Below are 101583 nucleotides of genomic sequence, written 5' to 3'. Positions count from 1 at the left end.
ATTCGGGTCATCCAACGACGCGCGTACGGATTGCGAGATGAGGAGTATCTGCGCCTGAAGATCCTCACTTGCATGCTGCCTCGAATCTGAAAAATGGCGATTTCCATCACACTTTTCCGCGAAGACCCGAAATCAGTAACCAAACCATGGGGGTTCGCGTTCCTCACGCACGAGCTCCCTGGACCTCTCAGATGCGTGCAAGCTACGCGAAACAGTTCGCGAGGGTCCGCTTCGGGGCGATCCTAAGCTGGTACCTCGACGCCCGTTCTTGGCCCGGTGCCGCCTCTCCTTTAGGCATATTGGACTGAAGTCACCGCGGCGCGATTGGCGGCACGCGACCCGCAGCGGTCAGTGGACCTGCTCCATCGTAAATGACCGCTACCAAGGCTACTACGGCCGGCCGCGTCGTTGTATCTCGCTCCGCGGCTCCGCCGTGTAACTCCGGCCGGCCAATCGAGGGCGTTTTGAGTCTGTGAAGGCCAGTTTGCAAGCGTGACAGTCGTATCCGTCTGATCGCAACCGTGCGTCCTTTGCGCGACTCCGGATGGCATTGTCGCCGATGAGCGCATCGCAGTTGACCTGTATCAAGCCGGGACGCAGTCCGCATGGCTATCGTGAATTGCGGGCCGGTGGCCCACGAGGGAAAATCAGTGCAGCCTCTCGCCAAGCGTTTCTTTTCGTCGCGTTCGGTGCGCAAGTCCGCCCGGCGGCCCAATTATTGGCGTGGCGCGGCGAGCTGACTAGTGTTCTGCGTATGGGTTAGCCACGCTTCACGTACTCCGACCGGATAGCGGGAATGGCATGTAACCTCCGAATGGAAGGGGGATGTATGGCACCTTTGTCATTAACTCGTCCGATACTGCGTGCAGTACCTCTCCGACAGCCGTCTTATCACATCGCATCCCTCATTGTTATCTCTCTCGCGGGATTGTCATTGGTGCACGCGGCGTTTGCCGCGGGCGTCCTCCCGCAAGCCGGTCGCTATGTTGCCGGTGCGGGAACCATTGCTGGCCAAGGCAACGCGCTCATCATCATGCAGCCCGGCTCGACCCGCGGCGTGATCGACTGGAACAGGTTCTCGATCGGCAAGGGCAACACCGTCACGTTTGACAATGGTTCGGGCGCAACGCTCAATCGTGTGACGGGCGGCTCGCCTTCGGCAATTCTCGGCAGCCTGAATGCAACAGGCAGTGTGTATCTGATCAACCCGCAGGGCATTCTGGTGGGACGCAGCGGTGTAATCAGCACGGGCGGTCGATTCGTGGCTTCAACACTCGATCTGCCGGATACCGCCCTCACGAACGGCAGGACGCTGACGCTCGCGGGCACATCGAACGGGAAGGTGGTGAACCTCGGCAAGATCAGTTCCCGTAGAACGTAATAAATCTGTCACCTGCCCACCCCAGTAACCACGGGTCAGAATGCGCGCCAGTTGACACTTTTATTCCCCTTCGAATCGGCATAAAAGTGTCAACTCGCATATGTCCGTATTAAATTTGTCACCTCGCCTCCTACACTTCGAATCCCGTCCTTAGGAGGTTCACCTCATGGCGGATACCTTTCAGGCAACCGAGCCGATGGCACTTGGCCGTCCACGCGGCGCACACCGATTCGAAGCCTTCAGCCCTAAGCTCGCGCGCCGCGTCATGTTCTACCGTCGTGCGTTGCTTGAACTATGGCTACTGCTTGAGGCAAACCCGAAGGTGATCACCTTCTGCGAGCGACCGGGCTACGTGCTGATCAATGAAGACCGTCACCTCGCTGACTTCTGGGTACGCTACATTGATCGCGAAGAGTTGGTCGTACTAAGCGAACTACTTTGGGAAGCGAATGTAGGCCCGCCACACGCCAAGCCTGAAACTTGCATCGCAGACGTCCGGTTTGTCACTTCGGCTGAGCTCGCTGCGGCGCGTCCGTGGACGGACAACTGGCAGCGTATCCTCCCCTACCTTGTTGCGAACCGAGGTTTCGTGCCGGCAACGTTACCACCGGCCATCATGCAATTCGTGGAGGAGCCCCGGCGACTACTCGATATCGAGCGCGAATTCCTGACCAGCGATCTGGTGATCGTTCGCGCTGCCTTGTTCAGCCTGCTCCACAGCGGTCGCGTCAGCGCGTCGGCACTTCAGACGCAACCACTGTCGCTGCTCACCTCCTTCGCAGCGTTGGAGGCAATATCATGAGTCGTCGCAAGCCGGAGCTGCAGACGATCGTTGTCGACGAATGGCCCACTGTCGCCCATACCGAACTCGACGAAACGGCCCGCCGCAAGTTCGAGGCTCGGCGGCAGGCCATATTGCGCTACATCGCTGGCGAGCCGATCAGGGCCATTGAGAAATCGACCCACTTCAATCGCAGGCAGTTGTACCGCTGGCTCGAGCGCGCCCAGACAACTCATCCTGACGGCCGCCCCTTTGGCTTCCGGGCACTCATGCACTACGCGCGCATTGCAGAATATGCTCGAGTGCGTGATGTGCAGGTGCGCGGCGAGCGCGGCAGCCGCGGTGCCGCCGGTGCGCTCGCGCAGCTGCTCGAACGCTACCCGACGTTGACAGGGTGGCTGTTGCTTCAGGTGAAGCAACGCAAGGTGTGGCTTGAGCAGGTCCACACTGACGGCCACCTGCGCACGCGTCTGCATGGCCTGCAATCTCTACACGACAATTTCCTGCGCCAATGCCGGTCAGTCGGGTTAACGGCGGCCGGCTACCCGCTGAACACAGCGGACCATGCGATCCGTTCGCTTTCGCGACGGGTAAAGGCGGAGATGCTGCGAAGCTTCGGCTCGGCTGCACGATCCGCGGGCGCCACGCATCTCAAAGGCCTGCCCCGTGTTGACGACGCCGGTCCACCCGCAGCGGTCCGGCCATATCAGGTCGTCGAGTTCGATGGTCACCGGCTAGACGTCCGTCTCAAGGTGGTCGTGCGCGACCCGTTAGGTTTCGCGCATGAATTCGAGATGGAAAGAGTATGGCTGCTGGTGATCATCGACGTTTGCACACGCGCCGTGATCGGGTATCACATTGCTTTAGCAAGGGAATATAGCCGCTACGACGTCATCAAGACCATCGAAAATGCGCTGATGCCCCACCGCCCGCGAACGTTCACAATACCAGGTCTCAGCTACGGACCACACGACGGCTTTCCGTCAGGGACCATGCCCGAACTGGGCTACGTGACCTGGGAGTGGATCAGGCTCGACAACGCGAAGGCCAACCTCGCAGAGGAGACAATGAAGGCGTTATGCGAATTCGTCGGATGTCTCGCTGATGCTGGCCCGAAACACAGCCCGGACGCGCGACCCTATATCGAACGCTTCTTCGGCACGATTGCCAGTCGGCTGTCTTCACGTTTGCCGGGATATACCGGTTCTCACATACGCGACCTTCGACGGGCGCTCTCGGATCCAAAAGGCGATCTGCGTCTCTACGTCTCCCTCGATGAACTGGCGGAACTCGTTGAGTACGCCATCGCAGGTTACAACGGCACACCGCACAGGGGACTTAACAACGCGACTCCGCTGGAAGCGATGGAATACTTCGTACGCGGCAGGGAAACGATGCTGGTCTGGCTGGCAGACCATCAGCGCCGGACGCTCTGCCTGATGCAGTCGGCAAGACAGTGCCGCGTTCGGGCCTACCTGCAACAAGGCGTGCGTCCGCACATTAACCTGTATGGCGTGCGCTACACAAACCATGTCCTTGCGACGAGTGCGCACCTCATCGGTCAGCATCTGCTGATCTACATGAACGCAGACGACCTGCGCTCCGTGCGCGCTTTCCTGGCCGACGGCATGGAGTTGGGCGTACTGGAGGCCCAAGGCGCGTGGCGTGTGGTGCCGCACAACCTCAGGCTGCGACAACAGATTCTCCGGCAACGGGGCCGGCGGCGACGCAACGCTAGCCTCGGCCTCAACCCGATTGAAACGTACGTCGACGAAAAGATGAGGCAGGCAAAGAAGACCCGCAAGGCTGCGACGGAGCTCGCTCTTGCGACGCGACTGCTCGGTTCGGCACCGACGGTACGTACTCCCGTTGGTCCGCCGCGCCCGCCTATTACGCATAACGTCACACCGAGCATGGCATCAGGCCTGGATCCGCAAGCGACCACGGATAACGAGCTCAGGCCGCGCATGGTGGTTCGCCCGCGAAAGCTTTCGATTGGTACCGGTCAGGTGTTTTAACTCCGCTGTTCAAGCTGCGAGGTCTGTCATGTCGCTTAAGATTCCGCGTCCGGTCGATCCATCGCTGCACCCACTCGTCACCGGCAACTATCGTCTGGCGACGCCAGCGATCGAGGCATTCTATGATCTGGTCACGCGCTGCCTGCGCTACCGCATCATGGGCGCGCTCATCTATGGGCCATCGCGGGTTGGTAAAACGCGGGCCATTGAATACGTTCGGCTGCTCCTCGCGCGTCAGTACCCAAAGATAACCACCTATCATGCGCAGTGCGAACACAAGCCGCGGCATGCAGAGGGCCCCTTCTTCGCGACTCTGTTGGAAGCGGTTGGCGATCACGCACCCAACGCCGGCACCAGTTCGGCCAAACGTTCGCGCCTGTCATTGCGTATTCGCGAGGCAGCTGCGCGCTCAGGAAGCAATGCTGTGCTTATGTTCCTCGACGAGGCCCAGAGGTTCAATGAAAATGAATACGAGTGGCTTCGAGACGTGCATGATGTGCTTGATCGCCAGCAGATCAAGCTCTTCACGTTTCTCGTCGGGCAGGAGGAACTACTCGCGCAGAAGACCGCATTGCAGCTTGGGGGCAAGACGCAGATCGTCGCGCGCCTCATGGTCGACGAACTCGCGTTCTATGGTATCCGCAACGCTCAGGACGTCGCGACATGCCTGAATGGTTACGATCAGACTGCGTACCCCGAAGGCACTCCCTGGAGCTTCACACGCTTTTACGTGCCCGAGGCGTTTGACGCCGGCTATCGCCTGGTAAGCGACGCCCACCAGTTATGGCAGACGTTCGAAGCTGCACATCACAAGGCGAGCTTGCCCGGCAACCTCGATCTGCCAATGGAGTCGTTCGTACGCGCCGTCGAGATTGTCCTCAAGGAAAGCGAGATCAAGGATGCGCCCGGTTACTGCCCGGAGCCAGCTTTGTGGACCCACGCCGTACAACACTGCGGCTATATCCAGTCCCGCCATGCCACCGGACGCGTGCTCGCAACAGCCTAGCTGTGAAGCGCTCGAGGCAGTGCGCTTCCCTATTCTGATATTTGACGAACGGCAGACCGGGAGGCCGCCGGGTCGGGGGTTCATGACCGATTGGCTCCTGCCGGGCGAATCCCTCGTCTCGATCCTCTGGAAATTCGCCTGCGCCAATGCACTGCCAGGCGATGTGTTGATGCGCCTGATATGCACGGACGCTGATCCACTTGAAGGTTTAGTCCCGTTGCGAAGCGCGCTCGATCTCGCTCAACTTCGCCGACTGCTGCGACTACCTGCGAACGTGTTGCGCACATCGTTGCTCGACAGAACGCCGGGAGAGCGGTACCACGCGGCTTTCAGATATTGCCGGCAGTGCGCCGCTCACGGCTACCATAGTGTGCTGCATCAGCTTGCGGAGGAAGATCGCTGTGCGGCCCATCGACAAGAACTTCGGACGCGATGTCCGCAGTGCCGCCGGCAGAGTCCGTTCGTTATCAATAGCAGCGTGATCGAAGCACCATTCCGCTGCGTCTGGTGTCGTTCACATTTCTGCTATGGGCTGCTCCCGGTACGTTCAACGACGCAGGCGATGCGACGGCAGGACCGCCTCGCGTTCCAGGAGCGAGTGTTTCTACGACTAGGCAGTGGTGCCTCGGGTGGGTCGAAGGGGTAATCGCCGCGTTTGGGTGCGGTATGCCGGCAAGCAGACCGCCCACTCTTTTGACGAATGGTTTGTGGCGAAGCTAGTAAGAGGAGTTTTTCGCGGCTGACGGTTAGTTGCACTTGGACGGCGCCGACGCGAGGTGACACTTTTAATTACGCAATAGAGACAGATTTAATACGTTCTACGCCGGTCGACCTTGGGTCCATAGACATCGTAGCGATGCGTCCCATAAGGGCGCACATCGTCGATCGCACGGACGAATCGCAGGTTGACCATCGCCGCCCTCAGTCTTCCAACACAATTACCCAGTTGTAGTACAAAAACGGAAGACACGACTCGGCCAGTGGCCCGGCGAGGGCCGCGCCGGTTCAGCGCCGGGAGAACATGACCGGGTGGAGCATCCTCAGAGGACCTCCGCTTGATGCCAAGGCCAGTAACGGGTCCGATCCGTCTCGTAGCAATTGATACGTTTTACGTTCCAATCAATACAAACTATGTGTTGAGCTCAGTGAGTCGCCTGCTGCAGACGAAAAATGTGCTCGCGAAACGCGTCTCGCCGGCGGCACCCGCGCATTTTCGTGAAACATTCCCTTTTAAATTGCCGGAAGTCCATACCACACATGGACTTCCGGGCGAGGCCAGTTCAACGCCGGATGTTTCACGGTCGTCTTGCCTCCCTGCGCCAATAACAGACCGTCGCAAAGCTCGAATGCAGGACTCGCAGCATGGCCATCACCGAAGTTTCCAACATTCAGTTCAGTACTCCGAAGATTCCGACTTTCACTTCTCCGAGGTCGGAAGTGGATCTGGAAGCGGTCGGGCGGCGGAGGCCGAGAATTCAAGGAGTTGCGTTTCCGGCGGTGCTATCACTTTTGCTTCACTCGACGACCGCGCGCGGCGCGGACGTCGCGGGTACGGTGTAGCAAACACAACAGGTTCCGTAATACAAGAACAGGCAGAACGAATGATGATCACCGGGGAAATAGAAGACGTTGAGTTCCGCGAAGCGCCCGCTACGCCGATCCCACCGACCGCGCGCCGGCGCCGAAGGCAGCCTCGGCCGGAAAAGCCCGGCAGCGACGCGCGCAGCGCGATCAGGCTGACGCGCGGCGCATCGGCCTGCAGCATCTCGCGTTTTTCCGAGGCTACCTGGAAGGCCTCGATCTGGCGGAGCTGGCCGCCCGGTATCTCGAGTTCGGTCACGATGCCCGCAAGGCGACGGCCACGCGCAACTGGCTGGTGACCGCGTTCGTCGCCGCCGCGCGCAAACGCCAGGATTTTGCGACGGCGCGGTTGCTGGCTATCCGCCCGGCGGTTCTCTCAACGCTGACCGCGCTGGCGACGCCCGGCGCGGCTACGCCGTCACTCGACGAATTCGCCGCCGCGCATGATCCCGATGGCTTCCATACGGAAAAGGAGCTGCTCGATCTCTTCACTGCCCATCTCGCGGGCCAGCAATCAGGGCAGAGCGCTGAAGTTGCGGCTACGCTGCGACGGCAGCAGCGCAATGCGCGCCTGCGCGTGCGGCAGATGGCAGCGCTCGAGGCGCTTGCGCGACTGGTCGTCGAAGACCCGAAACCCGATCATCATGTGCTCGGCTGGTTCGACACCACCGTGGCGCTACGGCTCTCGGACGTCGGCGTGACGACAATCGGCAAGCTGGTCGAGACGATCAAGGCAGTCGGCTATCGCTGGTACCGGCATGTGCCGCGGCTCGGCGAGGTCGGAGCGCGCCGGATCTCCGCGTGGCTGGAAAACTACCGGGACGTCGACGGGCTGCTGATCGAGGTGGCGGCGCTGACGCACCCTGCGGAGCGCAACCTGCCCGTGCCGCAATTGCGCCGCGAACCCGTCACAGGCATTGTGCCGCTGGAGTATTTCCTGATCCCGGCGGATCTGGACGGCTCAAGCGGGGCGAACCGCAACCTGCTCAAGAACAACAGCGGCGCGCACAATGACCTGCAGGCGATCCACTTCTGGCTGACCGACTACGAGAACGCCAACACGCGCGAGAAATATCGAGCGGAGGCCGAACGGCTGCTGCTTTGGTCGATTTTCGCGAAGGGCAAACCGTTGTCGAGCCTCGACATCAACGACGCGCGCGAATACATCAACCGCTTCCTCGTTGATCCCCAGCCGGCCGCGCAATGGGTCATGAATCGGGCCGTGCCACGCAGCGAACCGGAGTGGCGCCCTTTTCGCGGCCCGCTATCCGTCAAGAGTCGCCAGGACGCGCTTGCCGCCCTGAAGAAGTTCTTCGGCGATCTGGTCAACGCCCAGTATCTCGATCACAACGCCTTTGCAAAGATCAAGGTTTTCCTCGGCAGCGAAACCGACGAGGCGGGCAATGAACGCCGGGTTGCCGCGAAGCCACGCGTGCAGGCGGAGCGCAGCCTGACCAGAGAGGCCTGGACATTTGCGATGCGCGTGCTCGACGCCCTCCGACTCGGCAGCCGCCGCCCGCATGCGCTTCGTGCTCGCCTTAACTTATAGCACCGGCCTGCGACGCGCAGAGCTGTGTGGCGCCTTCACTGACGATATCAGCGTCCGCTACGCCGGCGCCGAACTCGGCTCGATCCACCTGCTGCGCGTCGTGGGCAAGGGTGCGAAGGAGCGTTTCATCCCGCTGGTGCCGCCTGTACTCGAGGCGCTGGGCGGTTCCCTGGAAGTGCGCGATTTTCCACGCGATCCCCTCGCCTGCCCGGTCGGCACCCCGCTGATCCCCGCTCTGCCCGACAACCAGGACATCGGCCGGGTGCGGCGGGAAGCGGCCGAACGCGGCGAAGACGTCCACAAGGCGCTGGCCACCCTCGCCCGGCAGGCTGGGCCGATCCATCACGACCAGCTCTACAAGGCGGTGAAGCGGTTTTTTGCCACAGCGACCGCGGCGGCGCTGCGCGAGGACTCGCCACATGCACGGGCATTTACGGACGTCAGCCCACACTGGTTGCGGCACACGTTTGTGTCGCACGCGGTCGCCAACGGGATGAGCCTGGAGAGTGCGCGTAACTTCGCCGGACATGACTCGCTCGATACCACCTCAATCTATGCAACGGCGGAGATCGCACGTCAGTACAGGGAAGCCGAATCATTCTTGCGACGTGCTAACAGCCTAACCTGGAGGCAACAAAGCGGCCCGGCTCACGTGGTTCTGTAGGCTACGGCAATCGCTACTTCTACATGGGGGTTCGCGAAATGAAATTCAGTATATAGGTTTATTTCGGTCGGACCTGTTGTTCAGCGTTCAAAAGTACGGCAAGCATGGAAATCTTCGTTTCGGCAACTTCGTCGACAGGGCCAAGGTTGTACACCAAAACCAGATCGCCGCCAGACTTGCGAAGTGTCACTCGCGCCTTACCGCGGGCGAGGCCTAGAAAATGGCCCATTAGTTCTTCCGGGGAGAGCCTTGGAATGGCTCGACCAGCCTCGATAGCGAGAGCACTGATCTTCTTGCTCCCCCTGATCCTGGTTAGGCGGACAAGGTGCTCTCCCAAGTTAGCACCAATGTTAGGGAATAGCGCCAGCACTTCACCAGGTAAGGCTGCAATCGAAATCGCCCGGGTGATCGTCTTTAAGTCGATTCCGAGTTTTGTTGCCGCGTCTTTAGGAGATGCCCACTTTCCACGTTCTAGCCCGTCGCTGTAGGTTTTGGCAATTACAAGAGGTCTATCGCGCTGCGTCCCGCGTCCCATAGGAGGCTGTTCAGCGATGCCGCAAACGAGCGCCATCAAATCCGTCCTCGACTTTCCTGACGGGTCCACCTTCCTTGCGCGTTCGACGAGCTTCGTCACACCTTCCGCCTTCGCAGCCTTGAGAAGTTCCCTTGCGGTACGGTTTACCAGCCCAACGTCAGTAAAAACCGAAAGAATTTCTGACGGTAGTTCGGAAACGGCGACAGCTTCGCGGATTCGCGCGAACCCGATATTGATCTTGAAATCGGTTGCCATCCTCGTTGCGGCTTCTCTGTATGAGTTCCACTGAACGCCCAACCCCGCGTGGTATAACGCCGCTAGATTAAGAGGATCGGCAATTGTTTGTTCTGTATGCATCGTCGTTTATCGGGGCACCGACAGAGTATGGATGATGGCGTCGCGATCAACCACGAAAAAGACTCCAAAACAGGGCCACTCTCTCTCCGCCTTTGAGTTCGCCAATTCATTAGATACTATCGGCCGACCCAGTCAAGACCTCCAGTCTGTGCCCTCTGCGCTAGAAAATATCGGCGATAAGTGTGTCAACCCCGACCCTGTTGTCTCAGGGGAAGTATATCAATCCGACGGGATCGGCCCGTCAGAATAACTCAAGCGTTCTGGCTCTCTAGACGTTTGCTGGCCTCTTCAATAAACTGCTTCAAATTGGCGGAGAGGTCGTCCCTAAACTCCGGTGGCAAGCCCTTCAATGTCACGGTCAACGAGCCGTCCGAATACGTCTTAAGTTCTCCTGCCTTAACGCCACCGAAAGAGAAATCATAGCGTTTATCATACTTGCGCCGCCCGCTCTGCGCCGGCAGCAACTGAGCACCCTCCTGACGCCCCAGGAGCTTCTCAACCTCCCGGGTCGACAGGTCCTCCTGGACGATGCGGTTGATCAGTTTGTGCGTCGCCTGCACGCCGCGTGCACGGTGATACCTGGAAACTGCATAGGCAAGTTCAAGGCCGAACTTCACAGGATGATCCAGCATCTTCTCGATCAGTTCAGGAACCAAAGCAGCCACGTCGATCACCTTCGAAACACGCGTGACAGACTGATTCAGGTCAGCCGCGAGAGCATTCTGGTTTTCGTACTGACCTTGAGCAAGCAGATACTTCCACTGAACCGCATCGTCGAACAATGTCTGCGTCTTTTGATTCGTGTTGAGGTCGTAGCCGAACTTATAGCTCTCTTTCCCGAGCTTAATGTCTTTGACGATCGCCCGTGCGGTCTCCGCCTTATTCAGCCTCAGCGCGCGAACCCGTCGGCCGCCGTCGTGAATATAGAACTCACCCGGAGCCGAGTAATCCGGGCTCACATGTATCGCTTGCTGCTGCCCACGCTCCGAGACGGCGGTCGCCAGTTCGCGGATCGAATCAGCCTGATAAAAGTGACGGGGATTGAAGGGACTCGGCTTAAGGCTCTTCAAGGGCAGTTCGATAACCGACTCGGGTACGTACTTCTCCGCCGTGCACCAATCGCGGAATTCTCCCTCCGGCAAGTCTTGTAGCCACTTTTCGACATCCAACACCTCAGTGGGGCTCGAAGCTGCCATTGCCCGATCAACAACGGCAAATTTGTCCATTGCAGTGGGCTTGATCGACTGGGGTGCTGCAAACGCGTCGTCAAAATTTCTCTTGGTGGCCATTTGTTTATGCCTCTTCAGTTGTCTTATTCGATTCGGACTCTTGCTGTTCACGGAGTAAATCGAGGTCCGGGGCAGGCTCGCTAAGCAAATCGATGAGTTCGCTGACAATCGCTGTGAATTCCGCCTTTGCAGCCTTGGGGCCGACCCCGCCCATTTGAAAAACGGACTGCCCGAACGCAGACGCCTGCTTATAGCACTCGCGCGTCGGGACAATTCGCTCGAAGCGTGGGATCAAAGACTGCTCGATCGATCTCTTGACACTCTGGTCAAGCAATCGCTTACCGTCGGATTTATTCAAAAGCCAAATCGGCCGCAGCGCCTTATTGATCGAGAAGCACTTGTAGATCTCTTTGACGAAGTCCTGGCTGGACCAGAAATCCACTGGCGACGAGGAGGTCGGAACGATGACGGCGTCTGACACAAGCATGACGACGCCCGCACGAGGATCCTCCACCGACGGCGGACAATCGACGATGATGTAATCATAATCGTCTACAAATTTTTTAATTTCGCGATAGATTTTGTCTTTGCTTTTTTGAAGACTGATCGTGGTGTACGGAAGACACTCATCGGCTGGCGCTCTTGCGGACCATGTTATCAGCGTTTCCTGCGGATCGGCATCGATTGCCAAGACCTTATGCCCCTTCTCCGCCAACCCCGCACTAATATTGACTGTAGACGTAGTCTTCCCTACGCCTCCCTTTTGATTTGCCACCGAAACAATTTTGGCTCGTTGCATTTTATAGTTTCCAAAATTATAAGTTAAAGCAGATTATCATATCGTCTACCCAAGTCAAGGAATGCACAGCTTTTTCCGGAATCCGGCGCTTCAGCCCTCTCTTTTTTCTACCACTTTCGGGCGGAATCTGCCCGAAGAAACCATATCTGACAGACGCAACTCCTCGAGGAAAGCCGCTTTCGGCGCCGAAAACGTCAACACCCACGTTTGCTAACACTAAGCTACCACCCCTCGTTGCTGGACAAATGAAAACTCGCCTCGAGCCTGTGTGGAGAGGAACGGCCTAGGCGGCTCCATGTGCGAGCCGTTTTCGGCGCGAAATTCCGCTTGCCGGATCGGCGAAGCAACCGCCGAGCCAATGCTCCTGCCAACCCAACTCACGGGCCTAATCAGATCGTTTTCGGCGCCGAAAATCGACCAGCGACGTCGCCCTTCACGCTTCGCCTCATTCCCCGCTTGGTCTGACCCTTGTCGCTGGGTGGGAGCACACATTTGAGCCTCAGGCCGCATTTTGTCACAGTGCATGACACGGACTAAGTAGCGGTTTGCGACCTCAACATACGTCTTGGCGCTACGATACCCGCTTCGGACCGCGTTTTCGGCGCCGAAAACGCGGTCATTGCTGGTTACGACGGGGCGCGTGAAGATGGCTCTCTACTGCACTCAATCGATCCGTCGCTGCCCCAGGGCCGGAGCATCAAAAGTCGTTTACTTTCAACGAACAACGTGAGGGGGTTGTAAACCGCGAGTAATCGGCGTTTACTGTCGATTTTTCGGGGACGACAGATGCGCAAGGAAGTGGCTGCGCTGGTGGCGACGTTTGCAGACTTGCCGGACCCGCGGGTGATTGGACGCTGCGATCACGATTTGCTGAATATCGTGGTGCTGGCACTGTGTGCGGTGATGTCAGGCGCCGAAGGCTGGGACGACATCGAAGACTGGGGGGTGGAGCGCCGGGCATGGCTGCGCCAGTATCTGAAGCTGCGAAACGGTATTCCAGGTCACGACACAATCCGGCGAGTGTTTGAGGCGCTGTCGCCTGCGGCGCTCGAAAGCCGGTTTGTCGAATGGGTCCAGGGCGTATGTGGTGCTGTCGACGGACGGGTGATTGCAGTTGATGGCAAGGCGTTGCGCGGCTCGCGTTCGGTGGCGCGCGACACCCGTGCGCTGCACCTGGTGTCGGCGTATGCGGCCGAGATGGGCCTGACGCTGGGACAGCAGCCGTGTGAGGCCAAATCCAACGAGATTGAGGCGATCAAGGAATTGCTGCCGGCACTGGCGCTCGAAGGTGCAGTGGTGACGATCGATGCGATCGGCTGTCAGACCGAAATCGCCAGGCGGATCGTCGACGGCGGCGGCGATTATGTGCTCGCCGTCAAAAGACAATCAGCCGACGCTGGCCACCGCGCTGCGCGAGTTCTTCGCCTGCCTGAATCAACCCGGCTATCCGTCACGGCCATGCGATACCCACGAAACCGTCGACAAGGCCATGGCCGGTTCGAGACGCGCCGCTGCGTGGGTGGTGGGCGAGCTCGCGTGGCTCGACGCCATCGAATTACGCGCACGCTGGCCGAATCTGCGCTCGGTGGCACGTATTGAGTCCCAGCGCGAGACGCACGGCCAGGTCCAGACCGAAACGCGCTACGTGATCAGTTCGCTGCCGGCCGACGCCCCGCGCATCCTGTACGTCGCACGTACCCACTGGGCTATCGAGAATGGCCTGCATTGGTGCCTGGATGTCACCTTTGGCGAAGACGCCAGCCAGATCAGGTTACGCAATGCCGCTCTGAATTTCTCCTTCCTGCGCAGGCTTGCCATCAACCTGTTCCGTGCCGATTCATCGCGCGCGCTCAGCCTGCCCCGAAAGCGCAAAGCCGCTGCCTGGAATCCCGACTACCTCGCACAGGTCTTGAAATTACAGCCGATTTGATGCTCCGGCCCTGGTCGCTGCCCGCGGAAGCCTTATGCCGACAGCAGTCGGTGACGTAAAATGTCGACGCCCTGCTATGCTCGCCGGGATGTTGAGCCGCAGTCCTCCTCGCAGAATCGCGAGGTGCAAGTTTCGGCGCCGAAAATTGCTCCCCGGTACAAGCCAAGACGACAGGAACTGCCGTAGCGGACGGCACTTCGGCGTGCCAAATCTTCATTAAGCGTCTGCTGTATGGGTGAATTCCGCGCTCGTGCGCATTCGTGCGGCGAGAGGGGCTGCATTGTTCGCAGCCATTTTCGGCGCCGAAAGTGCTGGGTGCCAGCGATACCACCGGGAATAGCTACTCGACGGGTCTTGATTTGATCTGGGCTGACGCTCCATTGCTCCCCGCCATTTTCGGCGCCGAAACCTCTCTGTCTCCTCTCGGCGGTTCGTGGCTTCGACGATTTGCGGTCCGCCCATCAAAGCTCGTTACAAAGCAATTTCAGCGGTTCCATTTTCGGCGCCGAAAACGGGTGCGCTGGACAAAAAGGGTGGCGCACGAGGGCGAGCTAGATATTTTTGGGTGGCGTTTATTTTCATAGAATAAATGGATGTTTATTTTTTATTGTTTTCCCAACTTCGCGTGTTCAATAATTTTGTATTTGTTGCCCCGCGATTCGAATCTTTGGCTTTCAGCTTTGGGAATCAAGAGACGGGCATACCGCGCAGTCTGGTGGCACTCCGCTGCTTGACTTCTTACGTCGACGCTACCGGGAAGCCGGAAGGATGAGCGGACGGAGGAGAGGGAAGCGGGAAGGCCGTATACACAGCAGGCGAGAGCGACGCCGTCCAATGGCCGCGTCTTCTGACTGCGGATTGGCGGCACAGGCTCTTCAGCAATGGCCCGCCAATCCGCCTACAGCGACCAGCTGGACGGCCAGCGCATTCAGGCTCGCGCGATTGTCTTCGGATGCACTCCCTGATACGATTTCGTCGTGGGCCTGCTCCCCCCGACGAAACACCGTGAGCATGAAGTTAATAGAAAGTGTGCTTTTGCTGAGGCGCGCTCAGATACGCGCGCTACGCAACCGAGCCGCTATGCGTGGAGACACGATACGATCATCTCGTATAAGCCTTAGAGCTTTCGACTGCGTAGCAGGAACGCGACGATGTCTTCTTCTGTCGGTTCACCCCACGTTCGTCTTGCAAGCCAGTTGTAGAAAGTCTTCTCTGCGCCCTCGTTTGGCGGTTTCGTTGTTGAAACCTGCCACTTCCGAATCGACTGCTGCGCGTTGTAATCATTGACGAGCACGGTCTGGTCGGACGTGTCGAGGCCAACGAAATAGGTCTTCGCCTCTGGCACCCGCCCCGCTATGATCCGCGCCCTTATCTCGCTCGCCGTGGCCGCAGGTTCCGGATCTTTTTGCTTTGGCGTCGAATTCGCATTATTCCGTTCAACCGAGACTGGCTCGGGCGCTGTCCATCCTGAGACAAGCGCCTTTCTAAAGTAGGCAGGGACATTCGTAACGGGCGCAAGGTTCTTCTTGGCGATCCGATCATTCACGAGATTGAGCGCTTTCCGTACGTCAGCATCGCCGTGGGCCGAAATCACGTTCCTTGCCTCAGAATTTGGAATTCCGAGTTTTGCAACGTCCGCGAGCAGTTCAAGGTCAATGTCGGCCTGCGCTATCGCGTTCGGTTTCGGAGCCATCAAAAATTGAACTGCGCTTACTGAGCGTCCCTCTCGGAACTCTTCCATCGTAACGTCGAGCTCCGACAGTTCGTTGATTTCCTTTAACGCTGGCAAGAGAACTGCGCGTTTGAGAATCTTATATTCCGCATAGGAACTTTTATGCGAGTCCTGCCCGACGAACATCTCTCGCAAAGTGTCGACCGGAAATCTCTTCGTGCGCCCGACTTTTTTGAACCGGACAACCTGTTCCCAAAGGGTGACAGAATGACCGCGTCGAAATAGTCGGAGGAGACGCATATCCAGCGTCGCATAGACCGCCGGGTTCATGAGTGCTTCTCGTAGCTGCTTGGAAAACTGGTAGTGCAGGGTAGAGCCTTCAATGGTCACGCCGGCCAGCAGGCCGGTCGCGCTCCACAGCTTGCTACTCTTCTCATCCAGATAATCCCAGTCGACCACCGTACCTACCAGCGACCGGCACGTGTCCTTGATGTAATCCCGATTGTTGCTGTTGGCCATCCCGACCTGTCTCATCAGGTCTTGCAACTGGATCGAAAACTCATCCCGGTCTTTGCCGGTTGTCTTCTGTTCGATCGTGTGTTGTTCAATCGCGTTTTTGATCAGACCATTCCAAATCCGCAACTGCTGCAGAGCGATTGCGCCCTTCTTAGGCGAAATATGAATCGCCTGAACCGCTTTTCTGAAAGGTTCGGCGCTCTGGGGGACAGCGAAAAGTTGAATCTGTCCTTCGTCAGTCGACGCGTTCTTGCTCTTTACCATCGTGATCCATGTATTTTCGTTGAACACCTAGCCTTCGCACCGCGCAAGGCATCGGACCCAAAGAGGCGCAGCGACAATGCAGGTTCGAAACTACGAATATTGTTCTAACTCAGCGACTTAGAAGCCACTCCTCATCAAACTTCTCACGTAACGGCGCTGAAAACGGGCCCAAAATCGCCACCAAGGGCTTTCACCCATAACACTTTGAGATCCCCGTGAGCGCCCGAAAGACGACCAATCTCTTTCACCTTTCGGGACTGCGACCGACGCATTCTGACGGATTACGGTGAAAACGCAAGCCCATCGCGTTCACCTCAAGCCGCCCTGGTGAGCACTTACTCTCTCTAAAGGCGCCATCCGGCAACGATTTACGAGCAAAGGGGACCACGAAGATGCTGCACCACGATCCAGCCGACCGCCCAAACGGTTTCACCTTGAGAAGGTCGTGCCGACCAATTGGCAGGCAACGTATGGCTAGATCGCCTGCTTGACACCTACGGACGGCCCTGATCCCCCATACGGCGCCTGAAACCTACCAAATTTGTTCACCCTACCAGTCGCCACGCGGTCCAGAAATGACGCGCAGAAGCTACCAACCATTTTCACCTCTGTCGCCATCCTTTCCTCGGCACGCCTCACCAGAAAAGATGCCCCCGTTACCAATTGCATTCACCTTTCCCGGATACCAACGATTTTCACCTCAGTTCGCTCCGGACGTTACGCCACCAAGACCTGGGGCCATGTTCCACGGATCCGTCAAAACCCCACTGGGGCCCGTCAGGCTACCAATAAGGTTCACCTGTCCTGGTTACCAACGGCATTCACCACAGGTCCTCCTTACCGTCGGCTTTACGACTACCTACCAAGCAGATTAACCTCTGCGAAACAACCAAGGATGTTCACCCGTCCGACAGATGAGAGCGACGGTTTAGTTACCAATCTCGTTCACCTTCTCCGGAAATTGGCGTCTCGCCTCAGGTTTTCGTGTAAAGACTGCATGAAGGGGCACGAGTCAGTGGTGCGGCAGAGTAGGTTTCGCAACAGAGCCCATGCGAGGCATGAAAATGAAGCTGAAGATCGGGCACGCTCCCTAACCCATGGCCGCTACCAACCGCATTCACCCCAATTACCATATCAACAACCCTGAGCTACCAATGGCGTTCCGGCAGTTACCAAGCGCACTCACCCGTTCAACCATTGCCGTTCACCCGCATTACCAACCACGTTCACTTCGATGCCCGCAAACCCCCAGCCAGCAACGATCCGCAGAGCCTAAATGTTTGTAAACATAGTAAAGCGTCTAATAAACACCTAAAACGTCCGTCGCGTCTTTGAAAGCTATAACTGGCCCCCAACAACAAAGCCAATACATCGGCAGGACGACGGCCCACTTCAACAGAAGAAACGCTGGCATTGGATTCGCACGCGCCAGTGACACGACACCTAACGGGCACGCAACTTTGCGTTTGCTATAGATATCAGTAGGTTAGCCGCCCGCGAGAGTCGCACTGTGAGCCTAGGCCCCGTCGCGGCCGCAAGAGAACGCTTGTGAATGTAGCGGGCCATCTCGCGTTATTCGCGCTTCTCACATTGCGCGACACACGTACGATCGTCGCATGGAATTCAAAGCCCGCGACCCCTCAGAATTGATCAGCTCCGTCGATGAGCGCACGGGCCTCATCGCACAGCTGGAAACTGCAGCCGGCATGAAAGGCTCCCAGTTCAAAGACTTCTATCTCCCGTTGGTAAGCTATCTGGCCGAGTACGTGCTGGAATATCCGCTAGAGCGGGATGCCTATGCGGAGCCAAGCGGCGCGCTGCAAGTCGGTATGACGTCGGCCCTGTTCGCGCTTCGCCACACGACGACCAACGTTTTGCGAACGGGCAAGGCTCCGAGCGGCGCCGGCAACTCTCGGAGCGATATAAATTCGCTGCGTTTGCGGCTTCATTGACTTCGATCCCGGCCATCGTCCACGCCCGTGTGCAAGTCGCGGCAGGAGAGGGCAGCAAAAAGCATGTCTGGAATCCGTATCATCGCGCGCCGCGCCTGGGCCGATGGTTGCAGACGGTTGAGTCGAAAGGTGTCTACGAAATCGGGTGGCAGCGAGATGGCCGACGCCGGAACGCTGCACTGGCTTGGCGTGCGCGCTTCGCCTCTTCACCGTGCAGGTAGGTGAAGTCGTCACGATCGAGGCATGGCGGAGGTTGTCGCGCACCGCCGCAAGTTCGACTCCGGCGTCGAGCGCATGCGTGTGGCGAAGCCAGTGGGGGCTGGCTGCTTGCCGCAGCTTGCGGCAAGCGCCGGATTGCGCGCCGGGACATGCTCCGCCGCTCCTGTGGAAAAACTCACCCACGCCGACAGTCGCGCCGTGTCAGCCCGTTTGGCCCGTTTCCTGATCTCGGTCGAAGCCGGCCCACCAACGGCGTGGTCGGGGTCCATCGGTTCCGATTGACTGGCAGGCCCCGTGACCTGAGATAGCGACGTAGGGCGTCGCGCGCGAGCGGCGGTAGCGCGACGCGCTCGCACGGACTTCGTTTACTCAACCGCGTTGCGTGCGCACGAGTTTGTGGCAGCGACGCTCGGCGACATCGAGGTGGAGACGCGTGGCAACTGGTGGCTCGGGGTGACCGGCAAGGGGCACCCGCGGACACCGTTCGACGCCGCGCACGCCCTAGGTGACTACGAACGGAAGACCGTATGCGCGTTTGCGGACCGGCCTCGAACTCGTGCCGGCTGGAAGCCATCCGCGGCGCACCGACTGCGCTTCGTGCCGGTACGTCACGCCTTCGCCCGAGCAACTGACCATTATCAAACGCGTTCGCCCTGGGGCAGAGGTGATTCGCGGAGCTGCGGGCAGCGGTAAGACCACAACAGCGGCGCTAAAGTTAAGGCTGATGCTGATGTACTTCACCGCAAGGCGAACGCGAATGGAAAGCGCGGAGCCCGTTAGGGCTCTGGTACTGACATTCAATAAGACGCTGCGCGGCTACATAAAAAATATCGTCGAGAAAAATGTACCCGCAGGGAAAATCGAGCTGACCGTCGACACATTTAGACATTGGGCATATCTGACGCTCGGCGGCCCTAGCATTCACGACGAGTCACATTTGACTGGCCTCGTCGAGCGGCGCGCCTCAACAGTAGGGCAAGCAAAAACGAAACTAGACGATGATCACGCGGCTCTTTCCAGACACTGTGGACAGACTTACACCTCGCCCAACGGAGTCTTCTGGACGGTCGAAGAGGGAAGTTTCGTCCGAAAGACCGGCCCACTCGGTCCTCGAGCTTCTGTGCCATTTACACAGGCGCCTGCTGTTAGCGCTTCGATTCTCGGTGGCGAATGGTTGCTCGTGAAAAGCGGACACTCGACAGAGCCGCTTAAGCAACCAAACTTACGACGGTCAGCAGGGCTGTTAACTTCCGTTCGATCGTGTTAACTTTGCGACCTTCGAAGCAAGACGGCGGAAACAGGAATGATTTTCGGAGGGGTATTTTCCGAACTACGTGACGCCCGGCGGGCGCAGGGCAAGCGTTACGCGCTGGAGCCGCTGCTATGTGCGATCGTGATGTCGCTGATGGCGGGCGCCAACTCGTTCAGGACGATCGAGATCTTCATTGCCGAGCGGCTCACGGAGTTGAACGAACTGTTCGGTACGAGCTGGCGTAAGGCGCCGAGCGGGGTGGGCATTCGCAAGTTCCTGCTCCAGATCGATGAGAACGAGCTGGAGAGCGCGGCGCGTCGTTTCGCGCAAAACCTGTCGTCAGCCCCATCCGGACGACAGTTCATTGCGCTGGACGGCAAGGCGTTGCGCGGCAGCGCCTCGCGTCTGGATGACATGGCTGCCCGACACATCGTTTCGGCGTTCGATCAGCATGGCCTGATTGTGCTCGGCCATGTCGAGGTCGCGGAGAAATCGAATGAGATTCCCGCCGCGCAGGATCTGATTGAATCGCTCGGGCTGGAAGGCCGCGTCTTCACGATGGACGCGTTGCACTGTCAAAAAAAACGCTAGCGCTCGCGCTGGAAAAGGGAGCCGACGTGCTTGTGCAGGTCAAGGGCAACCAGCCAACCCTGCTTGCCGCATGTGAGGATCTTGCCTGCTATTGCGCTGCGGCCCAATGCAACGTGCAACACGACAAGGCACACGGCCGTATCGAGTCGCGTACCGTGCGCATCTGGAGCGTGCCGGAGAACTGGCTGGAAGATGACTGGCAGCCGCTGGTACGGCAGATCGTCAGCGTCTCGCGTACGGTCGAACGCCGCCACCGCACTGACGGCTGGGTCCGCACCAGCGAGACCGCGTGGTGGGTCAGTACATCCGTCATGAGCGCCGCAACCTGTCAGATGGCCATCCGTGGCCACTGGTCAGTAGAGAACCAGAATCATCACGTGCGCGATGTGTCCTTGCGAGAGGGTGAGCCAAAAATGGCTACACCTGTCTGCTTTGCCTATATAGTGGATTACCATAAGTCCACACGTGCGTGGTCGGAGAAAGAGATAGAAAAACGCTCTCATTCTTCGAAAGTGGCCATAACGCGTAATGACGACGGCTCAACCCCATGATCTCGCGAACAACACCGTCGAATGCACAAAGGCGCTTAAAACTCTGTGCCTTTCGTCTCAAATAGCGCTTTAGAAATTGCTTCAATGGTAGCCATTCTCAAAGGGTTGCCATGCGTCTTTTCAAGAACACGCGTCAGGCCGCGCTATCCACGGCCCCCGGCATGTATGCCGAGGAAGATCCGAGCACTGTGATTTTCGAAACCAGCACGAAGCTGAAGGTCGAGAAGAATCGCTGGGTGCTCATGAGCTTTGTCATGGGCAGCATTGCCGCTGGCGCAGTCTGGACCCGCCAGCCGCCTCCGTCTGTCACACGCGTGGTCGGCGTTTCTGCTGACGTGAGTGGGCATCCCGTTGTAACGGAGCTCGTTGCGTACAAGCCCGACTCCCAGGCAACCCGGACAAGCATGAAGGATATGGTGGTCCGATGGTTCACCATCGAACCCGTTCTGTCCGATAGCCTTCAGACATCCCGCATGTCGGCGAACATCAATTCGGTCAAGGCACAGATGATTGGCGCTGCCGCCGACCAGTTCAAAAGCTGGCTGCGTGACGACGCTCCCTTTCAGCAAATCACGGCCAATCCAAAACTGATCCGCGAAGTCAACGTGCGAAATATCGCGCTCCTTGAGGATCAGACCGTTCTTGTTGAGTTCACAACGACAACCTCTCAGGCGGGTGCGACGGGCAAGCCGGACGTCAAATCGTTTGCGCTGACGCTGCGCTACCAGATCGTCGCACCGACCGCCGACGCAGCCCTGACGGCCAATCCCTTCGGCATCTATGTCCCGTTTTTCCGCCTTGAGCGGACCGGTGGAGCTTGACACCAATGATCACGAAACACCAACGGCCGCGGCTAAACACATTCATCGCGCTCGCGTTGTGCGCGGTCCCAATGGGGTACGCGCACGCCAAGCGACCTGCTGATACGGGCGCGATCAATACCGCGATGATCGCAAGCGATCCAATGAGCCCGGTGAACCCGTTCAACAGCGGATCAGATCCTCTCACGATGCCGGGCGACGCCCGCATTGGCGTGTTCTCGTACAGCCGGGACCAGATTTTTCGCGTTCTAACTGCACCGTTGAAGCTGACCACCATCGAGTTAGAGCCTGGCGAGAAGCTGATCGCGGATCCGGCAATGGGTGACAGCGTTCAGTGGGAGATCGACGACGACAAGATGAACCATGTTTTCATCAAGCCTCACAAGGCCGATCTCGTGAACACGTTGCACCTTACAACGAACAGGCGCGAATACGACTTCACGCTGATAGCCTCACCAGCAGGTGGCTTTTTCTACCAGACTGTCCGTTTTCAGTATCCTCGCGCGCCGATGGCGCGGGCGAATGTCCGGGATGACGCAACGGTTGGGGGAGCCGGCGGAGGTGAGCGCGCAGCGGATTCGGGGAGCATCAGCGTGGCACCCGACAAGCTGAACTGGGATTACTCGGTCGACGGAAGCGCGGAGTTCAAGCCTGAAGTGGTCTTCGACGATGGCCATTCCATCTGGATGCGGATGCCCGCGAAGGCGCAGACGTGGCCCGTTCCCATGTACAAGGATCACGGTGACCGGGTCGTGGGCAACTTCATCCGGCGCGGCGACTTCCTTGTGTTTCAGCGTCTTGCCGACGAGATCGTCCTCGTGTCAGGCAAGGATGAGGTGACCGTCACCCGCGGCCGCCGCCGCGTTTTTGGAGTGTTCTGATCGTGGCAAAAAAGAGCGATCAGGCCGCGCCTAGCGCCGAACAGGCTGCGCTTGTCAAAGGCAAGACGCCCCGAAATGCAATCCTGACCATCGGGTTGCTGGCGGGTCTTGTGATCGGCGTATTGGGGTTCTTCTACGAACTGAAGGCGAGCAATCAGGCTCAGGAAGAAGCGCGCCTGAAGAAAGCTTCCGCGCTAAAAAGCAGTACTGAGGTTCCCGCAGCGAAGGGCTCAGACATCGACCAGATGATCAAACAGCAGCAGGAAGCCGCCGCGGCTGAGGCAGCCGCACGTGCTGCATCTGACGCGGCCGCAGCGCAGCGTGCGTCAGTAAAACCGATGCTTACCGGCAGCGACTTCCAGAAGGAAGTGGCCCAGGACGGTGGCGACACGAGGGCGCTGGCGGAGAGCAACAAGCGGGACACGATCTATACGTCGCCTATCTTCAAGACGACCGGATCTGGCCGAAACTCGGCTCAACAGACAACCGCTACGCCGGCGGGCGTTCCGTCACTCGACGACTTCCGCGCCGCACGGGCGGCAGCAGCTGCGAACGCACAGAATCCGGCTGATGCGGTCGCGGTCGCACTCGCGAAACAAGGCCAGGCGCCCGAAGACCGAGATCGGGCCTTTGTGAAGGAAACCGCGGGGCAGGGTGGCATCGAGCGGACGACGTTTAACGGCCAGTCCGGCGGCTGCACGCTTACGCCGCCGCACAATATCCATGTGAAGACAGTCGAGGGTCTCAACTCGGACAAGCCGGGGCGCGTTGCGCTCATGGTCGATGAAGACGTCTATGACAGCCTGCGCGGCGACTGTCTGATGATCCCAAAGGGAGCGTTCATCAACGGAGCGTACAGCGCAGACATCAAGGTTGGCCAGGAACGTCTTCTCGTTGCATCCACCAGCTTGCGACTGCCGAACGGCAAGAGCGTGCCGATGAACGGCATGCAGGGCGCTGACCAGAATGGGTACAGCGGCTTTTCAGGCGATGTCAACAACCACTTCCTGGCGATCTTTGGCGCGGGCTTCATTACCGCAGTCCTGCTGAAGAGTTTCGACAATGGCGCCACTACATCCACGACGGCAAGCCCCATCGGTATTACGACCACAGGAAGCACAGCGGGGCAGGTCGCCGCGACGACTGCGCAGGCCGTGCTTCAACGCAACCAGAACATTCCTCCGACGATCACGGTACCACCGGGCCAGAAGTTCCTCGTTCAGGTCACGCAGGACATCGTCATGGAGCCATACCATGACTAGGTATGCGGTGACAGCCTTGCTACTCGCAGCCGCGTGTTCGTCGTCCGCTGCTGCGGTGATCGACACGATCATCAGCCCGACGAAGTTTGTCGTCGAGGACGGTAGCCAGCGCTCGGTTCTCGAGCTGCCGGGTACGCCCGTCTATGCTTGCGGTTTGAAGCCGTTCCTGGCGTGGGCGCAACGGCTGCAAGGCCAGAACATTGAACCAGGCAAGAACGGCTTCGCTGCAGTAACAGTCGATGGAACGCCGGAAAGTATCCAGAGCCTGCTGATCGGAAGCGGCTGGCTGCAGCCTGCCGTCATGGACGACGACGCGCAGGCTGCCTTGGCAGAGCATCGCGGTGGTTGGGCCTGTGCGTCGGCACAGGCACCCTTCGACGTGATGCACACGAGCGTCGACGCAAAGATTCTTGCTGGAATCGCGCTTAACGAATCGGCCTACAACGGACGAGCGTGGCCGTGGACGTTGAACGTCGCGGGACGAGGCTTCTTTTTTCGCACACGAGCGGACGCGTATAAGGCAATCCGGCTTCTGATCGCGAATGGCCGGTGCGATTTCGATGTAGGCATTTTGCAGATCAATTGGTGCTACCACTCAAAGCGCTTTGCGTCGCCGTGGGATGCGCTCGCGCCTGCGACAAATATTCACGTTGCAGAAGACATCCTCAACGAGAACTACCGCAAGACGCACTCGGCCGTGAAGGCCGTGGCGTATTACCACAGCGCCAATCCGCAACCGGGCCGCGAGTATCTCGCGCGCTTCATCCAGCATCTCTCCCAACTCGAACGCGGTCTATGAAGCACACGCTAACCATCATCGCGCTGGCAGTGTTCTCGCTGTCTGCGTCGGCTGCGAGCACCGATCCGCTCGACTTCGACTACCAGATCAACGGCAGCATGAGCGAGCGGCCAGCGTTGGTGTTCAACGATGGCACCGACACATATCTTCAACCGCGGGCAGGCCAGACCCTGAAAGTGGCTGGCGGTCATGCTGAAGGTCCGTATATCGTCGTAAGCGGTGTCCCCGAAATAATCAGCTACTCGGTCGGCGGTGGCAGTGCGACGGCACGCTGGACAAAGGCGAACAGCTTCACGGCTGATCGGGGCAACACTAGCGGCGACATGCCGATTGGGTTCACCGGGTTCTCTAACCGCCTTGCGCTAATCGGCGCCCGTCCGCGTCTCGAAAGCACGCGCGCAATGAGCGTGACGCTGCCGCTCTCACAACTGGTGAAGGCGCTTGTTCCCCAGGGATGGACTGGCTCAGCGCAAAAAGACGTCGATCTTACTTCCGCCCAGAGCTTCGCCACGCGTGAAGGTGAGAACTGGATGCAGTCACTTGACCGCCTGCTGGGCACCGTCGACCTGTACGCGGACGTCGATTTCAATTCGCATCACGTCACCCTCCGTCGAGCTGCGGCAAAGTCGACTGGAGTGAATTACGTGGCGAGCATTGCGCCAGCTACGGGTACGGCCGGTGGGGCGTCGATAAGTGCCGCCGAATCACTACCGGCCGGCGATAACATCCCGGCCCGCGACTCGGCACTCGCTGCGAAGTTCGGTGCGCTCGCGATTCGCGATGGCGACGATACCCACATCCAGATCCGCTTCTCACAAAGGCCTGCAAAAGAGACCGTCTTTCAGGATATGGAGGGTCACTCGCTCAAGCCAAAATGGGACGACTCGGGCAATGTCGTGACGCTGAACCGGGCGGAGCGGTTCGTCGTATCGAATGGCACAGACAGCGTCGAGGTCGCGCGCGTTGCAGGTCTGGTCTATTCGTTCGATGCGAGAAATACCGCGGGTCTGGAAGCCGTGTTCGACAAGGATGGTTCGACGTACTTCAAGTTTGCCGACACCGTGGGGAACGTCAAGGTTGCTGACGTCGCGCATCTTGGCTCTGGCGAGCAGAAGGGGCGTTATTACAGGTTCAACGGCACGGCCGACCAGTTCATTGTCACCGCGGACGGCAACGTTGTGAACGTCACGCGCAAGCACGACGTGCGTTTTTTCGACCGTCCGAAATCATGATTGCCCGTTGGATCTTCGGATTCCTTCTCTGCACGTCGCTGTGCATAAGGGCCGCGTGGGCAGATTGCCTCGATGACGCCGCGCGGTTCCATCGTGCGAGCGTCGTTCTGGTCAGGGCGATCGCACAGCAGGAGTCCGGCATGCGCACCAACGCGGTCAATACGAACAGCGACGGTACCGAAGACATCGGACTGATGCAGATCAATTCGTCGTGGCTGCCTAAGCTGCGCCGCTATGGGATCACGCGCGAAGCCCTGTTCAACGGCTGCGTGAATGCCTACGTCGGAACGTGGATTCTCGCGTCGAACATCAAGCAGTTTGGTCCGACATGGAAGGCTGTCGGTGCGTACAACGCCGTCTCAGCCAACAAGCAACTGGTGTACGCCAACAACATTTATCGGCGCATTCAGCGCGCGGCCCACTGAAATTCATGAAGCCAATGATCATCATGCCCTCCTGTCGTCGCGCCTCACTGATTGCGCGAGTCATCGCGTTACTGACGCTGTCTGCACTTACCACCGCCTCGTTCGCGACAGATCCGAACCAGTCGCAGATTTCAGCGCCTTCCGGTGACGGCTGGCAGCTACTGTCTGGCGCTCCTTCGGCGCCTACCGCCTCAGTTGCAGCGATCAACCCGTTGCAGGCGAAAGCCGGGCAGGTGGGTATGCCGCCCATGTTGACCACCACGCCCACGCAGGTCAGCGGGGCGCCGGCGGCCGCCACTTTGCGCGCCGGGCAAAGCTCGTACGGCGTGGCGCCTGTCGTGCTTCCCGGCGCCGTTGGTGCGCCTCCCTCAGGCGTACTGACGCTTGCGATCACGCCGCAGGACATCAACCTGCGTAACGCGCTCGATCGCTGGTTGCAGCAACAGGGATGGCAACTGGCCTGGAAGATTGACGACGACCTGCCGCTCGAATTCAACGCAACGTTCAGTGGTGACTTTGACTCCGTGCTGACGCAGGTCATGCGTGCGACCAATCACATGCGGACACCCACCCGTGTTTGCGAACACACCAACAATGTCATTCGCGTGGTTGCCCGCGCGGCGAACTGCCAGGATTAACCGACGATGCGATCGAACCGTCTTCAAGCTGCTGTATCCCTTCTCGTGGCGTCAATCCTGACGGGATGCACCGTGACGCAGTCCGACGTGAACCGCGCCTACGATGCAGCTTCCCAGGAAGCTACACGGGCGATGGCCAACCAGGGCGATTCGATGTCGCTCGTTGAACACGTGCAAACCGCCTTCCTCGGCGACCGACTTGTGCCAGTCGCGTATGAAGCGACCTTGCCGGCAGTATTTCGAGAAAAAACAGTCACGTTCCCTGCGAACCTGCCGATAACGAAGATCGCGACTCTCGTCTCGGACGCTTCGGGGTATCCGGTTCATCTAAGTCCAGACGTTTTCATTCCGCGCGACGCATTGATCGAAACGGTCGCGCCGGGCGGTGCGCAATCCGGCGGGGTGGGCAGGGGCGCCACTGGCAGCGTCGAACCGATCTATCGCCAGCCTGGGAATGAAAAGATTGGTCCGTATCTGCGTAGCGTCACGGAAGACCTGGGGCTGGCCTGGGATTTCGACGGTTCGACGATCAACATTTCTCGCTTCGTTACCCGCACCTTCCAGATCGCCGCGATTCCGGGGACCGTGAACATCAAATCGTCAATGTCGAAGGGCACGGACACGTCGACGGGCACTCAATCGACGGGCACCGGAACGACTAGCGCCAACACGGGCTCCTTCGCGGCAGTGACGTCGACTGGCCGCGACGGCAAGTTCGACCAGATCGACCTGATCACGAAGGAACTGGAAGGCCTTTGTACCCCGATGGGCAAGGTTAGGGTGAATCCGCATAGTCGCCTCGTCATCGTGCGCGACACGAAGGAAGCCGTTGATCGCATGAGCATGGTGCTCACGCGCGAAAACGCTATTTCGACCCGTCAGGTTTCGGTCCGCGTACGCACACTCCAGATCGCACTGAACAACGGCACACAGGCAGGCCTGAGTGCGGATGTCGTGTTCAACGCCATCTCGGATGGGCTGGCGAAATACTCGATCACCTTTGCTTCGCCGACTTCGCTGGCGACTGCCGCTGGCTCCGTGGGCCTCTCTGTTCTTAAGCCAAACACGCCTTTCACAGGCACGAACGCCGTCATCAATGGCCTCAATACGTTCGGCAAAACGATCTCGGACAATACCCAGACCAAGATGACCTTGAATGGTCTGCCGATGTCGATCGGCTCGTTCGAGACAAAGGGTTATCTCGCATCTACAACGCCGTCGACGGGATCTATCAGTGGTACGGCGGGCGCACCAGGCCTTACGCCTGGATCCGTGACCGTGGGTGACTTCGTCAATATTCTGCCGGCGGTGAACGACCACAACCAGATCGTGCTGTCGTACTGGAGCGACAGCTCGAAACTCAACGGACCGTTCACGACGATCGGAACCGGCTCGGGCGCGTCTTCGCAACAGATCCAGTTGCCGGATATCGTTGGCAGCAAGGACGATCAGACAATCGCCTTGTCTGACGGACAGACCGTCGTTATGTACGGTGCAGTCACGAACAACTATGACGGATCAAGCAACACCGGGATTGGCGGACTGAGCGGCGCGTGGAATAAAGCGAAGACATTCCAGGTGATCATGCTGACGGCGAACGTGGTTCCGTCGATGTGAGCCACAGCATGTTTTTCGAGACCATTCCCAACGAAAAGAAGGCGAAACTCGTATTCGGCCTCGAGTGGCGCGCCTACGCCACGAAGGGCGGTACGTCCGAGCGACGCCGCTATGCGCAGGATTTCGCCGCAACACACTATGCCGAAATCAGAGGCAAGGAGGAGACGGTCGCCGGATTCTGCGCGCCTGAACCGGGCGAACGCAAGGGCGTGAAGCTCTACTCGGCAGCGGCTCGCATTGCGCTGCTCGAGCGCGTACGCGCGAAGCCTGCAGTACTTGTCCTGATTCAGGACAGCCAGCGAGTGCATGTCGTACTGGTTGTGCGAGGTACGGTTCGCACCGACGAGGACGTCTCGTTGAGCGCACTGGCGGCCCGGCGCGAGGCACTCGAAGACGAGTGCGAAAAGGATCGGGTCGCGCTTGTTACGCTGGGTTACGGCGCCGATCTTGGCGACGTTGATGAGCCGTTCGCTGTTAATGAACTGCTTCTCGGCAAAGGCGTCGGGCTGATCAGGAAACTGCCGGTCAAAGTGCCCAAGGCGGTTCCTCTACTCGTTATTGGTATCGCGGCAATCTACGGCTTCAGTCAGGCGATGGACTTTATCAATCCGCCGCCGCCTCCTGCGCCACCGCCTCCGACCTATATGCAGGAGTATCAGGGCGCGGTGGCGCGCGCCTTCGCCGGCCCCGTGCCGCTCGCCTCACTGCTCGCTCCGAAGCTGATGGAAGCGTTCGGCGCGCAGGAAACAAACCGGCGTGGCTGGCAGGTTGAAAAGGCGTCATGCGGTATTGCCGGGGCGTGTTCAATTCTCTACAAGCGCGAAGGCGGCACGTTCAGGGACTTCGACGCGAATGCCCTTCCCGCGATGCGCCCGGTCGTGTTCCAGAAAGATGGACTGCGCCTGCAGACCGCAGGCCCGGCAGTTCCCGCTGTGAAGAAGGTTTCGTTGTCGCAGGCGAGGGAATGGCCGACAGAGCAAGTGCTGATAAGGCAACTGCAGACCGATCCGCAACGCCTCTCGACCAGACCCGATGCGCTGGAGAGTCACGGCTACGTCGTGACACTGCAGCCTCCGCAGCGGCTTCTCGCCCGTCAGCCAACTGTGAGCGAAGTGACGGGCCCGATTGTTCAGGCGGGCGACTGGCAGATCGATGGCTATATGTGGCAATCACCTTTACTCGCGCGGTTGCCGGACAGCATGTCTCTCACGACGCTCGAGCTCGAACTCAAGGACGACGGCACCGGCGTCCATTTCACGGCGAAGGGAAAATACTATGTTCTTCAATAAGGTCGCCTGGCAGGTCGCGGCATCTCTTTGTGTGCTGGGTCTTGGCCTCGCACATGCCGACGAAAAACATCTCACGCTTGACGACATTGATGGACTCGCACGTCAGAAGCTGGTCGACTCAATGCGCAAGACGGAAGGCGGCCAACCTGCGGCACAGGGTGTCGGCCTGAACGCTCCGCTTACCACACAGCCTCCAGCGACTCCGGATGGGACGCCCCCAACAGTGCCGAAAGTAGTGAAGCGCGCGCCCGTCAAGACGGCTACGCCCATCAAATTTGTAGGCGCATACAGCGACATGAGCGGGTCGCACGTTCTCTATGACTATCAGGGTGGGATCTATCCGGCGCAACGCGGCGAAAAGCTGCTCAACGGATGGACCGTCACGCGCGTCGATGGCTATCAGGTCACGGTCTCCGAAGGGAAGCGAACGTGGACGGAAGTGATCTCGACGCCGTCGACGTCTCCCACGGTTGTGGACGGTCCCGCCGTGCAGGCCATCACGGACCTCGGTGGTCCGCTCCCGATGGGCGTGCCAGTGGGCGGTTCCCCCACCATCACGATTGGGAGGTGAGACATGGGAATTTTTAGCAGTAGCGAGAGCGACGTCGAGCACGCGAATGGCGGGTTCCTGAAGCGTCTGCGCGGCGCCCGGACGACCAGCTTCGCCGAGCCGGGCCTCTCCGCGGCCGTGCAGGGAAACGAGCCGCGGTTCAAGGCAACTCCGAAGGCGATCAATCCGAGCGTGTCTTTCCTTGGTCGCAAGCTGTCAGGCGATGACGTTGAAGACGTTGAGGCGTTCACGGAGACCCCCGGACTTGCACCGTCGACGACTCAGCGGGCGCCGATTTCGCCGAACGACGAAGGCTTGTCGGAGGCGGCAACTCGCAACTCCGGACCTGAAGTTGCAGTGCAAGACATTGCCGCGCCGGCGACCTGTCTGGGCGACGCCTATGCAGAAGGCGAAAGGGCGCTGCAGGAGCTTGACAGGCTGATCGCTGCACAGTCGCATCCTGCGCCTGCGCCTGCGCCTGCGCCTGCGCCTGCGCCTGCGCCTGCGCCCGCGCCCGCGCCCGCGTCTACGACTACGGCTACGGCTACAGAGACTCCTCCTGACGCTGCTGCGGGCACGGACGCAGCGGCACGAAAGCCGGATCACGGTCATGAAGCGGGCGTGTCGACGCGGTTAGCTCAGGCTGGCGGCGCCGACGCACCGGGTGAAAGTCACGCCCTGGTTGCTCCACTTGCCGTTGGGTCGAGAGGCCCTCTCGCTGAGATTGATGAGGACGATCTTGAGCCGACCGCAGGGTCGAGCGGCCGGCCGGCTCTTGTCTCTGCCGACGCGCTGCCCGATTTCAAGCGGATTCTCACGGGCGTCGATGCCGACTCGACGTTGCGGGTGCCAGCAGCCGCGCGCAAGGAATTCGTCGCCGTTGAGATTCAGCCTGGTATTGCAATTGTGGCCGCCACGGCGCGCTTTAGCGAGCGAGCGCAGTTTGCAACCTTCCTGAAGGATCTGGCATCGCACGATCTCATCGTTCAGGAAGAGATGATCGCGACCGAGCAGGTTATCGCGACCATCTACGAGGGAAAGCGGGATCGTTCGCTGTCTGGAGAGCGGGAAGCATCACGTGCGATCGGCAACTTCCGCGACATCATCGAGGCCGCGCACGCATACGGCGCAAGCGACGTTCACTTCGAACCGCGTGACTTTCGCGGAGAAGTCGAGGTGCGATTCCGGGTGAACGGTGATCTGTACACCTATCGGCGCCTGCCCAAAAACATCGTCCGTCGCGCGCTATCGGCGGCATATTCGGACCTCGTACAAAAGAACACCAACTCGGGCAATTCATTCCAGCCGAGCGCTCCACAGTCTGCCATGATCCCGCTCGTTCTCGGGCGTGACACCATCAACCTGCGTTGGCAGTCAGCGCCGGCAGTGGGCGGTTACGACGTGGGTTTGCGGCTGCTCGACGGTAATTTCAAGCACTTCTCGGTGCTTATGCCCGATCAGATGGGACTAGCGCCCAGCCAGCTGCGGCTGATCGACTCGCTCAACTATGTGAGCGGCGGGATCACGGCGCTGACGGGCGAGACGGGGTCTGGCAAGACTACCTTGCTGCGCGCGCTCTCGTACATGCTGCCCGACCGCGAACTCAAGAAGCAGTTCGCCGTCAGCGAGCCGTCCGAGTACCCGTTGCCGTGGCTTACCGAGATTTCGATCATCCGCCGCCCCGACGAATCCGACGACGAGGCGAACCGCAAATACGCGGAAGTGATCCGCACGCTCATGCGGATGGATCCGGACGACGTGACGATTTCAGAAGTTCGCGATCGTGTGGTGATGGGACTGGTTTCTGAGCTTGCACTGACCGGCCACCCGGTGCGGTTCTCGCTACACGCCGGAGACATTATCTCCGCGGTCATGCGCATGGCCGGTGGCCGCCTGCAGTTGCCGATCGACGAACTGGCGGCAGAAGGATTCATCAACGCCGTCGGCAACCAGAAACTCGTCCCCACCTTGTGCCCACACTGCAAGCTGCCCGCCGAAGACGTGATGTCACCGCACGAACTCGAGCTGCTGCGCTCCAAGTTCGGCCTTGATACATCGAAGATGGCCTGCCGCAGCCATGAAGGCTGCCAGCACTGCCGGCTGGATGGTCTGCTATCGCGCGACGGAAAGGTCGCGGGCGGGACGAAGCGCCCGACGCTGGTGGCCGAGTTGTACCGTCCGACGCCGGAGTTCCGCGAGCGAATCGCAAAGCGGGACTGGAGCGGGGCACGCGAAGTGTGGCGCCGCGAACGCACAACCACGTTCGATAACGAGGACATGGCCGGAAAGACCCTCTATGAACACGCTCTTTTCAAGGTTTCCCGCGGCGAAATCGACCCACAATTCATTAACCGTTCGATGCAGTCGTTCGCGCAATACCGCGTGATGCCGGGTGCTGACGGAAAACTGTAACGAGGGTGATGCGTCATGTTGAGTTCGTTGATCGCCAGGTTCCCTGAGGCGACGCAGATGCGGATCGCACGTTGGCGTTTCCAGAGCGTGCGAGAGACCTTCTATAAGGAAACCCGTCTGGATATTGAGAAGAAGGGGCTCCGGGACGTGGAGACCTTGCGTGAACGTCTCGAGACCTATGAGAACCGCAACCGCAAGCGCGACCGCATCGAGTGGAAGGTCTTTGCGCGAGTCCGTGAGCGACTCGTGAAGGGTGACTCGTTTTCCGCCGCGATCAAACCGTTCATTCCAGGCGACGAATACACGCTGTTCGATATCGCGGACGAGTCAACGCAGAAGGACGCGGTAGCCCGAGGTTTCGAGCTTGCCGAGATGGCTGCGTTTGCAAAGCGCACGCTGTCATCACAGACCACGCTGCAGGTGGCGTACCCGACGTTTCTGCTGATCTATCTGTACGGGTTCTGCATGATGTTCGGCGGCATGATCTACCCGCAGGTTGTCGAGATCAAGCCGTTGGAGCAATGGCCCGATGTCGGCCGCCTGCTGTTCCATATTGACACTTTTGCCTACGAGTACTGGTGGATTTCGGCCTCGCTGATTATCGGAATGATTGCGTTGTACTTTTACACGTTGAAGCGCTGGGTCGGGCCGCTGCGCAACCGGTTCGACAAATTTCCGCTCATGTGGCGCAACCGTCGTGACATGCGCGCTGCGCTGCTGATTGTGTCGCTGGCCGGGCTGTTCGATTCCAATCTGACTTTGCGGGCAGCTATTAACCGGGTGGCGCAATCCTCGGACCCATGGATGCGCTGGCATCTGACCACGATGAGCAAGCGTCTCACGCAGCGTCCCGATCAGCCGATGCGGGCTCTTGACACTGGCATCTTCTCGGAAATGATCGTAGACACCATTACCGATGCAGCGGGCCGTGACCAGTTTGAAGCGGCGATCAAGTCGCTTGGTCGCGATTCGCTTACGCGTGTGGTCGAGGCCGTAAAGCGAAACGCGCGGCTGACGCATTACGTGCTGCTCTGTTTTGCGGTGATCACCTTTCTGACCATCGGTGTCGGTTCGTATGTCGTCACAGGAGCCGTGAACATGAGCGGCGGCATCCCGACAGCCGGCGCGCAGTAAGCGCTCGACCTGCAGTTTCATTTTCAGCCACGTCAACTGGCGTTAACTTTGGGAGAAGATTTATGCAACAAGAAATGACTAAGGCCAGCCGTTTGCGTTTGCTCCAGATGGCTCGACGCAGGAAACAGTCGGGCGAACTGTCGCTGATCGAGGCGGGTGCCTACATGGCGGGCGCCGCGCTCCTGGCGATCGCGGTGATCAAGGGTGGGGCTTATGTCTACACCCTGATCAAGTCGTCGCAGTTCACGAGCGAGGCGCAGATGTTCCATACGGGCATGCTGAATGCCACACAGAACGACGCCGACTTCTCCACTGAGACACTGACTACGCTTGCCACGAACCGGGCGTTCGACGCGGCAGGCTCACGGCTGGCGTCGGACAAGTCCTCGTTGAAGGGTATCTTTAACCAGCCAGTGACGATCTCGGTCGGTACGCTGGCCACGGCCAATGACTCGCTCATCATGTCCTATCAGGTCCCCGCGGCGGTATGTTCGATGAGTGTGGCCGCGTTGACAAACACGTATTCGCAGGTGGCAGCGAACGGAACGACCCTCGCCGGTCCCACGACGACTTTCAGCAGCAACACGGCGGGTACAGCCTGTGAAGCGGGAGGCGCATACGCGACGTTGCAGCTTTACACGTCGCGCACGTAATCCGGGGCGGCTATGGGCAGCTTGCTGGAAATGATGATCGTGCTGCTGGGCTCAGCGATTCTGACTGTGCAGGCGATCAAGGCGGATGTCACGGATAAGCGTGCGACGATGCTGTCGATCGAAGGTCAGAACGAAGCGACGCTCGTTAGCGCGTTCGAAGGCTGGATCTCAGACAACTTCGGGACGATCCTCTCGCAGTACACGGCGTCGGGAAATGTATCGACGTTGACGCCGCCAACAATCGCGCAACTCGTCGCGGCAGGTAATCTGAAGCAGACGCATAGCGCAGGACCGTTCTGGGGCGGCTCGTATGCGACCTCCATGACGATGATACCCGCCGGCTGCACGCAGGCGGCGGGCAACTGCCGCGTGGCTTTCACGATGTATCCGTCGAAGCCCTTGCTCAAGGGGGGGCAGCCTGACGTAGGCGGTGCAGCCCAGGTGGCTCAGGCTGGCTCAAAGCTGGCCGGGACAAGCCAGTTTGGCTATTCGAATTCCCAGAACCCGGCCGTGATCGGTGGCATCAACGGATCGTTCACAACCGCCAATCCGCTTGGTGCTAAGGCAGCGACAATCCTGGCGACGAACGGTCCCAACGATGATGGTAGTTCAGTTTATATCCGGCGCGATGGGAGTCTTACGTGGACGGGCGACCAGAACGTCAATCACGTCAGTCTGCACAACGTTCACAATCTTGACGCAGAAGGAACGGTGAGCGCCGCGAATGTTGGCGCAACGGGCGCTGTGGCCGCAAGCGGTGCCGTAGCTGCGGGCACGACCGTTACTGCTGGTACGACCGTTACTGCTGGTACGACCGTTACTGCGGGGACGACGGTCGGAACAGGGAACGTTGGTTGGCCACGAACGGCGTGCCCGAAGGCCAATGTCATGACGGGCGCGAGTGACAACTCGGGACTGATGCTCTCGTGCCAGAACCTGTCGGGCGTTCTGCAATGGATGCCGATTGGCGGACCGAAGCTCTGGTACGGCTACATCGCTATCCCTTCGGGCGCCGGTACGTTTGTGCCGAGTCCTGTGTGCCCTGCGGGCGGCACGCCAGGGATCGTGGTGACCGGCCAAAGCACGTTTACCGATCCTACCGCCGCGATCAATTACCCGACCGCTGGAACGGGCCCATGGACGGTCTTCATCACGGACGGCAGCGGCACTGTGATACCTGGCACCGCCGTGGCTTCCACGTTTTGTTCTTATTGAGCGGAGAAAAGGATGAGCCTGACAAAGGCGATTATCAGGATTGCACTGGTTGTCTGCACGGTGCTGGGCAGCCACGCCGCAATTGCAGGTCCCGTTAGGTGTTCAGTCAACAACCAGGATTCGACCTGCATCGGTCAGATCACGACGGCATGGCAGACCGCGCCCACGTGTCCCAGTACACCTGGCTATACGACGGTTGCGGCAGCGCAGTGGATCGGATCGCAATACTCGGCACCACAGTGCAACTATCAAGCTCCGCCGAGTTGCCCGGCTGGCTTTAATCAGACCAGTGCACCTAGCTGGAACGGTTCCAGCTGGGTAGGCCTTGGCTGCGCTGCTCCGCCTCCATCGGTAGTCACCCCTCAGCAGCAAGCATCCGCATGTCTCGCTGCGATGAATTCGATGAGTCCCCTGGGCGGTCCGTTCGGGAACCTGTTTATGTCCGGCCCGATGACTGGCCAAGGGCAAGATCAGTACAACATTGCCGTGGCTCCGCTCATGGCTATGGTCAACAGCGGCGGTTATAACCTTAGTATTGTTCGCACGTCAGGGACGCCGCCAGCTTCTGGCACTAACGACTTATGGGTCAACCAGGCCGGTGGCGACAACGGATTCTGTTGGCTTTCGCCCGGTACGACCAACGTCATTGCCGTGACATATATGCGCGACGACGCCAACAACGGCGGTCCAAACTAAGCCTGTCGCGATCAGACGGTGGCTGCCGCCGCTCCCTGGTCATTCGCTGATAGCAGAAACAAAGAAGCCGCTCAAGTGAGCGGCTTCTTTGTTTCTGGTCCCGCAAAACGCAGAGGAAGACAGCTTGCGGATTAAGTGCCCGTCGTGAACGACCACGTTGTGCTGATCGGTGTACCTGTACGTGCCCCGCTGAACGACACGGTGTAGGTGGTGTTCGCTGCCAGAGGTGCCTGCGGCAGCAGGAACGCCACGCCAGCGGCCATCTCATTGTTCACGTCGGCGGTAGCGCCCGAGGAACCAGTGAGCGCGGCTGACGGCACGATGATCCGCGCCGGCACGACGGTCCCGCCCGAAGACGTCAGCGTGAAACTGCTGACAGTCAGTACATCGCCTGCGTTTGCAGCAGTTACACGAACCATGATCGGCCGACCCGGTGATGCAAAGTCGGGAGCCGGATTCGGGATTTCGGCTACCATGGCCCGAGCCACACTGGTTTCGTTCGCCAGGGGCGAGTGCGCAATCGCAGTAGTTGCCATCTGCTGTCCGGCCGACGAAAGGAACCCATTCGCTGCGGGAGTACCGCTAACACCTGTTGTCTGGCCGAAGTCCAGCACGCACGAATACGTACCTTGTGCGGTGTTTTGCTGGAAGCCGGTCCCGATGGTTTCCTCCACCTCAGTAGCACCCTGGAGGTGATAAACCGTATTCAGATACTGACCGAGGCAATCGGACGCGAAGGCGGACGCGTTGGCCTGCGCCAGACCTACAGCAACGTTTTCACCGATCCATTCCGTAACCGGAGCACCGGCCTTGTCCGCGCGACTGAGCGGCGTAACTTCGTAAAAGTCCGCGAACGTCGAGACCTCGTTGTGCGTAGTGCTGGTGATATTGCCGTTCGCGAAATTCGTGACGAGATACAGCGCGTGCGCAGTAGCGGACACGTCGAGCACCGGGTCCTGTTTCAGTTGGCCGACACCCATTGCTGTCCGGTAGGCGTTCAACTGCGAAAAGATCGATGCCTGTGCAGTTCCGCCTGTGTAGGTAGCTGCGGGAACGCTGCTCTGCAGATTCCCGGGGTTTGCTGCCGGAACGGAGGGAGTCGAGCTTGTGGTATTGCCCCCGTTACCACCGCCGCCGCCGCCGCATGCCGACAGGGCGAGTACGGTTGCAAAAGAGATAGCCGTGAGAGCGGAAATGTTCTTTTTCATCACTTTACTTCCTCGGAGTGTTATTGGCTGTGCCCCTTTGCACAACCGTACTTTCATCTTATCGAGCGCGTTCCGAAGTCAAGGCAGCTCCGATCTTGCGCCCAGTGTTCAACCGTGGTTTCCGGTCCGCGACGCATTGTAATGGCCGGTAAGTTCTGTCTGAGCGCTTCGTTGCTAGCGCGCAACCGTTTGCGATCGTCCGCTGGAGTTCGCTTTCCGTCGCTTGATGCGGATTGCAATAAAAATCCCAATGAGCACTACGCCTGCGGCCACCGGTTGCGATTTTCCGACCGTTGGCAACAGCAGCGATCCGCCCCAAAGGATCGCGACGAAGGCCACCAGATGCCTAAACGCTCTGGTGTCGAGAACAGCGACGAGGCGGCCGTCTTTACGACGACACCGCACCGCGTATTGCTCGTTGGTTCTTTCGAGATCGAAACTAGCTGCTTCATGTGCAGCCGAGCGGTCGGCGCGGTAATGGCGTTCGTATCGCTGGAAGCGGAAGTCGCCACGGCCTCGCAACCAGGCCGCGACGCTATCGCTGAAAAGGTGAGCGAAGTCCTGCATGTCTTAGTGCATGACGTCTGAGTAGAATTCGACCGCACCGACGGCGTCGGCAATGCATTCGCCGTCAGCCTCGGCGTGGAACGATCCCGTTTCCGGGTCGCGCCAGCCGAACTGCGCGCGCCCGTCTCGTGAAAAGACTACCCAACCAGCTTCTACGGGGAATGTCCCGGTCATGTCGGTCTCCTTCGGTCAGATGGACACTTTGCGCTTGCTCGCCTGGGCTTTCGTCGAGAGCAGGTAATTGCAACCGGGGCAGGAAAAGTCTTTCGCCAGTTCGATCTTTCCTTCACTGTTCGAAAGAACATAATCGGTTGCGCAGCCTCGGCACGCAGCGATCGTCAACCGCGAGTCCATTGCCATTGAGCGGGTCAAGTGGTTGGCGCGATCCGCCGTGATCATCAGGTTCTTGCCAAACATCTTCGCGATGATGTCGTTGGCTGCGATCAACGACTGCGGGATATTTCCGCCGTTGGCCAGACCGTTGCGGTAGAGCCAGACGTAGACGGTGGCCTGCAACCGGTGCACCGCGTTATCGACGTACCAGGTCAGAGAATTCGGCCTGCACCCGCATGGCGAGCTCACGCCATGAATCTCCTTGTAGGTCGTGCGCGCCTTATTGGGATTCAGGTTGAACAGGTCGATCGCGGTCGATGCACGGCAACCCTGAGCCATCATCAAACGGGCATAGGCTTCCTTGTCGCCGCGCTCCAGGCGGAGATCCGTCCACATGTGCTTATAGGGCAGAGAGTCCGTGCGAACTGGCGAGGTGCGCATGAGATAGTGCGCGACGGTTTCTTCGGTAATCCAGCCGGCGGAGTACTCCATCCAGAAGTTGGGATCTTCGAACCGCCAGCGGAACAGTGGGAAGCGGACCGAGCCTATGGCTTTTTCGAGGCGAGCCATCGGCAACTGCTTGAGGTAGGCGGCAAGTTCGGCCGAAATGCCGAGCAACGGCACTGCGAGAAGGTTCATGTGCAACACATCCTTGATGAGTTGCACATACGCCTGGTTGTAGTGGTAAATGTCGCGACTCGTTATCTGGTCGAGGCGGGGCATCGCCTCCGTCAGTCCTTCGACTTTTTGCGAGAACATGACGCCATCGACGAAGGATTCCCAGTCGCGGGGGTCGTCGAGGACCGGGGCGAGCGCCATGAACGGCATGTTCATGAGTGTGGCTTTCGCTCCGATGTACTTTTCGAACGTTTCCATGTCCGGCAGGGACAGGGCAAAGACGTTCTCCATTTGCCGATGGGCCGCGAGTGCGCGGCGCATGAAATCGACCAGTCCAAAGTTGGCGCGCTGAATCTTTTCGACCAGCCACGCGGAAAGCAGAACGTTCGTCGGCTCGCTATGGCCGTGGATATCTTTTTGCATGATGTGTCTTTTTCTTCTTTATTCGCGAGCGACGGCATACGTCGCTCACTCCGAGCAGAGTTTGATTACCGCGACTTGCGGCTGAGCGCAGCTTCAATCTCGGCGAGATATTTGCGCATCGTCGCGGCAAGAGCTTCCAGAGTCGGGTTGTACTGCTCGGGATCGCGGGATGCCTGAACAGCAAGCTGGACGGTTGCCATTTTTCCGGATACATCGCCCCACGCCGTCATTAGATTGGCGAGTGCGTCCTTCACGGCTGAGCCTGCGTCCCGTTCCGCTTTTTGGGCAGCGACGTTGGCCTCGATCCCTTTGATCTCAGCTTCCAGGTCGGACTTTTGCTGCTGAAGTTCCGACAGGTTGCTCATCGCATCCTGGCACGCGGCTACAAGGTTCGAGTAAGAATCAGGCAGCTTTTCGACGGGCACTTCCACCGTTTCGACCTTGGGCTTGGCTTCTCTTAAAGCCCTCAGTTCGGCCGTCGCTTCAGCAAACGCCTTGTTTTTGGCCGCGAGTTCCTGCTCCAACGCGGGATAACCGGATGAGCGTTCAGAGAGCAGTTGTTGCAGGTTTGCGATGCTCCTGTCCTGTTCGGAGAGGTTGCGCTCGTGCGCCGCGATCTGGTCCATCAGATGTCTGTTCTCACGCGAACTGACATCAAGCTGAAGCTTGTTATCCGCCAGCAAACCTTCGAGGTTTTCTAGCTGCTTGTCGCGGTCGACGATCGCTTCATCCTTGGACTGCAGTTCCTTGAGCATTGCCGCGACGTCGTCGCGGCCCATCTTTGGGTCCGCATTTTTCTTTTTCTTGATGAGCGAGATCTGGTCGTCGGTGACTTCTTGGGCGGCCAGCAGGTTGAGTTCCCCAAAGCTGAAAATCTTCACGGCTTCGGCGTCGTCAGCGAACTTCATGTGGCAACGCATGTAGTTGTAGGCGCTCGGACGAGTGATGCCCATGGCCAGTTGGAAAAAGTCGAAGCAAAGCGTCGCGCCCATCTTCCTCGCCTGGTGAGAGTCCCCGACCTTTCCGGTGTGGTGGCTGATCGCCGACTTCATCATTTGCTGAAGGTGTCCGCCGAGGATGATCAGCTCGGCAACAACTTTCGCCCGCGATTCAGAAACCGAGATCATGTGCTCGACGAGCTTCGCGATGAAATCCGCAGACTCAGGGCCGCCGCCGAACACTTTGCGCGCAGCATTCGCGATGTTGTCGCGCGTGACGGCATTCGGATCCTGCATGCTGAACACAAACTCGTCCAGCGGGTCAAAAGTCGTTACTTCATGCACGGTGTTCATGACAGGCGGCCTGCCTGCTGTTTTGAGTTCCGTGCTGGATGTCTTGCCTATTTGCATTGTTCTCTCCAACAGTTGAATACACGACCACCCCGGTCGCACCAAAAACTAGCCCCTAATACCGCCCTAGGGGTGACCAGCTTGGGCGTTTGCGTCTTTCGACCCGTACAGGCGTCGTCAAACCAAACCCTTCCTCGACGACGCCCGCGACCGAGCCTCGTTACATGTGTAACGAAGATTAAGCTTATAAAAGTCCGTCGTTTTGCGGAAAGAGATGCCTTTCAACGCCTCTTTCGCCGAATGATGCTTGAGGAATACGTGTGATCGCCCGGTTCGCAATCCCTTTAACGGTTCCAATACTGAAACATTTAGTCACAAGTTTCGAAAAATTAGTCTAACTAAAAGGTGCAGGCGGTAACATTTACGCGCTCACGGTCGCCTTGTGCCTGCTCAAGGCGGCCTCGCTGGTTCTCACGAGAAGGGTCACAGCATCGATCGCCTTCTGGACGTCGATAGCGCGCAAGCCGGCGTAGGCGTCTCTTCTTGAACGCAGCCATTGCGGCAGGTCCGAAAGGGAGAGCAGGTCCGAATGGAGCGCTCCGTCCAGCTTCACTTCGGGCGAAGTGAAAAGACCGGCGCCCGTCACCGGCCAGAGCGGAGGCAGAATCGACCGGAAGAACTCGACCTTCGTCCGGTTCTGGTCAATGGGGGAGCGGCGATCTTCTGCGCGACGATCCGACCCGACACGCGTGAGCATGCCGCGAGCAGCGGAGGGGGCGATGCGCCCTGACCAGTTCTTTGTTTCGAAGATGAAAATACCAAATGGCGTCACGGCCAGATGGTCGATTTCAGCAGTCGGAAATGCGGTGCCTGGCGCATGCTCGATTACAAGCGGTCCAAACAGGTAGTAATCGGACCCGCAGAGCCAGTCCAATGTTTCCTCCAGTTTCGCGTGCGCTCGCGCCTCGCCCCGCGCCCCCAGGACTTCCGCACGGCTGAGCGGCTTCAGTCCTTGCCACGAGACTTTGGACGGTTTTCTCAGACGGCGAATGAACTGGTATCCGCATATCGCCAGTGCTATCTCGAGGAACATTGTGTTGCCTTCATCGGTGTTGAACTGGAAACCAGCTTGACACGTCACCGACAAAGTCAAGGAGCGAAAAAATGCGGAGCTGGAGCGGGCGCGAAAGCTCCTACGTTTTCCGCAGCTTTCCCGCTCACCCTCCGCGCGTCGACGCGTAAATTCGCGTTTATCCCCCGCGTTCCTGACGCATCGACATGAGGCAATACCCGCGCTGTTCGCGTCGCTGCCTCTTATCTCCTTCCTTCGTTGATTGCTGTTTTCGCCACGGTTCTGCCGAGCCGTAACGAAAGCGTCTCTCCGCGCATCTGTTTTCCCTGCTCGTTCGAGCATCGAAACCATCCAGCGCCTACCAGCCTGGACATCCCCTAGTGCGTTAATTTTTCTGGAGAGAAAAATGCCGAACCAATTTGTTAACAGGGCGACGCGATCCCCGCTGTCGTTCCTCATGGTGTGCATCGGCTTGTATTTCGCGGCACTTTCGTTTTTCGCCTCGCTGCTCGTCGGCTACATCGTGTTCATGTGGATCAAGAAGTCGATCCGCGATGCGCAGCGAGCCGATGCTGAAGCAAGCGACGCCAAGGCTGCGCCGGCGGCCACAACGCCTCAGCCAAAAGTAGATGAAAGCGCAACCGCGACGGTTACGCCTATCAAACGACAGTACGCAAAGTCGCCTGTCGTTGCTCCTCTTAAGACGGGCACCGACGACACGTCGACAGGCCTGTAACCCAGAGACGCCCATACGGGCGTCTCTGCACCTTCACCCCAACGGGAACCGAACCCGTTGCGGGCATGGGTTCCCGTTCAACGGAGAAATCCCATGGAAAACGAAATCGCCGCATGGCAACTCGATATGTTCGGCGGAGCGTCGCCGATCGCTGCTGCGCCGCCGGCAAAGGTTGATCCGCTTCCGGACCCTCAGTTCTGGAGCGAAGCTGTGCGGGACAAGATGGTCGATGCATTGGTCAGTCTTGCTACCGACAGCCGTCGAGGCGACAACATGCCCGAGTCCCTGATGGATTGCTGCACGCTGTTCAGCGAGCGCATCAGGAACCGGAAAAAGCTGGAAATGGAGGACTATCGCGCAACGCTTGGTTGGGTGATGGAGTTCTGGGACGGTGCGCTGCCGTACCGGTACGTCTGCCTGATCAACGGCGTCGACCCAGAGATCCTTCAAGACGTCATCATGAGCAACCCACTGCTCAAGCGTGATATGGAAGACGTCCGTCATAGCTGCTTCGGCAGCTTGCTGTAGGAGGCGACATGACGACGTACACGTTTGGCAAGTTGTTCGTCGGCCTATTCGGCGGCGCCGCAGACGCATCCCACCCAACGGCTTGTTCCACACCCTCGCAGGCATCTCCCATCGAAGTTGGGCGCGGTGGCGACAACGAGCGTCAAGTCGTAATCGCCGGCGAAGCGCGGCTCTTTCGTGATGAGGGCGACGTCGTGGTCCAGTTTCATCCCGCATTCGACTACGAGTTGCGGGAGACGCCCGTCGGCATGAAGCTGATACCGTCGCTTGAGCCGCATTGGGCTGTCCTCAGCGAGCACAAAAGCTCGATGCGAGACGCGATTGCAGACGCGATCAGGTCGGCGCGAGCAGCCGGGACAGATGATGTCTCGGTAAGTACTCCAGCAGCGAGCACGCCTCAGGCGTTGCACACGAGCTCACGCGTTCGTACCGCCAGCACGCCGAGTCATCCTCCGTTGGTTATCGATAATGCGCCAGCGCTGGAGGCACCGGCAAAGGCACCACAGGCCCGGCGATCCGAGCGACCACGCTACGGTGTAGTGAGAGAGTGGGGCGAGAAGGAATTCCCAGACGGAAAACGCCCGGGGAAGACCTATGTATCGTTCTGCCTGACACTTGAACACCGCGGCGAGCAGCACGTTTTACAGGGCGAGGGACTGCGCGAAGCCATTGCCGAAGCTCGTTGCGGTACCGGCGATCGTGTCGAAGTCAGGCGTCTTGGGAAAACCAAGGTTCCTGCCGTCGACAAGGACGGTCAACCCAAGCTGGACGCTTCGGGCGCCCAGATTCTCTGGGACAAGTGGCTATGGTCCATCACAAAGAAATGACGGATCAACATCACTTCTGATCCCGAAGATTCTCACCCACGATCCCGTATCGACTCACCTTTCGTTGCTTTGTCCGCTCCCTCTGTGGTGCGGCCAGAGTGACGAAGGTGGTTTTTCTTTCCGGCCCATGCGTAAGCGGCCAACTCTGCCATCCGACCATCCTTGCTGAAAAAAGCCGTTCGATCCGCCGCGCGCTCGCGTTCCCGGACGGCTTTTTTGAGCAACAGTTTTTTCCGCCTTTCCGAAGGCATCGACCTCAACCACGCCACTACTGGAGTGACAAATGAATGTTAAAAGCGTCAAGCTGTCCCCGGAACAGTGGGTTGCGTTGCTCCAGAAGTATGGAGTGCCCGCGAGCTCACTGACCGGGAAAGGCGCGCCGTGTCCGATCTGCGGCGGTAACGATCGCTTCACCTATGACAATAAACGCGGCCGCGGCGACTGGGTTTGCCGGAAGTGCAACAACGGGGACCGCAAAGCAGGCGATGGCTACGAGCTGATCTGCAAAAGTACCGGGATGGCGTTCTGGGAATTGATGCTCGAACTCGACGGCGGCATTCCTGCTGCCGGGCGGACCGATGCTGTTACGAGACCGGCGCCAGCACCGGGCCGAAAGGCAGATCCGGCGTGGGCTCAAAAGCGGCTCGATTCGATGTGGGAAAGCGCGATCGCCAATGGACGCGATGATCTTGTATCACGCTACCTTCGCTCGCGCGTCCCCGGTCTGGCCGTTGCGCCATCGAGCGCACTGCGGGTTGCAATGCTCGAGTACCGCCATGAGAAAAAGGTGATCGGCCAATGGCCGGGTATTCTCGCCCGCTTCACGTTGCCGGATGGTCGGCTCGGCACGCTGCACCGTACCTTCCTTGATCGTACAAAGCCCGCAAAGGCGACGATCATCACTGACGATGGTGAGGTCTTGCCGTCGAAGATGAACGACGTGACGCTGAACAAGCTGAACGGCGGCGCAGTCCGGCTGATGGAGCCGATAAACGGCGAGATCGGAGTAGGTGAGGGACTGGAGACCGTACTCGCCGCACATTTGATGTTCGGCGTGCCGGTTTGGTATTGCCTGAACCGGATTCTCCTCTCGGACTTCGTTGTACCGGAGGGTCTGGGCATCCGCGTTATCCATATCTTCGCCGACTTCGACGCGGTCGATCCCAAGACGCGCAAATCGCCAGGGATGGACGCGGCGCTGATTCTTGCCAAGCGGCTTCGCGCGGAAGGGTACACGGCAGTCATCCATCGTCCCAAATTACGAGGGACAGATTTCGCAGATGAATGGCTGGCAACTAGTGCGGCGCCACGGGCTTTAGCCGTTCCTAAGGGAGCAGGCAGGATCAGCCAGGCGTTGCATGTTTGATTAAAAGCGGGAGTCCCCGCTGAGGTGTTGTTTCTTGAACCGCCCGGTGGGGATTCGTCCCCATCGGGGCCGCAATCCGTCGGGCCTTTCCAATGGAGAAAAGCATGTTCATGATGATTGTTGGCCGGTTTGAGATCGTTGCTACGTCGGGCGTAAAAAACGGTTCGGTGCGTGTCGGTAAGTCGGAAGCGCTCGCCTACGATGTTATCGACCGTCGCCAGCGAGGGAACATCAAGCCTGAGAAGGTCGGTGTTGATTTCGATGATGCTTGGTTCTACTGCATCCGCCATCAGGCGCGTGCGCAAGGCGTTGCGTTATTGCATTAATCAATTCCCTGAAGACAAAAACCCGGCCAAGGCCGTGATGTAAGCGTACAGATCAGGGTCAGTCGCTTCGTTGAGCGTCACCTTGACCAGCGTCACCTCATTCATGCGGCAGCTCCAATCGCCTTACGCTCACGTGCGAGCGTCGCTTCGCCGACGATAAGAAAGCCCTTTGCATTCGCGTAGCAAGGCGCATCAAGGACGTCGAGATGCACGCGCGGAAACGCGGCGCGGATCGCCGGCTCGTAGAGGCTTGCGCCGCCGCCGGTAAGGACGATGGAGCGCAGGTCGGCCGTGCGACCAACCCGGTTCTGCATGTCCTTAACCGTTGAATTGACAACAGCCTGCGACTGTTCGAGGAAGGGTGCGAGATCGATGTCCTTTCCATAGAACAACATTGGCTTTTTTTCCCGCAGACACTTGTCGATGCGTTCGATGTCGTCGACCGGCTCGCCTTCCTTCTTCGCAATCAATGCAGCAATGCTCTTGTACACGTGCGATGCGCCACCCGGTGCGCCACCGCTGCGACGGTCGTTCATCGTGAAGCCGTGCGCGACGACCCAGTCGGTCGTGAAGTAGCCTACGTCGATGACAAGATGGGCGTTCTCGCGATCGAAGTTGCTGCCTCCATACTCCGAAAAAGACACAAGGGAGCCGAGCGGTTGCGGGACGACCTTGACCGAGCCAACCCTGACTGGACCGTGACCGAAGTTCAGCGTGCCGGTGAATGCATCGCGCAGATGCGCGGAATATTTCGTGATGCTGTGAACGGGCAGACCAAGCACCATACGGTCGATTTCCGTGACACCTGCGAAATATAGGGACCCGCCGAGAAGCGCGGCATAGTTGGGCGTGAGGCAGAAGTCTTCGGACAGCGTGCGCCCTGCGTTGCCGTATGCCGACGACAGTTCTACGCCCGGCCCGATCTCGTATGTCGTACCGTCGATCTCGATGGGTACGACCTTCCGGGCGTGCAGCACGCCCTGACCGAAGCCCGACACGGCGTCGCTCACTGCGATCGGTGCCAGGGACGGAAACATCTGGGTAGCAAGATCGGACCCCATACGGAACGCACTCTTGGTGTTTCCGTAACCTACGTCGACTGCAAAAACCGAAACTTTCATTTGCTCTCTCCAGAGTTGTTAAATCAATCACGTTGCTCGGGCCACGCTTGGGCCTTGCCTGGCCCGAAAGGGAACGACTTCGACACCCGGCGTGCGTTCTGGGCCAAGCTTGTGCCGATCTCGGCCCAAATAAACCAAACGCTTCGGCGTGACCGTCGCTCGGCCCCTGTACGGCCTCTAACTGGACCAACGTTGGCCCCAAGCCTTTAGTGACGTTCCAACTCTAGCGGCTTGGGCAAGAAGTCAAGGAATCAAAGCTCGCAACATTTACGCAGCTTTCGCATCTCAGCGTGCTGAGAGGATCGTTAATCTCTACGTTACCCACCGCGCAATCTGCGCATCGACCTTGCGTTTCACCATTGAAGGGACCGCTTTGCCTGGCGAAACCCCCTTCTGTCACAGGCCGCAATCTGACGCGGCCTTTTTCTGAATCAAATCAAGTGCAACTTGGGACAATTTGAGGACCCCGGACACGCGATATCCATTGGGTTAGCGGGCGGTTTTGCCCGAATTTGCAATTTGAGACGGCGTTTCCCCGGACAGTCGGACAGTTTGGACACCGGACGGAATAGACGACGCTCAAAGAGCATGGACACACCCTTTCAGCACACGAAGCTGGGTGCGTTACATGAGGCCCGAAACACTGCGGCTGATTGAACGTGCTTGGGGGTGGGGGATGTGCGCGCCATAGCGGCGGCATGTCCCTGTACGGAAGACGGACGGTAGGCGCAGCCGGATACAGAAATGCGCAAAAGGAATTACCTGGCAGTTGGCCAAGTCGTGCGAGTCGCAAGACAGGCGCACACGGGCGCGCGAAAGCGTGTCAAGGCCGGCACGGTAGCCGTAGCAGCCGCAAGCCGGGTTCGCGGAGCGAAAGCTCTAGAGCTCGACCAGCGACAGCAGCGGACGCGATCAACGACGATGGACTCTGCAAAGGCAGATCCCGTTCGAGGATGCGCAACGCAGCAAGGTCGCCGGCAGTTGTCACGCGGGAGCGTGATGGCTGGCAGCAGGCAGCAGTACGGACAGTCGATGCACGTTTCTTCCACGTGCGGGGCTGATCGAATGGAATCGCTAAAGGACAGGAAGGCATGACCCGGCGGGGTTTACGCAACGCGCAGCGCACACGTTGATGCAGGGGATAGGCTCCCTGAATCCCGCGCGCAGCGCAGGAAGACTGCGGAGCAGAGAGGCGGCGGGCGCTCGCATGGGCATCCGTGTTTGCACAAATGAGAGGGGCGTGAAGATGGCAGCAATACTGAACGTGCGCGCAGTGCTGCGCGACTACCGGTTGCCCGCGGATTTTAAGGCCGCATTGGAAGAACTGTTCCTGACGAATGTGGACCGAGTTCACAGCCGTACTCGAATCAGTGCGAAGCCACTGTCGATCAAGACACAGACATACCGGACGCAGCAGATTTGCCGATCATTCGAAGAACTGCGGCAGAACGGTTACGCACTTCAATCGCCGTATTCACTCAAGCGAAAGCATCTGCAGGCTCTGGTCGATCTCTGGATTGAAGCGAAGCTGAGTGGCGGAACGATTGAAAACAAACTCACCTACCTGCGCGCACTTGGCGAATGGATGAAGAAGCCGAACCTTGTCGGCACGCTCGCCGATTACGCGGATAGGGAGTCGCTCCGTCTGGTGCGATCGTATGTGGCGCTCGAAGACAAATCGTGGGACGGTAACGGCATCGACGCAGTGGCGAAAATCGAAGAGATCGCAATCACTGAGCCTTACGTCGCGGTTCAGTTGAAGCTTCAGGCGGCGTTCGGACTGCGAGTCGAAGAGAGTTTTCTCCTGAGGCCGGCGGAGGCGGTGCGCGATGATGGTTTGCTGAGCGTGACACGGGGCACCAAGGGCGGCCGCGATCGCGTTGTACCGATCGGATTCAAGCTTGCCGTGCTCAAGGAAGCCGCACAATTTGCTAACCCGTACACAGGGTCCATGATCCCGCACGGGGTCACGAAACTGCAGTGGAAGAACCGCTATTACAACGTGCTCGCGAAGCATGGGGTGACTAATTCGGGAATCGGAGTCACCAGCCACGGCCTGCGGCATCAATTCCTTCAGCAGATGTACGAGCGTCTAACGGGTGTACCGGCTGCGATCAAGGGATCGGTTGATCGTGTCGATCGCGAGGTTCACGCAGAAGCGATGCAGCAAATTGTCGAGGCTGCAGGACATAGTCGCAGGACAAAGGCGAATGCCTACCTCTCAACGCACAACGCACTCGCTGCTAAAAAGAAGCGCACGTTGACGAGGGAGATGGCCGAGCGGGCTATTGAAGATGCGAAGGGTGTCAAGAGTCAGGCAGCGGTCGCACTTGGAATCTCGCGGCAGGCGCTTTATCGGCTGCTAGATGCAGCATGATCTTCTGCGTATCCGCTGTTGACGGTGTAGCCAATTTTGGCTCACTTGGCTACAGCATGGGGTTTTGAATATTTCTGTAAAAACAAGGAGTTGGCCGGGCGCGGCTTGCAGAGTGCCCATTACGCTGTAATGGGCACTCCGTTAGCTGGCGGGGTTCTAGCGAAAAAGCCAGTCGAGCGCGGGGCTGGTCAACGCGTGGTAGGTGAAGATGGCGCCGAGCGCGAAAACGGTCGTGAGCTGGGGCACGAGTTCGCTGCGGTGACGGAAGGCAGCGCGGATGTAGTCGACGGGTGACATGCATTTTTCTCCATGGCGGTGATTGGCCTCACCGTCCGGAGAGACCTGAGTCCAGTATGGCGCCGCCGGCGCGATGTCAAGTCACCAACGACTGCGATCGGGCAGATCGTCTACGGCCAGAGAAACACGGGTTTCGAACGGGCACTCCTCGTCGCCGCCGGTTGCCGGAATACGCGGGAATTGCACTGACGCAACGCCATCGATGTAGACAAAGCGGGCGAGCTGCTGGAGCGTGCGGTAGCGTGCGGCATCCTTCAGCACCGGTTCGACTGGCCAGAAATCGCGGGCCGTGATTTTCCCGTCGATGATCTTTTGCGCGAGCGCGGCGAAAATTGGTCCGCGCGCTTCCCAATCCTCGTCGGTACGAGAGAGCAGATCGAGGATGTACGGCGCGTCCACGGGCGAGACTTCCTTGCGGACAAGGTCGAGCAAATCGCCTTCTGTGGCCGCAGGCCGGTTCAGCCGCTGGTTCCAGATCCTGCCAGCCTTTTCCAGTGCGGCGTGCTTGTCGTTGCCGATCGGGAACCACGGTGTCTGCATGCCGCAATCTTCGCAGCAAATACAGCAAACGGACTCGGTTGGTCGGTCCGAAGGCGGACGTGGCTCAAAGTCGTCCATGATCAACGCTCGGCCGGCGTTGCTGCCGACCTGTGACCAGTCAAGCGACGGCTTGGATTGCTGGCCTATTACGCGTTGGGACCATCCGAAAGCCCAGTTGCCGCCGCAATGGGCGCAGGGAAAGAGTTCGTCAGTCATTGCGTTTGTTCGGTCGAAAGCTGTAACGCTACTGTAAATTGATGCGTCTTGTCTGCCCGCGATAATCGCACACAACTACTAATTCTTACTACGTGTCAACGGTCACGAAACTGCATAAATCAAAGACAGCGGCCTTCGACGACGTTGTTATAGCTCTCGTGGCTGAGTAGCTCGAGTGGCATGAGGGAAACCGCGTCGAACATCAGACGATACGATCGCCCGACTGGCACCGACACCAGCTGTCCTTTTGAGGACTTGATGGGCTTTCCTTTAAGGGCGTACGGGTGGGTACCGTCTCGCACCCTATCTAGCAGACTGCGGGCCTCTCTCTGAACCGAAGCCAGGTGAGCGACGCAGGAGAGGTCGATCGGGTCCAGATCAGACGCTCGCATCTTTTCCGATCGTTTGGCTTCGCGTGCGACGCGCTCGCTTTCCTTGCGTTCAGCGAGTGTAGCGCAGGCGTGGCAATACTTTCCCTTGCCGGTGTGGCCGCAGTCGAAGGTGCGTTTCATGGTGTGTGTTCTCCAGCGATGGTCGAATCTCATTGCATCACGGGAGAGCGGCGGGTCAAGGACCGACTGATGACGCTTTTCGCGCTCTTTCGGATTCAGCCAGCGCGTCGAGTTCGGTGGATAGTTCGAGGATGCGTGCGTCTGCATTCGAAACGCGATCCTGCAACCGGTCGATCTGCGCCAGTGCGAGAGCGTACTGGTCCGCCAGCATCCTGAGCGCCCAGAAGGGAGCGAGCGACGCGCCACAATCCCGGCAGGTCACGATGCCCCCGTGCGCGTCCAGTTTGAGGTGGTGGTGCGAGCATTCGCCGGGGCGATGCGTGCGATCGTCGGTGGTAACGCGCATACGGGAAAACGGGATAACACTTCTCATGCGCGTCGTTGTTCTCGAAGGTGGCGGTTTAAGGGGCGTGCGCGTGGGACTGCACAGCGTATGCAGGATCGGGCGCAAACAGGATGCGCGAAATGGCCTCGTCGCGCCGGTAGTGGTATTCGATGGTGTCGAGATACTGGCGGAACGCGGTTGTATCCGTTGGGTTGCACGGCATGTTACCGCTGACGAAGCGGACATCGGAAGGCGCATGCGCATGACGGTCGATGGCCGCGAGCGACGTGACGTCTGGCAGCCACCAGCGATTCCAGCGAGTGGTGAAGGCGAGCCAGCCAAGCGTGGTCGCGTCGAGTTCGGCCCATGAAGCCTGGAAGTCGAGGATAGCGCCGAGCGAGCTGAAGAACACCATGCGAATGTGCGTGTCGTCGGCAGCGGCGGCAACGATCTGCTTGCGGCGCTCGTCGACGGGATCTGTCGAGCTTGCCATGCAAAGCGCTGGATAGCTTACGTGCCAGTCGGCGTCACACGGGATCGAACGCTGCAGAAAAAAGGAGTCGGATTTCACTTGCGTCGGTCCTTGGGTAAGTGCTTGCGGTGCCACAAACGTATCCCGCACCGATGCGATGTCAAGTCGCCGAAGGCAGCGCTACGCTGGAGAGCGGAACGGGCGGCACCCATTCGATGCACGGTTCACCGCGTTGCGCATAGAGTGTCTGCTTCGTTGCCTTTCGGGCAAGGTAGGCATCGTTTGATTCCATGCCATATACCTCGATCGCTGTCGCCGGCGCCGTGTCGATCAACCGGAAGTCCGGCAGCATGACGTCGCCATCGGTCAGGCGCATTGGTTTGACGAAGCGCCGACGCTCTTCCACAAGGCGGTTGGCCATCGCGACTTCGTAGCTGGAGTCGCATGGGATGAACGAACTGTTGCATAGCTGCAGTGCAAGATCAATCACGCGAAGGTTTCCATCCTTCGTTCGTTCAAGGACCAGCACGGAGACGATCCGGGCGTCGCGATTGCCTATCATCGGCCACGCATGCCGGAATGAGGCGGCGGCTTTTTCGATCAATTGCTTCGATGCATAGAACGTCTCGCGCGTCTGGCGGAGCTTCACGACAAATCCGTATTTCGACGTTTCAACGGATCTGATCTCAGCGATGACGACGCCGCGCTCGGTGCTTGTCTTTGTCGTCTGGATGCGGCTCAGAAAACCATCGAACTCCGCTTTCAGCGTGGCCTGCGCAGCTTCTTCGTAGCGGCGCATTACGTGCAGAACATCCTGGATCGGCTTGCCGTTCATCTTGCCTTCGCCGAGCAGCGCCAGTATCTGTGCGTTGCACGTACCCCAGTTTCGTTGCGGGCCGCCCGACCATTGGTTCAAGCCCGAGTCCATCCAGATTCGCTGGAGGAAGCCAAGCAGTGGCGCCGAACGACGCGAATTCGACCGCGTCGGTTCGGTGCCGGCGCTACGGGTCACCGCTGCGACCGTGCGTACCGATAGCGAGACATCGAGTTTGGCGTTCAGGCCTGCGGGCGTATTTCGGATAGCGTCGTGTGCCCGTCCAGGCGATTCTTCGAGAGGCCCTTTTTCGGCAAAGAACGCGCAGGTGCTGCGGTCGTGAAGATAGCCTTCGTCAGGCCAGCGGGCGAGATGAAAGAGCGCGCCATAACGACGCACGACAAGCCGCAGCGGTTTTTCGCTGGTCGACGGCCGGCAGCAGCATACTGCGAATCCCGGTGTCTTCTTTGCGCGCTCGAGCCGGGTGGCGAAGCGTGCCGGGTTGTCTTGTACCTCTTCAAGAAGAACGCTAATCCCGTCGAACGCAATGAGTACCATGTCTGTTCCGTTGCTGGCATGGTCTGTTACCAGACCCGGTCGCCGTGTACGACAGCGCGCGTGCCCATCAGCTTGCTGACTTGTCGCACGGCGGAAGTGAACTGGTCGCGGTGTTCGCGCGTCGGGAATCGTGCCGTGACGCTTTTCAGGACGCCGGGCGCAACATAGTCGCGGCGCTCAACCTGGCCGTCACCGATCAGGGCATCGAGCCAGCTATCGGGCATCCCCATCGCCGGTTTCGCTCCCGCGCGCGTGCCTCTGGGGTCGAGGGTGTGGTCGAAGAATTCGACAAGAATCGTGGTCATGGTTGCTCAGACTGGTTGTCGCTGGGTATCGGCCAGTAGTGGGGCGCGCCCACGGATCGCCCGGTAGGCTTCGTAGAGCGAGATCGCGCTCAGTACGGTCGCGCACGCGTTGAATAGCGATAGCACGAGCAGGAGAGTCGAGCGCTTGTCGCTGCCCTGGAGTTCCTGCGCGCGTGCCTGTTCGGCCTGCGCAAGATGCGAACGCTGCGCCTCTAGCGAGTCGTCCAGTGCCTGCTCTGAACTGACACCGTGACGGGCGAGAACCCCGTTTCGCATCGAAGGCGGGATGTCGTTAAGCGAGTCATGGACGCCGTTGAGTTCGGCGACGATTGCGGTGTTGATGACGACATCAGCAGCCGCGCGTTGCGGCTTCAACTGCAGGCCTGCGAGTCCGATCGAGCACACCGATGAGGCAACGGCGAGGGCAAGGATGGAAAGCGTGGCGCGGTGATTGAGTTTCATTGTTTGCGGGTTCCGGTGCCGCTTGCGCGGGCATTGCGCATATTTTCCCGCGACGATCAGACGCACGGCCGCGTAAAGACGTAGGAAATTCCGCACCTTATCTCCCTGTACTGCTCTCCTATGTCTTGAAATTGAAAGCGCGTCGTAATGCAGTGCCCAGAAAGACGTAGTAAAACCGCGATCATTCTTCGAAAGTGGCTCTAACGTGTAATAAGAACTCGGCTCGTTCATCAATGCCTAGGCACCCTAGATGGGGACATCGGATGCACTTGCGTGAGCGCCTTATCCACAGGTTTCTCAACAGAAACTGTGGATAACAAACGCAGTACACGGCTAAGAGGCATGTCGAAAACGACGCCATTCAAGGCTGGAGATCCGGCGCGAAGCCAGTATCGTTCACGCATCACACGCGCACACGCGCATCGACTGACCGCGCTTTGGCGCAATCAACACAACGTCCGTACCTCACGGCACGTTCTTCAACCCAGACGGGACCACTCCCGCTCTGGCGAGGTGTTCCCGTCGTTTATTCATAGGGATACACCATGTATACAGCACTCGTTCAGCAGTTCAAGGATGCACAGTTGAAGGCTGCGGCCGCCTATCTCGAAGTCGGTGCGGCGGAAACAGCTTTGTTCCCGAGCGACGAGCGGCATTGCTACCGTGCTGTCGAGACCAGAGCCGATTACCGTACCGATCGCGAGCTTTCCGACTTTTGTCGTCGCCTGTCTCACGTGCTGGTCACGGAAGCGATACGTCGCTTCTCACCCGCAGGCGGCCGACTGGAAATCGACGACAACAAGGAACTCGCGAACGCATCGGTCGATATCGATGGGGCACTCAGGGCTGGCAAGTGCCCAGACTTCGATGCGTTCTGGGCTCACCTCGAACGTACGTTCAGCGGCGACGCTGGCAAGCGGATCGGTCTGGTTCAGGCCGCGAAGCTGGTGATCGACGGATTCGGCATACGCTCGAATTCGGAGATCAAGCGGACGACCAGCGCAATCGTGCTGGAAGCTCGTATCTACAGTGAAGCCTGCTACCGGTCGAGCGCGCGCAAGGCCACGTATCACTCGCAGTCAACGGCCGCCGGTCTCATGCGTGGTCTGGCCGCTTTCGCAGGGCACGCTGGGTTTGATGCGCTGTCATCGGAGCTGAAGCACGGACGACTCGTGGACTACGAGTTCGAGACGCGCGAGAAGGTATCGCTCAATGGCCTCGACATTGTGATGTTCAACGAGAAGTGGCAATTCAAGTTTTCCCATCAGGTTGGCGATGCTCTCTCGCTGTTCATCAGTGAGTTCGGCGCCGACTACCTCGCAACGCGGGACCGATATTGACGCGGGAGCCGGCCATGTTCCGTGATCGCATCGCCCGGTTTTCGCGGCTCGTCGCTCAGACATACCCGCTTCCCAAGGATGTCCTCGTGTCGATCGTCCGGGCACAGGATCGCTATTCGCCTATGTTCCGAGCAGCTGCCTTGCGTCACATTGTGGCGAAAGCACCGCTGGACGTAACGGGCGGGCGACCCTTTGCTGAACGTCGCAGAGCCGTACGCAGGTTCTATCAGCTTTAGTCATGTCGTCGGTTGGTTCGACGGCTTCTTTAATTGGCCCGCTTATGCGGGCCATTTCATTTTATGGATGCTATTCATGCAGAGAGATCTGTTTTCTTTCGAGCGCGACTGGTACGAGCCGTTGCGCGCAGTGCTCAGTCTTGGTTCACTGGCTGCGCCTGTCGCGCATCAGGGCGAACTGGCCGCAGCGCGTCGGCAGCATCTCGGGCAATTCTTCACGCCCGATGCAATCGCCGCGTTCATGTGGAGTTTCATTAGTGGTTGGAATCTGGACCGTCGAATTCGCTTGCTGGATAACTCAGTTGGATCGGGCCGGCTTCTACAGTTCGCCGATCCGGAGCGCCATGCTGTCTACGGCGTCGACGTGCACGCCGACGTGATCGCGCAATGCCAGAAGGTGTTTGAACAAGCCGGTTTCGATTGTGAGTTCAGGCGCGCCGGCATGGAGGACATCCACCCGACGAACTTCGATATCGCGATCATCAACCCGCCGTTTTCGATCCATCTGGAATCACCGCATCTCAAGCCGCTTGAATGCACGACGTGGGGCCGATACGGTGCCAACACCAGTGCGCTCAGTCACGACTATGCAGTGCATCAGGCGCTCGACGCCGCCAACATCGTGATTGCGTTGCTGCCGATCACAACGGCTGAAGCGATGATCGCGGGCGAGCAGGGCGACGGGTTGCGCAGACGCGCCGCAGGTCTGTTTGAACTGCCCGCGGATGCATTCAGATCCGAAGGCGCGAACGTGCGAACGGCGGTGGTGGTTTTTGACCGATACCGGGATCGACCGTCAGACTTTGTCCGGGCCGTCGTGGATGACCTTGGCGCGCCCGCGCCGAACCTCAAGCTGCATTTCGAGGATCGCAGTTTTGGTCAGCCTCGTCTGCGTTTCCAGAAGCTCGATGACAGCGTTCCAGCTATCACGCGGCCGGTCACAGGTGACAGATCGGTTGTGATCTCACACGATGGCCGTCGCATCCGTCTCAGGTTTGCCTGCGGCTTCAACGAAGCGATGGTGCTCAACAGCGTCTACGTTGAGCGCATCTACTCGCGCGACGGTCACCGGTTGCCGCGCAACTTTCGTTACGCCGGTCAGGGTCTGCTTGATCTGGAAACATACCTGATGCAGGACGATCCGCGCGCTGCGCTCGCCAAGCTGCTTGACCGTATCCGGAGTGTTGGCGGCGAGCCGCGGTTCGGACCGGGGTTTCTGAAGCACTTCGAGCGTCGCGCGAGACGAAGCGCGCGGCAGGCTACGCCCTTGCGGCACATAGCGTGGACGACGGGCGCCGGATCATCGGAAACCGTTAGCGGCACGGCGCGAGAGACTCACAAGGTCGATGCGACGCGCTGGGCGAGTCCACTCGTCAAGGCGGGGGATTCCGTCAGCTTCGTGCGTGAGGATGACGGCCGATATCGCTATGTGCTAAACGGCACGACATACCACCTCTCTGTTGACGAATTGAACGCCCGGTTTGCGGTCGATAACGTCGCGGAAGGATGGGAAGTCGTGCATGAAGGGCTGGCGGTGCGGTTCCCGGCGCAGGCCGCAGCGCTGCACGCGATGGTCAAGGCGATGGGTATCGATCGATGGCTGGACTGGGAGTTCCAGACAGAAGATCTGGTCGAGACGCTGCTGAAACCGTCGGGCTGCGTGATTGCCTGGGAACAGGGGTGCGGCAAATCGCGTCTCGCGATCGCGCTTATTCTCCTCTCACAGGTCACGCACGGGCTCATCGTTGTTGAGTCGCGTCTGATCGACGAGATGATGACGGAGATTGCGACCCTGCCGATCAATGCCGACGACGTGAAAATCATCGGCTGCGCATCGGATCTTGATGATCTGCGACGGATCAACCTGATCTCGTACGAGCGGTTGCGGATGCCTGTCGACAAGGCTTTATCGACACGCGTCACGTATGCCCATCGTCTGCGGCGGCGCATCGGCCTGCTGGTAGCCGATGAAGGCGAGCGACTCGCTAATCCGACAAGCGATCAGAGTCGCGCGCTTTGGCAGCTTTCCGCTCGACGCCGTTATGTGCTTACCGGCAGCCCGATTCCAAACTATCCGCGCGACGCTTTCGGGCTCATCGCGTTTTCTGGTGGTGATGGAACGGCGGCCCAGCCGTACGGGTACCGGCGCGGCTATCTGGAGGAGAACTGGATCAACACCGTCGAGTATGCGATGCGCGGTGTTGACCGGTTCCGTGATGACTTCGTCGTGCTGGAGTGGGTGACGTGGCAGTTTGCGGAAAGCCTGCAGGAAGGGGCGAAACGCGAGGTGCCAAAAATCGGCAACCTGCACGGTTACCGCGCGATGCTTGCGCCGCATATCAAGCGTCGACTCGTAGCTGAGCCAGAGGTAGCGAAGTACATCCGGATCGATCCGCCAGAGTTTGAGGTCGAAACCGTGGACTGGGATCGTGGGCATCTGGCCACGTACCTGCGCGCGGCAGACGAGTTCGCAGACTGGTATCGCTCTTCCCGCGATGACCGGAAAGCATGCAATCTCGTGACGATCCTTGCACGAATCCGCGCGGTGCATTTTGGCGCCAACTATCCGCAGTACGGGATGGAAGGTGTCGAACGCATCGGCGGGCTGACGAGCAAGCAGCGCGCAGTCATTTCGCGCATGCGGGAAATCGCCGCTGAAGGAAAGCAGGCGATCGTCTTCGCGGAGAACCCTGGCGTGCTGGATCTCCTGGCGGGCGAGCTCGCGTCTCACAGCGTGCAGTCTGTGCCGTTTCACGGCGAGATCCCGATCAAGCGCCGCGTGTCCGACAAGGACAAGCGGTTTCTTACGGGGCTGGCGACTGGGCTGATGGCGACAAAGGCGTCGGGGCGCGCGGGCTACAATTTGCCGAACGCTGACTACATCCTCTTCTATGACCGGTCGTGGACGTGGCGCATCGAGTATCAGGCGATGCGGCGCGCGCTGCGCTGGAACAGGAAGGGGACCTTGAAGGTGCTGTACTTCCATCTCCCGGGCAGTATCGACGAGTATCAGGACCAGATGGTTGCGCATAAGCGTGATGCGACACAGGCTGGGCTGGACTGGGCAACACCGGAGCTTGAGGACGAAACTTTCCTGCACATGGATTCGTTGCTGGATCGTTTTGTTCATGATCTCGCATTGCTCTCTGACCGAACGGGCAGCGACATGCGCAAACTTTTGAAGGAGGCAGCGTGAAGGAAACGAACGTTTCAGTTCTCGTGGGCGATGGCGTGGTGACGGTCAAGCGGGAAGGATCGAACCGTGCGGTGATGGCTAACATTCTCGGCACTGTCGAAGCAGAGGGTGTTGAGGTGCTGTGCCTCGATCGACTCGTGCATTCGAGCCACGAACAACAGTTCGGCGAGTGGGCGCTTTCAGGGGCGGTAACGACTCTGCTTTCGCGTCCGCTTAAAGCGCAGGAACCTGTTGTTTCGCATTGAGCGGTAGCCGTCCATCCCCGGACGCGCGCACCTGACTTTTGAACAAACCCGGCTTCGCGCCGGGTTTTTTTTCGTCGGTGCAAAAGGCACGGCGTTTACGCGAGCTTTGTGAACCGGGCGGCATAAACACAGCGGTATTGTTGCGTCATCACCCGCGTCCCTGACGCATCGACTTAACCGGTTCCAACCGGTCCATGTTGTTCAACCCTTCGGGAACCACTCCCGATGGGACGGGTTCCCTCTCTGGAGACCCGCAATGCAACAACAACCTACTCTTGCCCTCAAGCAGATCACCGTCACGACCAATCCCCGCACGTATTTCGATCCGGCGGAGATGGAAGAACTGACGGCGTCGGTCCGCGAAAAGGGTGTCATCCAGCCTGTGATCGTCCGTACGCTCGACGACGGTGGTTTCGCCCTCGTTGCTGGCGGCCGTCGTTACAGAGCGGCCATGACGGCGCACGGCGAGAATTACGAGATACCCGTCGTCGTGAAGGAGATCGATGAGGTCGAGGCCAAACAGCTCGCCATCATCGAAAACATCCAGCGCGCGGACATGTCGCCCGCCGAAGAAGCGATTGCAGCAGCCGAGCAGGTCGGGCTGTGCAAGGGCGATCGCGACGAGGTGGCACGGATCTTCGGCTGGTCGCGCGCCACGCTCGACAAGCGTCTTGCGCTGATGAACTGCAGCCAGAGCGTGCTGGAAGCGCTCAGCACGCGGCAGATTCTCCTGGGCCACGCTGAATTGCTGGCCGCTCTTCCCAAGGAGACACAGGACAAGCTGTTGCCCGTCATCATCAAGGAGGGCAAGCCGGTCGCCGAAGTGAAAAAGACGATCGAGCAGGTTTCCTGTTCGTTGTCGGCTGCCATCTTCGACAAGACCGACTGTGCCGGCTGTCCGCACAACTCGTCCACACAGGGCGAGATGTTCGGCGAATCCATCGGCACCGGAAGCTGTACGAACCGCACCTGTTACAACGAGAAGACCGAAAAGCAGCTTGAGTCGGTCGCATCGAACCTTCGGGACGATTATCCGGCCGTGCGCATTGTGCGTGCCGGTGACAACCACACACGTATTCAGCTCGCGGTCGAGGGGCTGAAGGGTGTAGGCGAAGAACAGGCTAAGGCTTGCCATGCGTGCCAGAACTACGGCGCGGCGGTGAGCGGGCTGCCCGATTCGATTGGCAAGGTCTACAAGGGTCAGTGCTTCGATACCGTCTGCAACATGAAGATGGTCGCAAAGCGCCTTCAGGCCGAGAAAGCCGCAGCGGCGCCGAAGACGGAAGCAAAGTCGGGCACGGCAGCGAAAGCACCCGCCAAGGCGGGAGCCACGGCGCCGTCGACGACAAGCAACCCGCCGGCGACGGTGGTGGCTGAGTCGGACCGGATGAAGGCATACCGCGTGGCGTTGTGGCGTAAAGCACTGCGTCGCGAGGTCGGCTCTGATCCGGCGCTTGCGCAGCGATACCTGCTGGCGATCGCACTCGCCGGTCATTCGCGCTGTGTGGACGACTCCACGCTCAAGGGCATCTGGGAAAAGCTGACCGACGAAAAGATCACTACGACCGATGTCTCAAAGACAGCGGAAGTGGTCGGAAGCGCGGATGACGACAAGATTGCTAATGGCCTCACGGGCATCGCCGTATCCGCGATTCAGGGTCTGGATGTCCATCAGTTGACCAGCCTATGCCGTCACCATCGTCTCGACCTCAATCGGCACTGGAAGCTCTGCAAGGAGTTTCTGGAACTGATCACGAAGTCGGAAATGATGGTGGTGGCCGACGAACTGGGCATCCGCGCCGCACTTGGCGACGACTTCAAGAAGGTGTTCAGCAAATCGAAGGCGGAAGTCATCGACGCGCTGCTTGCCGTGAAGGGCTTCGACTACACCGGCAAGATTCCCAAGGTTCTGAAGTTCTAACCGCGCATCGTGCGCATCGACTGAAGCGGCTTTGTCCGCTTCTTCTTTTATCTGGACTGCCTTCGGGCGGTCCTTTTTCTTTTCTGGAGTTTTTATGTTCGTTGAACTCGAACCGCTGTTGAAGTCGTGCAACACGCTTAAGTTGGCAATCAAGATGAAGGGCGATCAGATGGTGGTTTTCGTCATGCCGGAAGGCGAGGCGAAAGACACTGCTCTGCGTCAGCCACTGGTCATGACGGCGAGCGCTGCGGATCTCGACGCTGGCTTTGCCGAACATCTGACCATGTACACCGGCGCTCATGCGTCGCTGGCCGAACAGGTGGCGGCAACGACGGCAATCATTGGTGAGGCCCAGAAAGCGCAGGTCACGAAAGCGACCAAGGCGCTGTCGGGCAAGGGTGGCAGAGCATCGTCACCAACCCCCGGAAAGTCTTCAGCCGGTTCTGAGGATCCCGACGATGACGAGAATGACGATTCGTCGTCCCCGGAATCGGAAGCCTCGACGGATGGTGCAGCGGAAGGCGCCTCGGCGCCGGCTGCCGCGCCTGCTTCGAACGGCACCGACCTCACGTCCCTTTTCGATTAAGGAGGTGAGCCATGTCGATTTCCATCACCACCCTTATCCGCCAGTTCACTTACAACGGCGTCGCGTTTCTCGACCCTGGCCCGGCGTTCTCGCCCGAAGACGTTCGCGATCTCTACTCGGCGCAGTATCCCGAGCTGACGACTGCGTCCGTCGACGGGCCCGACATTTCGGGCGATGTCGCAACCTACAAGTTTGTCCGCGCGGCGGGTGCCAAGGGTGCGTATGCGTAAGCAGACGCTTCTGAAGGCTCTTGCCGACCCGGTCAACGGGTTCAACCAGGAACCGCCTGAGAGGGCGGTTTTTTTATATGACGACGAGGTTCGCCAATGCTGTTCGATCCTTCATTCATTGATCGATCGGTCGATGCGGATGCCGGTACGTCCTGGCAACCGCCAGGCTCTGCCGCTGCCCGACATCGATCTGCCGATTGTGTTCTGACGTTGCCGGAGTTCGCCGCAGATATATCCGCGGCGGCTGTGCTCAAGTGGCGTGAAGACACGTCACTAGATGCGATTGTTCTTGAGCAGTTCCGACACGGTCCGCTGCGCGCGGCCGATGTAGATGACCCGCGCAGTTCAGTCGACGCATTCCAACAGGCTTTCTTCGCGTGGGCTGCACGGGAGTTGCGGGTGCCATTGCGGCTGCTTTCGTTCGGGCTGGAGCTGTGCGATACGAACGCTGTAAATGATGTCGCGAGCCACCAGTACGACCGGGAGGACTTCAAGCCTCAGACGCCACTGCATCTGGGCGTAAAGCTTGAAAACGAGTGGGTGCACGAAGTTGGTGTGCTTGCCCAGCCTCTCAGGGACGCCCATCCGTTGCTGCTCTACACGCTGTTCGCTCTGATGGATCGGGTGTCGGGCAAGACGGTGCTGGTGCGTACACCCGGATGGTTCCTTTGTGAGGCGGCTTGCCGTCACTGGGCAGGTGACGAGGGTGCGTCCGACGAGGACGCCCACGAATGGTTGATGGAGATGTACGAGGACGAGGAGATGGTCCAACGATATCTGCCATCGGTTCTCAGGCCAGTTGTCTGCCCTGACGAACTACGCATTCCGGCGAAGGTGCCTGGACGCAAGGCCCGCTCGTCGGTTCTTTCCGAAGCCGAACTCGGTCAGTTGCAGCGCAATTCTGCAGGACTGGTCGCGAATGTCTGCACGGAACTCATCGCGCTGCATCGTTTGCTGCGGCGCGCCGGGAAGCGAGAACTGTTTAACGCTGGCTACGACGCCAATCCGCTTTACTCCGGCTGCACGCTGGTCCTCGAGCACAACGAGAGGACGAGTGAACTGCTCGACGACTTCATGGAAGGCGAGTACCAGGGAGGCGAAGCGTCGGAGTACAGCCGGTTCATTACTTTTTCCAATACACGACAGGGCATCCGCGAGCAGTACACGGAGTGGAGCCTTGGCTTGCGCATGCTTCACCACCTCGATCGCCTTCTGGTGCTGGTGGTGAGCCCTTAACAGGAGCTTTTATGAAAAATGTTTCGATTGGCCAGACCGGTCACGATGTGGCGCTGTCGTCTGCCCTGCTGCTATATAAGGCTGAGAACGGCTCGCATTATGCGACCGTGCATCCCGTTACTGCTGAACACAAGACGGGCCGCCCCATCATCGGTGCAGGCCGACCGCTGGATCGTCGCACGCTCATCGATGCGTTGATGCAACTTGACCGCAATGCGGCGCCTAAAGCGGATTTTCTCCCGGCGACTGTGCTGGGGGTGACATCTGCTGCGGTTACGTGGTGGTGCCCGCCGTCGGCGCGCCGTGTCTTTTTCAGATGCAGCGAGCTCGGCGAGCGAAGCGCGATCGTGCCGCATCCGGGTCTAGTGTTTCAGGCCGGTGCGGATGGCTTCCGCGTATTTGCACTTAAGGGCGACGGCAGACCGGACGCGTCGACGCCTCTTTTCGAGCCTCCCTACTTCAACACGTGGGACAAAGGAAAGATATGCATCGGCTCCGCCAACGTCCCGCGACGCATTGAAGTGTCGGCGATCGCGGGATGGGAAGAAGGTTTTTTCACTTCCGCTTTCACGCACCCTAATCACGGTAGCAAGCGTGTCGAGTACGAGAACGGCTTTTACGCGTTCTGGAAAGACATGCTCGATGGCAAGTTCGAGGCTTTTCCGCTCGATGTGCTGGTGCCGATGAAAGGGGTAACGGCGGGGAAGCTGGTGGCCGGGAAAAGCGGGGGGAAGCAATGAACCCCGTCGACCACGTTCTCCAGACTTCGTTTCCTTCCCTCCCGGTGCCTACACGTGAGCCGGTCGCGTCGATGTCCACAGCCGGTGAACGGTTGCTGGTTGCATCCAATGGTGTTTTCCTCGAAATCAACCGGCCGTGGATCCGTCTCGTCCGGCTGCTCGGTTCCTACGCCTGGCGCACGCCGGTGCCGTATGGGCAGGCAGCCGAAGAAACGGAAGTGCGGTGTGGTTCTGTGCCTGCGGATCTGGTAGCCGGGTTCGCACGCATGGCGCGTGCGGCTCTGCCCAACGAAGTGGGCGCGTGGATTACATGGAATGCATCAACTGGCGCATTCCGCCTGTTGCCGCTTCCATCGTTGTCGCACGGCCCGGGCCATCTTCGTTACGAGCGTCCGCAACTGGAAGCCGATGAGTGGCTCGTAGTTGACTGTCACTCGCACGGTCGTGGCAAGGCGTTTTTCTCTTCGACCGATGATCGCGACGATCAGCACGATGTGAAGCTCGCTCTGGTGCTCGGTCACTGCCACCAGACTCCGTCTGTGGCGCTGCGGTTGTGTGCAAAAGGGCGGTTCGAGGTCCAGCGCGAGATACCTGCGCGCTGGCTTGCAGCGCTGTCCGCGGAGGTCGTATGAACGGACAGCTTTTGCATAAGACGCCTGCGCACATGCTGAGTGGGCCGTGGAAGGTGGTGGTCGTCGGCGCCGGCGGCACCGGTAGCGCATTGCTACCGTCGCTTGCGCGTCTGCATCACGCGATGGTCGAGCTTGGTCACCCGGGCGGAATCGAATGCGTGGTGTACGACGACGACACGGTCAGCGAGTTCAACGTCGGCAGGCAGGGCTTTTATCCAAACGACGTCGGCCAGTACAAGGCGACGTTGCTGGTGAATCGCCTGAACCTGCTGATGGGAACGAACTGGCAAGCCGAGCCGCGGCGCGTCGATTCGACGCTGAACCTCTACGCGGACATCGTGATTGGTTGCGTCGATTCCCGGCGCGCCAGACATGCTATCGCGCAGGCAGCAAAGCGTGGCAAGTGCCGGTACTACCTCGACTGCGGCAACGAGACGGATCGTGGTCAGGTGATTCTTGGTGAGTTTGGCAAGGCCAGGCATGACAGGCTGCCGCATGTGGGCGACCTGTTTCCCGACCTGCTGAACCCGAAGAATGACAAGGACGACGATACGCCGTCGTGTTCGATGGCGGACGCGCTGCGCAAGCAGTCGCTCGTCATCAACCAGGCGATATCGGTGCAGGCGTTCAACCTGTTGTGGTCACTGTTTCGCAATGGCGGCCTCAACTTCTCGGGCGTGTTCGTAAACCTCGCAACGGGGAGAACGAACCCGATTCCCATTGACCCGACGGCCTGGGCTCGCTTCGGTTACGAAGCGCCGAAGCCGCCGGAAAAGAAACCGCGTAAGGCCCGAAAGGCTAAACGCGATAGCTAACCTGATGTGTGACGCCTTCGGGGGTCATGCGCCTGGGTTTGGCGCTATACAAGGTGCTCCCCCGGGAGCACCACTTTCCACTCATTACGGGGTCTCCCAATGAAAAATGATTTACTGATTCAACTGAAGTCGTTCCAAACCATGGCAATCCTCTTCTGGAGCAAACGCCTTAACGCTATCTTGTCGTTCGCCGTTGTGTTCGCAGGACAGCACTTGCTCGCAGCGGGCAGTTTGCTGGGCGATAAGGCGAATGAGCGCCTCGTCTCGTATGAGATGTCGGCGCCGAAAGTCGGCTGGGGGCTGCTTGTTGCGCTGGCTGCCATCTTCTTTTTGCTCGTTGCCCGGACTCTGGTCGAACGCAAAGCCGGGTCGGCCTGGGAATGGGTAGCGCGCGGCTTGCGGTCTTGGATGGCGGAGCGTGCCCTCTCAAAGGTCGCCTCCCTCGCTGTTGTTCTCTTCGGAGCCTGCGCCGGTTTCGGCGTCACGGGTTTTGAGTTCGGGGTGCTTTTCCTGCTTTGGATTTATCTCATCGTGTCGTTCGTGCATGCGCTGGTGATGTTCGCTGACATGCCTGCTCGATAGTTGTTTTGATGGCCGCCGCTCTTCGTGGGCGGCTTTTCTTTTCCTTCAGCGGGTTCGCAGCCCGTTGGGGGCTGCTCCGCGTTCAGATATCGGAGCTTCAAATGGGTTCAACTGTTTTGACGGGCAAGCGGGCCGCGGCATTTCAGACGGCGGATGGTGAATGGATGTTTGCGCTGTTCGAGCGGACATACGAGAAAAACTGCTATCCCCACGACGACAAGTGGTCGCCGATCGCGTTCGGGCGGTATGCCGATGTGATGCGGAGAGTATTCCGGCACGCATCGTCCTGTGAGGGCGGCATGCTGCAAAGCCGTGCAGACTGCATCAAGCCGGAGAACTACATTGCCACCTGGCGATCGGTCTTAGCCAAGCCTCTCCGGCTTCCAGACAGCAAGATCCGTCTTGAGGTGTCGACGTCGTTTCGTGCGCCGATTCCGGAAAGCTCGCTCGAGGCTGTTCGAGAGAGTCTGGCTGCGGGCGGGTTCGGCGATCGCATCGACGAGATCGCGAGCGGCAAGGCGGAAGTTTCACTAAAAGCCGATACTGCTCTTCTTGACGCCATCTATGGCGAGAAGGGACCGCTTGGCCTCTGGCGGGTGCTCGACGTGCATGCCTGCTCCAGTCTCATGGTCGATGAGGACCTGAAGCTGCCAGCGGCATCTGCGTCCTCGATCGACCGGATGCCAGAGGTCCAGTGTTACGCGATTGGCGATGAAAACCGGCTCGTGTCGCTTGATGGGCGACCGTGGGATCAGGCTGGCTGGCAGTATGAGGCAGTGGGCAGGTTCATCACCGACGTTGCGTACCCACTGGAGATGGTCGCGCCAGGGTTCGCAAAACGTGCGATACCTGTGCTTCGGGACGCGCTCAGCGGCGCAAAGGCTTTGCCTGCGGAGACCGTTATCGAGGTTGTCCGATTGCCGGAAGGGCTCGAAGAGCGCTGCGGGCGTTTAGCGGACAATCTGGCCTCTGACTTGGGGTTGGCGGACGAAGAAGGGCGTGCGCCAGCGCAGTTCAGTTTCCGGTACGGTGACATTCCTGCCGATCCACGTGACATGCTGCGGTACCGGCTATGCGCATTGCGCAGCCAGCAAGTGACGTGGTCTGTACCTGATCAGCGGAACGCAGTTGATGCTGTTCAACCCGGGGCGGACATCGACCTGACGCAACTTGTTCTCGAACTGATTTGATTTATGTCGAACAGCGCCGCACCCGAAAGGGGCGGCGCTTTTTTTTCTGGATGGTACGCACTTACCAGTAGCGGCGGCGCCGGTGCGCATAGAGGGCAAGCCCGATCAGCGCGACAAGGATGACTTCTACACCCCATTTCACCCATGCACTATTGATTAGCGGGTCACCCATTGGATGAAAGTAAAGCTCAGTATCCCGTCCACCGTTGGCGATACTATCAAGAACCGGCCAGAGAGCTGGCCACGCGAGCGCACAGAAGCCTGCAAGCAATGGCAAGCCGAAGTCGTCGAGAAATCGCCACGCGGCAAACGCAATTGCGGCGCTTAGAACAATCGGTACGGCAGCCGTGCATACCGATGAGAAGCTGGCTCCGATAGCCCGCGAGAGCGCCAGCAGACCGGCGAGAGCCGCCACAACGACAATACCAATGACGACTGCGGTTCCATCGTTACGATTATTCATAAAGCAATGCCTCTAAGGGTTAGGAAGGGTTGGGATGAAAGCGGCCAGCGCCGCTCGTAGGTTCAGAAAGCGAATTCGGCCTGATGTTGTGCGAGTGAGACGGAAGCAATGGCGTCCGTCGTCGCGCCAGCATCTGGACGCGCCGCGAGAAGATCGTCGTAGCGCTGCAGCACAGAACTGGGCGTTGTGTGGTCGGCATCGATGCTCACCAGCGCCGCGACGCGCGATCGCACGCTGGCGATGAGCGCTGCTTCGTCAAGAGTCGGACGCACAGTCGGCCAGCCAGCCGTGAACAGCAGATGAGCCGGGATTTCCGCCTCGATCGCCTGACGCTTGATCGCCGCGGCTTTGGCGCGCGCAACGTCTGCTTTCAACGAAGAAGAAAGGAGGTCGGGCGAAACGTCTGCGAGCCAGCGTTGTCCCTGGAACGCAAAGGTCGAAGCGGCTTCCAACGCGACCATTTCCCGGTACAGGTCGTGGTTGTCGGCGCAACCAGCGGCTGCGCGAAGGTCGTCGAGCGAACTCATGATGCAGAATGCGCACGAGACGCGCGAAGCACCGTATCTGGTGTAGGCCTCATGCAGCGCCAGTCCGGCGGCCGCGATCTCCGCGAAAACATCTTCCACGGGCCACTCGATGATCGCGTTCCACGTCACCCCACGATTGTTGCGACGGGTGAGTGCCGCCAGGGGAGCCGCGACGGGCATCTTGCTGCGCGCTGAACTCTCCTGCCGGCGCACGCCGGTGACATTGACGATGTCGTGCTCGGGATAGCGTTTCTTCAGCGCGCTCGTGATGACCGCCGTTTTCAGTTCGGACGTGCAGAAGCGCATGGACGGCGTGCTCCACGGCAGAATCAGCCGCACGCACGACAGTTCTCTGTAGCGCGTCACGTTGTTTTCCCAGCGTTTCTGCCAGCGGGCGAGCATGTCGCCCGCCTTCCGGCGTACCGTCAGAAGCTCCCAGCCGAGATGCGCGGCGAGGCGTTCGCATGCGGGCGCACTGTCTTTCCATTCGACACGGCCCAGGTCCGCATGAACCAGAACACGCGGGCCGGTGTGACCGATCAGATCGAGGTGACGTGCGACAGCGAGTGCGCAGGCGACGCTGTCCTTGCCTCCGCTGACACCGATTGCCACGACTGCATCGCCATCGAGAAGCGCATCGACTTCCGGGGTGCTGGACACGAAGCGGGGGACGTTCGTAACGTTGTGTTCGATGCGCTGGCGCAGCGTCGAGAGGTCGATGATCTGGAGGGACATGGCTGGTCGAAGTGAACTTGGATGATTCATCTTCGCAGCTACAGCGCAAAGTCAAGGCTGTCCGTTGTGACAGCAATAAGCCCCGAAAAGGTCCTCTTTTCGGAGAATCAGTGCGGCGACGCGCCGATAGAATGGAGTCTCTCTCAGGTTCGTAAAGACCACCCCGGAAAGACGAACTTTATTCAGCCAGCTTCGAGCTGGCTTTTTTTCGTCCGCTAGAAAACAGCGTTAAACAAAAGCCAGGTCGAAATCTGGATGATTCGCGGCGGGGGTAGTCATAGAGCGCCGCTAAACTCGCTCCATTCCCTGCGCTCTGCGCATCGACTGAACACTCTGGCTTGCCAGAGTGCGCTTACTTTTAACCGGCGATGCCGGTCGTCCACGACGAGGCTTTGGCCCCGTCTTCTACCCGTTGGGAGCCATCCCAACGGGATCGGCTCCCTATTTTTTAGGAGCCGCACCATGCTGCAGCAAATCACTTTCTCCCCGAACCTGGTCAAGGCTTTGGCAATTTCCGCCGGTCCTCTCAAGGTCTCGGAAAAGTGGGGCTTTCGCGAGAATCAACGTGTTGTCGCGCAAGCTGTTGCAACTTTGCCCATCGGGACGTTCAACGGCACCATCCTGTATGTCTGGGAAGACGGATCGGCGACTGTGAAGTTTGACTTCGATCTGCCGTTCGACGCCGAGCGCGAGCTCGTCAAGAGCGGTCGCGTCGATCTGCATTACCTCACTCGCGTTTCGTCGTAAGCAGACGTCTGTTCTACGCGTCAGGTGTAACTCACCTGACGCAACTCATTCACTCTCGTTGGGAGCCAATCCCAATGGGGACCGGCTCCCGCTTTCCAAGGAGCTGTCCCATGTCGAATCGAAATAACGCAGCCGATACCGTTTCGTTTAAGTCCGTCTTGATCGTTGCCGCCGTTATCGCTTTAACTGGTTGCGCACTGGTCATTTTTGGCTGCGCATTCGAAGCGCAGTACCAACTCGATCTGCTGCGTGCGTCCGGCCCGGTGGCTCTCGATGCCTATCTGGCTCACGTCGCTTCGCACCAGCTGTCTTTCGCTGCGCTCCTGTTCGAGTCCGTCACCGGACACGGCTATGCCCACAGCGCATTCCTGCAGGGTGTCGGCTTCTGGTTTGTCTTCGTCCTCGCGCCGACCTCAATCGCGCTTCTCAGCGCGGCGCGCTGGTTTGCCAAGCGCGATCGAAGCGTGAACCCGCGCCTTCGCCTCGCTGCTGTTCACTGAACCAAAAGCGTTTCTTCTTTCCCGTCAGGGCGACCTCCCTGACGGGACGGTTGCCACTTTTTTCGTTGAGGCAATCATGTTCAAGCTCATTATCAGCGTCGTCCTTCTTTCGCTTCTGACCGCTTGCGCCAGTGCGGATTTCGGGTCTCCGAATACGTACCAGCGTTACGACGTGCAACACATTGGCCAGATGGAAGAGGCGACGATCATTCGCGTCCGTCCGATCACCATCGAAGCCAGTTCCGATTCGTCGGGCCTGACGTCGATCGTGAGCGCAGCGGCAAGCGCTTTTCTCGGCTCGCAGGTCATAGGCAACGGCAAAGGCCGGTATATCTCTGGCGCGCTTTCCGGTGCCGCAGCTGGCTTCATCTCGCAACACGTGAGCGTTGCGATGTCCCGCCACAGCGGCGTCGAAGTCTTCCTGCGTCGAGCCAACGGGACAACCGTTGTCGTGTCGCAGGTTGACGACCAGCAGTTCGCCCCGGGCGAACGTGTCTATCTCGTCTCCAGCGGCTCCGGCTACCGGATTACTCACTGACCGTCGTTGTAGCTGTCTCGATCCTTTTCTCGAAAACTTCCCAGGAGCTTTTATGAAGACCTATGAACTGATCGCTCGAGGCCAGACTTCGGGCTGGAATCCGGCAGCCAACTCTGTCAATGCAAGGAACGGTTACGGGATGCGTTCCGTGGAAGTTGCTGCACAGGCTGGGAACATCGACGAGTTTGTTGCAATCGTCGAGCACCCGGAATTCGATCCGACTGGCACACGCCCGCTTTTCTTCGCAGAAGTAGGACGTGTGAGTGAGGGTGATGGTGATGGCGATGCGAGATTCGCGCGTTTCAAGGCGGCGATCTGCGGCTATACAGCGCGCTTCGCCAGCAAGTTAAGTTAGCGGAACGACGGAACGGTCGAACCCATTTATATCGCGTCGCAACCCGGCGCGTTTTCCCTTGCGGGGCAGCCCCCGCAAGGGGGCTGTCTCGCCTTCTGAGACACAACCATGAAACTACCCAAGTTGTTCTATGCGGACCGCTCGTCCGCAGGCGCCGGCGCTACTGCCGCGCTTCATCAGCAGGCAACGCGAGTACTACGACGCGTTGCACACGATCTCCGTCTGCGCTCGCATGAAATCGTTCTGCAACCGGCCCGGCGCAACATCCCTGGCCGCGTTTCGCTTCGCACGGAGACCCTGTTTGTCGATGTGCTGGACCGTCCGTGCCAAAAGCGCGTCGCGTTGAGCTTCCGTACGCGCCGCGGCCGTTCGGACCTGACTGGTGGTGGCGAGAACTACGTGCCGATCGAGCAGATCGAATCGGTGCACGGTTATCAGTCGTTCCTCGAAGGACTGCGTCTGGCTGGTGGCATTGACACCAGTTCGGGAGACCGCCGATGAAACTCGCGAAAGTAAAGGTCGAGTACACCGGCGGCACAACGATCACAGAGCGGGTGACACTCGACCCGGAAACGGGGAAGGTGACGTTGCCCCCGCGCCTCCAGGCGTTGTTGAAGACGATGGATGAGTCGGAATGTTCACCGGCTTTCGGGCTCTATTTCGACGGATTCGTTCTGCCAGTCCGGGTGCTTGCCGACGGCTCGTACGGTGTGGACCTGCCGACCCAGCCGCAAGCGGGTTTCCGTCGTGTGATGAATTCCATTACTTATCCATCGAAGGATCAGCGACAGCAGAATGCCCGGTATCTGCATACGCTGTCGGCCGCATCACTCGCCGGATTCGTCGGTTTCGTGCATGCGGCCTCAACTCCCGATTTACCGACAATAGCGGAGGCCGTAAGCCTCGTCGTAGTTGGAGTAATATTGTGGTACGTTGGATTTCTGGCTATGAAAGGAGATTGAAATGACTGCAAGTATCATCACTCTCGTGTTGGGCGTGTCCATTGCAGCGTTCTTTCTCTGGACAAACAACAACGGTATCAAGCGTGATCGTGAACGCGAATGGGGCAAAACTGATTAAAGACGTGGCCTAGTGCCGCGTTCCTGACATGGTGCCGCACCCCTTACGGGTGCGGCTTTTTTTCGTCTATACGACCATCTGACGCGCCTTTCGGGGCGCGTTTTTCATTGGAGACTCGAAATGCAACAGGCTTCCCTGAATCTCGCCACGGCCAGCGCTGTCCCTGCCGTTACGGGCGTAGTGATGAGCGCCGCACCTGATCGCGAGCGACTCGACACTGCTGGAAAGACGGTTGGAGATGTCCTGAAGGCTTTGTGCAAGGCGTTGTACGGAACCGAGCTGGAACCCGAATGGCTCTCGCCGGCGAACACGCTGGATGATGCCGATGAAGAAACATGCGGCGCGCGTCTGGCGAGGCTGTGGCCTGACGACAGCGTATGGAACCGGCTCGCCGTCTCCGTCGATATCGGGCGATCGGAAGGTTGGATCGTCAACGTCGACTGGATATCTCGAACCGAGACGGCGCAGTCGCACCGGCGCGGTTATGCGGTGATGCCGATGCTACGTGCAAAGGTCTTCACGTCTGACCACGCATGGGATCTCGCGCGCTTCATCGCTCACGCGCTCGACGTCGCGTAACAATTCCTTTTCTCGCGCCTCCTGGCGCTCATCCCTCGCGGGCATTCGGCCCGACAGGGAACGATTGCTCGCAATATTTTTCGGAGCAATCAACCATGTATCACCTTTCCTTCGCCGATCAGAATCTCTTCCTCGGTACGCTGCTCGAAGTAATGGCAGTTTTCAGAACCGATTCCCGCCTTTCTTCCGTTGAATCCTCAGAGATCGTGCTCCTGCACGATGGTCAACCTGTCGACGTCACCCGCTACAACGGCAGCCTGACAGTCCGGCGTCCCGGCACCGCGCGCGATGTGTTCCTGTCCATGGTCGACGAGATCGACGGCGCTTACTTCCGTCCGAACGGCGTGATGCAGGCGGCATGGCAGATCCGTCGATCGCACTGGAAGCTGCTTTACGACGCGTTCGATCTCACTTCGAGTCCGCGCCTCATCTTCTCGTCGGACCAGATCGACGCAGCGTCGGACGGGCGAGGAAGTCTCGGCCTGCATGATTTGCTTCAGGCTGAATGTGAGCGCCGGTTCGGCTTTCGCTATGCCGGTCCCGGATACGGCCGCACGCGCGACTGCAACGGGCGACATGAGGTACACGTCGCATATGCACTCGCCGAGGGCTTTCCCGTCCCTGAAGCGGTGCTCGCTGAATACCGCGAACTGCCGGAGAAGTTTTCGACAGATGTGGCGTGGGGACAGGTGCTGCTGTCCGTACCAGAGCTGCGCGGTGCGATGTCACCTGACAAGATGCGCGTTCTCGCAGGCATCATGTCGCGCGAAAAGGGCGGCATCACGTCGCAGAACGCTGCGCTGCTCGCCATGGTCATGCGACTGGCACCGAACAGGCCGACGTATGTCGAGGTCGACGATCTGATGTTGCGTCACGGGCTGGTAGAGCCGTACAGTCTGCCGGAGCGCTACGCGAGTCCGCAGCCGCTCGGCAGGCCCGTCTCGAAGTTCGCGGAGGTCTACCGTAGCAGGATGGCGGATCACCGGCGCGACAGGGCAGTCACGCAGTTGCGCAAGGAGCGTGCGGAAGAACGCATCTCGCAACGTCACTTCGACCAGCGGATGCAGATTGCGCAACTCGAGCATGGTCGCGAGACGTTTGCGTTCGGTAACGAAATCTCCGTAGCGATCGACAGCGGTGATCTGCGGTTTCTGCTGGACTTGCTGGACTGTCCCGATGAGCGCAATCGCGTCTCCAAGCAAACGGTGCGCGAGGTGTTCGGCGTGAAGCTGCTCGGCGTGCGCGCTGCTGCCCGTCGCCGGGCGATTTTTGCGCTGGCGGGTTTCGACGAGGCGTTTCAGACTGACTGGGATGCGGCCGGGACTCCCGAGGGTCGCGAGCTGCTTGTTCGCACGCACGCGGCCCGCATGCCCGCCGGGATTCATCCGGCGGTCTTTACGCAGTCGCTGGTAGCCCATCACGTCTGATCACAATTCCCTTCAATACACCCGGCATCGCGCCGGGTTTTTTTTCGCCCGTTCGGCACTATGACGGGGTTACCCCTTGAGCCCTTCGCTTATTCTTTGTGCAGCGAGGGCGGGGATAAAGCTGGCAGGCGAGATGAAGACGGTCGAGCTTCGGCCGGTTGGGGTGGGGTCCCAACTCTCGCTCAAAGGCCGTACTCCTTCGGTGGCTTATCCATGGCCATCCGGTCCAGAAGTGCCGACGGCAAGAACTCACAACCAAAGATACGTCCCAGTCGTTCACGAATCGCTTCTGGTAGCTCGCCTTCCGGGGTCTTGTCGCCCCTCGATTCGCCCAACATTTCCTGAAGCGCATCGGGTAAGAAGGGTAATCCAAGACTGGGTTTAGCCGAGGCCTGCCAAATCATGGCGTCCTCGAAATCGGCTGACTCAATGATGAAGGGTATCAATACTGGTGGCGGCGAAAAATTCCGGTCGGCAAGCGAATGGAGGGGTTGCCAGGCACGACGTACGTCGATGACGTCGCCATCTTGCGAGGCGGCGTTGTTCAGCAAGGCGTGGCCGAAGTCTTCGCAACGTATGCTTCCGGTCGGCGCTGTCGCCAGAGAGATACCGCTCCGATAATGAACGGTCACCTGATCAACGGTGTCATTCGCGACGCGGATGCGCACATGCGGGCCGTTGGGGAACAGTTCCCGGAGAGCCGTAGCCAGTTCCCCGAAATCAACCTTGGAGTGATTGATACGAGGCGGCTCCGCGTTTCCCTCCATCACTGCTGTGAAATCCGGTGCAAGCCACAATCCCATGACGGCTCGGAATACTTTGCTCATTGCGAACCTCGTTTATTCGGCGAAGTCGAGGGTCTAGAGCATACCAAACGCCGGTTACAGGGCTCTCCTCCTCGTCCGCCCCGACCAGCCTCAAGGGTAACTCGGTCATAGTTCCGCGGCCCGTTCGAAGCAGGGGCGAGGCAACTGCCTGCCGCGTAAGACGGTACGAAAAGACGACGATTAGGGCATTGCGTACGCGCCGCGCTCCCTACACTGAGGACTTCACCCGCGTCATTGACGCATCGACATCGCCGACTAGTCGGCATCCTTTTTAACGCCCCTCAGGGACCACGTCCCTACGGGCGTAGTCCTTTCGGGGCTTTCTCTTTTCTGGAAAGCCATCATGAAAGTTACGCCCGCACAACTGACTGAACTGCTCACGCTGTATGTCCCGAAACGTCTGCCGGTATTGATCACGGGTCGACCGGGTATCGGCAAGAGCGATATCGTCGAACAGGTCGCGCACGCAACCGATCACGAACTGCTCATCAGTCATCCCGTTGTTGAAGATCCGACGGACTCGAAAGGGTTGCCGTTTCCGGCGCCAGACGGCTTGAACGCGAAGTTCCTGCCGTTTGGTGATCTCGAACGCGCGATGAAGGCGAGACGTCCGCTCATCTGGTTTCTGGACGATCTGGGGCAGGCCTCGCCCGCCGTTCAGGCCGCCAAGATGCAACTTCTGCTCGCCCGCCGTATCGGCGAACACGTCTTGCCGCCGCACGTGACGTTTCTTGCGGCGACAAACCGCCGGACCGATAACGCGGGCGTGACGGGGATTCTTGATCCCGTCATTTCGCGCTTCGCAACGGTGGTCGAGCTGGAAGCGACGATCGACGGCTGGACGAAGTGGGCTGTGCGAAACAACGTGCCGCCCGAACTTATCGCTTTTCTGCGATTCCGTCCGGACCTGCTCTCGGTGCAGAAGACGTCACGCGATATCGAAAACACGCCGAGTCCCCGCAGTTGGGGTTTCATCGCGAAGACGATGGGCGTGGTGCCGAAACACCTGGAGCACATCTCGCATGCGGGATCGGTGGGCGAAGGTGCTGCAACGGAGCTCGTCAGCTTCCTGCAGATCTACCGAGAACTGCCGAACCCCGATGCGCTTCTGGCTACGCCGGATAAGGCGATGATCCCCCAGACGCCGTCGACGCTCTACGCCATCGCAACCGCTCTGGCTGCGCGCGCGACGGAAGCCAACTTCGATCGTGTCGTGACCTATACGGAACGCATGATCGAAGCGGGGCATCGCGAATTCGCGGCGCTACTCGTGCGTGACGCATTGGAGCGCACGCCGGAAATCGCCAACTCCTACGCCTTTATCCGGGCGCAGGGCGGCGAGATCGGCGCAATCATCAAGGGCGACTGATCCGCCGTTCCATTCCACTTTTTTCTCAGCTTCATCACTCATGGCTCTGCCGTGTCCGCGAGGACACGCGGGGCCATTTTTTTCGTCTCATCCATTCATTTTCTATACGGAGTTTTCTCATGAACACCAACATCCAGTCGAAAGTCATGCTCTGCTCGGTCACGATCTCCACGTGGGTTGCCCGTCGATTCGACGGCAAGGCCACCGAAGAAGTCGAGAACAAGCATCATGCAAAGGGCATCGGCAGATTCAACAAACGCCTGCTACCCGAAAACTCTCCGAGTTTCCAGGAGGTGGTAACGATTGCCGGCCGCATCCGGAAATACTTCTACGATCACTCGTTGAAGTACGACCAGCTCGGGGTGCGCCTGCTGCCGACGATGATTTACATGGAATTCGCCGACAAGATGCGCTCGTTGAAAGACGAGTTCGATCTGGCGGTATCCGTATTCCTCACCGACTACCTGGACCTGAAGGAGCGCGCTCGCGCGGAACTGAACGGCCTGTTCAACGAGGCGGACTATCCGACCCTCGCGGAACTGTCGACCAAGTTTGGCGTGAAGATGGCTGTGTTGCCCTTTCCGGATGCCAGCCAGTTCGGCGTGGACCTGCCTGCGGACGTGCTGACGACGCTGAAAAGCGAACTCGATGAGCACGTGCTGGCGTCGATCGCGACCGCGAACGAGGATCTCGTCGAACGGATGTATACGGCTGTTTCGCAGATGGCGTCGCGGCTGTATGCGACGGGCAACGTGCGTCTGGACGTGGCCAACAACGTGCGCGACCTGTGCGCGTTGCTGCCGAAGCTCAACTTCTCCAACGATCCGAAGCTCACGCACATCCTTGATCAGGCGAAGACTCATCTCGCCGTTCACACGGGTGCGGATCTGAAAGAGTCGAATGTCCTGCGGTCCCAGGTGGCCAGCAAGGCACAGGAGATCGAGGGGCTGATGGCTGCTTTCATGGGTATCACTCCGGAAACGGAGATCGAGCCCGCGGACCACAGCGCGCAGCTGCGCCTCGTTGCTTAAGGGGGCGCTCATGGATCGCACCGTGACGGTAGCTGGCAATGGCGCGGTCCATCCGCGCATTGCCAAACAGCGAACTGAGCTCGTTCTGTCACAACCGTTCTTCGGGTCGCTCGCATTGCGCCTGAAAATGGTTGAAGACAGGTCGACCAAGGAATGCTGGGTAGACGGGGAATCGTTGGGCTATAACCCCGAATATGTCGATAAGTTGAGCGACCTTGAACTGCGGGGCGTGCTGGCGCTGAAAGTCATGCAGGTGGCCAACGGTCATTGCTGGCGTCAGGGCGCGCGAGAAGCCGGTCGGTGGAGCGACTCGAGCCAATACGCCATCACTCCGATTCTCACTTCGTCGGATTTTGTGTTGCCAAGGGGCGCGCTGACCGACGCACGCTTTTCTGGAAAGTCGGTTGAAGAGATTTATGGCGCGCTGACGCAGGAGGCAAAGCAGAAACAGCCCAAACCTGATCAGCAGCCTAAATCCGATCAGCAGTCGCAACCGCAGCAGCAACCTGAACCGGATGGCCAGTCGTCAGGGCCGGACGGAAAAGGTGGCGGCCCACAGCCGCAGGCAGGTGACGGCCAGGGTGATCCAGAGCCGTCTGCTGGTTCATCGTGCGGTGAGGTCCGCCAGTACTCGGGGACTGACAAACCTGTGAAGGAGGCCGAGTGGAAAGTTGCTGTCGTGCAGGCCGCGAAAGCGGCGAAGATGCGCGGCAAGCTGCCGGGAGACCTTCAGGCGATGGCTGGCGAGGCAGTACGGCCCGTTGTTGACTGGCGCGCGGTGCTTCATCGCTTCGCGCAGCAGTCATCGCCGACAGACTACAGCTTCGCCCAGCCGAATCGCCGGTATCTGCATCTTGGGTTCTATCTGCCCTCGTTGCATACGCCGGCGGTCGGGGATGCCGTATTCGTGCGTGACTCGAGCGGTTCGGTGTTCGACGAAACGCAGGCGCAGTTCGATGCCGAGATCCTTTCGGTATTCCACACGCTCAAGCCCGCGCGGCTGATCGTGATGGACTGCGACAAGCGCGTCACGCAGGTGCAAATCTTCGAGCGGGGCGACTCGCCGGAGATCAAGCCGGTACGGGGTGGGGGTGGGACGGCATTTACCGATCCCTTCAACCGAGTCGCTGCCGATGGACTCAATCCGGCCTTCCTGGTTTATCTGACGGACATGGACGGGGCGTTTCCGGCGTTCGCGCCGCATTACCCCGTGCTGTGGGCCTCGACAACACCGCTCACGCGGGCACGTCGGGCGCCTTTCGGCGAAACCGTGGAAGTCATCTGCTGAACCCGGGTTACCCGGTGAACCTCTTTAACCAAACCCGGCCGAGCGCCGGGTTTTTTTTGTGCGCCGAGCATGCGCAACAGCTTGGGGGTGAAAGTCCCCTGTCCAGCCTGATGGGGCGAAGGACTAGCGAACGCAAGGGCGTCGTCGCGAGGCGGGGTCTGAAGGAAGCGTGTAGCAAAGCCACGACCTGACGAACAGAAACCAGATATGAGGCCTACCCGGGCGGACGAGCGAGCAAATGATCGCGAAGTCCACAACCATCAAGGCACGGGGTGGTAGATCTGGCAGGTGTGTGGTGAAGGCGGTTGCGATTACCTCGGGAGGCCTGCCCGGTGTCCTGGATTCAGGACTGAGCGGTTCGTAAGGGCCGCTGACCACCGTGCAGGAGTCAGCAGCGGGCATAGTAGGACGGCAACGTCTGAAGGCCCAAACGGAGAAGAGCGGCGAGTAAGCCGGAGAACTCGACATGGGAGAGCAGCAGAAAACGCAACGCGTCCTTGACAGCGGAGGAAGGGGTGAAGCCCCGGAGGCCGGTGATCGAGGGGCTGAACCTATGGCGGCGAACCCCGAAACTGAAAGCCCGTCGGCTTGTGACCGACTGATGGAAGAAGTCTGTGAGCGGGGAAACCTGCAACGGGCGTTGAAACGTGTGAAAGCGAACAAAGGTGCACCGGGTGTGGACGGCATGACGGTTCAGGCATTACCGGCGCACCTGCGGGAGCACTGGCCGGCGATACGGGTCACGCTGCTGAACGGCACGTACAGGCCGCAACCTGTGAGGCGGGTCGAGATACCCAAGCCGGATGGAGGTGGCGTGCGCAAGCTCGGCATTCCGTCTGCGCTCGACCGGCTTGTCCAGCAAGCGGTATTGCAGGTGCTGCAAAGGCAGTGGGACCCGACGTTCTCGGATTCAAGTTACGGCTTCCGTCCGGGACGCTCGGCGCATCAGGCCGTGGAGCGCGCGCAGGGCTACATTCAGGCGGGATACCGCTGGGTTGTAGACCTCGACCTCGAAAAGTTCTTCGATCGCGTGAGCCACGACATCCTGATGAGCCGGGTGGCAAAGCGTGTCAGCGACAGGCGTGTCCTGAAGCTGATCCGCTCCTTCCTGACGGCGGGCGTGCTGGAGAACGGACTGGTTGGCGCAACGGACGAAGGGACGCCCCAGGGCGGTCCGCTGTCACCGTTGTTATCCAATCTGATGCTCGACGATCTCGACCGGGCGCTTGAGCGGCGCGGTCTGCGCTTCGTGAGGTATGCGGACGACTGTAACGTCTACGTACGCAGCGAACGCGCGGGCCAGCGGGTGATGGCGGGGCTGAAAGCCTTCCTTACCGGCAGGCTGAAGCTGAAGGTCAACGAATCGAAGAGCGCGGTCGCGCGGCCACACACGCGTAAGTTTCTGGGGTTCACCTTCTTGATGCGGGAACAGGTCAAACGGCGCATCGCGCCCAAGGCACTCGCCCGCTTCAAGGCACGAATTCGGGAACTGACCCAACGCACGCGCGGGGTCAGCGTTGACCAGTTGATCGGCTCGCTGAAACGATACCTGACGGGCTGGCGTGGCTATTTCGGTTTCTGTGAAACGCCTCGTGTACTTCAGCAACTTGATCAATGGATTCGCCGCCGCCTTCGCTGCTTCCTCTGGAAGCAGTGGAAGCGCGGCCGGACCCGCTTCAAGAAGCTGGTCGCGCGGGGTGTGAGCCGGGACCTTGCCGCCCAGACGGCGGGTTCGCCGCACAGTGCATGGCGCCTAAGTTGCAGTCCGGCGCTGAGCATTGCGTTGCCCAATCGCTACTTCCGCTCGCTTGGACTTCCATCGGTCGGCTCATCATCGCCGGGTAACTGATCCGAATCGCCGTGTACGGACCCGTACGCACGGTGGTGTGGGAGGGGTCGGGCCGCGAGGCTGCCCCTATCCCGATCGTCCAGTCGTTAGTCGGTATCTGGCTTATCCGCGCTCGTGCGCCAGAAAGCTACACGTTTTTATGGGTCTTTCTGCCGAAGTGGGCCTAACGCGTAATAACGACTCCGTCATGCCGCGCTCATCTGAGGCCTCTCTCGACGCCTTTGCCAAGGCGCGAGCGAATCTATGACAACTGGTTCGAGACGCGAAAGCCGCGTGATTTCACCGGCCTTTTGAAGCCCGTCTGGCCGATACAGACAGAACAATAGTCGCATGTTAGACCGCCATCAGAGCATTGCATGTCCGACCTTGACGATAACCCCGTACTGAAGCTGCAGCCGCTCAAAGCGGGCGCTGTCGATATGTTTTTCCAGGCACTTTCGCCGCTGAGGGAGTATCTCGACGCACCGGAGATTGCGGAAATCATGATCAACGACCATCGCAACGTGTGGATCGAGCTTCGCGGCGTCATGTCGCGCGTGAACGTCGATCTGCGGCCGGAGCATCTGGAAGGAGCGATTCACTCACTCGCGTCATCCGTGGACAAGTCGGCACGTGCGGGTAGTGACAAGGGCATCATCAATGCCGGTCACAAGAACCTGCGTATCGCGGCGGTGATGAATCCGACGGCCATCGACGGGCACGCGCTGAGTATCCGGAAGCACCGCGAGTCGAAGATGTCGCTCGACGATTATGTCCGCATGGGAGCCTTCGCAAAAGCGCACGCGAAACCTGAAGAGGCCGAAGCCATCCACTTTGAGGACGGCATCGAGAACGAAGCGCTCATGCGAGCGCTGACTGCGCTTGTCCAGTCACGCAAGAACGTCCTTGTCGCAGGCGGCACATCGGCGGGCAAGACGACGTTTCTCAACGCGCTCGTTGGCGTCATCCCTGAGGACCAGCGGGTGATCACCATCGAAGACACGATGGAGCTGAAGGTTCAGGTTCCGAACCGCGTCCGCCTGCTTTCCAACGCGGATACGAACGTCACCACGCAACTGCTCGTCGCGCTATGCCTGCGTTTCCGTCCCGACCGGATCATCGTTGGTGAAGTGCGCGGCGGCGAGGGCTACGACCTCCTGCAGGCGCTCAACACTGGCCACGACGGCGGTCTTGCATCGCTTCACGCCAACAACGCGAGAACGGCGCTCAGCCGTCTCGAAAGCCTTGCGATGCTCGGCATCCCTCCCGGCTCCCGCTGGGAGCTGGCCGACATGCGCAAGAACATCGCGGACTGCTTCAACTACGTGGTGCATTTCAGACGGACCGGCGAATTGCGACACGTCTCTGAAATCCTCGAAATCCGGGGCTTTCGCAACAACGACTATGACCTACGACGGGTTTTTTAACAGGAGTATCAAATGAAGCAAAGAAAGTTTTTCAGTACGGCCGCTGCACTGGCGAAGAAGCTGCGACCGGGCAAGCCGATGATCGTTGGGGCACTGTTGAGCGTGGCCTCGGCTGCAGCGATGGCGGCGGGCGACTTTTCTTCGCTCACCGGCCTGACCGACATTATCTGCACGATCAGCAACCTCATCAGCGGTCCCTACCTCTACGGTATCGGCATCGTGCTGATCACGCTGGGCGGCGTTGCCGTGGCGAACTCCGAAAGCAACATCGCCAAGACGTTCTCGGTGGTCCTCATCGGCCTGGGTATCGCCTCGGTTGCGGTGCCGATCATGCGGGATCACTTCCATATGTCCGTCGCCTGCTGATATGCGTCAGCACAAGGTCAGCCGCGGACTGTCGCTGCCCCGCCAGATGGGCGGCGCAGATCGCATGCTCGCAATTCTGAACGGCACGATCACAGCGCTGCTCACCTACACGAGCTGGACACCGTCCTTTCTCGTGGTCGGCGTGGTCGTTCACCTCTACCTGCGCTGGCGTAGCTCTAAAGATCCGTGGTGGCGGCTCGTCATGCTTGTCTACAACCGCTATCCGGACATGTACGCACCCGAGCCCCACGGAAAATTCAGTGCGCGATTCAAGCGCCCTTACGGTTTCGATCAGGACCTTCCATGCTGAAAATGTCGTTCACCAGACGCGCGGTGCAGGAAATCGCTCCCTGGATGACCCTGGTAACGCCCGAACTCGTGCTCGACAAAGACGGCTCGCTGGTCACGGTGTTCGATTTCGAGGGCATCGACGCGGACACCCCGAACCCGGGCGATATCACTGCCGCCCGGAACAATCTGGACCACGCGTGCCGCAATTTCGACCATCGGGTCACGGCATGGTGGCGGGTATCCCATCGTCGGGTGAAAGGCGGAATCGACGGCGACTTCGCGTCCGAAGCGGACGCAAAAGTGGACGCCATCAATCAGGCCAACATTGGCAGTGGCAAGTTCTTCCGCAACTCGCATTCGCTCGCGTTGGCGTTCACGCCTGAAACGGGTCTCTCGCGCATCTTCGACAAGATCGGCTATCACATGACGGTCGGTGGCAAGAACGTCTTTGTCGCCATGTACGAGGCGACGAAGGATCTCCTGCTCGCGCGTAGCGCATTCGTGTTTGATCTCACGAAATTGCAGAACGAGATCAAGCGGTTCGAAGCTGTCATCGATGGTTTCGTTGGCGGTGTCACGCGATTGAAGATGAAGCGCCTTCAGTTGCAGAATGCCCTGTCATTCCTGCATCAGCGGGCGAACCCGAGCACGCCCAAGCGCCGCGTGCGGTACCCCGTCACAATGCTCGACACGCATCTGACAGAGACCTTCGTGACGATCGGGGCCGACCAGCTGATGTTTGAATCGGCGCACGGCAAGGTCTACGCGCGCATTTTGGGCGTCAAGGAATGGATGGGTTTTCAGGAAGCGGCGCTCGATGTACTGTCGCAGGTCGATGCCGAACTGGATGTGTGTGTCATGTTCCGGTTCCTCGACAACTCGCGCGCGAGCAGCTACATCAAGAAAATCCGCGGGTTCTACAAGGTCGCCGCCTTCAATCCGGTTGCCATCCTCAAACAGTGGGCAACGAAGGAAGAGCAAAAGAACGACGAAGGTCGTGAGATGCTCGCGAAGGAAGCCAGCGATGCGCTCGCGAAACTCGATGCCGAAGGGCAACAGTACGGCTTCGCAAACATCTCGGTTATCGTCTACGGCAGGACGCCGGAGGAATGTGAAGACGCGACGCGTCAGGTTGTCGGCGTCATCGGCAATGCCGGTTTCGGCGTCATTCCCGAAAAGGACAACCTCTTCGCGGCATGGAGTTCGACTTTGCCGGGACGCTGGGACCAGCAAAAGCGCCTGCAGTTTGTGGAGACCCCCGCGGTATCGGATATTGCACCGCTGTGCAGCGTAGGCGAGGGCGCGACAGTCAACGAATGGCTGAGCCAGCAGTCCGGCAAACGCACCGGCCCGCTCACCTGTTTGCCCACGCGGCACCGGACGCTACAGAACGTGGATCTGCACCATCCGGGTGGCAAGGCGCACACGCTTGTCGTGGGTCCGATTGGCGCCGGCAAGTCCGTGCTGCTTAACTATCTGATGTCGCAGACGGGACGGCACGGCGCGCGCCGTATCCGGTTTGACAAGGACCGCTCGACACGCATCCCGACGCTGCTCGGCGGTGGCCGGTTCATCGACGCAACAGGCCGTTTCGAGGCCGCGACCTCGGTTAATCCGCTCTCTCTCATTGGTGACCGGAAACACTGGTCATATGTGGCCGAATGGGTGACGCTCGTCATCGAAGGCGATGATTACACCTGCACGCCGCAGGATGAAGCGACGATCTATGACCGCATCCGCACACTCGCTCTCGGTTTCTCATCGGAAATGTGGCGACTGTCCGGGCTGACCAATCTGTTGCCCATTGAGTTGCGCGAGCGCCTGGTCTTGTGGACCGAGGGTCAGAAAAACGGCCGGTTCTTCGATCACGTCGAAGACGGTTTCTCGCTTTCCGACGATCTGTCCATAGAGATGGGCGACCTGTTCCAGAACTTCCCGGTCGCCGCGGCGCTGTTCATGGACTACGCGTTTTACCGCATCGCACAGATCCTCGATGGGAAGCGCTACACCGTGATCGAAATCGAGGAGGCGGGCTTCTTTTTCACGTACCCGAAATTCTATGCACGCCTGGAAATCTGGGCTGTGACCATCCGGAAGCTGAACGCTGCCCTGCTTATGGCGACGCAATCGCTTGGGCAGTTGGCGCGCGTGCCGGACTTCGAGATTCTGAAGGAGAACATCCCGAACATCATCTACCTGCCCAACAGTGACGCGATCAACAATCTGGCGCTTTATCGCGACGTGTTTGGTCTCACGCAACACCAGATCGAGATGATCTCGACTGCGGTGCCCAACCGCGATTACCTGTGGGTGACGTCCACGCAGACGCGCATGTTGCAGGCGGCCTTCCCGAAGGAGGCGCTTGCCTACCTGCGCTCGGACGGCCGCGCACAAGCCCTGCTCGACAAGCACGTGAAGTCGGGCGTCGATAACTGGCAGGACGCGTACGTGCGCGACGTCCTTGCGAATGCTTAACGCTCAATTCTCTGGAGATCCATTCTCATGACAAGGAAACTGTTCAGAACCGTCGCCGCGGCCGCCGTGATGACCTTCGGGTTTGCTCAGCAAAGCCACGCACAGCTTGCTGTCATCGATCCCACGAACCTTATCCAGAACACGCTCTCAGCGATCGGGGCAGTCAAAGGTGAGGTTTATCAGGATACGAACATCGCCTACCAGTATCAGATGATGCTCAACCAGTTGAAGCAGGCGACTAACCTGAATCCGGCCGCGATGCTCGCGCAGGCCAACACGATCACCGACGACCTGAGCACGTTGACGAAGTACACCGATACGATGAAGTCGCTCTATGGCGGCTTGCAGTCAAACGCGGAGTACGCGACCAAGGTACAGGCGCTTATTACGCAATCGGGCAAGTCTACGACCCAGTGGTTCAATGATCAGGCTACCTTGATCAGCAATAACGACCAGACGGCCAAGCAGCTGTTTCAGCAGGGCAATGATGTCATTTCTCACGTTAGCGTTCTGGCCAAGCGTCGGCAGGAAATCCAGGACCAGTTGAACATGTCGCCGACCGCTGAGGCGACGGCTCAACTCACGACCCACATGCTGGATATCGTCGCGAGCCAGAATGGCGACATGTTGAAGATGATGGCCACGAAACAGCAGGCCGATAGCGTTGTTCAGGCGCAGAAGACGGCAGACGATCAGTCAAGCAACACAGCCAAGGCGGCGTTGCAGGCACAACTGGATCAGCAACGCGCGGCCTACAACGCCACTATTGGCACGTCGAAGGTGCTGGGGCAATGAGCGTGAGCGACTTTTTACTACGTGCAATCAGGACGTTGGTGCTGGCGCTCTGCGTTCTCGTGCCTTCGTTTGTATCCCCGGCGGCGTTCGCGGATACGACAGGCGCGTCAGGGTCAACAACCGCACAGCCTTTGACAAGCCAGAACGGTGATTTCACGAAAGGCTCGACTGACGCGATTAACCAGATTCAGGGGCTAATCGGTGGCGTGATCCCGGCGGCCGTCACGGCTAGCGCCAATGTAATGGGCGAAGCGAGCAAGTTTGCATGGGGATTGGGCGTCATTTCCCTTGTACTGGTGGGCGTCCGCTTCTCAGGAACGCATCATCCTGTTTCGGCATGGGTCAACCTGTTCGAGGAACTGGCGGTGCTTGGCATCTTCGTCGCGCTGTACCTGGGCTATTCGACGTCGGCGTCGGGGTTCTGGACATGGTTCCAGCAGCTTGCCACCGACATATCGGGCGGTGCCGATAACGGCATCTCCACGCAGCTTGCAACGCTCGGGGGCACCATGTTCGATGCCCTGAAAACCCGCGTTTTGAACATCAAGCTCCTTACGGACATCACGGGGACCATGGTCGACGCGATAGGGTTGCTACTGGCGTTCATCGTTATCCTGATCGCTTCCATCGTGTTCGCGTACTACAGCGCGGTGGGACAAATACAGGCTGCAGTGGGTATTGTCCTTGGGCCGATTGCAATTGCGCTCGGCTTTTCCAGCTATACGCGGAACTATTTCACGAAGTGGCTCGACTGGATGATCCACTCGGGCATGTACATCGTCATGGTTGCGGTTCTGGTGAAGCTCCTGGGCGCCAACATCACGAACGCGGTCCAGAATGCCACGAAGGCTACTGGCGCCACGGTGACAGGCGCTTACGCTTTCGATCTGGCGGTCTTCATCTTGCTGCTGTCCTTTGAGATTCCAAAGCTGGCTGGCATGTTCGGCAGCGGCGCTGGGGCGACGGGAACGGGTGCGATGAAGCTGGCCCGGAGCTTTATCCCATGACCGTATCCCATCGTCCGATCGCGGTAAAAGAACTGTTGGCGACGCATCAGAAGCGTATAGAGCTGGTGCGACAGTGTGCCAACGAGAGCACCGAAGCAGAATTCGAGCGAAAGTGGCTCTCGGTTCTGCGCCGGTGCGCGGCGTGGTTTTCATCCATGCCACTCACGCCTGAATTGCATGCGGAGCCGGGTGGTGCCTTCAGGGCTTCCATTGAATCGACGTTCTACGCAATGCGGCTCGCGGGTGGGCAAAAGTTTGCGGCCGACATGACTTCCGAGAAGCGTCGGCGGCTTGAACCGCAATACATCTATGCGGTTTTCCTCGCCGCGGCGTGTTCGTCGCTCGACGAGCCGTGCCGACACTTCGAGTTCGTGCGCGCGTCGGATAACGACCAGTGGAATCCGGCCGCGCACGGCGCTTTTGGGAACTGGATTGGCGAGGGCGAATATCTCGTACAGCGTCGTGCTGCACCGCTCAAGAGCGAGCGGATGCGCACGGCGATGTATGCGCAGACGGTTATTGCCCCCGAGCTGCTATCCGGCCTGGATACCGCTGTGCTGTCTGACCTGTTTGGTGCGATCAATCCCGACAAAAGCCCGCAGGGCTTCGAGGCTCTCGTCCACAAGGTCGTGCGTCAGGCCATGGACGTGGCCGTCGAGTTCGAGCGCAAGGCGCAGCGTGGTGTCTTCGCACCCGTCAAATTCGAAGTGCCGTCGGCGGCTCATGTCGCACTGGAGCTTCGGCCGGAGCAGGCTGCGCCGCCGGCAGCGAGCCAACAACCGCCACAACCGGCGGCGTCGGCGGCTGCCGCGGACGTACCGGCACCGGCTTCCGTTGAACCAGCAGCGCCGCAGGCTTCGGCGCCGGGCGCTCCGCAGCTTTCGCAGTCGTTGCTCGACGCGTTGCAGCGCAGTGAGGAGCAGACCGCCGGCGCAGTCGCAAGCATGCCGGACACGTCCGCGGGCACACAGAGCGCGTCGGCCGTCGATCCTTCCCAGATGAAGAGCACCTCCAGTACGCCTAAAGGCGCACGCACCGGCCCGACCGAGGAAGAATTGAATGAGGTCCTCGGTCCCGGCTCAGCAATGATGCGCGAGTTTTTCCGCGCGCTGGCGGACGACGTTGCCTCGGGCAAAGCGAAAGTCGCATGGGAAGAAAAGGGGCTGACGGTGCAGAAGCGCCTGATCGGCGCGTACGGGATGACAAATGACACGCTCGTTGAACAGTTGCGCAAACGCACGCTACTCCTGCGTGCTTCAGGCGCCGACATCTGCATCGTCGAGCGTGCCGGCCGTCTGATCATGGAGCGTCCTGCAGCATGAGCTACATCAACCATTTCCGCCCCATCTACGAGTTCCGGCCGCTGATCGTCTGGCCGTTCGCGATCGTCGGCATCCTTCTGTCTGGTATGCCGTACGGCTGGGCGTTCGCCCTCGCAGCGCTCGTCCTCCTTGTCGTGCGGGGGATTCAGGTCTGGCGCGCGTTGAGCTTCCGCATGGCCATTTCAACAAAGTGGCTGAGCAGGATTCTTATCGGCAAGCTGCTGGAAACGCAGCGCCAGATGCGCGCGCGTGAAGACTCCATGTTTCTCGGCACCGGCTTCGAGTGGACGCAGAAGCACACGCAGATCGCGCACGACATCCTGCGCATGCCTGTGACCGACATACCGTCTCTTCCGAAGTGGTTGAACAAGACGGAGATCGGGCGCTCAGTCGAGGCGCGTATCGAGGGCATCTTTGCACCGCGAGATAGCGTTCGCGACAGGATGCCGCAAGGCGCGTCGTGGATTCATGGCATGGAGCCGAAGAAGGTTCGCGTGCCGTTTCACTACAAGGCGATGGGCGGGCATACGCTGGTTGGCGGTACGACGGGATCGGGCAAGACCCGCACGTATGAGGTCATCTCAACACAGGTCATCCACAACCCGAAAGACGTGCTGATCATTGTCGACCCGAAGAACGATGATGACTGGAAGAAGCGCGTCGAAAAGGAGTGCGCGCGTGCTGGCCGCAAATTCCTGTATTTCAACCAGGCCAAGCCGCACGAGTCGATCCGGCTGAATCCGCTGGAAAACTGGTCGCAACCGTCTGAAATTCCGTCTCGCATCGCGCAACTGATGGAAGAGGGACCATTTCGCGATTTTGCGTTCCTGTTCATCGACCGTGCGGTCAAAGGCGAACTGTACGTTGGGGACAAGCCAAACCTGCGCTCAATCCTTAAATATGCGCAGTCAGGCATCGGCACGCTGCTGGATCGCTGTTTGCGCCGTTTCTTCGTTGAGAACGGGCTGCCGACCTGGGAAGAGTTGACGGTCGCGCAGACGGTGAAAGACTCCGTGCGCAAAAACGACGTGTCGCTGGTCGATGGAATGGCGAAGCTCTACACGGATCGCTTTGCCGCCAACGATCTCGGCCATGAAACCATCGACGGACTGATTGCGACCCATACGCATGACCGCGAGCACTACATGCGGATCATTGCATCGGCGCTGCCACTGCTTCAGATGCTCGCTACTGGCGAAACCGGGCTGATGCTTGCACCGAAGGCGGATGACTTCGAGGACGACCGGGAGATCTGGGACATCGACAAGATCATCAAACAGAAAGCCGTCCTGTACATGGGCCTCGATTCGCTGTCGAACAACATCGTGCAGAAGGCTATCGCGTCGATGGCCTTGTCGGACGTGGCGGCTGTGTGTGGTTCTATCTACAACTTCTATGCGGAGAAGCCGGATGTCGTGCTGATCATCGACGAAATCGCGGAAGCGATCAACGAACAGGTGATCCAGATTCTGAACAAGGGACGTGGTGCAGGGTTCAAGGCATTTGTCGCATTTCAGGCTCGGGCTGATCTTGAAGCCAAGCTCGGAAACGCAGCGAAAATGCTGCAGGTTTTGGGTAATTTGAATAACCAGATAATTCTTAGACTCGAAGATAGCGATACCGCCAAGTGGTTCTCGGACAAGGTGGGGGAGACGGCAATTCGGGTGGTCAACATTTCGAATAGCACGAACACCTCGACCGAGTCGCATGCGATGGAGTTCAGCGGGTCCCAGTCCCGCACGCTGCAACTGGAGAAAGTGCCGTTGATTCCTATGCCCATAATTCACAAGTTGCCGAACCTGCAGTATTTCATGCGTATCTCTGGCGGTGCCGTGTATCAGGGCCGAATTCCCATCATTGAAGGCTGAAATAAACAAATGTCCGCTGTTTTCAAAAACATCATTCGCGACTACAAACTGTCGCATAAGCTGATCCCGGTGTTCAACGTTGCGCCCGATCTCGAGCTCGCGTGTTCAAGGGTGGCCGACTTTGTCGGTGAGCGGTTCCTCGGGGAGAAGGGTCCGCTCGCAGCCGAAATGATCGAATCGGCACTGAGCGGCTTCAAGCGGGCGAAGCGTACAGGCGATCAGCACGTTGCCTTCATGCAGGGACTGTTCGAGCCCGCGAAGTCGCTCTACGCCCGCCGCTACGTCGCGCGCCGCGGTGACAAGCTGAGCGTCTGGTCTCCGATGCTGGAGCCCATTCCGGTCTTCGAAGAGCGGCAGCCCAACTGCGAATTCGAGACGGTTGACGAGCGGTGTCCGGAGCACATCACGGAGCGCACTGCAGCTTTTCAACTGGCGTCACGCGTGCTGCAAGGCGAAGCGTTCCGTCGATACTTTGAGGAATACGATGTCGCTCACCGTTACGATCATAGCGAAGTTGTCGGGGGTTGATGTCGACACGGCGCGGCGTGCGCTTGACACTGCCAGCGCCTTCGACGAGCCCGGTGCGACGCCGCCAGAGGAGTTCACGTGGGGTGCGGGCGCGCGCTGCTATGCGCTTGCGTCGATCTCCTTGTATCGCCCGCAGCTTTTCTGGGGCGGTCTGCTTGCGACGATCGCAATTCCTTTTCTGCTCGTTGTGAAGGTCCTGCATCATGGCTAGCCGATTTGGTTCGCACCTCAAGGTCTGGTTCCTGCTCGTACCTGTGCTCGCGATTGCCGTGATGCCAGCCATTCCCGAGCGCAAGCTCTTTGAGATTCCCGATGCGGAGACGGATTCGCTTGTCGCATCGGTCGGGCAGGACCGGGCAGACGCAGCCATCAGGTCGGCAAACGATCTGTTCAAACGCTCGTTCGTCGACAACGGCATCGTGCATCGCACGCTTACTGCATCGGGAAATGTCGGGGGCATGAACGATGGCGGCTTTTCGAGCTTCGCCCACACGTGGACCGAGAATTTCTGGCTGCTGGCCTATCGGATGATGTTCCGCGCAATGGTCATGAAGATCTGGATCGTCGGCACGCTACTTTTCGCCTTTGGCATGTTCATCGACGGGACAGCCAGACGAAAGATCAAGGCATCGGCCGCAGGCTTCGTCAGCCCGCTGTCTTTCCATCTTGCGGGCCACGGCCTGTTGCTGGTAACGGGCACGCTGTTTGGTGTCCTCGTCGCGCCGGTTCCGGTGCTGGCCGGCTACTGGCTTGCGGTTGCCGCGCTACTTGGCGCGTTGCTCTGGAAGGCTGCTGAGTCGTTCCAGTCATCCCGATAGAAGGCTCGCTGTAATCTGATCCCCGGAATGACATATGAAATTCCGGGGCTTTCCTCCAAAGTGGCTTTAACGTGTAATAGCGACGACGCCACGCCCCCGCCGCATTCTCTCCACTTCATCTCTCCCAGCGCCATTCGTGCCGGTTGCGACACGGATGCTCCTCTGCGTTGCTTTTCCCGTGTCGGTGCGGAGGCGTGCGCGCAGAATCTGCCTTAAAGAACTTCGAAATAACGCGCGTTTCGGCCGCTCCGCGGTTCTCGCCATCGCAACAATGACATTGTTGGGACACGGTCTCGTGTGCCCGATTAACCAACAACGAATTCGGACGAGGTCCGACCCAAGGAGAGGCACAGATGAGCACTTTGGCAGAAACCGATCTCGAAAAAGCGCCGGCTGCGAACGCATCGGGCACGCCCGAAGTACATGCGGGCACCGACACCGAAGGCGAAGGCGAGCTCGAGCGCGAACTCACCGAGATGGAGGCAGACGCTGACCGTCTGCATAAGGAAGGTGTGATTTCGACCGACGACGCGAACATGAAGCGCGCCGAAGTAGCAAGGGCGCGCAAGCTGTTCCGTGACCTTCCCGCGAGCGATCGTGTCGCCATCATCAAGCGTCGCCGCGAAATCGGTCGTCAGTTGATGGAGCGCCAGCTTTCTGGCGCTGCGGTTGTGCCCGCCCAGGTGCGTCTGAATCACACGCGCCTGAAGCCGCTGTTCGAACAGTGGTGGCCGTACCTGAACCGCATGAGCGTCAACATGCAGCGCTTCGGCGACTCGACCTTCGGCGTGGACGACAAAAAATCCGTCGACAAGTTCTTCGAAAAGCAGATCGCCGCAATCGAGCAGCACGTCGAGGAAGTGGCGCGCGTGACGGATGGCTATCGCCAGCAGAAGGAAGCCGAGCTTCACCAGAACGGCGAATTTGTGTTCGAACCGTCGATCCCGATGCCGGCGCTGGACCTGCAGGTGGAGGTGTATTCGCGTTTCTCGATGCGCGTGCTCACGGCCATCATGAAGTTCGACCGCGTGATGGATCACTTCGATTTCATGGTCTGGAACGGCATTCGTGACCAGTCGGATGTGGATGACGAAACGGTGCGCTTCCTGAAGAAGGTCAACCCGCTGGGCGTTCGTGGTTACATGACGCACCTGCGGCTGATGACCACGGTTCGCGGCCTGTAAGGAGGGCGGCATGCTGGACGAGTTGAACCCCCAGCAGCGGGAAGTCGCCCAGTTGCGCCAGAACTGTGTGGCGATTGCCTGCCCAGGCGCGGGCAAGACAAAAACGATCGCCACCAAAGCAGCGCTCCTGCTTCAGGAGAATACCGCAATGGTCGGGGCGGTGACGTTTTCAAAGGACGCCGCCATCGAGTTGCGTGAGCGGATTCTTGCGGTGGCGGGCAAGGCTGTGAAGAAGCGCCTGATCGCGGGCACATTCCATTCTCTTGCCTACAAGCAGCTTCAGCGGCCAGGCTCACGTCCGCTCGATATTGCAAGCGACGGCGACAGGCTTGGCCTTCTGATCCGCGTTATGCAGGATCTGGGCTTTGACGGGAAGGCCGAAGACGTCATTCCAACGATCGAAAAAATCAAGACGAACTTCGGCCAATGCGATTCGCAAAGCGCGGACGGTCAGCTGTATCACGCCTATCAGGAAGCGCTCGCCCGAAACGGCAAGATTGATTTTCAGGACATGCTTCGACTCGCCGTCGAGGGCATGCAATACGGCACGATTCTGCCGTATCCCTTCACCTACCTGCTTGTCGACGAATTTCAGGACACAGATCCGCTACAGTACCGCTGGATCGAGCTACATGCGAAAGCCGGTTCGATCGTCACCGTCGTTGGCGACGATGATCAAAGTATCTACGCGTTTCGCGAGGCGCTTGGCTATCGGGGCATGGAGTCCTTCATCAAGGAATTCGACGCGAAACCCGTCGTCCTTGGAAGCAACTATCGGTGCCGGTCGGAGATTCTTGCCGCCGCTGACCGTGTCATCCGCAACAACGTCGACCGTATCGCGAAAGTGCTGCGCGCCGAGAAGGGGCCCGGCGGCAGCGTGCTGACATCGCGGCATGCGGACGAATACATTGAAGCGACGGCAGCCGTTGAAGCACTCGCACCTTTGCTGGCAAAGGGCGAAAGCTGCGCGATCCTCGCGCGGACGAATCGCATTCTCGATCCGCTGGAAGCCGTCTGTCGGTCGCACGGGGTGAAGTACTACCGTGCGTCGGGGGCGTCTGTGCTGAGCCGCCCGGAGGGCGCGCTGATGTGCAATCTGCTCGAAATCGTGGAGCGCATCAAGGAAACCGGGCTGGATGCCGTACTGGCGCATCTGGGCCTGAGAGCCGAGCAGCTGCGCTCGCTGCATGCCAGCATGGGCGCCGAACTGACGCAAAAGCCGCGCGCCGAACTGGTGGAGCTGGGGTTGCCCGAAGATGTGGCAACCAACTACCGCGAATTCATGAAACGGCTTGCCGAGTGGCGCGGCCTTTGCGATCGGAAGTTCTATTCGTTGGTGCTGGAGGGCGTGAACGAGTGGATGCTCAAATACGCGAAGAAAGAAAGTGCAATCCGAACGATACAGGCGACCTACGACGTTCTGACGCGGCTCAAGGGCTCGCTCGCTGAACGATTACTGTTCCTGCGGCAGCAAAACAATGAGCCGACGCCTGGCGCATTGATCCTGACTACCATGCACAGTTCAAAGGGACTGGAGTGGGAACACGTCTGGATCGCGCGATCGGAGGAATCCGTTGTACCCGATGCGAAGTCGACGGAAACGGAAGAGCGGCGATTGTTTTACGTCGCCATGACGCGAGCGCGCGAATCGCTGATGATTTCCGGTACGTCGAAGAACTTCGCGTCGCGGTTTGTCACAGAAGCGCAAGTCGATGCAGTAGCGCAGGCGGCCTAGCCGATATCGCCCAAGTGGGCCACGCCTCAAAGAGAAGCAGTCTGCGTCGGGTCGCGGGAGAAGCTCAGAAGGTCCGCGGCGCGGCGCCCAGCCGTTCACCCTTCCAGAATCCCGGCCATCGCGTCGTAAGCATGCTCGCCAGCACCGCGAAGGCTGTCCAGAGGGCCGCATTTGCGTTCAGCACCCCGCTTTGCTGATACGCCTTCTGCGCGGGTGCCGAAATAATGAGATTGGGAACCTCTGTAATCAACGAGTTGCCAACGAATTCGGTCACGCGCCATACAACGCGGAACCGGATTCGTTGGATTAGGCGGATTTGCAATGCGAATTAGTTGGACTGGCCCGACGGTAAAACCAGTTCGTCTTGCGCCACTCCCGACAGGCCGAGTGCGGCCAGAAAGGGACCTTCGAACTTGCGCCGCGTAGCGGTCGATCGATCGACGTGAAAATCTGCGCTAGTCGGGTCCCTGCGCCACACTTGGTGGTGTTGCTGTATCCAATGACTTCGCGGAGCGTTCCGGACCGCACGGCCCCGGCTTGACCGCAGCGTCCAAACGACCCTAGAGTCGCAGAGGAAGCGCCGGTCAGCCTTTTTGTCGCTAACGGGAATGGGAGAAGCGTAGTGAAGGTCCGAGTAACATTGGAGAAGACAGGACGCATATTTGCGGAACCCGATCCCGTGTGCGTCCTTGCGGGCGAGCCCATCTCCTGGGAGTTCGTCTCTGACGCGCCCAATCAGCCGCTTATTTCGTGGACCGTTTATTTTAGGGCGCAATCTCCGTTCTTAGGCCCACAATTTGCAGCCTTGGGCCCAACTAGCTTCGCGGCGTTCTCGCAGCAGCTTGCACAAGTGCAGGGTGTCCGTATCGGGCTGATCACTAGGGTGACGCATTGGGCGGCAACCCCGCAGTTCGTCGCACAGGTCCCGGGTGACTACAAATACGGCATTCGAGCGGCAGCCACGCAAACGGGTTTGCTCCTCGGCGACGATGACCCGCAGCTTACGGTCCTCCCGTAGGATGCACCGTGCCATATCACATTGAGGTCATCTGCTACAGCGAGAATCTATATTCGGACGCCGGCGCAGCGATCCGCCTCCTCAACCACGCGCAGGGTGCGCCCGGCACGAGCAGCGAAATCGTCTTCGCGCTTGCGCCCGCCCATCTACGCCGGTACCTGTATCCGCATAGGCTCGAGAAGTACCTCAACGATGACGTATTCGCGCAGCTCAAGGAATATCGGTCGTACGCGAAGGGGGACAGGCGATACCTGATCGCCATCGTCGACGGGAGACTCACCTCCTCATCTCTTGGTAACCTATTTGGGAGTCACGATGCCGAGCATGGCCTCGCCGTGATCACAACGCACGGCTTCGAGTCCTACGTCGCCTCGCGCAAGTCCTACCTGGCTTTTTTCCTCACTCGCTTCGCGATGAGCTTCATCGCGCCGGAGCGGATGTCGCACGAGGACGAGCCTGGCTGCATCTTCCACAAGCGACGCGACCGCACGCAGCTCATCACCGCCCTTTACCGCGGCACAATCTGCGATAACTGTCGGAAAGCGTTCGCCGCGAAGATGAACGCGGAGATCGGCAGCGCATTGGACCGCATGCTTGCCGAGATTCGACTCGGCTTGCCGCCGGAAGGCTCGAAGCTCGTGCGTGAACGCCGTGCGCTCGTCCTCAAGGGCGGCGGCGTCAAGGGGCTTGCGCTGGTGGGAGCACTCCTGGAGCTGGAGCGCTGGTACGAGTTCGATGAATTTGTTGGAACTTCGGCCGGCGCGATCGTCGCTGCCTTGATGGCGCTCGGCTGTTCGGCAGGCGATCTCGAGCGCATTTTGCGGGAAACCGACTTTGGGTCCTTCAAGGACTCCGGGCTGGTAAGCGCAATGTGGAATCTGGTACGGGCCCGCTACCTCCACTCCGGACGAAGCTTCGAAGAATGGTTCTGGTCTCAAGTGAAGCAGTCTTACAGCGAACGCACCGGCAGAGTCCAACCTCCGATGATGCGCGACGCGGATCGGCACCTTGTAGTATTCGCTACCCAGCGCAATGTCGGATTGGTGCGCTTCGACTCGGAAGATCCCGCGGCGCGCCAGGATCGTCTCATCACGTTCGCCGTTCGGGCGAGCATGAACATCCCGGGATTCTTCAAGCCGCCGACGGAGCAAGGGGAGCCCATCTATGACGGAGGCCTCCTCGCGAACTTTCCGCTCAAAGAGTGGATAGATCTGTATCCCGATCGACCATTTCTCGGCATCTACATGGGACCAAAGGTGCTCAGTCCGCTCACCAAATCTAGCGTCGTTGGCGACGTCCTCGAGATCGCGACAACGCGTGACGACTACGCAATCATTGACGCGAATCGTGAGCATGTAGTCGTAGTTGATCCCTCGCCTATCGAGACAACAGAGTTCTCACTAGGCAAGGAGGAGATGGACTTCCTAGTTCTCGAAGGGCGCGCGTCGGCACTGGAACACATGGCACGCCAACTCGGGGAGAGCGAGGTTGCAATGCTCGCGCAGGCCGCTCGCGCGAAAGCTGCCGGCGCGTACGAGGTGGTGATCGCTCGGAAGGCCCAGAAACGCCTGGTGGTACGTCGTATCGGGATCGCAGTAGTCGTCGCGCTCGTTGTCGGTGTACTGGTGTGGTTCAGATGGGGGTAGTCGCGGGAAGGAGAGAGTGCCCCCACGAAACGTGGCATAAGGCTGGGCCCGCACAGTTTGTCGCCAGACGTACCGGATCGCGCGGGCGATCGAGTGGATCCAGAATCACTACACCGAGCTTTTGCGGGTGGAGATGCTGGCGCAGGAGGTGAATATGAGCGTGTCGTCGCTCCATCATCATTTCAAGACTGTCACGACGCTCAGTCCGCTGCAGTATCAGAAGCAACTGCGGCTGCACGAGGCTCGGAAATTGTTACTCGGACAGCACGGGGATGTCGGGTCGGTGGCGATCAGAGTCGGGTATGACAGCCCTTCCCAGTTCAGCCGTGAATATAGCCGGCTGTTTGGGGCGCCTCCACTTCGCGACGTGGTGCAGCTAAGGCGCCGGAACGTGGTGGGGTTTGGAGAGTAGGCTGGCGACGGCTAAGTCCGTCCATAATGGAAAAAACAAAGACTGATGAGATCCACATCGTCCGATCAATCGGCTCTATGGATTTGATTGATGGCCGTTCCCATTTTGCGCTAGTAGATGATCGTTTTTTTTCGAAACGCAATTCTCAATTACTGGACCAAGTAATGGCCCTACCCTTTCGTTGTTGCGCAGCCCCGAGAAAGTCGGACGCATCGGTGCAAGCGGGGCTCTGGAATGTGTCGACGCCGAAGTTCACCGTCGATAGCGCGACAGCCGGCGCGTTCGTGCGCAGCCTGAACGCCGGCACATCGATCGATGCAACCGCGACCGTCACGAATGGCGCAAGCGGCGATATGACCGTTGCGTCCAGTCTCGATTGGCAAGGTCCCGCATCGTTATCGCTCGTGGCTTTTCGCCACGTGACGATTGCACCCGCGACCACAATCAAAAACACCGGCAGCGGTAACCTGAGCTTGCGAGCGGACGCAGCAGGCATCGACAATGCCGGCAGCGTGGCAAACCACGGCACGATCGACTGGTCGAAGAGCACCGGCATCGTGAGCCTCCTCTATGACATGAACGGCGCCTACAGCCCCGGCACGTTAATCGGCAATGCATGGACCGCGCCGGCTTACAGCGGCCTGGTCACGCAGATCACCGGCTATCGACTCGTCAATTCGGCGAATGACCTGCAAGAAGTATCGCTGAGCCCAGGAGGCAACTTTGCACTTGGCAGAGACATCGAGGCGCGCGCGGGCGTACGCCAGATCGGCAGTACGGAGGCGCCTTTCAGCGGTCAATTCGACGGTATGGGCCATAAGGTCTCGCATCTTGGCAGCGGGCTTTTCGGTGTAGTCGGCACCGCCGGCATCGTACGCAATGTCGGCATCGTGGACGCGGCTTACTACGGTTATGGTGCAGTCGGCTTCGTTGCCGATACGAATTACGGCACGGTTGCGCACGCGTACTCGACGGGCACCATCAGTTCCGAATCCATCACCGACCTGCCGGGCGTCGGCGGACTCGTCGGTACCAACTACGGGACGGTGCAGCGCTCCTGGAGCTCGGTCGGTATCTCTGGCGAGGGATATCTGGGTGGACTGGTCGGTTACAACGTCAGCGGCGCGAACATCAGAGAGTCTTATGCCACGGGTAGCGTCGACCAGTTCGGACATGGCGGCCCAGGTGGTCTCGTCGGTATCAACGAGGGCCTGATATCCGCTTCGTACGCCACTGGGAACACTTCAGCGTCAAGCAGCTGCGGCGACTGCGGTGGCTATTTCACAGGTGGCGGTGGCCTCGCCTACTATCAGACCAGCACAGGCAGGATAGAGCAATCATTCTCGACCGGGTTGATCTCGCAGTACTACGGCATCCCTTCTGCCGTCGTTGGCGCGAATGGAGGCACCATCGCATCAAACGTGTACTACGACAAGGAAACGTCCCGGGCCACTCAATCCGAGATCGAGGTCAATGGCCTAACAACCTCGCAAATGAGCAGGCCGGAGAGCTTCGGCGCGTCGTGGGACTTCAGCAGCAACGGTACTTGGGCAATACCGGCCTGCGAAACGCATCCGGTACTGCGCTGGCGGCTCGGACCTTTATGACGGCGAGACGAGGTTCAACATAGCGTCGTTTCGGTACCCAGATCGAAACGATCAGATCGAGCGCTTCGTCAATACTAATGGGCTTGACCAGATGCCGGTCACCCCCCGCGTCCTTTGATTGCGCCTTATCTTCCGGCTGACCGTATCCCGACGGAGCAATGATACGCAGCACTTGCTGTCGCGACTGCTGAGATCTCAGGCGCCTGGCGACCTCGTAGCCGCTAATTCCAGGCAAACCAAGATCGAGTAGGACCACCCCGGCTCTGTTGCCGCGGCGATCGCCAGCCCTTCTTCCCCGCTTGCTGCGGTGCGTACCTGATGATCCGATAGGATCATCGCGAGCGACTCTGTAGCGTCATCATTATCATCGACGATCCGAATCGATCGGGGCATGCGAGCCGGCGTTGCCTTCGAGCGCCTGGCATCCGTCTCGCCGCGCAATGCGGTCGCGAGCGGAATACAAAATTGGAATTCGCTGCCCTTGTGCCTTCCAGCACTTCGCGCTTCCAGCATTCCGCCATGCATCCCCGCGAGCGTCCTTGAGACCGATAGCCCAATACCAAGCCCGCCTCGATGTTGCTCGCCGTGTGCAGACGCTTGCACGAAAAGGTCAAATATGCGTGGGAGGAGTTCGCTCGAGATGCCAATGCCGTTACCAGTTATCGCGGTGCTGACCTGGTTTATGGCCCGACCTTCGTGTTTGGCGAGCACCTCCGGCGCGGCGAACTTGTGGCGCTGCTGCCGGCCTACCAGTGCCACTGGGTTAGTGAGCCGCCATTCTCCATTACCGTCACACGGTCATACGAGTGTCTGCTTTGAGTCTGATACTGTTGAAAAAGTCGCTTCCTGGCTTTTGCAATCAGCTACCGAAAAAATCGACCGCTCAGATCGACCCACAGGCGCCTCGCGAACGTCAGTCAAGGGTATGAAGGCCCCTGAAAAACTTGCGAGAACGACGGTCAGCGACTTTTTCAACAATATCAGTCTGGCAGCGGCCCTTCACTTGAGATAAGGCCCTCTGTCGATCTCCGATGAAGGTGAAAATTAGTGGACGGCGCTTGCAAAATTAGCGTATCTCAGCAATATGGATAATCAAGACCCTGCTATTTTCACCGTCGCAGGTCGCATACTGACAACAGAAAAACGAGCAAATGGAAGAGCGCGGTAAAGAGGGCGAGCCATGCGTAAAGGGAAAAAATCGGCGCCAGTTGCGTAACAGGGTCGCATGGCCGTCCAAGTCGTACGGCGATGGCGCAGAATACCGACGCCTTACGTCGCGTCCCATCGACCGCTTCGATTGAGTGCTCCGGGAGGAGCTTTTTCCACCGCGGATCGCGCGAAACCTGACTGCGCGCGATTGCGTCAGCTTTCGCCCAGTTCCAGTTTGAGTACCCTCCATAAAGAAGAGAGACGTAGCCGGCCACGCATGCGATTACGAAACCGAGAAGCGCAAGGCAGATTCCTACGTAAGGTTCCGTGATGCCGAGGGGATGAAAACACACGAGTTTGGTGACCACATAACCGATAATTGTCGCTGAGAACCCCTGTAGAAAGGCCTCCACGGTCACCATCGTATTTTTGTCTGCGGCGCCGACGCTACCAAAGTACTTCCACAATTCCATCGCTTGACGTTCTTCCCAAGGTGTCTCGTCGTCGCCCGACGCCGCAGAATTCATAGACTCACTCATGAAAAGCCTCTCTTTCGCATCGGACGGAAACCACCACCTCACGAACCGGATTTCGGACCCAAAGACTGGACACGGATACCACTAAACAACGGCAACTGGCGGCACCACGTCGTTGCCCCTCTCAAGTCGACAAGATGCATGAGTACCTACGCGATTCGCTTCGCCATTCTTACTACGACATACAGACGGAGGAGGAATACATCCATTGGGCGAGCGCCTTCATCCGATTTCAAGGCCTTTGGCAGAAAGCCGATTCCGTTTCCGAGGGCGCTTTTGAACTCCGCGATACCATGGAAGCCGAGTCCTCCCCCAGAGGGACCGTAGCACCGGTAGCATCATCCAAAGTCCCAATGGGCTGTTGCGTTTGCAGTTCATTTTTTCCGGCGCGTCTCCTATAACGATGCCGAGGCGAGCGGAAACGTTGTTCTTGATCGCAGCGGACGCGTCTATGAAGAATAGACGCGTCAACAGGAATGTCCAGCGTACGGCGAGGCGTTATCAACTTGAGGCGAAGGGCCACACTACGCTCGATGGGCGTTGTCCATCATAAAACAGAGGCGGATTTTGACCCTGTTCCATGAATCGGTCTGACGCAGCTGTCAACCGAGGTAAAGTCGTCCGAAAAGAGCGCTGTCACGTTACGGTGATGGCGACGGCGCAAGAACGTGCGCGGCGACACCCATTAGCGGGGCCACCGGCTGCGCGATTGCGCGGCCGGAACGCTCTCTCGAGAACCGGCAATTGTTTGATAGCCCAGCGATGTACGGTAGAATGGTCGGCCGACACAGCTCGCTCCAACATCACTTCTTCCAGGTGACGCAGGCTCAGCGGGTAGGCCACGTATCACTGTACGCTGGTCGTCCGCGGATCAGGGCGAGGAGACACCGCGTGTGTTCTTTCTTGGAAAACGCCGAATCCGGGTCGTGGAGGTGGTACTCGACTGCTGGCTTGCGCCGGACCACCGCTATTTCAAGGTCCGAGGCGATGATACTGCCGTCTATATTCAGCGCCACGACCAGGTCGCCGGAGAGTGGGGGATGACGATGTTTGACTGCGGCTAGCGGCGATTTCTGAGATGGTCGTTCGTTTAAGTGGATGTTGGCCGCCGCATGGGAGACGGGTAACCGGCTCTGCTGTCGCGACCACCGTCTCGGATCGGCCCAGACTGTGTCAAAACGCCTAGCCACCCGGAATTGACGAAACCTGTCGCGGCGCAGGTCGAGGCTGGTGACGTTGGGGAACACAGACGTCAAATCACAGCCGAGCGTATCGCAATGGCTCAACAACCCCGTCGGGGCGTCACGCCCGCATCGCCTTCATAACCGCTTCTGAACCGAGTAGTTTGATCACCCGCTTCATGTTGTACGCCAGCACGTGCAAACTCATTTCT

General features: G+C 59.3%; 94 protein-coding genes and 5 pseudogenes. 71 read left to right on the top strand and 28 right to left on the bottom strand.

Annotated elements, in window-relative coordinates; all coding sequences use genetic code 11:
• Positions 1-829: 829 nt before the first annotated feature.
• From P0D89_RS21145 to P0D89_RS21130, 4 genes and pseudogenes are all read left to right on the top strand, one after another.
• Positions 830-1369, top strand: a pseudogene (locus P0D89_RS21145) (two-partner secretion domain-containing protein); the annotation flags it as partial.
• A gap of 178 nt (positions 1370-1547) precedes the next feature.
• Positions 1548-2183: a hypothetical protein gene (locus P0D89_RS21140; protein ID WP_408369778.1), complete on the top strand. Its 636-nt coding sequence runs from the start codon at positions 1548-1550 to the stop codon at positions 2181-2183.
• Positions 2180-4180, top strand: a complete 2001-nt coding sequence (locus P0D89_RS21135; RefSeq protein ID WP_408369775.1) for a TnsB C-terminal domain-containing protein — start codon at positions 2180-2182, stop codon at positions 4178-4180. Before P0D89_RS21140 ends, P0D89_RS21135 begins: the two co-directional genes overlap by 4 nt.
• Positions 4181-4208: 28 nt before the next feature.
• Complete coding sequence (locus tag P0D89_RS21130) at positions 4209-5186, top strand: AAA family ATPase (RefSeq protein WP_408369772.1); 978 nt, start codon at positions 4209-4211, stop codon at positions 5184-5186.
• Between the two features lie 1417 nt (positions 5187-6603).
• Here the strand turns inward: P0D89_RS21130 and P0D89_RS21125 are convergent.
• Positions 6604-7026 carry a hypothetical protein gene (locus P0D89_RS21125; protein ID WP_408369769.1) on the bottom strand — a complete coding sequence of 141 codons (423 nt, stop codon included), beginning with the start codon at positions 7024-7026 and terminating at the stop codon, positions 6604-6606.
• 327 nt (positions 7027-7353) lie between these two features.
• Between P0D89_RS21125 and P0D89_RS21120 the strand changes: the two genes are divergently transcribed.
• On the top strand, positions 7354-8316 hold the full coding sequence (locus tag P0D89_RS21120; protein ID WP_408377155.1) for a phage integrase family protein: 963 nt from the start codon (positions 7354-7356) through the stop codon (positions 8314-8316).
• Positions 8288-8980: a tyrosine-type recombinase/integrase gene (locus P0D89_RS21115; RefSeq protein ID WP_408377154.1), complete on the top strand. Its 693-nt coding sequence runs from the start codon at positions 8288-8290 to the stop codon at positions 8978-8980. The genes P0D89_RS21120 and P0D89_RS21115 overlap by 29 nt, the downstream gene beginning before the upstream one ends.
• A 58-nt stretch (positions 8981-9038) precedes the next feature.
• On the opposite strand, the gene P0D89_RS21110 is transcribed toward P0D89_RS21115, so the two are convergent.
• The 3 genes from P0D89_RS21110 to P0D89_RS21100 form a co-directional block, all read right to left on the bottom strand.
• On the bottom strand, positions 9039-9872 hold the full coding sequence (locus P0D89_RS21110) for a hypothetical protein (protein ID WP_408366207.1): 834 nt from the start codon (positions 9870-9872) through the stop codon (positions 9039-9041).
• A gap of 251 nt (positions 9873-10123) precedes the next feature.
• Positions 10124-11161, bottom strand: coding sequence for a ParB/RepB/Spo0J family partition protein (locus P0D89_RS21105; RefSeq protein ID WP_408366205.1), 1038 nt, complete (start codon positions 11159-11161; stop codon positions 10124-10126).
• 4 nt (positions 11162-11165) lie between these two features.
• Positions 11166-11900, bottom strand: a complete 735-nt coding sequence (locus tag P0D89_RS21100; protein ID WP_408366203.1) for an AAA family ATPase — start codon at positions 11898-11900, stop codon at positions 11166-11168.
• Positions 11901-12686: 786 nt separating this feature from the next.
• On the opposite strand from P0D89_RS21100, the gene P0D89_RS21095 reads away from it, so the two are divergent.
• Entirely contained in the window at positions 12687-13499 is an 813-nt protein-coding gene (locus P0D89_RS21095; RefSeq protein WP_408366201.1) for an ISAs1 family transposase, read from the top strand.
• The gene (locus tag P0D89_RS21090) at positions 13390-13830 is read left to right on the top strand and encodes an ISAs1 family transposase (RefSeq protein WP_408366199.1); all 441 of its coding nucleotides are present in this window, start codon (positions 13390-13392) and stop codon (positions 13828-13830) included. Before P0D89_RS21095 ends, P0D89_RS21090 begins: the two co-directional genes overlap by 110 nt.
• Before the next feature lie 1117 nt (positions 13831-14947).
• Here P0D89_RS21090 and P0D89_RS21085 read toward each other — a convergent pair.
• On the bottom strand, positions 14948-16282 hold the full coding sequence (locus P0D89_RS21085) for a replication initiation protein (RefSeq protein WP_408377151.1): 1335 nt from the start codon (positions 16280-16282) through the stop codon (positions 14948-14950).
• A gap of 1616 nt (positions 16283-17898) precedes the next feature.
• Here P0D89_RS21085 and P0D89_RS21080 point away from each other — a divergent pair.
• Positions 17899-18234: a hypothetical protein gene (locus tag P0D89_RS21080; protein WP_408366195.1), complete on the top strand. Its 336-nt coding sequence runs from the start codon at positions 17899-17901 to the stop codon at positions 18232-18234.
• 133 nt (positions 18235-18367) lie between these two features.
• Here P0D89_RS21080 and P0D89_RS21075 read toward each other — a convergent pair.
• Positions 18368-18802, bottom strand: a pseudogene (locus P0D89_RS21075) (site-specific integrase); the annotation flags it as partial.
• A gap of 954 nt (positions 18803-19756) precedes the next feature.
• Here P0D89_RS21075 and P0D89_RS21070 point away from each other — a divergent pair.
• The 16 genes and pseudogenes from P0D89_RS21070 (at position 19757) to P0D89_RS20995 (ending at position 36471) form a co-directional block, all read left to right on the top strand.
• Positions 19757-20847 (top strand): annotated as a pseudogene (locus P0D89_RS21070) (ISAs1 family transposase).
• A 110-nt stretch (positions 20848-20957) separates the two neighbouring features.
• Positions 20958-21668 carry a VirB8 family type IV secretion system protein gene (locus P0D89_RS21065; RefSeq protein WP_408366193.1) on the top strand — a complete coding sequence of 237 codons (711 nt, stop codon included), beginning with the start codon at positions 20958-20960 and terminating at the stop codon, positions 21666-21668.
• A 5-nt stretch (positions 21669-21673) separates the two neighbouring features.
• Positions 21674-22549 (top strand): TrbG/VirB9 family P-type conjugative transfer protein, encoded by an 876-nt coding sequence (locus tag P0D89_RS21060; RefSeq protein WP_408377159.1) that lies wholly within the window; start codon positions 21674-21676, stop codon positions 22547-22549.
• A 2-nt stretch (positions 22550-22551) separates the two neighbouring features.
• On the top strand, positions 22552-23811 hold the full coding sequence (locus tag P0D89_RS21055) for a TraB/TrbI/VirB10 family type IV secretion system protein (RefSeq protein ID WP_408366189.1): 1260 nt from the start codon (positions 22552-22554) through the stop codon (positions 23809-23811).
• Complete coding sequence (locus tag P0D89_RS21050) at positions 23804-24610, top strand: transglycosylase SLT domain-containing protein (RefSeq protein WP_408366187.1); 807 nt, start codon at positions 23804-23806, stop codon at positions 24608-24610. Before P0D89_RS21055 ends, P0D89_RS21050 begins: the two co-directional genes overlap by 8 nt.
• Complete coding sequence (locus P0D89_RS21045; RefSeq protein ID WP_408366185.1) at positions 24607-25842, top strand: TrbG/VirB9 family P-type conjugative transfer protein; 1236 nt, start codon at positions 24607-24609, stop codon at positions 25840-25842. Before P0D89_RS21050 ends, P0D89_RS21045 begins: the two co-directional genes overlap by 4 nt.
• Positions 25839-26267 (top strand): lytic transglycosylase domain-containing protein, encoded by a 429-nt coding sequence (locus P0D89_RS21040; RefSeq protein ID WP_408366183.1) that lies wholly within the window; start codon positions 25839-25841, stop codon positions 26265-26267. Before P0D89_RS21045 ends, P0D89_RS21040 begins: the two co-directional genes overlap by 4 nt.
• Before the next feature lie 14 nt (positions 26268-26281).
• Positions 26282-26905, top strand: coding sequence for a toxin co-regulated pilus biosynthesis Q family protein (locus P0D89_RS21035; protein ID WP_408366181.1), 624 nt, complete (start codon positions 26282-26284; stop codon positions 26903-26905).
• A gap of 6 nt (positions 26906-26911) precedes the next feature.
• Positions 26912-28522: a type II secretory pathway protein gene (locus P0D89_RS21030; protein WP_408366179.1), complete on the top strand. Its 1611-nt coding sequence runs from the start codon at positions 26912-26914 to the stop codon at positions 28520-28522.
• Between the two features lie 8 nt (positions 28523-28530).
• Positions 28531-29811, top strand: a complete 1281-nt coding sequence (locus P0D89_RS21025) for a hypothetical protein (RefSeq protein WP_408366177.1) — start codon at positions 28531-28533, stop codon at positions 29809-29811.
• Positions 29798-30382, top strand: coding sequence for a hypothetical protein (locus tag P0D89_RS21020; RefSeq protein ID WP_408366175.1), 585 nt, complete (start codon positions 29798-29800; stop codon positions 30380-30382). Before P0D89_RS21025 ends, P0D89_RS21020 begins: the two co-directional genes overlap by 14 nt.
• A 3-nt stretch (positions 30383-30385) precedes the next feature.
• The gene (locus P0D89_RS21015; RefSeq protein ID WP_408377149.1) at positions 30386-32773 is read left to right on the top strand and encodes a GspE/PulE family protein; all 2388 of its coding nucleotides are present in this window, start codon (positions 30386-30388) and stop codon (positions 32771-32773) included.
• A gap of 15 nt (positions 32774-32788) precedes the next feature.
• Positions 32789-33907, top strand: coding sequence for a type II secretion system F family protein (locus P0D89_RS21010; RefSeq protein WP_408377147.1), 1119 nt, complete (start codon positions 32789-32791; stop codon positions 33905-33907).
• A 74-nt stretch (positions 33908-33981) separates the two neighbouring features.
• Positions 33982-34560 (top strand): hypothetical protein, encoded by a 579-nt coding sequence (locus tag P0D89_RS21005; protein ID WP_408366169.1) that lies wholly within the window; start codon positions 33982-33984, stop codon positions 34558-34560.
• Positions 34561-34572: 12 nt separating this feature from the next.
• The gene (locus tag P0D89_RS21000) at positions 34573-35775 is read left to right on the top strand and encodes a hypothetical protein (protein ID WP_408366167.1); all 1203 of its coding nucleotides are present in this window, start codon (positions 34573-34575) and stop codon (positions 35773-35775) included.
• 12 nt (positions 35776-35787) lie between these two features.
• Positions 35788-36471 (top strand): hypothetical protein, encoded by a 684-nt coding sequence (locus tag P0D89_RS20995; protein WP_408366165.1) that lies wholly within the window; start codon positions 35788-35790, stop codon positions 36469-36471.
• A 131-nt stretch (positions 36472-36602) separates the two neighbouring features.
• Here P0D89_RS20995 and P0D89_RS20990 read toward each other — a convergent pair whose 3' ends face one another.
• The 6 genes from P0D89_RS20990 to P0D89_RS20965 all read right to left on the bottom strand — a co-directional run bounded on the left by P0D89_RS20990 (position 36603) and on the right by P0D89_RS20965 (position 42002).
• Positions 36603-37679, bottom strand: a complete 1077-nt coding sequence (locus tag P0D89_RS20990; protein WP_408377145.1) for a CAP domain-containing protein — start codon at positions 37677-37679, stop codon at positions 36603-36605.
• Positions 37680-37853: 174 nt separating this feature from the next.
• Positions 37854-38246, bottom strand: a complete 393-nt coding sequence (locus P0D89_RS20985; protein WP_408377143.1) for a hypothetical protein — start codon at positions 38244-38246, stop codon at positions 37854-37856.
• A gap of 3 nt (positions 38247-38249) precedes the next feature.
• A complete protein-coding gene (locus tag P0D89_RS20980) occupies positions 38250-38420 on the bottom strand; it encodes a hypothetical protein (protein WP_408377141.1) in 171 nt (56 codons plus the stop codon).
• A 15-nt stretch (positions 38421-38435) separates the two neighbouring features.
• Entirely contained in the window at positions 38436-39620 is a 1185-nt protein-coding gene (locus P0D89_RS20975; protein WP_408377139.1) for a FlhC family transcriptional regulator, read from the bottom strand.
• 65 nt (positions 39621-39685) lie between these two features.
• Positions 39686-40912 (bottom strand): hypothetical protein, encoded by a 1227-nt coding sequence (locus P0D89_RS20970; RefSeq protein WP_408377137.1) that lies wholly within the window; start codon positions 40910-40912, stop codon positions 39686-39688.
• A 418-nt stretch (positions 40913-41330) separates the two neighbouring features.
• Complete coding sequence (locus P0D89_RS20965; RefSeq protein ID WP_408377135.1) at positions 41331-42002, bottom strand: nuclease-related domain-containing protein; 672 nt, start codon at positions 42000-42002, stop codon at positions 41331-41333.
• A 385-nt stretch (positions 42003-42387) separates the two neighbouring features.
• Between P0D89_RS20965 and P0D89_RS20960 the strand changes: the two genes are divergently transcribed.
• From P0D89_RS20960 to P0D89_RS20940, 5 genes are all read left to right on the top strand, one after another.
• Positions 42388-42717 carry a hypothetical protein gene (locus P0D89_RS20960; protein WP_408377133.1) on the top strand — a complete coding sequence of 110 codons (330 nt, stop codon included), beginning with the start codon at positions 42388-42390 and terminating at the stop codon, positions 42715-42717.
• A 93-nt stretch (positions 42718-42810) separates the two neighbouring features.
• Positions 42811-43245 (top strand): hypothetical protein, encoded by a 435-nt coding sequence (locus P0D89_RS20955; protein ID WP_248558131.1) that lies wholly within the window; start codon positions 42811-42813, stop codon positions 43243-43245.
• A gap of 8 nt (positions 43246-43253) precedes the next feature.
• Positions 43254-44072 (top strand): hypothetical protein, encoded by an 819-nt coding sequence (locus P0D89_RS20950; protein WP_408377131.1) that lies wholly within the window; start codon positions 43254-43256, stop codon positions 44070-44072.
• A gap of 283 nt (positions 44073-44355) precedes the next feature.
• Positions 44356-45438 carry a DUF7146 domain-containing protein gene (locus tag P0D89_RS20945; protein WP_408377129.1) on the top strand — a complete coding sequence of 361 codons (1083 nt, stop codon included), beginning with the start codon at positions 44356-44358 and terminating at the stop codon, positions 45436-45438.
• Between the two features lie 104 nt (positions 45439-45542).
• Positions 45543-45764: a hypothetical protein gene (locus P0D89_RS20940; RefSeq protein ID WP_408377127.1), complete on the top strand. Its 222-nt coding sequence runs from the start codon at positions 45543-45545 to the stop codon at positions 45762-45764.
• Between the two features lie 101 nt (positions 45765-45865).
• Here P0D89_RS20940 and P0D89_RS20935 read toward each other — a convergent pair whose 3' ends face one another.
• On the bottom strand, positions 45866-46885 hold the full coding sequence (locus tag P0D89_RS20935; protein ID WP_408377125.1) for a PRTRC system protein D: 1020 nt from the start codon (positions 46883-46885) through the stop codon (positions 45866-45868).
• A gap of 1246 nt (positions 46886-48131) precedes the next feature.
• Between P0D89_RS20935 and P0D89_RS20930 the strand changes: the two genes are divergently transcribed.
• Entirely contained in the window at positions 48132-49262 is a 1131-nt protein-coding gene (locus P0D89_RS20930; protein WP_408377158.1) for an integrase domain-containing protein, read from the top strand.
• 156 nt (positions 49263-49418) lie between these two features.
• Here P0D89_RS20930 and P0D89_RS20925 read toward each other — a convergent pair whose 3' ends face one another.
• From P0D89_RS20925 to P0D89_RS20890, 8 genes are all read right to left on the bottom strand, one after another.
• On the bottom strand, positions 49419-49559 hold the full coding sequence (locus P0D89_RS20925) for a hypothetical protein (RefSeq protein ID WP_408377124.1): 141 nt from the start codon (positions 49557-49559) through the stop codon (positions 49419-49421).
• An 81-nt stretch (positions 49560-49640) separates the two neighbouring features.
• On the bottom strand, positions 49641-50315 hold the full coding sequence (locus P0D89_RS20920) for a hypothetical protein (RefSeq protein WP_408377122.1): 675 nt from the start codon (positions 50313-50315) through the stop codon (positions 49641-49643).
• A 119-nt stretch (positions 50316-50434) separates the two neighbouring features.
• Positions 50435-50827: a DUF7682 family zinc-binding protein gene (locus P0D89_RS20915; RefSeq protein WP_408377120.1), complete on the bottom strand. Its 393-nt coding sequence runs from the start codon at positions 50825-50827 to the stop codon at positions 50435-50437.
• Positions 50828-50882: 55 nt separating this feature from the next.
• A complete protein-coding gene (locus P0D89_RS20910; RefSeq protein ID WP_408377118.1) occupies positions 50883-51200 on the bottom strand; it encodes a hypothetical protein in 318 nt (105 codons plus the stop codon).
• Between the two features lie 28 nt (positions 51201-51228).
• Positions 51229-51645: a hypothetical protein gene (locus tag P0D89_RS20905; RefSeq protein WP_408377116.1), complete on the bottom strand. Its 417-nt coding sequence runs from the start codon at positions 51643-51645 to the stop codon at positions 51229-51231.
• 139 nt (positions 51646-51784) lie between these two features.
• Positions 51785-52996, bottom strand: coding sequence for a DUF1173 family protein (locus tag P0D89_RS20900; protein ID WP_408377114.1), 1212 nt, complete (start codon positions 52994-52996; stop codon positions 51785-51787).
• 26 nt (positions 52997-53022) lie between these two features.
• A complete protein-coding gene (locus tag P0D89_RS20895; protein WP_408377112.1) occupies positions 53023-53301 on the bottom strand; it encodes a hypothetical protein in 279 nt (92 codons plus the stop codon).
• A 6-nt stretch (positions 53302-53307) separates the two neighbouring features.
• Positions 53308-53997: a hypothetical protein gene (locus tag P0D89_RS20890; protein WP_408377110.1), complete on the bottom strand. Its 690-nt coding sequence runs from the start codon at positions 53995-53997 to the stop codon at positions 53308-53310.
• Between the two features lie 311 nt (positions 53998-54308).
• Here P0D89_RS20890 and P0D89_RS20885 point away from each other — a divergent pair, with 311 nt between their 5' ends.
• The 12 genes from P0D89_RS20885 (at position 54309) to P0D89_RS20830 (ending at position 66712) form a co-directional block, all read left to right on the top strand.
• Positions 54309-55103: a hypothetical protein gene (locus tag P0D89_RS20885; protein WP_408377108.1), complete on the top strand. Its 795-nt coding sequence runs from the start codon at positions 54309-54311 to the stop codon at positions 55101-55103.
• Positions 55104-55415: 312 nt separating this feature from the next.
• Positions 55416-58535, top strand: a complete 3120-nt coding sequence (locus tag P0D89_RS20880; RefSeq protein ID WP_408377106.1) for an SNF2-related protein — start codon at positions 55416-55418, stop codon at positions 58533-58535.
• Entirely contained in the window at positions 58532-58780 is a 249-nt protein-coding gene (locus P0D89_RS20875; RefSeq protein WP_408377104.1) for a hypothetical protein, read from the top strand. Before P0D89_RS20880 ends, P0D89_RS20875 begins: the two co-directional genes overlap by 4 nt.
• Positions 58781-59036: 256 nt before the next feature.
• Positions 59037-60701 carry a PRTRC system ParB family protein gene (locus P0D89_RS20870; RefSeq protein WP_408377102.1) on the top strand — a complete coding sequence of 555 codons (1665 nt, stop codon included), beginning with the start codon at positions 59037-59039 and terminating at the stop codon, positions 60699-60701.
• Between the two features lie 94 nt (positions 60702-60795).
• A complete protein-coding gene (locus P0D89_RS20865) occupies positions 60796-61287 on the top strand; it encodes a PRTRC system protein E (protein WP_408377100.1) in 492 nt (163 codons plus the stop codon).
• 11 nt (positions 61288-61298) lie between these two features.
• Complete coding sequence (locus P0D89_RS20860; RefSeq protein ID WP_007582507.1) at positions 61299-61517, top strand: PRTRC system protein C; 219 nt, start codon at positions 61299-61301, stop codon at positions 61515-61517.
• 96 nt (positions 61518-61613) lie between these two features.
• Positions 61614-62753 carry a PRTRC system protein F gene (locus P0D89_RS20855; RefSeq protein ID WP_408377099.1) on the top strand — a complete coding sequence of 380 codons (1140 nt, stop codon included), beginning with the start codon at positions 61614-61616 and terminating at the stop codon, positions 62751-62753.
• A gap of 11 nt (positions 62754-62764) precedes the next feature.
• Positions 62765-63493 carry a PRTRC system protein B gene (locus P0D89_RS20850; RefSeq protein WP_408377097.1) on the top strand — a complete coding sequence of 243 codons (729 nt, stop codon included), beginning with the start codon at positions 62765-62767 and terminating at the stop codon, positions 63491-63493.
• Entirely contained in the window at positions 63490-64125 is a 636-nt protein-coding gene (locus tag P0D89_RS20845) for a PRTRC system protein A (RefSeq protein ID WP_408377095.1), read from the top strand. Before P0D89_RS20850 ends, P0D89_RS20845 begins: the two co-directional genes overlap by 4 nt.
• Positions 64122-64940 (top strand): PRTRC system ThiF family protein, encoded by an 819-nt coding sequence (locus P0D89_RS20840; protein WP_408377093.1) that lies wholly within the window; start codon positions 64122-64124, stop codon positions 64938-64940. The genes P0D89_RS20845 and P0D89_RS20840 overlap by 4 nt, the downstream gene beginning before the upstream one ends.
• 99 nt (positions 64941-65039) lie before the next feature.
• Entirely contained in the window at positions 65040-65522 is a 483-nt protein-coding gene (locus P0D89_RS20835) for a hypothetical protein (RefSeq protein WP_408377091.1), read from the top strand.
• Positions 65523-65623: 101 nt separating this feature from the next.
• Entirely contained in the window at positions 65624-66712 is a 1089-nt protein-coding gene (locus tag P0D89_RS20830) for a hypothetical protein (protein ID WP_408377089.1), read from the top strand.
• A gap of 61 nt (positions 66713-66773) precedes the next feature.
• On the opposite strand, the gene P0D89_RS20825 is transcribed toward P0D89_RS20830, so the two are convergent.
• Both P0D89_RS20825 and P0D89_RS20820 read right to left on the bottom strand, forming a co-directional pair.
• Positions 66774-67175 carry a hypothetical protein gene (locus P0D89_RS20825; RefSeq protein ID WP_408377087.1) on the bottom strand — a complete coding sequence of 134 codons (402 nt, stop codon included), beginning with the start codon at positions 67173-67175 and terminating at the stop codon, positions 66774-66776.
• A gap of 62 nt (positions 67176-67237) precedes the next feature.
• Positions 67238-68437, bottom strand: a complete 1200-nt coding sequence (locus tag P0D89_RS20820) for a phosphoadenosine phosphosulfate reductase domain-containing protein (RefSeq protein WP_408377085.1) — start codon at positions 68435-68437, stop codon at positions 67238-67240.
• A 462-nt stretch (positions 68438-68899) separates the two neighbouring features.
• Between P0D89_RS20820 and P0D89_RS20815 the strand changes: the two genes are divergently transcribed.
• The 8 genes from P0D89_RS20815 to P0D89_RS20780 all read left to right on the top strand — a co-directional run bounded on the left by P0D89_RS20815 (position 68900) and on the right by P0D89_RS20780 (position 73663).
• Positions 68900-69184: a hypothetical protein gene (locus P0D89_RS20815; protein WP_408377084.1), complete on the top strand. Its 285-nt coding sequence runs from the start codon at positions 68900-68902 to the stop codon at positions 69182-69184.
• A 158-nt stretch (positions 69185-69342) separates the two neighbouring features.
• Positions 69343-69684: a hypothetical protein gene (locus P0D89_RS20810; RefSeq protein ID WP_408377082.1), complete on the top strand. Its 342-nt coding sequence runs from the start codon at positions 69343-69345 to the stop codon at positions 69682-69684.
• A gap of 76 nt (positions 69685-69760) precedes the next feature.
• Positions 69761-70222, top strand: a complete 462-nt coding sequence (locus tag P0D89_RS20805) for an outer membrane lipoprotein (protein ID WP_408377080.1) — start codon at positions 69761-69763, stop codon at positions 70220-70222.
• Between the two features lie 52 nt (positions 70223-70274).
• A complete protein-coding gene (locus tag P0D89_RS20800; RefSeq protein WP_408377077.1) occupies positions 70275-70577 on the top strand; it encodes a hypothetical protein in 303 nt (100 codons plus the stop codon).
• Between the two features lie 108 nt (positions 70578-70685).
• Entirely contained in the window at positions 70686-71078 is a 393-nt protein-coding gene (locus P0D89_RS20795) for a hypothetical protein (protein WP_201087005.1), read from the top strand.
• A complete protein-coding gene (locus P0D89_RS20790) occupies positions 71075-71539 on the top strand; it encodes a hypothetical protein (RefSeq protein WP_408377076.1) in 465 nt (154 codons plus the stop codon). Before P0D89_RS20795 ends, P0D89_RS20790 begins: the two co-directional genes overlap by 4 nt.
• Before the next feature lie 238 nt (positions 71540-71777).
• Positions 71778-72236, top strand: coding sequence for a hypothetical protein (locus P0D89_RS20785; RefSeq protein WP_408377074.1), 459 nt, complete (start codon positions 71778-71780; stop codon positions 72234-72236).
• A gap of 95 nt (positions 72237-72331) precedes the next feature.
• A complete protein-coding gene (locus P0D89_RS20780) occupies positions 72332-73663 on the top strand; it encodes a hypothetical protein (protein WP_408377072.1) in 1332 nt (443 codons plus the stop codon).
• Between the two features lie 182 nt (positions 73664-73845).
• Here P0D89_RS20780 and P0D89_RS20775 read toward each other — a convergent pair whose 3' ends face one another.
• Positions 73846-74490 carry a hypothetical protein gene (locus P0D89_RS20775; RefSeq protein WP_408377070.1) on the bottom strand — a complete coding sequence of 215 codons (645 nt, stop codon included), beginning with the start codon at positions 74488-74490 and terminating at the stop codon, positions 73846-73848.
• A 343-nt stretch (positions 74491-74833) separates the two neighbouring features.
• Here P0D89_RS20775 and P0D89_RS20770 point away from each other — a divergent pair, with 343 nt between their 5' ends.
• The 20 genes and pseudogenes from P0D89_RS20770 (at position 74834) to P0D89_RS20675 (ending at position 98505) form a co-directional block, all read left to right on the top strand.
• Entirely contained in the window at positions 74834-75859 is a 1026-nt protein-coding gene (locus P0D89_RS20770; RefSeq protein WP_408377069.1) for a P-loop NTPase family protein, read from the top strand.
• A 119-nt stretch (positions 75860-75978) separates the two neighbouring features.
• Positions 75979-76890 carry a hypothetical protein gene (locus P0D89_RS20765; protein WP_086916698.1) on the top strand — a complete coding sequence of 304 codons (912 nt, stop codon included), beginning with the start codon at positions 75979-75981 and terminating at the stop codon, positions 76888-76890.
• Between the two features lie 10 nt (positions 76891-76900).
• Positions 76901-78178, top strand: coding sequence for a vWA domain-containing protein (locus tag P0D89_RS20760; protein ID WP_408377067.1), 1278 nt, complete (start codon positions 76901-76903; stop codon positions 78176-78178).
• Positions 78179-78644: 466 nt separating this feature from the next.
• Positions 78645-80027, top strand: a complete 1383-nt coding sequence (gene ltrA / locus P0D89_RS20755; RefSeq protein WP_408377065.1) for a group II intron reverse transcriptase/maturase — start codon at positions 78645-78647, stop codon at positions 80025-80027.
• Between the two features lie 356 nt (positions 80028-80383).
• Positions 80384-81433 carry a TadA family conjugal transfer-associated ATPase gene (locus tag P0D89_RS20750; RefSeq protein WP_408377063.1) on the top strand — a complete coding sequence of 350 codons (1050 nt, stop codon included), beginning with the start codon at positions 80384-80386 and terminating at the stop codon, positions 81431-81433.
• Between the two features lie 12 nt (positions 81434-81445).
• Entirely contained in the window at positions 81446-81799 is a 354-nt protein-coding gene (locus tag P0D89_RS20745) for a TrbC/VirB2 family protein (RefSeq protein ID WP_408377061.1), read from the top strand.
• Positions 81800-81845: 46 nt separating this feature from the next.
• The gene (locus P0D89_RS20740) at positions 81846-82109 is read left to right on the top strand and encodes a hypothetical protein (RefSeq protein ID WP_408377157.1); all 264 of its coding nucleotides are present in this window, start codon (positions 81846-81848) and stop codon (positions 82107-82109) included.
• Positions 82103-84565: a VirB4 family type IV secretion system protein gene (locus P0D89_RS20735; protein ID WP_408377059.1), complete on the top strand. Its 2463-nt coding sequence runs from the start codon at positions 82103-82105 to the stop codon at positions 84563-84565. Before P0D89_RS20740 ends, P0D89_RS20735 begins: the two co-directional genes overlap by 7 nt.
• Positions 84566-84592: 27 nt before the next feature.
• Entirely contained in the window at positions 84593-85360 is a 768-nt protein-coding gene (locus P0D89_RS20730; RefSeq protein WP_408377057.1) for a TrbJ/VirB5 family protein, read from the top strand.
• The gene (locus P0D89_RS20725; protein WP_408377055.1) at positions 85357-86367 is read left to right on the top strand and encodes a type IV secretion system protein; all 1011 of its coding nucleotides are present in this window, start codon (positions 85357-85359) and stop codon (positions 86365-86367) included. Before P0D89_RS20730 ends, P0D89_RS20725 begins: the two co-directional genes overlap by 4 nt.
• Positions 86364-87689, top strand: a complete 1326-nt coding sequence (locus P0D89_RS20720) for a TraI domain-containing protein (protein WP_408377054.1) — start codon at positions 86364-86366, stop codon at positions 87687-87689. The genes P0D89_RS20725 and P0D89_RS20720 overlap by 4 nt, the downstream gene beginning before the upstream one ends.
• Positions 87686-89557 (top strand): conjugative transfer system coupling protein TraD, encoded by a 1872-nt coding sequence (gene traD, locus P0D89_RS20715; RefSeq protein WP_408377051.1) that lies wholly within the window; start codon positions 87686-87688, stop codon positions 89555-89557. The genes P0D89_RS20720 and traD overlap by 4 nt, the downstream gene beginning before the upstream one ends.
• 9 nt (positions 89558-89566) lie before the next feature.
• The gene (locus P0D89_RS20710; RefSeq protein WP_408377050.1) at positions 89567-90085 is read left to right on the top strand and encodes a hypothetical protein; all 519 of its coding nucleotides are present in this window, start codon (positions 89567-89569) and stop codon (positions 90083-90085) included.
• Positions 90042-90296 (top strand): hypothetical protein, encoded by a 255-nt coding sequence (locus P0D89_RS20705; protein WP_408377048.1) that lies wholly within the window; start codon positions 90042-90044, stop codon positions 90294-90296. Before P0D89_RS20710 ends, P0D89_RS20705 begins: the two co-directional genes overlap by 44 nt.
• Positions 90289-90903 carry an IncC plasmid conjugative DNA transfer DtrJ family protein gene (locus tag P0D89_RS20700; protein ID WP_408377047.1) on the top strand — a complete coding sequence of 205 codons (615 nt, stop codon included), beginning with the start codon at positions 90289-90291 and terminating at the stop codon, positions 90901-90903. The genes P0D89_RS20705 and P0D89_RS20700 overlap by 8 nt, the downstream gene beginning before the upstream one ends.
• A 353-nt stretch (positions 90904-91256) precedes the next feature.
• Positions 91257-92087 carry an ATPase gene (locus P0D89_RS20695; protein ID WP_408377045.1) on the top strand — a complete coding sequence of 277 codons (831 nt, stop codon included), beginning with the start codon at positions 91257-91259 and terminating at the stop codon, positions 92085-92087.
• A 10-nt stretch (positions 92088-92097) separates the two neighbouring features.
• Positions 92098-93822 (top strand): ATP-dependent helicase, encoded by a 1725-nt coding sequence (locus P0D89_RS20690; RefSeq protein ID WP_408377043.1) that lies wholly within the window; start codon positions 92098-92100, stop codon positions 93820-93822.
• Positions 93823-94848: 1026 nt separating this feature from the next.
• Positions 94849-96486: a patatin-like phospholipase family protein gene (locus tag P0D89_RS20685; protein ID WP_408377041.1), complete on the top strand. Its 1638-nt coding sequence runs from the start codon at positions 94849-94851 to the stop codon at positions 96484-96486.
• 64 nt (positions 96487-96550) lie between these two features.
• Positions 96551-96898, top strand: a pseudogene (locus tag P0D89_RS20680) (helix-turn-helix domain-containing protein); the annotation flags it as partial.
• Between the two features lie 26 nt (positions 96899-96924).
• Positions 96925-98505, top strand: a complete 1581-nt coding sequence (locus P0D89_RS20675; RefSeq protein ID WP_408377039.1) for a GLUG motif-containing protein — start codon at positions 96925-96927, stop codon at positions 98503-98505.
• Here P0D89_RS20675 and P0D89_RS20670 read toward each other — a convergent pair.
• The 4 genes and pseudogenes from P0D89_RS20670 to P0D89_RS20655 all read right to left on the bottom strand — a co-directional run.
• Complete coding sequence (locus P0D89_RS20670) at positions 98429-98761, bottom strand: response regulator (RefSeq protein WP_408377037.1); 333 nt, start codon at positions 98759-98761, stop codon at positions 98429-98431. The two genes, P0D89_RS20675 and P0D89_RS20670, sit on opposite strands and share 77 nt — an antisense overlap.
• Complete coding sequence (locus P0D89_RS20665) at positions 98701-99147, bottom strand: ATP-binding protein (protein ID WP_408377156.1); 447 nt, start codon at positions 99145-99147, stop codon at positions 98701-98703. Before P0D89_RS20665 ends, P0D89_RS20670 begins: the two co-directional genes overlap by 61 nt.
• 467 nt (positions 99148-99614) lie before the next feature.
• Positions 99615-100193, bottom strand: coding sequence for a hypothetical protein (locus tag P0D89_RS20660; RefSeq protein ID WP_408377035.1), 579 nt, complete (start codon positions 100191-100193; stop codon positions 99615-99617).
• 693 nt (positions 100194-100886) lie between these two features.
• A pseudogene (locus P0D89_RS20655) lies at positions 100887-101036 on the bottom strand (IS6 family transposase); the annotation flags it as partial.
• Positions 101037-101583 lie beyond the last annotated feature (547 nt).

The organism is Paraburkholderia sp. RL18-085-BIA-A (assembly GCF_046027075.1).
In the GTDB taxonomy this organism is placed as follows: Bacteria; Pseudomonadota; Gammaproteobacteria; order Burkholderiales; family Burkholderiaceae; genus Paraburkholderia.
This window is presented reverse-complemented; position numbering and strand designations above follow the sequence as displayed.

Excerpts from the sequence above, each read along its gene's own strand:
- P0D89_RS21080 (WP_408366195.1), top strand. The coding sequence starts at position 17,899 with ATGGAATTCAAAGCCCGCGACCCCTCAGAATTGATCAGCTCCGTCGAT.
- P0D89_RS20865 (WP_408377100.1), top strand. The coding sequence starts at position 60,796 with ATGTTCGTTGAACTCGAACCGCTGTTGAAGTCGTGCAACACGCTTAAG.
- P0D89_RS21135 (WP_408369775.1), top strand. The coding sequence starts at position 2,180 with ATGAGTCGTCGCAAGCCGGAGCTGCAGACGATCGTTGTCGACGAATGG.
- P0D89_RS20835 (WP_408377091.1), top strand. The coding sequence starts at position 65,040 with ATGAAAAATGATTTACTGATTCAACTGAAGTCGTTCCAAACCATGGCA.
- P0D89_RS20720 (WP_408377054.1), top strand. The coding sequence starts at position 86,364 with ATGACCGTATCCCATCGTCCGATCGCGGTAAAAGAACTGTTGGCGACG.
- P0D89_RS20785 (WP_408377074.1), top strand. The coding sequence starts at position 71,778 with ATGCAACAGGCTTCCCTGAATCTCGCCACGGCCAGCGCTGTCCCTGCC.
- P0D89_RS20660 (WP_408377035.1), bottom strand. The coding sequence starts at position 100,193 with ATGAGTGAGTCTATGAATTCTGCGGCGTCGGGCGACGACGAGACACCT.
- P0D89_RS20870 (WP_408377102.1), top strand. The coding sequence starts at position 59,037 with ATGCAACAACAACCTACTCTTGCCCTCAAGCAGATCACCGTCACGACC.
- P0D89_RS21035 (WP_408366181.1), top strand. The coding sequence starts at position 26,282 with ATGATCATCATGCCCTCCTGTCGTCGCGCCTCACTGATTGCGCGAGTC.
- P0D89_RS21100 (WP_408366203.1), bottom strand. The coding sequence starts at position 11,900 with ATGCAACGAGCCAAAATTGTTTCGGTGGCAAATCAAAAGGGAGGCGTA.
- P0D89_RS20705 (WP_408377048.1), top strand. The coding sequence starts at position 90,042 with ATGTCGCTCACCGTTACGATCATAGCGAAGTTGTCGGGGGTTGATGTC.
- P0D89_RS21110 (WP_408366207.1), bottom strand. The coding sequence starts at position 9,872 with ATGCATACAGAACAAACAATTGCCGATCCTCTTAATCTAGCGGCGTTA.
- P0D89_RS21090 (WP_408366199.1), top strand. The coding sequence starts at position 13,390 with ATGGCCGGTTCGAGACGCGCCGCTGCGTGGGTGGTGGGCGAGCTCGCG.
- ltrA (WP_408377065.1), top strand. The coding sequence starts at position 78,645 with ATGGGAGAGCAGCAGAAAACGCAACGCGTCCTTGACAGCGGAGGAAGG.
- P0D89_RS20900 (WP_408377114.1), bottom strand. The coding sequence starts at position 52,996 with ATGGTACTCATTGCGTTCGACGGGATTAGCGTTCTTCTTGAAGAGGTA.
- P0D89_RS20775 (WP_408377070.1), bottom strand. The coding sequence starts at position 74,490 with ATGAGCAAAGTATTCCGAGCCGTCATGGGATTGTGGCTTGCACCGGAT.
- P0D89_RS21040 (WP_408366183.1), top strand. The coding sequence starts at position 25,839 with ATGATTGCCCGTTGGATCTTCGGATTCCTTCTCTGCACGTCGCTGTGC.
- P0D89_RS21045 (WP_408366185.1), top strand. The coding sequence starts at position 24,607 with ATGAAGCACACGCTAACCATCATCGCGCTGGCAGTGTTCTCGCTGTCT.
- P0D89_RS20750 (WP_408377063.1), top strand. The coding sequence starts at position 80,384 with ATGTCCGACCTTGACGATAACCCCGTACTGAAGCTGCAGCCGCTCAAA.
- P0D89_RS20850 (WP_408377097.1), top strand. The coding sequence starts at position 62,765 with ATGAAAAATGTTTCGATTGGCCAGACCGGTCACGATGTGGCGCTGTCG.
- P0D89_RS20780 (WP_408377072.1), top strand. The coding sequence starts at position 72,332 with ATGTATCACCTTTCCTTCGCCGATCAGAATCTCTTCCTCGGTACGCTG.
- P0D89_RS21050 (WP_408366187.1), top strand. The coding sequence starts at position 23,804 with ATGACTAGGTATGCGGTGACAGCCTTGCTACTCGCAGCCGCGTGTTCG.
- P0D89_RS20765 (WP_086916698.1), top strand. The coding sequence starts at position 75,979 with ATGAACACCAACATCCAGTCGAAAGTCATGCTCTGCTCGGTCACGATC.
- P0D89_RS20770 (WP_408377069.1), top strand. The coding sequence starts at position 74,834 with ATGAAAGTTACGCCCGCACAACTGACTGAACTGCTCACGCTGTATGTC.
- P0D89_RS20970 (WP_408377137.1), bottom strand. The coding sequence starts at position 40,912 with ATGAACACCGTGCATGAAGTAACGACTTTTGACCCGCTGGACGAGTTT.
- P0D89_RS21000 (WP_408366167.1), top strand. The coding sequence starts at position 34,573 with ATGGGCAGCTTGCTGGAAATGATGATCGTGCTGCTGGGCTCAGCGATT.
- P0D89_RS20955 (WP_248558131.1), top strand. The coding sequence starts at position 42,811 with ATGGAAAACGAAATCGCCGCATGGCAACTCGATATGTTCGGCGGAGCG.
- P0D89_RS20700 (WP_408377047.1), top strand. The coding sequence starts at position 90,289 with ATGGCTAGCCGATTTGGTTCGCACCTCAAGGTCTGGTTCCTGCTCGTA.
- P0D89_RS20730 (WP_408377057.1), top strand. The coding sequence starts at position 84,593 with ATGACAAGGAAACTGTTCAGAACCGTCGCCGCGGCCGCCGTGATGACC.
- P0D89_RS20690 (WP_408377043.1), top strand. The coding sequence starts at position 92,098 with ATGCTGGACGAGTTGAACCCCCAGCAGCGGGAAGTCGCCCAGTTGCGC.
- P0D89_RS21020 (WP_408366175.1), top strand. The coding sequence starts at position 29,798 with ATGTTCTTCAATAAGGTCGCCTGGCAGGTCGCGGCATCTCTTTGTGTG.
- P0D89_RS20945 (WP_408377129.1), top strand. The coding sequence starts at position 44,356 with ATGAATGTTAAAAGCGTCAAGCTGTCCCCGGAACAGTGGGTTGCGTTG.
- P0D89_RS20985 (WP_408377143.1), bottom strand. The coding sequence starts at position 38,246 with ATGCAGGACTTCGCTCACCTTTTCAGCGATAGCGTCGCGGCCTGGTTG.
- P0D89_RS20860 (WP_007582507.1), top strand. The coding sequence starts at position 61,299 with ATGTCGATTTCCATCACCACCCTTATCCGCCAGTTCACTTACAACGGC.
- P0D89_RS20695 (WP_408377045.1), top strand. The coding sequence starts at position 91,257 with ATGAGCACTTTGGCAGAAACCGATCTCGAAAAAGCGCCGGCTGCGAAC.
- P0D89_RS21030 (WP_408366179.1), top strand. The coding sequence starts at position 26,912 with ATGCGATCGAACCGTCTTCAAGCTGCTGTATCCCTTCTCGTGGCGTCA.
- P0D89_RS20740 (WP_408377157.1), top strand. The coding sequence starts at position 81,846 with ATGGGCGGCGCAGATCGCATGCTCGCAATTCTGAACGGCACGATCACA.
- P0D89_RS20830 (WP_408377089.1), top strand. The coding sequence starts at position 65,624 with ATGGGTTCAACTGTTTTGACGGGCAAGCGGGCCGCGGCATTTCAGACG.
- P0D89_RS20975 (WP_408377139.1), bottom strand. The coding sequence starts at position 39,620 with ATGCAAAAAGATATCCACGGCCATAGCGAGCCGACGAACGTTCTGCTT.
- P0D89_RS21025 (WP_408366177.1), top strand. The coding sequence starts at position 28,531 with ATGTTTTTCGAGACCATTCCCAACGAAAAGAAGGCGAAACTCGTATTC.
- P0D89_RS20905 (WP_408377116.1), bottom strand. The coding sequence starts at position 51,645 with ATGGCAAGCTCGACAGATCCCGTCGACGAGCGCCGCAAGCAGATCGTT.
- P0D89_RS20805 (WP_408377080.1), top strand. The coding sequence starts at position 69,761 with ATGTTCAAGCTCATTATCAGCGTCGTCCTTCTTTCGCTTCTGACCGCT.
- P0D89_RS20760 (WP_408377067.1), top strand. The coding sequence starts at position 76,901 with ATGGATCGCACCGTGACGGTAGCTGGCAATGGCGCGGTCCATCCGCGC.
- P0D89_RS21005 (WP_408366169.1), top strand. The coding sequence starts at position 33,982 with ATGACTAAGGCCAGCCGTTTGCGTTTGCTCCAGATGGCTCGACGCAGG.
- P0D89_RS20800 (WP_408377077.1), top strand. The coding sequence starts at position 70,275 with ATGAAGACCTATGAACTGATCGCTCGAGGCCAGACTTCGGGCTGGAAT.
- P0D89_RS20920 (WP_408377122.1), bottom strand. The coding sequence starts at position 50,315 with ATGACTGACGAACTCTTTCCCTGCGCCCATTGCGGCGGCAACTGGGCT.
- P0D89_RS20675 (WP_408377039.1), top strand. The coding sequence starts at position 96,925 with ATGGAAAAAACAAAGACTGATGAGATCCACATCGTCCGATCAATCGGC.
- P0D89_RS20725 (WP_408377055.1), top strand. The coding sequence starts at position 85,357 with ATGAGCGTGAGCGACTTTTTACTACGTGCAATCAGGACGTTGGTGCTG.
- P0D89_RS20815 (WP_408377084.1), top strand. The coding sequence starts at position 68,900 with ATGCTGCAGCAAATCACTTTCTCCCCGAACCTGGTCAAGGCTTTGGCA.
- P0D89_RS20880 (WP_408377106.1), top strand. The coding sequence starts at position 55,416 with ATGCAGAGAGATCTGTTTTCTTTCGAGCGCGACTGGTACGAGCCGTTG.
- P0D89_RS20710 (WP_408377050.1), top strand. The coding sequence starts at position 89,567 with ATGTCCGCTGTTTTCAAAAACATCATTCGCGACTACAAACTGTCGCAT.
- P0D89_RS20745 (WP_408377061.1), top strand. The coding sequence starts at position 81,446 with ATGAAGCAAAGAAAGTTTTTCAGTACGGCCGCTGCACTGGCGAAGAAG.
- P0D89_RS20990 (WP_408377145.1), bottom strand. The coding sequence starts at position 37,679 with ATGAAAAAGAACATTTCCGCTCTCACGGCTATCTCTTTTGCAACCGTA.
- P0D89_RS20845 (WP_408377095.1), top strand. The coding sequence starts at position 63,490 with ATGAACCCCGTCGACCACGTTCTCCAGACTTCGTTTCCTTCCCTCCCG.
- P0D89_RS20915 (WP_408377120.1), bottom strand. The coding sequence starts at position 50,827 with ATGAAACGCACCTTCGACTGCGGCCACACCGGCAAGGGAAAGTATTGC.
- P0D89_RS20960 (WP_408377133.1), top strand. The coding sequence starts at position 42,388 with ATGCCGAACCAATTTGTTAACAGGGCGACGCGATCCCCGCTGTCGTTC.
- P0D89_RS20790 (WP_408377076.1), top strand. The coding sequence starts at position 71,075 with ATGAAACTCGCGAAAGTAAAGGTCGAGTACACCGGCGGCACAACGATC.
- P0D89_RS20950 (WP_408377131.1), top strand. The coding sequence starts at position 43,254 with ATGACGACGTACACGTTTGGCAAGTTGTTCGTCGGCCTATTCGGCGGC.
- P0D89_RS20885 (WP_408377108.1), top strand. The coding sequence starts at position 54,309 with ATGTATACAGCACTCGTTCAGCAGTTCAAGGATGCACAGTTGAAGGCT.
- traD (WP_408377051.1), top strand. The coding sequence starts at position 87,686 with ATGAGCTACATCAACCATTTCCGCCCCATCTACGAGTTCCGGCCGCTG.
- P0D89_RS20825 (WP_408377087.1), bottom strand. The coding sequence starts at position 67,175 with ATGAATAATCGTAACGATGGAACCGCAGTCGTCATTGGTATTGTCGTT.
- P0D89_RS20820 (WP_408377085.1), bottom strand. The coding sequence starts at position 68,437 with ATGTCCCTCCAGATCATCGACCTCTCGACGCTGCGCCAGCGCATCGAA.
- P0D89_RS21015 (WP_408377149.1), top strand. The coding sequence starts at position 30,386 with ATGGGAATTTTTAGCAGTAGCGAGAGCGACGTCGAGCACGCGAATGGC.
- P0D89_RS21120 (WP_408377155.1), top strand. The coding sequence starts at position 7,354 with ATGGCAGCGCTCGAGGCGCTTGCGCGACTGGTCGTCGAAGACCCGAAA.
- P0D89_RS21060 (WP_408377159.1), top strand. The coding sequence starts at position 21,674 with ATGATCACGAAACACCAACGGCCGCGGCTAAACACATTCATCGCGCTC.
- P0D89_RS20735 (WP_408377059.1), top strand. The coding sequence starts at position 82,103 with ATGCTGAAAATGTCGTTCACCAGACGCGCGGTGCAGGAAATCGCTCCC.
- P0D89_RS20935 (WP_408377125.1), bottom strand. The coding sequence starts at position 46,885 with ATGAAAGTTTCGGTTTTTGCAGTCGACGTAGGTTACGGAAACACCAAG.
- P0D89_RS20795 (WP_201087005.1), top strand. The coding sequence starts at position 70,686 with ATGAAACTACCCAAGTTGTTCTATGCGGACCGCTCGTCCGCAGGCGCC.
- P0D89_RS20840 (WP_408377093.1), top strand. The coding sequence starts at position 64,122 with ATGAACGGACAGCTTTTGCATAAGACGCCTGCGCACATGCTGAGTGGG.
- P0D89_RS21140 (WP_408369778.1), top strand. The coding sequence starts at position 1,548 with ATGGCGGATACCTTTCAGGCAACCGAGCCGATGGCACTTGGCCGTCCA.
- P0D89_RS20910 (WP_408377118.1), bottom strand. The coding sequence starts at position 51,200 with ATGAGAAGTGTTATCCCGTTTTCCCGTATGCGCGTTACCACCGACGAT.
- P0D89_RS20855 (WP_408377099.1), top strand. The coding sequence starts at position 61,614 with ATGCTGTTCGATCCTTCATTCATTGATCGATCGGTCGATGCGGATGCC.
- P0D89_RS21010 (WP_408377147.1), top strand. The coding sequence starts at position 32,789 with ATGTTGAGTTCGTTGATCGCCAGGTTCCCTGAGGCGACGCAGATGCGG.
- P0D89_RS21105 (WP_408366205.1), bottom strand. The coding sequence starts at position 11,161 with ATGGCCACCAAGAGAAATTTTGACGACGCGTTTGCAGCACCCCAGTCG.
- P0D89_RS21085 (WP_408377151.1), bottom strand. The coding sequence starts at position 16,282 with ATGGTAAAGAGCAAGAACGCGTCGACTGACGAAGGACAGATTCAACTT.
- P0D89_RS21065 (WP_408366193.1), top strand. The coding sequence starts at position 20,958 with ATGCGTCTTTTCAAGAACACGCGTCAGGCCGCGCTATCCACGGCCCCC.
- P0D89_RS21115 (WP_408377154.1), top strand. The coding sequence starts at position 8,288 with ATGCGCTTCGTGCTCGCCTTAACTTATAGCACCGGCCTGCGACGCGCA.
- P0D89_RS20995 (WP_408366165.1), top strand. The coding sequence starts at position 35,788 with ATGAGCCTGACAAAGGCGATTATCAGGATTGCACTGGTTGTCTGCACG.
- P0D89_RS21095 (WP_408366201.1), top strand. The coding sequence starts at position 12,687 with ATGCGCAAGGAAGTGGCTGCGCTGGTGGCGACGTTTGCAGACTTGCCG.
- P0D89_RS20895 (WP_408377112.1), bottom strand. The coding sequence starts at position 53,301 with ATGACCACGATTCTTGTCGAATTCTTCGACCACACCCTCGACCCCAGA.
- P0D89_RS20980 (WP_408377141.1), bottom strand. The coding sequence starts at position 38,420 with ATGACCGGGACATTCCCCGTAGAAGCTGGTTGGGTAGTCTTTTCACGA.
- P0D89_RS20930 (WP_408377158.1), top strand. The coding sequence starts at position 48,132 with ATGGCAGCAATACTGAACGTGCGCGCAGTGCTGCGCGACTACCGGTTG.
- P0D89_RS20965 (WP_408377135.1), bottom strand. The coding sequence starts at position 42,002 with ATGTTCCTCGAGATAGCACTGGCGATATGCGGATACCAGTTCATTCGC.
- P0D89_RS20925 (WP_408377124.1), bottom strand. The coding sequence starts at position 49,559 with ATGTCACCCGTCGACTACATCCGCGCTGCCTTCCGTCACCGCAGCGAA.
- P0D89_RS21130 (WP_408369772.1), top strand. The coding sequence starts at position 4,209 with ATGTCGCTTAAGATTCCGCGTCCGGTCGATCCATCGCTGCACCCACTC.
- P0D89_RS20940 (WP_408377127.1), top strand. The coding sequence starts at position 45,543 with ATGTTCATGATGATTGTTGGCCGGTTTGAGATCGTTGCTACGTCGGGC.